We start from the raw sequence: 97,664 nt of genomic DNA on the forward strand, positions 1-97,664 counted from the left end.
CGACGGTCACCGTTCCCGACGAACGGTTGACGATGCCGCAGACGATCGAGATGAGCGTCGTCTTGCCGGCGCCGTTCGGCCCCAGCAGCGCGAAAATCTCGCCGCGTTCGATGTCGAGGTTGATTTCCTTCAGCGCCTTGAAGCCGGTGGCGTAGGTCTTGGTGACCCCGGAAATCGAAATGATGGAAGGCAAATTCGTGGAAGACATGAGGCCGAAAACGACTGTTTGAAAGAGGCGGGGATTATTATTGCGCTGAATGTCGGTGCGCACGGCGGGAAGTCAATGCCGCTGCTGACAATTGTGGACAAACGTTCCCCTTTTGCCGTTTCGTCATGGGGGTATCGGGCACTGACGGATTGATCCCATCTGCTGCGACAACGCGCCCCGCGTGACGCCAAGCCGCTTTGACCGGACCGCATCCGCCGCCTATTCTGCGCCAACAAACAGCAGCCGGAGCCCGCATGGACCCGCTCATCCTGTCGCGAATGCAGTTCGGGGCGAATATCTCGTTCCACATCCTGTTTCCGACCATCACGATTGCGCTTGGCTGGGTGCTGCTGTTCTTCAAGCTCCGCTACAACGCCACCAATGATTCCGCCTGGATGCGCGCCTATTTCACCTGGGTAAAGGTGTTCGCGCTGTCCTTCGCCATGGGCGTGGTCTCGGGCGTCACCATGAGCTTCCAGTTCGGCACCAACTGGCCGGGCTATATGGAGCATGTAGGCAACATCGCCGGGCCGCTGCTTGCCTACGAGATCCTCACCGCCTTCTTCCTCGAAGCGGCCTTCCTCGGCATCATGCTGTTCGGCTTCCGCCGCGTCTCCAACCGCGTCCACACGCTGGCGACGGTATTGGTCGCCAGCGGCACCACGCTGTCGGCCTTCTGGATCATTGCGCTCAATTCCTGGATGCAGACGCCGGCCGGCTTCGAGATGATCGACGGCAAGGCGCATCCCGTCGACTGGTGGGCGATCGTCTTCAACCCGTCCATGCCCTACCGTCTGACGCATATGCTGCTTGCCTCCGGCCTGACGGTGTCGTTCCTGATCGCCGGCCTGTCGGCGCTGCGCTACCTCACCGGCGACCGGTCGGAATCGATGTGGAAGGCGCTGCGCACCGGCGTCTTCACCGCCGCCATCCTGATCCCGATCCAGATCTTCGCCGGCGACCAGCACGGGCTGAATACGCTGGAGCACCAGCCGCAGAAGATCGCCGCCATGGAGGCGAACTGGAACACCGGCCCCAACGTGCCGCTGGTGCTGTTTGCGCTGCCCGACGAGGCGGCGAAGGAAAACAAATTCGAGATCGCCATTCCCGACGGCGCCAGCCTGGTGCTGCGCCACGCCACCAGCGGTATCGTGCCGGGGCTCAACGACTATCCCGGCCTGCACCCGCCGGTGTTCCCGGTGTTCTGGGGCTTCCGCATCATGGTCGGCACCGGCATTTTGATGCTCATCGTCTCGTGGTCGGCGACCTTCTTCCTCAAGCGCCGCCACAGCCTGCCGAGGCCGCTGGCCATGCTGATGGTGCCGATGGCGCTGTCCGGCTGGCTGGCGACACTGGCCGGCTGGTACACCACCGAAATCGGCCGTCAACCCTGGCTGGTGACGGGCGTGCTGAAAACCGCCGACGCTATCGGCCCGGTCGCCGGCAGCCATGTCGCGCTGACGCTCGCCATCTATCTCATCCTCTATGTGCTGCTGTTGATCGCCTATCTCGGCGTGCTGGTGCACCTGGTGCTGAAGGCCGCCAGGGACGGCGATACCTCGCCGCTGCCGGGCGTGATGAAGACGGCGATGTCGCAACCGGCCGCAGCGGAGTGAGGAATGGTCCGCGTAGCGGACGAAAAGCCAACGATTTGGCTTTTCGAATGACGAACGCCCGGAGCCATAGCGAAGGGCAGAACCGTTGATGAGAGGGATGACAGACCGATGAGCTTCGACTGGCCAACCGCGCTGCCCCTGATCTTCGCCGGCCTGATGGGCCTCGCCATCCTGATCTACGTCATTCTCGACGGTTTCGATCTCGGCATCGGCATCCTGTTCTCGGTCGCCGAAGATGCCGAGCAGGACACCATGATCGCGGCAATAGGCCCGTTCTGGGATGCCAACGAGACCTGGCTGGTGCTGGCCGTCGGCCTGCTCCTGGTCGCCTTTCCGCTGGCGCATGGCGTCATCCTCACCGCGCTCTACATTCCGGTCTTCGTGCTTTTGGTTGGCCTCATCCTGCGCGGCGTCGCCTTCGATTTCCGCGCCAAGGTGCCCGCCGGCAAGAAGCACCGCTGGAACCGCATTTTCTTCCTCGGTTCCGTCATCGCCTCGCTGGCGCAAGGCTATATGCTCGGCGTCTATGTGCTTGGCCTCGATGTCGGCTTTGGCGGTATCGCTTTCGGGGCGCTGGTGGCGCTCTGCCTGTCGGCGGCCTATGCAGCGATGGGCGCTGCCTGGGTCATCTACAAGACCGAGGGCGAATTGCAGAGGAAGGCGGTGGCCTGGCTGCGCACGGCCCTTGTGCTGACCGCGCTCGGCATGGCGGCGGTGTCGCTGGCGACCCCATTCGCCAGCCCGCGCATCTTCGCCAAATGGTTCGTCTGGCCCGAAATGCTCTATCTGTCGCCGCTGCCGATCCTGTCGGCGCTGCTGTTCATCTGGCTGTGGCGGCAGACCTTCCACCTGCCCAAGCCCGACGATCGCCACGCGCTGCGGCCGTTCCTGACGCTCGCCGCCATCTTCGCGCTCGGCTTTGCCGGGCTTGCCTGGTCGTTCTACCCCTTCGTGGTGCCCGACAGGCTGACCATCTGGCAGGCGGCGTCGGCGACGGAAAGCCTGGCCATCATCCTCGCCGGCACGGTGGTCGTGCTGCCGGTGATCATCTTCTATTCGTTCTATGCGTATCGGGTGTTCGGGGGCAAGGCGACGGATCTGACGTATGATTGAAGGGAGCTGATCTCCCCCCTTGAGGGGGAGATGGCCGGCAGGCCAGAGGGGGTCGCCGCCCGTGGAGCGCTAACCTTCTTCTGCCGCAGGAGGTCGCGTCCGGTCGGACCGACCCCCTCTGTCGCCTCCGGCGACATCTCCCCCTCGAGGGGGGAGATTAGGTGCTCAGCTCTTCCCCGCCAGCACGAGCACCGGCTTCTCGCTGTACAACCCCGGGAACAGCGCCTTCAAATTCGCCACCTTGGGCAGGTCGTTGTAGACGATGTAGGGGTAGGTCGGGTTCAGCGTCAGAAAGTCCTGGTGATATTCCTCGGCCGGATAGAAGGTTTTGCCCGTCTCCAACGTGGTGACGATCGGCTTGGCAAACACCTTCGCCTGGTCGAGCTGGGCGATGTAGCTCTGTGCGATCTTCTGCTGCTCGCCATTCTCGGCAAAGATGGTCGAGCGGTACTGGGTGCCCGAGTCCGGCCCTTGATAGTTCCGCTGCGTCGGGTTGTGGGCGACCGAGAAATAGACCTGCAGCAGCTGGCCGTAGGTCACCTTGGACGGATCGTAGGTGATCTCGACCGATTCGGCGTGGCCGGTGCGGCCGCTGCCCACCGTTTCGTAGACGGCGTCATCCTTGGCGCCGCCGGTGTAGCCGGAGACGGCCTTGGTCACGCCCTTGACGTGCTGGAACACGCCCTGCACGCCCCAGAAGCAGCCGCCGGCGAAGATAGCCTTCTCGCTGCCGCTGGCGGCCTTCTCGTCCATTGCCGGCGGCGGGATCACCACCGCGTCCTCGGCCGAGCGCGCAGGGCTCTGCCAGAAGGCGGCCGCGGCGGCGGCGACGATGAGCGCGGCAAGCGCGCTCTTGAAGATCGGCGTTCTCGTCCTTGCAATGCCGGTCATGTCTGATCTCCTTGATGGTGGCGAAGACTATACGACAGAACGTCCCGCCTGGTTTCTCAAATTGCCGTGCGCCGGCCCGGCCACTGTGCGGCCGGGCCATGGGATCAAGTCTTATTGCGCGGGCGCCATGGCGTCCGCCGGCTTCATCGCATCCGTTGCGGGTTTCATGGCATCGGCCGGTTTCATGGCGTCGGTGGCGGGTTTCATCGCATTCGTCGCCATTGGGTCGGCTGGCTTGATGGCATCGGTCGCCGGCGCCATGGCATCGGTCGCGGGCTTCATCGCATCAGTTGCCATCGCCGGCTTCATGGCGTTGGTCGCTTCGTCCCCGCGGGCGCCGGAGGCGAAGGCGGTCATCGAAAGCGCAAAAGCGAGCGCGGTCAGGGTCTTGGTCATGATGGTATTTCCTCCTTGAAGAGGGCGCGCGGATGCGAGCCCGGTTATGCCGCGCTAGCGGCGTTGCGTAGAAAAAGCATCAGTCGGCGGCTGCAGCCAGGATCGGCCCACCACCCGGCGACTGCACCAGCACCGCGGTGCTCAGCCCGCCGCTTGCCGCCGGCAGCGGCAGTGTGGTGGCGTCGCCGCTCCAGCTGCCGAGTTTCTCCAGCGAGTGCACGACATTGGCATGCGGCAGCGTGCGCCCGGTATTCTCGCCGCGCGCCACCGGCACTTCGACGACGCCCTTGTTGTAGCGGACCAGCCAGACATCGGCCTTTCCGCCCGGAGCCTTGCCGGCGCCGATGCTGATCTTGCCGCCGTCGAGCGACAGCATCGGCCCGTTCGTGTGACCGCTCGCGGAAATCAGCTGCTCGATCTCGCCGGGCGCTGCACCCACCGCATCGGCACCGCCATTGACCACGACCTGCGGCGTGAACGGGCCGGAGCGGCCGAGCGACGGCTCATAGCGCACCTGGCGCTGGGTAAATTCCTCGCGGCCGAAAATGTCCTTCCAGCCGAGATAGTCCCAGTAGGTGACGTTGAACGACAGCGCCAGAACGCCCGGCTCGTCCTTGACCTTGATCAGGTTGGCATTGGCCGGCGGGCAAGACGAACAGCCCTGGCTGGTGAACAATTCGACCACGGTGAGCGGCTGGGCGAAGGCGGTGCCGCCAAGCATCATCAGCGCGGCGCCTACGGCAGCCAGCATGCCGGCGCGTTTCGGGTTAAGTCCAGTCATCGGGGGTCTCCGTTGCGGCGGGTTCATCCCACACTTCGTCGCTGCCCGAGGCTTCGTTACATGGTTCACCGCTTCGTGATTGGGGGCGGACGCGTCGTTGCCTTCTCCCCTTGTGGGAGAAGGTGGATCGGCGCGAAGCGCCGAGACGGATGAGGGGTGTTCCAGCGGAGTGAGACGTTGGTTAATCTAACGTCATGCCACATCAGCCCGTCGCTCCTGCCAAACGAAACTTTGCCCGTTCGCTCCGACGTGAAATGACGGAGGCGGAAGACAAACTGTGGCACGAACTACGTGACCGCAGGCTCGATCGGATCAAATTTCGGCGCCAAGTTCCTGTTGGAAAATACGTCGCCGATTTCGCTTGTCTTGAATCACTCCTCATCATCGAGATCGATGGGAGTCAGCATGCGGACTCAGAGTCAGACCAGGCCCGTAGAACGGAACTGGAGGCGAGAGGCTTTCGTGTGTTGCGCTTTTGGAACGACGATGTCCTGAAAGACATGGACAGCGTCTGCACCACGATAATCGCTTATGTAAGGGATGTCAGTTTGCAGCCATGGCGGTGAAAGAACGCCGGCGTCAAGCTGGAACACCCCTCATCCGTCTCGGCGCTGCGCGCCGATCCACCTTCTCCCACAAGGGGAGAAGGCAAGGGCACCGCCACCCCGCTTGCCCCTGCAACCCGCCCCTGCTAAAGCGCGCGCCATGAGCACGCCTCTCGACCACATCCGCAATTTCTCCATCGTCGCCCATATCGACCATGGCAAATCCACGCTTGCCGACCGGCTGATCCAGTCCACCGGCGGGCTGGAGCTGCGCGACATGAAGGAGCAGGTGCTGGACTCGATGGACATCGAGCGCGAGCGCGGCATCACCATCAAGGCGCAGACGGTGCGGCTGAAATACCGCGCCAACAATGGCGAGGACTATATCCTCAACCTGATCGACACGCCCGGCCATGTCGACTTCGCCTATGAAGTGTCGCGCTCGCTGGCCGCCTGCGAGGGTTCGCTGCTGGTCGTCGACGCCTCACAGGGAGTCGAGGCGCAGACGCTCGCCAATGTCTACCAGGCCATCGACAACAACCACGAGATCGTCGTGGTGCTGAACAAGGTCGACCTGCCGGCCGCCGAGCCCGAGCGCATCCGCGAGCAGGTCGAGGAGGTCATCGGCATCGATGCCTCCAACGCCGTGCTGATCTCGGCCAAGACCTGTCTCGGCATTCCCGATGTGCTCGAAGCCATCGTCCACCAATTGCCGCCGCCGCGCGAGGGCGATGCCTCAGCACCGCTCAAAGCCATGCTGGTCGACTCCTGGTACGACGCCTATCTCGGCGTCATCGTTCTGGTGCGCATCATCGACGGCGTGCTGAAAAAGGGTGCGACCATCCGCATGATGGGTACCGGCGCAAAACATCTGGTCGAGCGCACCGGCGTGTTCACGCCGGCCCGCATCAATGTCGACGAGCTCGGCCCCGGCGAGTTCGGCTTCTTCACCGGCTCGATCAAGGAAGTGGCCGACACCCGCGTCGGCGACACCATCACCGAAGACAAGCGCCAGACGGCGCACGCTTTGCCCGGCTTCAAGCCGGCGCAGCCGGTGGTGTTTTGCGGCCTGTTCCCGGTCGACGCCGCCGATTTCGAGGATCTGCGCGCCGCCGTCGGCAAATTGCGCCTCAACGACGCCAGCTTCTCCTATGAAATGGAAACCAGTGCCGCGCTCGGTTTCGGCTACCGCTGCGGCTTCCTTGGCCTGCTGCATCTCGAAATCATCCAGGAGCGGCTGGAGCGCGAGTTCAACCTCGACCTGATCGCCACGGCGCCATCCGTCGTCTACCGGCTGCTGCTCAATGACGGCTCGGTCAAGGAGTTGCACAACCCCGCCGACATGCCCGACGTGGTGAAAATCTCGGCCATCGAGGAGCCGTGGATCCGCGCCACCATCCTGACGCCTGACGACTATCTCGGCGGCATCCTGAAGCTTTGCCAGGACCGGCGCGGCATCCAGGCCGACCTCTCCTATGTCGGCAAGCGCGCCATGCTGATCTATGACCTGCCGCTCAACGAAGTGGTTTTTGACTTCTATGATCGCCTAAAATCGATCTCCAAGGGCTACGCCTCGTTCGACTATCACCTGACCGACTATAAGGAAGGCGACCTGGTGAAGATGTCGATCCTGGTCAATGAAGAGCCGGTCGACGCGCTGTCGATGCTGGTCCACCGCACGGCGGCGGAAAAGCGCGGCCGCCAGATGTGCGAGAAGCTCAAGGAGTTGATCCCGAATCACCTCTTCAAGATCCCGATCCAGGCCGCGATCGGCGGCAAGGTCATCGCCCGCGAAACCATCTCGGCGCTGCGCAAGGACGTGACCGCGAAGTGCTATGGCGGCGACGTGTCTCGCAAACGCAAGCTGCTGGACAAGCAGAAAGAGGGCAAGAAGCGGATGCGCCAGTTCGGCAAGGTGGATATTCCGCAGGAGGCGTTTATCCAGGCGCTTAAGATGGGGGATTGAGTTTGAGGGCGGAGGGGCAATGCTATGGGGTCTGGTTTCAACAAAGACGCCTACCAGATGGCGTGGAACTGGTTTCGTGTCCATGCTGACCAAAGGATGGAGCTATTTAAGACATACGTGTACGTAGTCATTGGCCTGACTGCCGGCTACATCAGTTTATATAATTTGAAATCATATTTGGCCGCGTGCGGCGTGTCGGCATTGGCACTTATAATCTGCCTTGCTTTTAAAGCCCTCGATGTAAGAGTCTCTGGGCTTCTTAAATTCGCTGAATCCGCGCTGATTGTTGAAGAGGAGCGTCTCAAAGATGAGGTTGAGTACGACGACATACGGATCGTAGCAAAATCCAGCCCGCCCTCTAAGGGATTCATAACGTATCGACGAATATTTAATGCAATCTTCGTAGGAACGGGCTTGCTGTTCATCGGAGGCTTTATTGCCAGCTATCAGGCAATGTGAGAGTAATTAGTTAGACTGATTCCCCTAACTGGGGAGGGGCGAGGGGACATGGACGGACTAGAAATATCCGGCCGGCGATTTGATCGCCCAGTTTTTGTCCCTTCGATTTCATCGTACGAGTCACAAATTCCTCCCGTCTCTGCTGTCGAACTGCAACTGGCGACAGACGAGCCGATCACATTGGTCTCGTCGTTCGACCTCCACGAGAATGATGACCTGCTCGAAATCACAAAGGTTTTCCAGAGCGAAGGCGGGATCGTCCTGGCCGATAGCGGTGGTTACGAACATAGCCGCTACAATTTTTGGTCACATTGCGAATGGAAATGGGGGGTCCGAAATTATAAGAAGGTGTCGCTAGAGGTAAATCCGGACCTCATTTTTTCATATGATTTATTTCCAGAAGAGCATGATAGCCCAGCAAAATACGCTTTGAAGTTGGCTGCGTTGTTGGACGAGACGTCAAGAGATTTGGATCTCCGGAGGATAATACCTGTACTTCACCTACAACCCAGAAGAGGTCGCTCGATATTTGATGCCGCCGATGCTGCTGAGATATCTACGTCACTGCTACAGCGGTTCCCCTGTTGCCTAGTCGCCATTCCTGAGCGTGAACTCGGTGAAGGGCTTCATAAGCGAGCGAAAAGTGTGAGGGAGATCGCGCGAGCGATTGATATCGTACGTCCAAACGGTGGATTGCACGTACTAGGATGCGGGAATCCTCTGGCAATTGCTTTTATGGCAGATGCTGGCGTCAGCATCGTTGATGGACTCGAGTGGTGCCGGACGACAATCTCAACTGTCGATTGGCACCTCCATCACCACCAGCATCTTGAAGCGTTCGAAGTCTCGCCGCTTGAGAGAAGCGAAAAGATCGATTATCTGCTGCAGACTAGGGGCGGATATTACACTAAGTGGGGCCTGCACAACCTACAAGGTTTTAGGAGACTGATGGAGAATATTCGGCAGAGCATTGCTGATAATAGTCTTCGCCTTTTTGTAGAGCGCAACTACGGAAAGAAGGCGGCAGAGCTATTCGACTATGCAAGGCTTTGATCCAGGCAAACTTTCGAACCTCTTCTTTACTTGTATAAATCTCGTTCGAGAGGACAAATCGGGAACGGCTACTTCCGCAGTGAAGGAGGACTATTGGGCGGATTGGACGGCCCTAGCACTTGCTGTGGCGTCTAGCGGGACGAAGTACGAGGTAGCACGTCGAATAGCGGATAGTTCTGTGCCTATCGCAAAGCGCTATAAGGATGGGGAGTGCATATCACTCCCAGCTAAATTCTTGTCCATTTTGATAAGCTGCGGGCACCGATACCCGAATAGAACGTCAACCTATCTTCACCGGTCACTAGAAAAATTCAGTGACATGGCATTTTCGTTTTCCTCAATACGGGTACTCTTGGGGAATGAAGCGCTTATGCGGGAACGGCTGGTGGAGCATTTCCCGGGCTTGGGATATAAACAAGCAAGTATGCTCCTCCGAGATTTAGGTTTGGCAGAAAATTTGGCTATAATAGATACTCACGTAGTAAAATTTTCGGGTATATTTATTGAAATGCCAATGTATAAGGGTACCAGTCAAAGCTACCTAAAATGTGAAGCCGCGTTGCAGCAATTTGCATCTGCCTACGGAATTAGCGTGGCCTCTCTTGACCGAGCCATCTGGGCAAGCATGGCAGCCATTCATCGAGGTTCGTAATGGAAAAGGCAGTGTGCCTGGCATCTGGGGGTCTGGATTCGCTCGTCTGCCTGAAACTCCTTGCGGACGAGGGTGTTGAGGCTATGCCCTTGTTGATAAATTATGGCCAACGAGCATACCAACGCGAGAGCGAAAATTTGTTAGCTGTATGTAAGAAGCTGCAGCTACCTAAGCCACACATAATGGATATCAGCGGATTTGGGCTAACTATCCGATCAGGTCTCACAGACCCAGATCTAGACGTTAAAGATGATGCGTTTACTCCAAATAGGAATCTGCTTTTCCTAATTTGCGCGTCAGCTTATGCATACCTTAACGGTGCTAGCTCGGTTGTAATTGGTTTTCTCTCCGCGAGAACGACGATATTCCCTGACCAGACAGATGAATTCCTTTTGGCTGCTCGCGAGGCGATACGTCAAAGTTTGGGTAGACCCATAGAAATCCGAACGCCACTTCGATCGTTCAGCAAGAATCAGGTGCTGGAACTCGGTCGGAAGATAGGAATCCTGTCGTACTATTCATGTCATGCGGGAACTGAGCATCCTTGTGGGCGATGTATCGCTTGCCTGGAATATGGAGGTTAGGTTTATGGGTGGGCGCCCCGATGTAGAGGTGGAGAGCAAGGACACGACTGCCGGTCTGCTTGCGAAGGCGAAGGAGGCTATTCGAGCAGATTTAGGTAAAGTTTCCAGGTACTTATTCGTGTTGGAACGGTCGGATCATAGCGATATTGGCAAGAGGCTTTCCGACCTTGAGCTGCCGGAACGGAACCAAGTCAGGATCATAACTAATGGAGATCGCGTGAGCGACGCGATCGAATGGTGCGACGTTGTTTTCGTCTTCTGTGCCGGGGAGCGCGGTACAGCATTTCGAAACGAAGTTGTCGAGCAGGCTTTGGCATACAAGCGGCTGGGGGTCTGTGTACGGCTCGACGGGGGTATCATTCCGGAGAAAATTACGGCTTACAGGTGGAAGGTTTATGGCTGGCGGGATTTCTTGGATCTGATCTCGATAAAGTAATTGCTCTGGGCTAGACGGGACGCGACCCTTCACCGTCCTACCGCCTCGGCGGATCCAGCTTGGAGGGACACCGCATGCGCACCACCTCCGACACCATCGCCGCAATCGGCCTCGCCATCGGCGGCGTCTTCGGCCTGGCTGGCACCTTCGTGGCCAGCGCGCCACTGCGCGAAACGCTCTGGGCGATCGATGGCGTGGCACTCGTCGTCGCCACCGCGCTGCTGACCATGAAATACCAGCGGCTGGGCAATGATTGCGTAGCCGCGGGGTTCCTCACCTTCCTCGCCGGCGAGAGCCTGCTTTTGGCCGGCAATGCGGCGGGGCTGGAGGCCAGCCTTCCCTCCTATGTCGGCGGCATCTCGCTGTGGGCGGCAGCGCTCGTGCTGATCGGCGCAGCGAGCACCGTTGCCCTGTGGATGCGGCTCACCGGCGCGCCATCCTGTTTGTGGTGACGGTGGGGTGCTGTGGGGCGCGCCCTTGCTGCCGACCTCGGCGCCGCTGCCCGCCGCCGGCTATCCGTTTTGGTGCTGACCTTTGCCGGCTGGATATGGACGTTGCTGAAGTCGCCGAGGTGATTGACGCGATCCGACGGCTGGCGCCGCATGTGAAGTGGGGCAGTAGGGGGCGTAGGGTATCACGAGGCCGCCCCCTCATCCGGCCGCTTCGCGGCCACCTTCTCCCCGCTGGGGAGAAGAAGCGAGCACCAGCGCCGAGCGAGCTCCTCTCCCCTCGGGGAGAGGTCGGATTGCCCCGAATTGCCTTTCGCAATTCGGCTGGCAATCCGGGTGAGGGGGACTTGCCTAGCCGTGGCTCTAGGCCCGGCCCTCGCGGCGTGCGACCCTCGCATCTCCGATTCGGGACCGCCCATCATGCTCCGCCTCACCCTTGCCGCCCTCCTCATCGCCACGCCGGCGCACGCCGCCGATATGGCGTTCTTCGTCAAGAACCTGCGCAGCCAGGCGGTGGCGGTGGAGTTGTTCAGCCGTGACCGCAAGATGTCGTGGCCGGGCGGTGGTCAGGTGTTTCTGATCGAGCCGAGCTCGCAGAAATCGGTGCCGATCTCGTGCAATCCGGGCGAGAACATCTGCTATGGCGCCTGGGTGAATGGCAATGATGCGATTTCGGCCGGCGTAGGGCCGGATAATGACCAGCCGTGCGATACGTGCTGTTTCATCTGCGTGGAGAAAACGACCGAGACGATCGATCTGGTGGAGTGAGGGGCGGGGCGCCGAAGCTGCTGATCTCCCTCCTCGTGGGGGAGATGTCCGGCAGGACAGAGGGGCGCGCGAAGGATCGCCAGCGTATGGATCAGCAAGCCTAAAATTGAAATGACGCGGCTGCAGGAATGAGAGGTCGGCGGGACAGCGCCCCCCTCTGCCTTGCCAGGCATCTCCCCCACGAGGGGGGAGATTAGCGCTCCGCCGCCTTCGCCAATCACCCCAAAATCAGTCAGCCGCTCCCCTTCAATGTCAGCCGCCATCATGCGATGCTGGTTCCCTCGGCCGGGGGGCCGATTTGCCTCGGGGGTTTCAATGTCTTTCACTTGTCTGCGCCGCGTCGTCGTCGCGCTCTCGCTTGCGGCGCTGTTTGCGCCGGCAGCGCACGCAGCCGACATCACCTTCGCCGTCAAGAACAGCCATCCCAACGCCATGCGCCTCGAGCTCTACAGCCAGGACCGCGACTATGTCTGGCCGGGCAATGACAAGGATTTTTATCTCGACGATGGCGAGACCAAGCAGATCCCGGTGTCGTGCGACGAAGGCGAGTCCATCTGCTACGGCGCCTGGGTCGACGGCGACGAGGGAACCTATTGGGGCGTCGGCCCCAACAACAAGGAAAGATGCGAGGATTGCTGCTACACCTGCAATGGCGGCGAGACGGAGGAAATTGAACTGACGCCGTAGGAAGTACAACCAATCTCCCCCCAAGTGGGGGAGATGTCCGGCAGGACAGAGGGGGGCGCCATAGAGCGCAAGCCTCCGCACCACCGAGCATCGTAATGCCGCACACGCCTCTACCGCCTCGACATCGCGCAAACGCCAGATCGATGCACAAAGTCCTGACGCCAGCCGAACTCAAGCTCTGGAACGAACTTCGTGCCCACCGGCTGATGGGGCTTGGCTTCCGGCGACAATTTCCGATTGCCGCCTACATCGTCGATTTCGCTTGCCCGGAGAAGAAGCTGGTCATCGAAGTCGATGGCTCCCAGCATGCGGACGCCGGCGCGGCTGCCAGTGATGAAACGCGGACATCGCACCTCGAACAAGATGGCTGGACCGTCCTGCGGTTCTGGAATGACGACGTCATCCGCGACATCGACAATGTCTGCCAGCATATTGTGATTGCGGCTGGGCTTGGAGGCGCATCCTGAACGGTGCTGGGGCTTTAGGGCAGGGAAAGGTCGGCGGGACAGCGCCCCCCTCTGGCCTGCCGGCCATCTCCCCCACGAGGGGGAGATCGGGTTTCCCCGCGGCTTTCGCCAATTAGCCCAGCAACGCCCTCTGCCGCTTCGGCCCGCCCGCCTTGCGCCAGGAGTTGAACCGGTGCGTCGCGGCGGCAAACGAGATCTTCATCTGCTGGGCGACCGAGTAGCGCGACCTGCCTTCGTCGAACAGGCGGTAGCAGCATTCGACGCCCTCCTCGGTCAGCTTGCCGTCGGGCGCCTTGTTGTGCGGATTGGCGGGGTCGAATTTTTCGACCTGCTGTTCGACCAGGCCTTTCAGCCGCTGCAAATCGGCCTCGATGCTGGCGATCAGATCGAGGACGGGTTTCGGATCGAAGTGGTCGTGCGGCTTTGCCGTCATCTTGCTCATGCCTTTCGCTTGCGTATCGCGACCGATATAGGCGAACATTTGCCGATAATGAAGGGCGCGTTGCAATCCGGCGCTTCAACATTTCTTGACTGGTGATTGACCGCGGAGACTGCAGCGCCTAGTTTAGAATTGTTCTAAACTGGGGTGAATTTCTCATGCTTTCCCGTGTCTTCGGTTTCGGCCGCCGTCCTTTCGAAACGCTGTCGGAACAGGAGATCCTGGCCCTGGCAATTTCATCCGAAGAGGATGACGGGCGCATCTACCGCGCCTATGCCGACGGGCTGGCGGACAGTTTTCCGCAATCGGCGAAAGTGTTCGAGGCGATGGCGGAGGAGGAGGACGGCCATCGTGATTCCCTGATCGAGCTTTACCGCAAGCGTTTCGGCGAGCGCATTCCGCTGCTGCGCCGCGAGCACGTGAAAGGCTATTACGAGCGCAAGCCCGACTGGCTGGTGCGGCCGCTCGGCATCGAGCATGTGCGGCGCCAAGCCGAAGAGATGGAGCGGCAGGCCTATCGCTTCTATGTCGAGGCGGCCAAGCGCACCGGCGATGCCTCGACCCGGAAACTGCTCGGCGACCTGGCCGCGGCCGAGCAAAGCCATGAGAATTCGGCGCATCGGCTGGAGCAGAAACTTGTGCCGGGCGAGGTGAAGGACGAGGAAGCCAGCGCCGAGCAACGCCAGTTCATCCTGACCTATGTGCAGCCCGGGCTTGCCGGGCTGATGGACGGCTCGGTGTCGACGCTGGCGCCGATCTTTGCCGCGGCGTTTGCCACGCACGACACCTGGCAGACGCTGCTGGTGGGCCTCGCCGCCTCGATCGGCGCCGGCATTTCGATGGGCTTTACCGAGGTCGCTTCCGACGACGGCAAATTGTCAGGGCGTGGCTCGCCGATCAAGCGCGGCCTCACCGTCGGCATCATGACGACGCTGGGTGGGCTGGGCCACGCGCTGCCTTACATCATCCCGCATTTCTGGACGGCGACGGCGGTGGCGGCCGTGGTGGTTTTCTTCGAACTGTGGGCAATCGCCTTCGTCCAGAACCGCTACATGCAAACCCCGTTTCTGCGCGCGGCGTTTCAGGTGGTGCTGGGTGGGGCGCTGGTGTTTGCGGCCGGGGTGCTGATCGGGAATGCGTGAGCGCCAAGCGCCCCCTCACCCAGCCTCCGCTACGCTCGGCTGACCTCTCCCCGAGGGGAGAGGAGATTTTCGACGCCTGCGCCAGTCTCTTCTCCCCAGCGGGGAGAAGGTGGCCGCGAAGCGGCCGGATGAGGGGGCCTGGCGCGACGCCGATACCTAGTCACAATTCACCGCCCTGCTGTCCGCCGGCGCTTCATCCCGCTCCGTCAGGCCATAGTCCCGCACCACATGCGCAATGCGCAGCCGGTAGCCGGCAAATATTCCGCCGCGGCCCGCATGCTGCGCCTGCCGATGCTCTTCCGTATTGCGCCAGGCTTTCACCGCTTCCTCGTCGCGCCAGAAGGACAGCGACAGGACCCGGTTGGGATCGCCCAGGCTCTGAAAGCGCTCGATCGAGATGAAACCGTCGATGCCGTCGAGCAGCGGCCTGAGTTCCGCAGCGATGCCGAGATAGGCGTCGCGCTTTCCCTCAGCCGGTTGCACCTCGAAGATGACAGCGATCATATCTCCTCCTTGACCACGGTCTGGAACAGCTGCCGCGGTCCATGCGGCCCCGACACCAGCTTCAGGAAGATGCGGTCCTCTTTCAAGATGAACTTTTCCCGGCGGGCGAATTCGTAATTGGCCTTGCCCGCCGGATCCGCGGCGAGACGGGCGCGATATGCTTCGTAGGCGGCGAGGCTGTCGATGTTGTAGGCGGCGTAGGCGGTGGTGGCCGAGCCCTCGTGCGGGGCGTAGTAGCCGATCAAATCGGCGCCGCAGCGCGGGATCGCCTGGCCCCAGGCCTTGGCATATTGCTCGAAGGCCGGCTTGCCGAACGGGTCGATCTTATAGCGAATGAAGCAGGTGATGGCCATCGTGAACTCCTTGGGTTTCGCGTGGATAGTTCGAGCGGCGTCGAAACGTTGTGCCGCAGGGTCCGCTAAGCAAAAGCGCTGGCTGTCAGGCCTGCCAGAAGGGCCTTGCGCATTCGCGGCGCACATCCTCACGGGTCAGGCCGAGATCGCGCAGCAGATGGTCGTCGACCTCCGCGAGGTCGAGCCGCTGCAGATGGCGGTCGTACCAGCGGGCGAGCAGCCGCCGTTGCAGCCAGGTGACGAACGGGAACGGCCGGCGGCTGGCGAGTGGGGCGGAAGCGGTTGGCATCGGCGTTCTCCTTGATCCCGCCCGACAATAATGCTTATCTGACGAGAATGCTTCGATGGAGACCTAACTATGCGTGAAGGACCCGACATCGCCCGCATCGGCAGCCTGGTCGGCGATCCGGCGCGAGCAAACATGCTGAATGCGCTGATGGGCGGCACGGCTTTGACGGCGAGCGAACTGGCGCTGGAGGCCGGCGTCTCGCTGCCGACGGCGTCCTCGCATCTGTCGAAACTGATGGAGGGCGGGCTTTTAACTTTGGCCAGCCAGGGACGGCATCGCTATTACGGCCTCGCCGGGCCGCAGGTTGCCGGCATGATCGAGGCGATCACCGGGGTGGCCGAAGCGGTCGGCCCCAAGCGGGTGCGGCCCGGCCCGCGCGACGGCGCCATGCGCGTGGCCCGCGTCTGCTACGACCACCTCGCCGGCGAACAGGCGGTGGCGATGCTCGACCGGCTCGTCGCGCGCGGCATCCTGTTGCGCGACGACAAGGAGATCAGGCTCGGGGAGATCAGGCCGGGGCAGATCCGGCCGGGGGAGATCAGGCTCGGGCCGTCGGCGGCGTCATATTTTTCGGCCCTCGGTATCGATGTCGGCGCCAAGCCGCGCCGGCCGGTCTGCCGCGCCTGTCTCGACTGGAGCGTGCGCCGCTCGCACCTCGCGGGAACGCTCGGCGCGGCTATTCTGGACAAGATCCTGTCGGAGAAATGGGCAAGGCGGGAGAAGGACAGCCGCGCGGTGGTGTTTTCACCGCCGGGGAAGCAGGCGTTCGAGCAGGTGTTTTTGGGTTAGTTTGCAGGCGCTAATTGGGCGACGCTGGTGGGACAGCACCCCCCTCTGTCCTGCCGGACAGAGGGGGGTGTGACGGAACGCTTGCGTAGCAGGTGAGGCGCGCGACGCTCACCCCCGCTTCAGCACCTTCCCCTGCTTGAAGAAATCCGCCCACGGATCGGCCTCCGCTAGTTCCTTCAGCGTCGTCTTGCCCCCGATCGGGAAGGAATTCGGCGCCAGCCCCTTTTCAACCTCCGCCCACGTTACCGGCACCGACACCGTCGCGCCCTTCTTCGCCCGCGAGGAGTAGGGCGCGACCGTGGTCGAGCCCCTGCCGTTGCGGAGATAGTCGACGAAGATTTTTCCCGTGCGCGCCTTTTTCGACAGCGTCGCCGTGTAGCGGTCGGGCGCGGCCTGCTCCAGCGCCTTGGCGAAATCATGCGAGAAGGTTTTGACCGCCTCCCAATCCGCCGACGGCTTCAGCGGCACCAGCACGTGATAGCCCTTGCCGCCTGACGGCTTGACGAAATTCGGCAGCGACAGATCGTCGAGCTTGCCTCTGATGTCGAGCGCGGCCTCGCGCACCGCCTTGACGTCGACGCCTTCATCGGGATCGAGATCGAAGATGATCTGATCCGGCTTTTCCAGCGCGTCGATCTTGCAGCCCCAGATGTGGACCTCGACCACGCCATACTGGACCAGAGCGGCAAGGCCGTCGAAATCGCGGATGAACAGGATTTCCTCGCCATCGGTCGGGTCCTTCATCCGGGCAATCTTGTCGCTCATGCCGGCCGAAGTATGTTTCTGGAAGAAGCGCGGGCCGCCGATGCCATCCGGCGCCCTGACTAGGCTGAGCGGCCGGTTGACGACGAACTGCTCCATGCGCGGCCAGACCAGCGCGTAGTGTTCGAGCAAAGCCTGTTTGGATATTTTTTCCTCGGGCCACAGCAGCTTGTCGGGATGGGATAGTTTTACCCTGGTCGTGATCGTCGCGGGCGCCTTAGCCCCGGCGGCCTTGCCGGCGCCGCTTGCCGCGGGCCTTGCCTTGTTCGCCGCCTTCGATGGCTTTTCCTGCACGACTTCCTCTGCCGGCTTGTCCTCGCGCAGTCCCTGGAACGACGCGTGGCGTATTATACGGTCCGAGGTCCAGCTGCGGAACTCCACTTCGCCGACAAGTTCGGGCCTGACCCAGACCAGGCCCTTGCCCTTCGGCACGGCGGCGGCAAAGGGCGAGGCGTCTGCCTTCAGCGCATCGAGTTTTTTCTTCAAATCGGTGGCGCTCCTGGCTGTGAAGCCCGTGCCGACGCGGCCGGCGTAGTGGAGCTTGCCGCCCTCGTGGTAGCCGACCAGCAGCGAACGCAGGCCGCGGCCGGTCTTGTCCGAGGGCAGATACCCGCCGATGACGAATTCCTGGCGGGCCGTGCATTTCGATTTCACCCAGCTCGGGCCACGGCCGCTGCGGTAGGGCGCATCGGCGCGCTTGGAGACGATGCCTTCGAGGCCCATGCGGCAGGCGTGCTGCAGCATGATCTTGCCGGGCTCCGCGAAATGGTCGCTGAAGCGAACAGCGGCATTTTCGGCCGTCTCGCCGAGCAGCTCCTGCAGCGCCTGCTTGCGCTCGACCAGCGGCTCGCGGCGCAAATCCTTGCCGTCAAGCCGCATCAGGTCGAACACATAGTAGGTGAAGCGGTCGGTTCGATTGGCGGAGAGATCCTGCTGCAGCAGCGAGAAGGATGAAACGCCGCTGTCGGCGAGCACGACGATCTCGCCATCGATGATGGCGTCGCTGCATTTCAGCTGGGCCAGTTCCGCGACGATCTCAGGGCCGAATTTCTCCGTCCAGTCGAGGCCGGTGCGGGTCAGCAGCCGCACCTCCGTGCCGGCGATCTGCGCCTGCATGCGGTAGCCGTCGAATTTGACCTCATGCAGCCAGTCCTCGCCGGGCGGCGCCTCGCGCTCCAGCGTCGCCAGTTGCGGCTCGACGAAGTCGAGGCGCTTGCCGGCTTTCGCCTTGCTGGATGCCGCAGGCTTGTTGGAGTGCCAGACCTTCGGCTTCTTGCCGTCGGCGGTCTTGCCTTCCGCGACCTCTTCGATGGTCAGGCCGGACTTCACCGATTTCGGTGCGTCCTTCAGGATATCCTCGCCGGGGCGGGCGGCGGCATCGTCGGATTTGATCAGCAGCCAGTTGTCGCGCTTTTCGCCAGGGCGGGGTCTTAACCTGACCAGATGCCACCGCCCATTCAGCTTCTGGCCGTTGAGTTCGAAGTCGATATGGCCCTTCTTCATCGCCTTGGCGGGGTCGATCTCTGGCGTCCATGTGCCTTCGTCCCAGACGATGACGGTGCCGCCGCCATACTCGCCCTTGGGAATGGTGCCCTCGAAGCCGGCATAGTCGATCGGGTGGTCCTCGACATGCACGGCCAGCCGCTTTTCGTGCGGGTCGAGGCTCGGGCCTCGCGTCACCGCCCAGCTCCACAACACGCCCTCATGCTCGAGGCGGAAATCATAGTGCAGCCTGGTCGCGTCGTGCTTCTGGACGACGAAGATGCCGCCGGGCTGCTTGCCGCGCGCGACCTTGCCCCCCGGCTCGGCCGTCTTCTTGAAATCGCGCTTGGACTGATATTGTTCGAGGCTGGCCACGGCGCCGACCCTCAAGCCGACTTGCGCTTGGGCGCAGAAGCTTTCGCCTTGCCGCTTTTTGCCGCCGGCTTGGCCTTCTTCGCCGAGACTTCCGCCTGGCCGCCATCGGACAGGCTCTTCTTCAGCGCGTCGAACAGATTGACGACATTGGACGGCTTGGGCGCGGCCTGCGCTTTCGGAGCCTTCTTTCCGGCCTTCTTGGCGCGGATCAGTTCGAGCAGCGCGTCCTCAAACTTGTCCTCGAATGTCGACGGATCGAACTTCCCCTTCTTCTTGTCGATGATGCGTTCGGCCATATCGGTCATCTCCTGGTCGGTCTTCACCGCCTTGATGTCGCCGAAGATGCTCTCCGGCTCCCGCACCGTGTTGCCGTAGCGCAAGGTGGTCAGCACCATGCCTTTGCCGCGCGGCTCGATCACCACGGGCCGCTCGCGGCTATAGAGCACGACGCGCGCCAGCCCGGCCATCTTCTTGTCCGCCATGGCATCGCGGATGACGGCAAAGGCCTCCTCCGACACCTTGTCGGCGGGCGTGACATAATAGGGCGTGTCGAGATAGATCTGCTCTATCGAGGCTTTGTCGACGAAGCCGTCCAGCGCCATCGTGTGCGAGGACTCGATCTGCACCGCTTCGATCTCTTCGTCCTCGATATAGACGAACTCACCGGGGCTCACCTCATAGCCCCTGATCTCGTCGCCATCGCCCAGCGGCTTGCCGGTTTCAGAATCGACATAGATGCGCTTGACCGTGTTGCCGGTCTTGCGGTTGAGCACCCGGAACGAAACTTTTTCGGCGTGGGTGACGACGTTGGTCAGTTCGACAGCGCAGGTGACCAGCGACAGTTTCAGATAGCCCTTCCAGGCGGGGCGAGGTGCCATGGCGAACTCCTGCGCGATGCGGTTCAAGCGAGAACGGGCAAGGCCCGTTCCGGTTCCGGGCGCGCAGCCAGGGGCATTTCGGCAGCGAGCATGGAAATTTCGAGAGGCTCGCCAAATTGAAACAGAACCGCGCTCAAGCGACATCCATACGAAACATATGTGATGCAAAAGTCACAATGCCGGAAATGGCGACGAACCACACCGAAAGACCCCCAAACAGCCGCATTCCGGCCACGAAGCATGGGGTTTTCGACCAAAGATTAACATCGTGTTCACCGACTATTCACGCCTCGACGCTATGATCCCCGCAATCGGACGGGACATCCGAAAATCGGGACAGGGACTTGAGTAAAATGAAATTCTGGGGCCACATCGCCGGCTATGCCGCCGCCATCCGTGAGTTCATCGCGCCGACCTATCGGCCGGAGCGCTACTACATGCGCGGCCCGGGTCCGGCCTGCGCCCGTCGCGGCAGCTCGCTCGGCGCGCATTGATCATGACATTCGAAACGCGTCACGACAGCCGGATCTGCAGACCGGAGGCCGATCCCCGCGCAACCACCTATCGCGCCGAGCGCCCCGCGCTGGCCGCGAGAAGCCGTGCGACAACGCCGCGGCTTTGATCCCGCTGCCGGCGGGCTTAGTGTCTGAAGACACAAGCTGCCGGACGTCCCGTGACTTCTTCTCCTGAACCCTTCGATGCCAGCCAGCCATTGATCGTTTTCGACGGCGTCTGCGTGCTGTGCTCGGGCTTCGTACGCACGGTGGTCGGGCTCGACCGCAAAAACCGCTTCCGCTTCGCCACGGCGCAGTCGCCCTTCGGCGAGGCGCTGTTCCAGAGATACGGGCTGCGCACCGACAGCTACGAGACCAATCTGGTCCTTGTCGGCGGCGCTCCCTTCATGCGGCTGGACAGTTTCATCGCGGTGATGGCCGAACTCGGCTGGCCGTGGCGGGCGGCGAAGGCCCTGCTGCTCATCCCGCGCCCCTTGCGTGACTGGCTCTACGAACGCATCGCCAAAAACCGCTACGCCATGTTCGGCCGCAAGGACAGTTGCGAGATCCTGTCCGCCGCGATACGTGCGCGCGTGATCGGCTAATCGCCTGTCACCCAAAAGTGACCTCGGTTCCGGGAAAACGACATACGCAAAAAGAGCGGCGCCATAGGCTTCTGGTCGTTGGCGGCTATGGCATTTTCGGCGGCCGCATCGTGCAATTGCTGGAGAGCGAGCCACGCCTGATCCTGCTCGTCGCCGGGCGCTCACTGGCCAAAGCCGAGGCCTGGTGCAAAACCCGCACCGGCGCGGCGCCGCCGCTCGTGCCGACGCGCTTCGATCGCAACGGCGACGTCGCGCAAGGCCGGCCTGTTCGTTCGCGCCTCAGTCCGGCAGCGCCGCGACGGCGACGATCTCGATGACGATGTCTGCCTGGGCAAGCGCTGCGACGCCGATTACCTCCGAAGGCGGCGGATTGTTGTCGCTGCAATGCTTCGGACAATGCTCGGCGAAAAACGCGTCCAGCACGTCGAGACGAAAATTAGGCGAGCTGAGGACGCCGCCGTCGGGAAATGGCCCTTTGACGAAAAAGGTCAGCCTGATGAGATGGTCGAGCCCGCTGCCAAGTTCTTCCAGATCCGATTTGATGTTGCCGAGAACTTCCCGCCACTGCGCCGCGGCATCGCCGGCGAAGCCGCCACCCTTCTTGCCGGCCGGATCGTAGTCAGCCGATGTCGCGGTGTTGCCGCAGAGATAGACGGTGCCTTTCGCACCGCTGACGACCGTGCCTTTGCCCCATGGCATCAACCGGCCGTTCTTGAATTTCTTGTGGGTCACGAGTTCCATTCTCTTCTCCCACGCCTCGTGTGACGTGCCCGCCAACGACAGAAGATAGTGCTGTGCGGAGCCACGGCCAGTCCGCTGCCGGTCATCCGCCAGCAGACGAAGGAACATCTGGTCCTTGCGAAATCTCCTGGCGGAGGCGAAAGTTTTTTCTGAAGCCTGTCGAAATCGGCCGCCGCCGCGCGACATACGTCTGGCCCCGCTAGGACGCGGCCTTCGAAACCACGGGAGAAGACCCATGCGATACATGCTTTTGATCAACAGCGACGAAGCCGCGCAGGCGAACACGCCAATCGAGAAGGCTCAGCAGATGAGCGCAGCATATGCCGCCTATACCGAAGCGTTGAAGAAATCCGGCGCATGGCTCGCCGGCGAACGGTTGCGCCCGACCCAGGCGACCACCTCGGTGCGGATCACAGACGGCAAGACCAACGTGATCGACGGCCCCTATGCCGACACCAAGGAGCAGCTTGCCGGCTTCTACATGATCGAGGCGGCCGATATCGATACCGCCATCGACTGGGCGGCGCGCTGTCCGGCGGCGAGCGCCGGCACGGTCGAGTTGCGGCCGATCTGGGAAATGGCCGACTACATGCCCAAGAAATGAAACCGTGATGGACAATCGCCCGGAGATCGCGCGGGCGGCGGCCGAAGCGGCCGCCCGGCAGAGTTACGGCAAGCTGGTCGCCTACCTTGCTGCGCGCACCCGCGACGTAGCCGGCACCGAGGACGCGCTGGCCGAGGCCTTTGCCGCGGCCCTTGAGCGCTGGCCACAGACCGGCGTGCCCGAGAAGCCGGAAGCATGGCTGCTGGCCGTGGCGCGCCGGCGGCGCGTCGACGCGGTGCGCCGTCGGCTGACCAGCGAGGCGAGCCGCGACCATCTCAAGCTGATGGCCGAGGAGATGGAGGCGAGCATGGAAGACGAAGACCTTCCCGACGAACGTCTCAGGCTGATGTTTGCCTGTGCGCATCCGGCGATCGAAGCCAGCGTGCGGGCGCCGCTGATCCTGCAGACGGTTCTGGGTTTCGACGCGGCGACGATCGCCTCGGCCTTCCTGGTTTCGCCGGCGACGATGGGCCAGCGTCTGGTGCGCGCCAAGAGCCGCATCCGCGAGATCGGCATTCCGTTCCGCGTGCCGGATCGCGCCGAACTCGGCGAGCGGCTGGGAACGGTGCTGGAAGCGATCTACGCGGCTTTCGCCGAAGGCTGGACCGACCCGGCAGGGACCGAGACGAGAGTGCGCAATCTGGCGACCGAAGGCATCTGGCTCGGGCGGCTGGTGGCATCGCTGATGCCGGACGAACCGGAAGCGCTCGGCCTGCTGGCGCTGATGCTGTTTGCCGAGGCGCGCCGCCCGGCGCGGCGCGATGCGGCTGGAGATTATGTGCCGCTCGCCGAACAGGATTGCCGTCTTTGGGATCACGCGCTGATCGACGAAGCCGAGTCGCTGCTGGGCCACGCCGCCACCATTGGCGTCATCGGCCGCTACCAGCTCGAAGCGGCGGTACAATCGGTGCATGCGACGCGGCGACGGACCGGCCAAACCGATTGGGCGGCGATCCGTAACTTCTACGATGCGCTGTCGGCGATATCAGGCTCGCCGGTGATTTCGATCAACCGCGCCGTGGCGATTGCCGAGGCCGAAGGGGCGGCGGCAGGACTGGCGGCGCTCTACGTGCTGGGCGACGACAAGCGGCTCAACGACTATCAGCCCTATTGGGCCGCTCGCGCCGGCCTGCTGGCCAGGCTCGGCAATGCGGCGCAAGCGGTCGAAGCCTATGACCGGGCGATCGGCCTTGAACGCGACCCCGCCGTGCGCCGCTTCCTGCAGGCGAAACGGGCGATCCTGCGAAATTGAAGCGTCCGTTCAGGCCGGCCACATTTCATGCGTGGTGTTGAGCCGTTTCATCAGCGGATGCGCGCGCAGCGCCGACCATAAGCGTTCGATGTTCGGCCAGTCGGCTCGCGCCTTGTCCATATCGGGGTGCCAGGCCACCAGCATGACGAGGTAGATGTCGGCCAGCGACATCGCGTCGCCGACCAGCCAGCCGCGCCCCTCGAGGGCTGCATCGACAATGGCGAAGCCGCGGTCCATCTCGGCAATGGCTGCCTGCTTGACGGCTTTCCTGCCGTCGGCATCGGCGGTGTAGCGATGGGCATAGTAGAGGCGCAGGATGGCGGGGTAGAGCACCGATGACATGAACGCCATCCAGCGCAGGAAACCGGCGCGATCCGGCGATCCGGCGGCCGGCGCCAGACCCGCCTCCGGATGGCGCTCGGCAAGCAGGATGCAGATCGCCGCCGATTCGGTTATCGATTGACCGTTGGGCAAGGTCAGCACCGGAACCTGGTTCAACGGGCTGATGTCGAGGAAAGCCGGGTCCGGCGGATCCTTCTTGGGCACATCGATCTGGTCGAATTGCGCGTTTGCCAGCGCCAATGCGGCCTCGACGACAAAACCGCCGCTGCCTGGGCGCGTGTAAAGCTTGTACATGTGATTCTCCCCCTGCCCGCGCGAAGCAGGCCGGGGCGATTTGACCCTGAAGCCGCCTCCCGCTCAAGCCGGTGGCGGACGCCACGGCCGGGTTTTCTGCGGTCCAGCCATGAGACTTCCGATGTCGGAGGGACAGCACCCCCGATGCCCGGCAGGGCAGAGGGGGGTGCGAAGGATCGCCGCCTATCCAGTTAAGACGTTAAGCCCCCAGCCCGTCGAACAGGATCGTCGACAGATAGCGCTCGGCGAAGGACGGGATGATCACCACCAGGTTCTTGCCCTTGTTCTCCGGCCGCGACCCGACGGCGATGGCGGCCTGCAGGGCAGCGCCCGACGAGATGCCGACCGGCACGCCTTCAAGGCGGGCGACGAGGCGGGCGTTGGCGACCGAATCCTCGTTGGAGACCTTGACGATCTCGTCATAGATCGAGGTGTCGAGGATCTTGGGCGCAAAGCCGGCGCCGATGCCCTGGATCTTGTGCGGGCCGGGCTGGCCGCCCGACAGCACCGGCGAGGCCTCCGGCTCGACGGCGACGACATGCACCGAGGGCTTGCGTTGCTTCAGCACCTGGCCGACGCCGGTGATCGTGCCGCCGGTACCGATGCCGGCGACGAAGATGTCGACCCCGCCATCGGTGTCGTTCCAGATCTCCTCGGCGGTGGTGCGGCGGTGGATCTCCGGGTTGGCCGGGTTTTCGAACTGCTGCGGGATGACGGCGTCAGGCAGGGTGGCGGCCAATTCGTCGGCCTTGGCGATGGCGCCCTTCATGCCTTTCGGCCCTTCCGTCAGCACCAGTTCGGCGCCGAGCAGCGCCAGCATCTTGCGGCGCTCCACCGACATGGTTTCGGGCATGGTCAGGATTAGCTTGTAGCCCTTGGCGGCGGCGGCGAAGGCGAGCGCGATGCCGGTATTCCCCGAGGTCGGCTCGATCAGCGTCGTCTTGCCGGGTTTGATCCGGCCCGACGCTTCCAGCGCCTCGATCATGGAAACGCCGATGCGGTCCTTGACCGAGGCGATCGGATTGAAGAATTCGAGCTTGGCAAGAAGGTTGGCAACGACGCCCTTCTCCTTGGCGAACTTGTCGAGCCGCACCAGCGGCGTGTCGCCGATCGTCTCGGTGATCGAGTTGTAGACACGGCCGCGGCCGGGCACGCGCGCGGAAGGCTTGTTCATTGGTTTCGCTCCCAAATCAGATCAGGCAATTGGCGTCGGCGGACAGAATAGGGCTTTCGCCCGCGCAAGATAGGCTGCCGGCCGAAAATATCGAGTGGGCCGCTTGCTGAAAACGCTTGTCTCCTCAAGCCGCATTTTCCGGATGGACCGATCGGCGGAATGGATGGGCCTGAACCGATCTACTGACGTGCGGCAATGGCAGCGGCCGCGCCCACCATGAAGCCGGCGGCGGTGCGGTTAAGCGCCTTCAGCGCGCGTGGCGATTTCAGGAACCAGCGCGCCTTGGCGGCCAGCGCAAGATATGGCACCAGCACCACGAAGAGCACAATGACGGTGAGCGCGACCAGGATGCCGTAGTCGGCGAGCGTGATGGTCTTCAGGTCGACGATGGTCGGCGTGATGGCGAGGTAGAAGATCATCGTTTTCGGGTTGCCCAGCGTGACGGTGAGGCCGGCAAGGAAGCTCGATACCAGGCCGCCCTTGCCTTTCCTGGCCTCGACAGTCTCGGGCGTGATCCCGGCCGTCCAGAAACGCCAGCCGAGGAAGGCGAGATAGGAGACGCCCAGCCATTTGATGGCGAGAAACACCATGCCGAAGCTTTGCGCGACAAAGGCAAGGCCGAGCACCACCGCGGTGAGATAAATGAGGTCGCCGAGCATCAGGCCGAACGACATCGCCAGCGATGAGCGGAAGCCGGATCCGAGCGCCCGCGCCACAAGCGCGGTGACGCCGGGCCCGGGAATGGCGGCGGCGATGCCCAGCGCAGCACTATAGGCAAGGAAGCCGGTGAGGGTCATGACGGTCGCACCTCGTGAAACGACTCTGATGCCATGAAAGCCTGCAACGGCAAAACGGATTCGATTGCGCCAAGCAGGACATGAAAGCCGGTCATCCTCGCCTGAAAGCGAGAGATGGGTTCACTTACGCCCCGAAGGCGGTCGGCTATCTCGCATGGCTCCGAACGGCAGGAGCACCCATGTTAGCCAAAAGACTTCACATCCAGCTCATGAAGTGGATGCCCAACAACTATTCCGAGGCACGCGGTCACGTCCACGAGCTGGAATGGTATCTGTGGTTCGATGGGCGTCAGGCTTTCAGCCTGTTCGACAAGGGCGATAGCGATGTCGTTCCGCAGACTGGATATTTTACCGACAGCCGGAACCCTGGCGCCTACCCCGTTCGTCCGATGATCTATCCGCTGGTCGTCAACAACCGCTTCAAGGTGCGGCTGGTGGCGATCGAGCGTGACGGACCGCAAAAGATAGACCCCGACGACACCGCCAAAGGCGAATTCTACATCGACCTCGACACCAAATATCCGCCGGTCTCGGACTGGCGCATCATTGCTGCCGATCCGCGCAATACCGACCTCAACGTGGAAGCGTCGTTCCAGCTGCAATGGCTGGATTATGTCGATACCGCCGAGATTGCCGAGGATGGCCCGCCACGCATCATCGACAAGTCCAATTATCCCTATCCCTGGGGCGCCAATGTGATGGTGTTCGAGCACTGGCTCGGGCTTGGCCGCAAGGCGCCGCTCAAACTCATCGACCCGAACCGCGCTTCGCGCCGCGAATACTGGATGATCATTGGCAATGCGGCCCGGCGCATGGTGCAGGACCTCTATCGCTTCAACGTCAACCAGCTTGGCCTCGCCAACGACACCATCAGCAGTGTTTACGTGCCGAAGCTCAATGCCGGCCACGTCACGGTGACGCTTTACGAACACGATTTCAGCGACGGCCGCTTCGCGCAAGGGGCGAAGAAGTCCTTCGGCTCGGTCGGCCTCTTCAATCTCAGGGATACCGGTTTCGATGACCGTGTCTCATCGGCCGAGGTGATCCATACCTATCCCAAGGTGATCCATCGGGACGTACATTAGGGCCGGATTGCGCTGTTCGCCGGCTCAGGACGGGCCGTCGACATGGGTGATGCGCCAGATGGTGCCGTTGCCATCCTCGGTGACGATAAGCGCACCGTCCCTGGCCACCGCGACGCCGACCGGCCGGCCCCAGACGGCGTCGTCGGAGAGGACGAAGCCGGTGATGAAATCCTGGTACTCGCCGGTCGGCTTGCCGTCGCTGAATCTCAGCCGCACCACCTTGTAGCCGGTCCTCATACCACGGTTCCAGGAGCCGTGCAGGGCGACGAATGCGTCACCCTTGTACTCTGCCGGGAAATTGCCGCCGTCATAGAACGCGATGTTGAGCGGCGCCGAATGCGCCTGCATCAGCACGTCGGGCACGGTGACCGAGCCGGCGAGGTCTGGGCGCGCGCCCTCGTGACGCGGGTCCTCGTTGGCGCCGATATAATACCAGGGCCAGCCATAGAAGGCGCCGTCCTTGACGGAGGTGGCATATTCGAACGGCACATCGTCGCCGAGACCGTCGCGCTCGTTGACGACACACCACAGCGCGCCGGTCGCCGGCTGCACGGTCATGCCCGAACAATTGCGCAGGCCGGTAGCGAGGATGCGGCCATTCTTGCCGTCGGGGCCGAAGGCCAGCACGTCGGCACGGCCATCCTCGGAACCCCAGGTGGCGCCGAGTGGCTGTGATTTTGCCCAGGCGTCAACGCCGCTATTCGGTGCCTTCCCCATGCCCTCCGCCACGTTAGATCCGGAGCCGACCGAGAGATACAGCGTCTTCCCGTCCGGCGAGAAGGCGATATCGCGGGTCCAGTGGCCGCCGGTAGGGATGTCGGAGACAATCGTCTCCGGTTCGCCGGAGGCTTTAAGGTCGCCGTCGCGATAGGCGTAGCGGACCACGCTGTCGTTGTTGGCGACGTAGACCCATTGCGGCTTGTCGCCAGGCGGGTAGAAGGCGATGCCATAGGGCTGGTTGAGATTGTCGGCAAAAATGCCCTCTTCGGCCGGCTTCGCGCTACCCTTGGCCAGCCGATAGACGCGTATCTGGTTGGCGTCGCTGTCGGCGACGAACAGGTCGCCGTTCGGCGCCACGCGCACGACCCGCGGATTGGAAATGCCGGAAGCAACCAGTTCGGCCGAAAACCCAGGCGGCAGGACGGGCTTCGCGCCCTCGGGCCGATCGCCAAGGCCGGCGCTGTTGGAGGCGGATTCGGTGATGTTGGGCTTTTGCAGATCATCCGGCTTGATCAGCCGGCGCACACCTGGCTTGTCGGCCTTCCAGTCGCCGAAAGCGTCCTTGCCGGTCAGCAGCAGTTGATCAGCCTGCTGGGCGAAGGCGCTGGTGGCCAGAAGCAGGGAAAGGCCTGCGAAGCCGGCAATCCGGATCATGCTGTTCTCCTCGAACTCGCGCCGGTCGCGCGTCACGACAAAGGAGATATTGTGCGGCCGCCGCAAAAGAGAAGCGTGCGCGCGCAGATTCGACGAGAGAACCGCTCAACTTTCCTCTTCGACGTCCAGATCGTCGTCGAGACGCTTTTCCAATGCGACGAGATCTTCCGGCAGCGGCAAGCCCATGGCGCGCATTTCGCGCAGTTTTTCGCGCAGCTGCTCCTGGATTTCGTGCTCGTCCTCCGGCTGGTTGACCATTTCTTCGAGCAGCATGCTGATCTGGGCCTTGAACGATTCAAGCGCCATTCTGCGCCCTCCTTTGCGGTGATCCCGGCTTTCGAATTATCTTAACATCCGGGTAATCAATTGGGCCGTGTAGTCGACCATAGGCACGATGCGGGCATAATTCAGCCTGGTCGGGCCGATGACGCCGAGCGCGCCGACGACGCGGGCGTCCTTGTCGCGGTAAGGCGCCACGACCAGCGACGAGCCGGAGAGCGAGAACAGCTTGTTTTCCGAGCCGATGAAGATCCGCACGCCGGGGCCGTCCTCGGCGAGGTCGAGCAGCTGGATCAGCCCGTCCTGCGTCTCCAGATCCTCGAACAGGTGGCGCAGCAATTCGATATCGGCCTGGGCGGTGACGTTTTCGAGTAAATTGGCGCGGCCGCGCACGATAAGGCGCGCCGGCAGGCCGCTGTCGGCGCCGGCCCACACCGCCAGGCCTTTCTCGACCAGGTCCTGCGACAACGTGTCCAGCGCTGCCCGGGTCTCGTCCTTGATACGGGCGATCTCGATGCGCGCCTCGGCGAGCGTGCGGCCCCTGATATGGGCGTTGAGGAAGTTGGAGGCCTCGTGCAGCTGCGAGACGGTGATGCCGGCCGGCAGGTCGACGACGCGGTTCTCGACATCGCCATTCTGCGACACCATCACCGCCAGCGCCTTGGTCGGCTCGAGCTGGATGAACTCGATGTGCTTCAGCGCCACCTCGTTCTTGGTGGCGAGCACCAGGCCGGCGCCGCGCGACATGCCCGACAGCATCTGGCTGGCCTCGGTCAGCATGTGTTCCAGCGTCGCGCCCGAGCCGGAGGCGCGCACCTGCGCCTCGATGACCCGGCGTTCCTCGTCGGAGAGATCGCCAAGCTCCATGAAGGCATCGACGAAGAAGCGCAGGCCGGTCTGGGTCGGCAGGCGCCCGGCCGAGATGTGCGGGGCATAGATCAGGCCGAGATGCTCGAGGTCGCTCATCACGTTGCGGATGGTGGCCGGCGACAGCGACGACGGCAGGATGCGCGACAGGCTGCGCGATCCCACAGGCTCACCGTCCTTCAAATAGGATTCGACGATGCGCCTAAAAATGTCGCGCGAACGCATGTCGAGCGATTGCAGCGCGGGCGCCAGCAGACTGGGTTCGGTGACTGCCTTGGTCATTCGAGCCAAAAACCTCCGGCTCAAGGATATAGACTTCCATCGCCCCCGCGCAACCCGGCGTCTGTGCCAGATCGCCCGGCCTTTTCCTTTGCGCCATGGGCTGCATGCGTCTACAAGCCGCCGACGCAACCGTAAAAGAACAGAAAGAGGCCTCGATGCGCCCTTCTAAACGCCAAGCCGACGAAATGCGCGCCATCTCCTTCGAGCGCGGCGTCTCCAAACACGCGGAAGGCTCGTGCCTGGTGAAATTCGGCGACACGCATGTGTTGTGCACGGCGAGCCTGGAGGAAAAGGTGCCGGGCTGGATGCGCAATTCCGGCAAGGGCTGGGTGACGGCCGAATACGGCATGCTGCCGCGTTCGACCGGCGAGCGCATGCGCCGTGAAGCCTCGGCCGGCAAGCAAGGCGGCCGCACGCTGGAAATCCAGCGGCTGATCGGCCGCTCCTTGCGCGCCGTTGTCGACCTGCAGGCGCTGGGCGAACAGCAGATCACCGTCGACTGCGACGTCATCCAGGCCGATGGCGGCACCCGCACGGCCTCGATCACCGGCGGCTGGGTGGCGCTTTACGATTGCCTGCGCTGGATGGAAGCGCGGCAGATGGCCAGCGTTGCCAAGGTGCTGAAAGACCATGTCGCGGCAATTTCCTGCGGCATCCATGACGGCCAGCCGGTCATCGACCTCGACTACATCGAGGATTCATCTGCCGGCACCGACGCCAATTTCGTCATGACCGGCAAGGGCGGCATCGTCGAGATCCAGGGCACCGCCGAGGGCGAGCCGTTCTCGGAAGGGCAGTTCGCGGAGCTGATGGGCCTGGCAAAGAAGGGCATTCAGCGGCTGGTGAGCTTGCAGCAGATGGCTGTGGCCTGATTGAATTTAACGTGATGACGTCGGCGATCCTTCACACCCCCCTCTGGCCTGCCGGCCATCTCCCCCGCAAGGGGGGAGATCAGAGGTCGCTACCGTTTTCGCCAACCATCAACGTTGAGACGCCGCCAGCGGAACTGCCAATCTCCCCCCTTGCGGGGGAGATGCCCGGCAGGGCAGAGGGGGGCGCCTGATGCAACCCTCCGCTATTCTTGAGTCAGCGCTTTACGTCACGGATCTCGCCGCTGCCGAAGCCTTCTACTCCAACGTCCTCGGCCTCCCTCTCCTCGGCAAGGTCGACGGCCGCCATCTCTTCTTCCGCTGCGGCCCGGGCGTACTGCTCATCTTCAACGCCGAAGCCACCAAAATCCCGCCGGCACCGGATGCGCGGCTGAAAGTGCCGCCGCATGGCACGGTCGGCGAGGGCCATCTCTGCTTTGCCGCAAGTGCGGATGAACTCGCACAGAGGAAGGCGCAACTTGAGGCGAAAAACATCGCCATCGAAAGCGAATTCGAATGGCCGCAGGGCGGGCGTTCGATCTACATACGCGACCCCTCGGGCAATTCGATCGAATTCGCCGAGCCAAGGATCTGGGGCCTTTGATGCATTCTCTCGATGGAAAGAAGATCGTCGTTGCCAGCCACAATGAAGGCAAGCTGCGCGAATTCGCCGATTTGATGGGTCCGTTCGGCTTCGAGGCGAAGTCGGCCAAGGACTACGGCCTGCCGGAACCGGAGGAGACCGGCACCACCTTCGAGGAAAACGCCTACATCAAGGCCTTCGCCGCGGCTAAGGCGACCGGCCTGCCGGCGCTGTCGGACGATTCGGGCCTGTGCGTCGACGCGCTCGACGGCGCCCCCGGCGTCTACACCGCCAATTGGGCCGAAGCTCCCGATGGCAGCCGCGACTTCGGGATGGCCATGCAGCGCACCGAAGTGGCCTTGCAGGAGGTCGGCGCCGCCAAGCCAGCGCAGCGCAAGGGGCGGTTCGTCGCCGTCATCTGCCTGGCCTTCCCCAATGGCGAGGCTGAATATTATCGCGGCGAAGCTGAGGGAACGCTGGTGTGGCCGCCGCGCGGCGAACTGGGCTTCGGCTACGACCCGGTGTTTTTGCCCGACGGTTTCGACAAGACGTTCGGCGAGATGAGCGCTGAGGAAAAACACGGCTGGAAGCCCGGTCAGCCGACGGCGCTGTCGCACCGCGCCCGCGCCTTCCAGAAATTCGCCCGCGCCAGGTTAGGCTCAGCTTAATGTCGCTGGACCGCAGCCCGGGCTTCGGGGTCTACATCCATTGGCCGTTCTGCGCGGCCAAATGCCCGTATTGCGACTTCAACAGCCATGTCCGTCACCAGCCGGTCGACCAGGAGCGCTTTGCCCGCGCCTTCGAGAACGAGCTGAAGACCATGAGCGAGCGGACCGGGCCGCGCGAAGTGACCAGTATCTTTCTCGGCGGCGGCACACCGTCGCTGATGCAGCCGCAGACGGTGGCGGCGGTGCTGGACGCCGTGGCGAAGAACTGGACGGTGCCCGACGGCATCGAGGTGACGCTGGAAGCCAATCCGTCCTCGGTCGAGGCCGAGCGATTTCGCGGCTACCGCGCCGCCGGCGTCAACCGTGTGTCGCTCGGCGTGCAGGCGCTGAACGACAAGGATCTGCGCTTCCTCGGCCGGCTGCACAATGTCGACGAGGCGCTGCATGCAATTGGCCTGGCACGGGACATATTCCCAAGACTTTCCTTCGACCTGATCTACGCCCGCCCCGGCCAGACGCTGGACGACTGGCAGGCGGAGCTCGAACAGGCGATCGGCCATGCCGCCGACCATCTGTCGCTCTACCAGCTGACCATCGAAGAAGGCACGCCGTTCCATGCCCTTCATGCGGCGAACAAATTCATCATCCCCGATAATGACCGGGCCGCCGATCTCTATGCGCTGACGCAGGAGATCACCGCAGCGCATGGCCTGCCGGCCTATGAGATTTCCAACCACGCCAGGCCGGGCGCCGAGAGCCGGCACAATCTGACCTATTGGCGCTATGGCGAATATGTCGGCGTCGGACCGGGCGCGCATGGCCGCTTTATCGAGAACGGCCACCGCACCGTGACGATCGCCGAGCGGATGCCGGAGACCTGGGCCAATCTGGTGGAGGCCAGGGGCCATGGCGTCACCGGCGGCGAGATCCTGACGCGCTCCGAAGAGGCCGACGAGTTCCTGCTGATGGGGCTGAGGTTGGCCGAAGGCATCGACCTTTCCCGCTACGAGGCGTTTTCCGGGCGCGGCCTGTCGAGCGCCCGGCTGACCGTGCTGCAGGATGAGGGGCTGGTGGCGCCGATCGGCAATGCCAGGCTACGCGCCACGCCAGCCGGCATGATCGTGCTCGATGCCGTGGTGGCGGATTTGGCGCGGTGAGCCCACAGGGCAAATGGCCGGGCTGTTGGACGATTTATCGGCTTGAGCAAGGATGTTAGAAAGTCGACTTGTTGAACCGCTGGCGTGCCAGCGCCGCATCCGAGGTGACTCCTGCGATGACGTTCCTGATCCACGAGACATTGATGACATTGAACACGGATGATGTGTTCGAGTTTGGATTGACCGAAATCTTGAGATCTCCAGAGCAAGACGACCTCTTTGAGGCTCAGGCGATTTTCATCAGGAACGCAACGGTCACATCGAAACCTAAAATTGACCCACTTGAGCGAATTCAGCGTTGTCCTCAGTTTCATAACATATATTGGAAATAAGCTTCGCGGAATCGCCAAGGATGAGTTGCTCGAGTTTGATCTGAATGGACTCACATTTGATCAGTACATCCCTCTCAGCAAAAATCTGCGTAAGATCTGGGATGAGTAGTCGGTGAAGAACGTCCTGTTCGTCTGCAGCCAGAACCGCTTGCGCAGCCCGACCGCCGAGCAGGTGTTCTCCAAACGTAGGGATATCGAGGTCGAGTCGGCCGGCACCAATCACGATGCAGACACGCCGCTGACGCATGAGCTGGTCGCCTGGGCCGACATCGTCTTCGTGATGGAAAAGGCGCACCGCACCAAGCTGCAGAAGAAATTCAAGGAGAGCCTGAAGAAGGCCCGCGTCATCTGCCTCGACATCCCGGATGATTACGGATTCATGGATCCGGAGTTGGTGCGATTGCTGGAGGTGAGGGTGACGCGATACCTGGGCTGACTGATGTGGTTGGGGCGTTCCACGCCCGCGTTCGCCATCCTCGGACTTCACCCGAGGATTCATGCCGCGAGGTTAAGGCGCTGCAGCGGTTCAGAATTCTGCGCCGCTGCATCCTTCGGCAGAGGTCACGGAATGGATCATAGGGTCTGCGCCGCGTCACTTCGCTCCTTGCTTCGCCCTAGGATGACGATGTTGCACCGATCGACAAACTAAGCGTCGTGCTTGAAGCGGCGCTTGCCGCGGTGTTTCTCGGCATGCGCCTCTCCGGTCCGGGCCGGCTTGGCGTCGCTCTTGTCCCGGCGGACGCTGTTCTGGTCGTTCATCGGATGCGGCGGCGCGCCTTCGCGGGCGCTCTTCGTTTCAAGACGGGTGATGAAGATATCGAAACGATTGGGCATCGTACGGTCAGTGCTCCGTCGTGCTGTCCGGTTTGTTGTCCGAAAGCCTGACATTCGTCGGCAAGGCGGTGGCCGCCCGACTGGCCAGGCCGGTGTCGCTTTCGGCGAGCGCACGCTTGCCCTTTCGCGCAGTGAAGCGCTTGCGCTCGGCATAATAGGGCTCGAAAACGTCCTGCAATTCCAGGCTGTCCATCCTGTCCTCCTCCTCAAGAGACTCAGGTATTCAATCCGCCAGCCACGCTTTCGTTCCCCACTGTGGCAAAGACATGGCCGCCGGGTTACATCGGCGTCAGGTTTGGCTCGACGTTCGGGAGTTTTGCAACCCGGCGCGCGCCGTGCCAAACAGGGCGAAATGGAGAGACCCCGGTGACCGGCGAGAAGCGCAGCTATGTGATCGGGCAGACCGAGATCGCGGTCCGGTCGCTGGCGCCGGCGCTGTATCTGGTGGCGACGCCGATCGGCAACCTCTCCGACATCACGCTGCGCGCCTTGGAAACGCTGGCTGCCGCCGACATAGTCGCCTGCGAGGACACCCGCGTCTCACGCGTGCTGCTCGACCGATACGGCATCCGCAGGCGCACAACCGCCTATCACGAACACAATGCCGGCGAGGCGGGACCGAAGCTGATCGCAGCACTCGAGGCCGGGCAGAGCGTGGCGCTGATTTCGGATGCCGGCACGCCGCTGATCTCCGACCCAGGCTACCGGCTGGTCGGCGAAGCGCTGGAGCGCGGCCTGCGCGTGGTGCCGATCCCCGGCCCATCGGCGCCGCTGGCGGCGCTGACTGCGTCGGGCCTGCCGTCCGACGCCTTCCTGTTTGCGGGGTTTTTGCCGGTGAAATCTGGGCAGCGGCTGACCAGGCTGGAGACCTTCAAGACGGTGCCGGCAACGCTGATCTTCTTCGAGTCGCCACGCCGGCTGGCCGATACGCTGCTTGCGATGGTCGAGGCGCTGGGTGGTGGGCGCAAGGCCGCCATCGGCCGCGAGCTGACCAAGACTTTTGAAGAGATGCGGACGGGAACGCTGCAGGCGCTGGCCGACCACTATGCGGCGGCTGACACGCCGAAGGGCGAGATCGTCATCTGCGTCGGGCCCGCCGAGATCAAGGCCGACCAACCCGCCGACATCGACAGGCTGCTGCTGTCGCTGGCCGCCGAAATGCCGGCGTCCAAGGCGGCGGCGGAAGCGGCGAAGATGACAGGCGGGCAGAAGCAGTCGCTCTACCGCCGGCTGCTGGAACTCAGGGATGCGGTTGGAGAAGGCGAAGGTGGCTGAGCGCCCGGCCGCCAGCCGCCAAAAAGCCTATCGGCGCGGCCATCGCGGCGAGTGGCTGGCGGCGGCGGCGCTGATGCTGAAAGGTTATCGCATCCTCGCCCGCCGGCATCGCACCCGCTTCGGCGAGATCGACCTGATCGCCAGGCGCGGCGACCTGGTGCTGTTCGTCGAGGTCAAGGCGCGGCCCACGCTGATGGAAGCGATGGAGGCGATTGGCCACGAATCGGAGCGCCGCATCGAGGGCGCGGCCGACATCTGGCTGTCGCGCCAACCGGATTATGGCAGATTGTCGATGCGCTTCGACATGATCGCGGTGCTGCCCTGGCGCTGGCCTGTGCATGTCGAGAACGCGTTTTATGGGAGGAGTTAGCGGCCTTTACCCTCCCCCTTGTGGGGAGGGTCGGTGAGCAAGCGACGCGTCGTTGGCGAAACGGGGCGGGGGTGTGGCGCCCCCACCCCGATCCGCTTTGCGGATCGACCCTCCCCACCACAAGGGGGAGGGTAAAGCTCACCCCCAAATGAAAAGCGCCACCAACCCAACCGCTCCCACCACCAGGCGCCACCAGCCGAACAGCGAATAGCCGTTGCGCGAGACGTAATCGAGCAGGAAGCGCACGACGATCAGCGCGGTAACAAAGGCGGCGATGAAGCCGATGGCGATGATCGGCAGGTCGGCGCTGCTCAGCACGTTGCGGTTCTTGAACAGATCGAAGGCGAAGGCGCCGACCATGGTCGGGATGGCGAGGAAGAAGGAGAATTCCGCCGCCGCGCGCTTGTCGACGCCCAGCAGCAGCGCGCCGACGATGGTCGAACCGGAGCGCGACGTCCCGGGGATCAGCGACAGGCACTGGAACAGGCCGATCTGCAGGTAAAGCCTTGTCGGGAAGCGCTCGACATCGCGGTAGACCGGCTGCAGCTTCATGCGGTCGACGACCAAGAGCACGACGCCGCCGACGATCAGCATGATGCAGATCAGCCTTGGCGATTCGAACAGCACCGTCTTGATGAAATCATGCGCCAGCGCGCCGATGATGGCCGCCGGCAGGAAGGCGATCAGGATGCCGATGACGAAATGCCGCGTCAGCCGGTCATGCGGCAGGTCGAGCAGCATCTGCCACAGGCGGCGGAAATAGACGCTGAGGATCGCCAGGATGGCGCCGAGCTGGATCAGGATCTCGAACGCCTTGCCGGTGGAATGGAAGCCGAGGAAATGGCCGGCGAGCAGGATATGGCCGGTCGAGGAGACCGGGATGAACTCGGTCAGCCCCTCCAGCAGGCCGAGCAGCAGGGCTTCGACGATGGTGTGGCTATCCATGGCAACCTCGGCATTCAAGGGACGGAAGGAAACGGCTGGCAAAAGGGCTTGCTTGTCACGGCGCGGAAGTCCCCCTATAGGTCGCAGCACCGTGACGGCCGCATGACGGGCCGCCAAGACTTACCGGTGCGGACGGCGATTCGCCAGTGCGCCTTAATATCGCGGAATCATGCTGACGCTTTTCCATCACCCGATGTTCGCCACCTGCCGCTTCGTGCGCCTCGCCTTCGGCGAATATGGCGAGGAGCTGGCGCTGATCGAGGAAAAACCGTGGACGCGGCGCAAGGAGTTTTTGGCGCTGAACCCCGCCGGCACCTTGCCTATCCTGCTGGCCGAAGGCGACGTGCCGATCGTCGGCGCCATGGTGATCGCTGAATATCTCGACGAAACACGTGGTGTCCTGAAGCGCGACAAGCGCCTGTTTGCGGAAGACCCGATGCAGCGCGCCGAAATCCGCCGCCTGACCGACTGGTATCTCAACAAGGCCGAGAGCGAAGTGACCCGGCATCTGGTGCGCGAGCGCGTGCTGAAGCCGGTGATGCCGGAAACGGCGGGCGGCGGTTCCCCCGATTCGGCGGCGATCCGCGCGGCGCGCGCCAACATTCGCCAGCACATGAAGTACACCAACTGGCTGGCCGGCACCCGTCATTGGCTGGCCGGCAGCAAGGTCACCTATGCCGACCTGGCGGCAGCGGCGACGCTGTCGGTGCTGGATTATCTCGGCGAGATCGATTGGCGCGAGCATGCCGCGGCGCGCGAATGGTACACGCGGGTGAAATCGCGGCCGTCGTTCCGGCCGCTGCTCTCCGACCGGGTTCGCGGCCTGTCGCCGGTTTCGCATTATGCGGACCTCGACTTCTAGAAGCCAAACCCTGCGCGCGCTGATCGACGCCGAGGCGCGGCGCGCCGGCTTCGATGCGGTTGCCGTCACCACGCCTGACGCGATCCCGCTGGCGCCGGCCAGATTGGCAGAATTCGTCGCCGATGGTTTTCACGGTTCGATGGCTTGGATTGCGGAGACGCTCCAACGCCGCAGCGAGCCTTCGACGCTGTGGCCCGAGGTGCGCTCGATCATCGTGCTGGCAATGAATTACGGCCCCGACCACGATCCGCGTGCGCTGCAGGCAAGGCGCGATCGCGGCGCGATCTCGGTCTATGCGCAAAACCGCGACTATCACGAAGTGATGAAGGGCCGGCTGAAGGAGATCGCCGGCAAGATCGTCGCGCGGGCCGGCGGCGACGTGAAGGTTTTCGTCGATACGGCCCCGGTTATGGAAAAGCCGCTGGCTGAGGCCGCCGGGCTCGGCTGGCAAGGCAAGCACACCAATCTGGTCAGCCGCGAGCACGGCTCCTGGCTGTTTCTCGGCACCATCTTCACCACGGCGGAGCTCACGCCAGATGCGACCGAGGTAGACCATTGCGGTTCCTGCCGCGCCTGCCTCGACGCCTGCCCGACCGATGCCTTTCCGGCGCCCTACCGGCTCGATGCCAGGCGCTGCATCTCCTACCTGACCATCGAGAACAAGGGGCCGATCCCGCAAGAATTCCGCGAAAAGATCGGCAACCGCATCTATGGCTGCGACGATTGCCTTGCCGCCTGCCCGTGGAACAAGTTTGCCCGCGCCGCTTCGGAAGCCAAGCTTGCTGCCCGCGACGAACTGCGCGAGCCGCCGCTGGGCGAGCTGTTGCAGCTAGACGACACGGCGTTCCGGACCTTTTTCTCCGGCTCGCCGATCAAGCGCATCGGCCGCGACCGCTTTGTCCGCAATGTGCTGGTTGCCGCCGGCAATTCCGGCGATGTTTCGCTGGCCGGCCCGGTGCGCGATCTGCTTGGCGATGCCTCGCCGCTGGTGCGCGGCGCGGCGATCTGGGCGCTGTCGCGGCTGGTGCCGGCCGCCGAATTCAACAGGCAGGCGGCGATCTACTCGAACACTGAAACCGACACGACAGTGCGGGGCGAATGGCTGTCCGTATTGCCAATTGAGGCGCACGCATGAGCGAAAAACAGGTTTTTATCTTCGGCGCCGGCTATTCGGGCAAAGCCTTTGCACGGGCCAATGCGGAGGCGATTACGATCTTCGGCACCACGCGCTCGGCCGAGAAATTCGAGGCATTGCGTCAGGCCGGCATCGCGCCGCTGCTGTTCGACGGCGCCCTGACCCCTGAAATCGGCGATGCGCTGGAAAAGACCCCCCATCTCATCGTCTCCGTGGCACCGGAGGAGGCCGGCGACCCTGTGCTTCTCGCCGCGCGAAAGGCGATCGAGGCGATGCCGGCGCTTCGCTGGATCGGCTATCTCTCGACCGTCGGCGTCTATGGCAATTATGACGGCGCCTGGGTCGATGAAACGGCCGAGTGCCGGCCGGTGTCGAAACGCTCGTCGATGCGAGTGGCGGCCGAGCGGGACTGGCTGCAGCTTGGCCTCGAGACCGGCAAGCCGGTGGCGATCCTGCGGCTTTCCGGCATTTATGGGCCGGGACGCAACGCGCTGGTCAATCTGGAAAACGGCACGGCCAGGCGGTTGGTCAAGCCCGACCAGGTGTTCAACCGCATCCATTGCGACGACATCGCCGGTGCGCTCTGGCACCTCATCGGTGGCAATAGAGGCGGCATTTTCAACGTCACCGATGACGAGCCGGCGCCGCCGCAGGATGTCGTCACCTATGCCGCTTCGCTGATGGGCGTCGAGCCGCCGCCGGAGATTCCTTTCGAGACCGCCCAACTTTCGCCCATGGCGCGGTCCTTCTATGGCGAGAACAAGCGCGTCGCCAACGCCGCGATCAAGGCAGCGGGCTACCGGTTCCGCTATCCGGACTACCGCCAGGCATTCGATCGGATGTGGGCCGACGGCAGCTGGCGCGACGGCGAGCCGCGCAGCCCGATGAAGGTAGATAATCGAAACGCGAGCCCGAGGGTGATATGATTCGATTGTGTTGCGGACTTTTGCAGTGGGGTTCATGACGATTTCGATGCGATCCTTGACCGGCAGACGGCCGTTCCTGACGGCGGCGCTGGCGATCGTGGCGCTGGCCGGGCTGGTGGCGGGCGCAATCACGGCCGAGCCACGGGCAAAAGACCTGTTCGGCGCCAAGAAGCTGCCGGCGGTGGCTGCGGCGCAATCCTTCGGCTTCTATTCAAAGGGCTGCTTCACCGGCGGCGTCGCCATTCCGATGGACGGCCAGAACTGGGAGGTGATGCGTCCCTCGCGCAACCGGCGCTGGGGTCATCCAACGATGATTGCGCTGATCGAGAAGCTGTCGCGCGATGCCGCCGCCGACGGCTGGCCGGGGCTTCTGATCGGCGACATTTCGCAGCCGCGCGGCGGCCCGATGCTGACCGGGCACGCCTCGCACCAGATCGGCCTCGACGCCGACATCTGGCTGACGCCGATGCCCGACCGCAAGCTTACGACCCAGGAGCGCGAAAACATCAGCGCCACGCTGATGGTCGACGACAAGACGCATCTGGTGAAGGACAGGCTGTGGAAGCCGATACATACCAAGCTGTTGAAGCGCGCCGCGAGCTATCCGGAAGTCGAGCGCATCCTGGTCAATCCAGGCATCAAGAAGAAGCTGTGCGACACCGTCACCGGCGACCGTACCTGGTTGAGAAAAATCCGGCCGTTCTGGGGCCATGACTATCATTTCCACATCCGCATCGGCTGCCAGCCGGGTTCGCCCAACTGCAAGGGACAGGAAGCGACGCCCGACGATGACGGCTGCGGCAAGCCGCTGGCCTGGTGGTTTACCGAGGAGCCGTGGCGCCCCAACAAGAACCCGGATGCGCCCAAGGCGCGCGACCTGATGACGATGGCGAACCTGCCGAAACAATGCCAGTTCGTGCTTGACCAGCCCGACGCGGACTCGGCCGAAGCCGTCACCTATCGCGGCGGCGGCGTGCCGATCGCCGCCAGGGCGCCGGAACCCGACGCGCCTCCGCCTATTGCGGGCAATGCGGGCGGCTTGCCAAACGCAGCCAACGCCTTCACCGCCACGCCGGAGATCGGCATTCCCCTGCCAAGGCGACGGCCGCCGGCAAACGTCGGACAGTGATGGCGAACTGACGCTTTCCCTTTCCGGGGCCATGCGCTAGTCAATCGATTGAACACCGGGCGATTGAACACCGGGCGATTGAAAAACCGGGCGATTGAAACGGTCGCAACGGCGCCGCAAAGGGGACGAGCAAGAGCATGTCAGGCGACGACGACACCGCGTTGCGGTTTCCAGTGCTGATCGGCGACATCGGCGGCACCAATGCGCGCTTTTCGATGGTGCTCGACGCAAATTCGGAAGCCGGTGAGCCGCATATCGTGCAAACCGCCAATTTCGCCACCATAGACGAGGCGATCCAGGCGGCGGTGCTCGACCGGTCGTCCATCCGGCCGAATTCGGCAGTGCTGGCGATCGCCGGACCAGTCGATGGCGACGAGATCCCGCTTACCAACTGTCCCTGGGTGGTGAAGCCGAAGCAGATGTTTGCCAATCTGGGCCTGGGCGACATCGTCGTGCTCAACGATTTCGAGGCGCAGGCGCTGGCCGTCGTAGCGCTCGGCGAAGAGCATATGGAAAAGATCGGCGGCGGCACGCCGGAGGAGAATGCCGGACGCGTCGTGCTCGGCCCCGGCACCGGCCTCGGCGTCGCCGGGTTGGTTCATGCCCTCCACCACTGGATCCCGGTGCCTGGCGAAGGCGGCCATATGGATATCGGTCCGCGGACGCCGCGCGATTTCGAGGTGTTCCCGCATATCGAAAAGCTGGACGGCCGCATTTCGGGCGAGCAGATCCTGTGCGGGCGCGGTCTGGTCAATGTCTACCGGGCGGTCGCCAAGGCCGACGGCAAGCCGGCGCCGTTCACCACGCCGGCCGAAATCACCGGGGCGGCGCTGGCCAAGACCGACCCGGTTGCCGAGGAAGCGCTGGCGCTGTTCGTCACCTGCCTCGGCCGCACCGCCGGCGACCTCGCGCTGGTGTTCATGAGCCGCGGCGGCGTGTTTTTGACCGGCGGCATCGCGCAAAAGATCGTTCCGGCACTGAAGGAAGGCAGTTTCCGTGCCGCCTTCGAGGACAAAGCGCCGCACAGCGCGCTGATGGCCTCGATGCCGGTCTATGTCATCACCCACCCGCTGGCAGCGCTTCTGGGCCTTGCCGCCTATGCCCGCAACCCGTCGCTGTTCGGCGTCCAGACCGCGGGGCGGCGCTGGCGCACGTAATCCATTTCGTCCCGAACATGGGTCTGTTCCTGGAAATGGCTGCCGCTTTCGTGACCCTGACCTCGAGCCGCGACGAAGTTTCGCCATAGGCAAGCCGTAGCCGGGGCGCTAAGAGGGGGCCGAATTCCAGCCTGGCATCCCTAGATGCCGGTTGATTTCAGATCGAATCGACCTGAAATCATCCGGCTCTAAATCAAAGAGATAGAGCATGATGTCGTCCGAAAACCGCTTCACACTTTTCGGCATCATGCTCTAGCAAACCACGAAGCGCCCGCGATTTGACCGCTCAAAGTCCACTCAAACTGAAAGTCCAGCCAGCTGAGGTCACTGCGGTGCTGCGCCGCATCCTGGCCGAAAACGGTAGTGAATATCGCTGGACCTATGTCGTTGCCGTCGGCTGCCTGCTGATTGTTTCCGCCACCACCGCCTTCACGGCGTGGATCATGGCCCCGATGATCAACGAGATCTTCTACGAACGACGCGGCGACATGATCGTCTGGATCTGCGCCGGGTTCATGGCCGCCTCCGTGCTGCGCGGCTTCGCCGGTTACGGCCAGGCGGTCGCGTTGGCCAAGATCGGCAACAATCTGGTCGCCCGCTACCAGAAGCGCAGCTTCGACCATCTGATGAAGCTCGGCGTCGACTTCTTCAACGATACGCGTTCCGGTCGGCTGGCGGCACAGGTCAACGAGAATGTCGGCGGCGTTCGCGATCTGCTGTCGCTGACGCTGACCTCCATCAGCCGCGACGCGGTCTCGCTGATCGCCCTCGTTGGCGTCATGATCTACCAGGATCCGGTGTTGTCGCTCAGCTCGCTGCTGATCGGGCCGCCGCTGATCTGGGCCGTCGTCTACATCACCCGCCGATTGCGGCGCATCAACCGGGAATCGGTGCTGATCAACTCGCGGCTGAACGGGTCCGTACAGGAGGCCACGCAAGGCATCGCCATCGTCAAGGCCTTCACCCTGGAAGCCGAGCTGGCGCGCCGGATCGGCATCATGGCCGATACGGCCGAGCAGCGTAACAACAAGATCGCCCGGGTCGCGGAGCGGCTGTCGCCGATTTCCGAGATTTTGGGCGGTCTCGCCATTACCTCCGTCCTTGCCTATTCCGGCTACCGGGCGCTGGTGCTCGGACAACCACCAGGCGCTGTGTTTTCCTTCATCACCGCGCTGATCATGGCCTACGATCCGGCACGGCGCCTGGCTCGTACGCAGGTCGGTATGGAACGTGCCCTGGTCAACGCCCGGATGATTTACGAGCTGCTCGACCTGGAGCCTAAACAGGGCGATGCGCCCGACGCGGTCGAAGCCAGGATCACCACCGGTGAGGTTCGCTTCGACAATGTGACGTTCGGCTACAGCGCCGACATGCCGGTGATCAGGAACCTGAGTTTCACCGCCGCGGCCGGCAAGGTTACGGCGGTGGTCGGGGCCTCGGGTGCCGGCAAGACGACGCTCGTGGCGCTGCTGCAGCGCTTCTACGATGTCGACAAGGGTTCGATCGAGATCGATGGCCAGGACATTTCCAAAGTCACCAAGCACTCGCTGCGCGGCTCGATCGCCTATGTCTCGCAGGCGCCCTATCTGTTCGAAGGCAGCATACGCGACAACATCCGTTTTGGCCGACTTTCGGCGACCGACGCCGAGATCGAGCGGGCGGCGGTGCTGGCGGCGGCCGACGAGTTCATCCGTCAGCAGCCGCAGGGCTACGACACGCCCGTCGGCGAGGGCGGCTCGACACTTTCCGGCGGCCAGCGCCAGCGCGTCTCGATTGCGCGGGCGATCGTGCGCAACGCGCCGATCCTTTTGCTCGACGAAGCGACCTCGGCGCTCGACAACGAGGCCGAGGCGCGCGTCCAGGAGGCGCTGACCCATGTGATGGAAGGGCGCACCACCATCGTGATAGCGCATCGCCTGTCGACGGTCGTCAACGCCGACCACATTATCGTGCTTGAAGAGGGGCGCCTGGTCGAGGAAGGCACCCATGCCGCACTGATGGCCGATCCAAACAGTGTCTACGCCCGCTTCCACCGCATTCAAGGCAAGAACGGACTGGGGCTTGTCGACGACTCGAAGCCCGTCCAAACTCCGGTCCGGCGCAGCCGCGCCAAGAAGGCGGTGGGGAGAACAGCATGAGCGAATCCAGCGAAATGGGCCTGGTGGTGGTGGGGGCGGCCGGCCGCATGGGCCAGACGCTGATCCGCGCCATCCATTCGATCCCCGGCGCCCGCGTCGTCGGCGCGGTCGAACGAACCGGATCGCCCTATCTCGGCAGGGATGCGGGCGAGCTTGCCGGCATCGGCATCATCAATGTGACGATCGGCGACGATCCGCTGCCGGTGTTCGCCAAGGCCGACGGCGTGCTCGATTTCACCATGCCGGCAGCCACCGTCGAATTCGCAGGCTATGCCGCGCAGGCACGCATTGCCCATGTCATCGGCACCACCGGCTGCTCGGCGGAAGACGACGCCAGGATCGAGGCCGCGGCGCGCCACGCGACGATCGTCAAATCCGGCAATATGAGCCTCGGCGTCAATCTTCTGGCGGTGCTGGTCGAGCAGGCCGCGCGCGCGCTCGGTCCAGAGGATTTCGACATCGAGATCCTCGAAATGCATCACAAGCACAAGGTCGACGCGCCCTCGGGCACCGCCTTGCTGCTCGGCGAAGCGGCGGCGGCGGGACGCGGCATTTCTCTTGCCGGCAACGATGTGCGGTCACGCGACGGCCATACCGGCGTGCGCAAGCCAGGAGCGATCGGCTTTGCCAGCTTGCGCGGTGGCTCGGTGGTCGGCGACCACAGCGTCATCCTGGCCGGGACCGGCGAGCGCATCACGCTGTCGCACCATGCCGAGGACCGCGCCATCTTTGCCCGCGGCGCGGTCAAGGCCGCGCTCTGGGCGCGCGGTAAAAAGCCCGGACTTTATTCCATGCGGGACGTGCTCGGCTTGAGCTAAACTATCCATAATTTTGAAGGAGCAAACATGTCGGGAACTCTCGTGCTCGTGCGCCACGGCCAGAGCGAATGGAACCTGAAGAACCTGTTCACCGGCTGGCGCGATGTCGACCTTACCGAGCAAGGCCACAAGGAGGCCAAGGAAGCCGGCCAGAAGCTCAAGGCACGCGGCTTGAAATTCGACATTGCCTTCACCTCGGCGCTGATCCGGGCGCAGAAGACCTGCCAGCACATTCTCGACGCGGTCGGCCAGAGCGATTTGAAGACGATCCGCGACCAGGCGCTGAACGAGCGCGACTACGGCGACCTCTCCGGTCTCAACAAGGACGACGCGCGTCAGAAGTGGGGCGAAGAGCAGGTGCACATCTGGCGCCGCTCCTACGACGTGCCGCCGCCCGGCGGCGAAAGCCTGAAGGACACCGGCGCTCGCGTCTGGCCCTATTATCTTCACGACATGCAGTCGCATGTGCTGAAGGGCGGCACCGTGCTGGTCGCCGCGCATGGCAATTCGCTGCGCGCACTGATCATGGCGCTGGACGGCAAGAGCGGCGAGGAGATCGTCAAGCTCGAGCTCGGCACCGGCGTGCCGGTGATCTACGAGCTCAACGCCGATTCCACTGTGGCGTCGAAGGACGTGCTGGAGGGGTGAGGTTTTCGGCCAGCGCATTCGCCAAGTCGGCGCTGCCCCTCATTGCCCTGCCGGGCAGTTCTCCCGGTGTAGTGACGGGGAGAAAGGGCTGGCCGCAGCCTCGGCGCTCTTCTTGTGACGCAGGTGACCGGCGAAAATCATCGATGGAGAGCGCCCCTCTCCCCGTCACTGTGCGGGGAGAGGATGCCGGCAGGCAGGTGAGGGGCGGCGCTGACCCCCGGGAAACTAAGCCGGCAGGCAGCGGCCCTCGAAAAAGCGCGTTGACACATATCGTTTGCCCGCTTACATGAGCCCGCACCAGCCCAGATGGCGGAATTGGTAGACGCGCACGGTTCAGGTCCGTGTTCCGCAAGGAGTGGAGGTTCGAGTCCTCTTCTGGGCACCAAATTCCCGTTTCGGATAAGTCCGAAATGATTTAGACGCGAAGCAAAAAAGCCCGGTTCCCGGGCTTTTTTGCTGATGGATGACAGATAGTCCAGCGGAGGGTCAATGCGGCGGGCGAACCGCTTTCATTGCTTCTTCTTCGAGTGTCTGGAGCTTCTCCCGAATCTCCTCCGGCTCGGCATGCTCCAAGCCGACGACATCGTTTCTGGTCTCATTCAGCGAAACGATAATCTCATCAAGCTTGGCGTGGATGGCGGCCGTGTCGCGGTAACCCTGGATCAGCACAACGCCGGTGATCACGATGGCCGCTACCGACAATGCGTAGGTGACCACATTGGTCAGGCCGAATGGCACCAACGCAGTACAGAGCAGCATGGCTACAAGAAGGACATAGAAGCCCGGTGGCCGGGATAGAAAGTCGCCCATCACAAAGAGGAAGCGGTTCATATCCAGGCCGCGGTCAAAAATGCCACGAGTGCGGTGACGGCTACGCAAATTGGAATTGCCGCGAGTAAGGCAGCTTCCAGGACCCAAGTTTCCTTGTCGCTAAACATCAGACATCCTCCCGTTCAGAAAACGGCTGCCCGTAGAGCCTTCACAGCTCAGCCACAGCCCGCCGCTCCAGACCGGAGCGGCGGGCTCGCGCGTTACTCGATGATCTGCACGACCTTGCGCGTGTCGGGATCGACGAGAACCGCATGATCTCCGACAACCGTATACTTGTAGCGCACATCCGGAACGTCGATTGCGTGGAGCTCGACAGTGTCTGGAAGTGCCGTGCCGACATTGAGTTCGACGCCGAGCAAACTGACTGAGGCCAGCTTCTGCTTATGGATATATTCGCGAACGACCGTCTGTTGTTCGGGCTTGAGAACAATAACGTCCTCGGCAAACGAGGTGCCGATGCCCGCCATAAGGACGAGGGCGCCGGCGGCGCTGACGAAATATCTGGTCATGGGAATTTCCTTTTCATAGGTCAGTTCGGAAGCGTGGATACGAGCAGATCAGCCGCCACTCGCAGGGGCTGGGGCAGGTGCCGCAGGCTTTGCGGGTGCAGCCGGAGCTTCCACCTTTGGCGCTTCAACCTTGACGTTGATATCCTTGCCGCCGTCGCCGCGGATATTGATGACGCCGGTAAAAATAAGCAATACTACGACTGCAATAAGTGCAAGAACAACAGCAATTGCAGTGCCGCCCCCACCACCAGAATTAACAACAGTTGGGCCGTCGGCCATGTGTTCCTCTCCTGTTTTATTTAGTTGCATTTGGGAAACGCCTGCCCCACTTGAACGTTCCGCTTCGGGACTTGGGTCTTAGCTGATATCCGACTTTGGTCTGGTTCGCCGCAGACTGAAGTCACAGGAACAATCTGGCTGATCTCAAGTTCGGTCCCTCGGCGAACAGGCGTGGTGCCGTCGCCGGATTACGCGAGGAGAAAACCATGAAAATCCACTTTGCAAGTGCCGCTGCAGGCTTGTTGCTTTTGGCTGAGGTCGGCGCCGCCGCAGCTCAGGATGTCGTCATCACACCGGAGCAGGATACGGTCGTCCGCGAATACGTAAAAAAGCAGCCGCTGGCTTCGGTGAAGATCCCGGGCGTGGAGCTGAACGTCGGCAGTGCCTTGCCTGATACGGTCGAGCTGCACGAAGTTCCCAACGTCAAATACCGCTACGTCGTGGTCGACAACCGCACCGTCCTGGTCGATCCCAGCACCCGGAAAATTGTGAAGGTCTACGACTGATCGAATAGCTGCCGCCCGCCGCCGGCCATGGCGGCGGGCAGCGGATTTCACATTGCGCTCCAGGATGATCGAAGATGATCGATGACGTCGAGACATCGCCAGCCCTTGATACCCGCCTGGGTTCTCTCAGGGCGAGAATGCGCGATGCGCGCATAACAGAGGCCGACATGAAGACCTTTCAGAAAGTCGCATCCATCATGGTTGGCGGCAGTGGCCGCATCAGCGGCGATGACCTGATTGCAGCGTCGTTCGTCCTCGAGGACCAGCCGGAAGGCTTGTGAGGCGGAGTACTCACGTGTGCAGGCTCTCGCAACGCTGGTCCCAAGTCCAAAGCGTTTGCGAAGTACAATCGCCGAACCGGTTCAAACCTGCTATCAGGTGCCTTGGGCCAGCTTCTCGCCCTGGTGCTGAACACATTCCTGCTGCCGGCGCTCGCGGCGATCCTGTTCATATCTGCGGTCAAGATCTGGAAGCCCGCTAAATCGATCCCCCTCCTGGATGTCATCCAGATGTCATACGCCTTGGCTATGTGGCGATAAATCTGGATTTGTGGATACGTGAACAAAGAGACCGCCCTTGTCGCGCCCGCGGCGCTTGGCCAGGATACAAGGCTGGAGGTTTTCCGGCTGCTGGTTCGGGCCGGTGTCGAAGGCGTGCCCGCTGGCGAGGTCGCGGCGCGCTTAAGCATCGTCCAGAACACCATGTCGGCGCATCTGAAGATACTCGGCCATGCTGGGCTGGTCCGCGCTGAGCGCGAGGGGCGCACCATTCGCTATGTCGCCAACATGACCGGTTTCCGTGACTTGCTTGCTTACCTGATGGAGGATTGCTGTAACGGTGCGCCGGAGCTTTGCCCGTCGGTAATCCAGGCGGTGACTTGCAATTGTTAAGCTGAGTGAATGCCAGGGGGAGGAAGCCATGAGCGATCAGATTTACAATGGGTTGTTCCTGTGCACCGGCAATTCGGCGCGGTCGATCCTCGCGGACGCGATGCTGAACCGTGTCGGCGCCGACAGGTTCAAGGCCTTTTTTGCCGGCCCCCATTCGAAGGGTTCGGTCCATCCCTATACGCTGCAGCTTCTGAAGACCGTTTGCGACAACGCAGCCAATGAGTCCTGTCCCGTATGGCCCGGTCAGCCGATGACGTCTCATTGGGGGAGCCCGTTCACGCAACCGTCGAGGCAATCTTCGTCAGCCTGCCGATGAATACGGTCGATAAGCTTGCCTTGCAGAAGCGCCTGAAATGAGATCGGTCGCAATCACCCCAATGCAGGCTGAGCAGCATGGCCACTGATTTGTCCCGACGCCTCGCCGCCGAAGCGCTCGGCACCACCATGCTGGTTGCCGCCGTTGTCGGTTCGGGCATCATGGCCGATCGCTTGACCGACGACGTGGCGCTTTCGCTCCTCGGCAGCACGATCCCGACCGGCGCTATTCTGGTGGTGCTGATCACCATTCTTGGGCCGATCTCCGGGGCGCATTTCAATCCGGCCGTCACGCTGGTGTTCGCGCTTCGACGTGAGATTGAAGCCAGAACAGGGTTGGCTTACACTGTCGCCCAAATTCTGGGTGGCGTTGCCGGAACGTTCCTAGCTCACGCGATGTTCGAACTGCCGATCCTGCAGGTGTCCGAAACCGTGCGAACCGGAAGCGGCCAATGGATCGCAGAGTTGGCGGCCGCCTTCGGCTTGGGGTTCACCATCCTTGCCGGCTTGCGCTTTCGCAGTGATGCCATTCCCTGGCTGGTCGGGCTCTACATCACCGCCGCGTATTGGTTCACGGCATCGACCTCGTTCGCCAATCCGGCGGTCGCCATTGCGCGCGCGTTTTCCAACACGTTCGCCGGGGTCCGGCCGCTCGATGTCCCGGCCTTCATCGTCGCCGAACTACTGGGCGCGCTGCTCGCCGTGGCTCTGGCCGGCTGGCTGCTTTCAGAACCCAAACCCGAGTCACAGATGAAAGCTGCGCAATGACCATCACCATCTATCACAATCCCGATTGCGGCACCTCGCGCAACACCCTGGCGATCATCCGCCAGTCCGGCGAAGAGCCGGAGGTGATCGAGTACCTCAAGACGCCTCCTTCGCGCGAAAAGCTGATCGAGCTGATTGCGGCGATGGGGATGACACCGCGCGATTTGCTGCGCGAGAAGGGTACCCCCTTTGCCGAACTCAACCTCGGCGATCCCAAGTGGAGCGACGACGAGATCCTCGATTTCATGCTGGCGCATCCGATCCTGATCAACCGGCCGATCGTGGTGACGCCGCTCGGCGCCATGCTCGCCCGGCCGTCGGAAGCCGTCCTCGACATCCTTCCAAATCCGCAGATCGGCGCCTTCACAAAGGAGGACGGTGAGGTCGTCACGAATGCCGAGGGCAAACGCGTCGTCCGAGCAACGCGTTATTTCGACGGCAATCGAAACAACGCTTGATTGCGTCGGTCACTGGCGTATTGTATTTCGATGAGACTCGAACAAGCAGCAAAACAGCTCGAGGCGCTCGGCAATCCGACGCGGCTGAACCTCTATCGCACACTGGTCAGGGCCGGTGCAGCCGGCAGGCCGGTCGGCTATCTGCAGGAAAGTCTCGGCATCGCCGCATCGACGCTGTCGCACCATCTGCACCGGCTGATCCTGACCGGCCTCGTGACTCAGGAGCGGCAGGCAACGACGCTGATCTGTCGCGCTAACTATCCCATCATGAACGACCTCATCGGCTTCCTCGCCGACGAATGCTGCGCCGACGTCGCCTGCAATCCTGCCGAAGGCGAGGCCGCGGCATAATTTTTGGTTCTATTTCGATAATCCCGGAAGGATGGAAACTATGGTTTCTCGAAGCGATCTCCCCGTTGCCATCATCGGCGCCGGTCCTGTTGGCCTGGCGGCAGCCGTCCATCTGCTGAAGCAGGGCCTGCCAGTAAAGCTCTATGAATCGGGTAGCGAAGTTGCGTCCGCCCTGCGGGATTGGGGTCATGTCAAAGTGTTCACGCCCTGGCGCTACTGCGTCGACCAGGCGGCGCGAAAATTGCTCGAGGTCCATGGCTGGCGCATGCCGGAGCCAGAGGCATTCCCCACCGCCACCGAGCTTGTCGAGCATTACCTGGAGCCGCTTGCCAAGCTGCCGGAACTGACGCCGGTGATCGAAACCGGCGCCCGCGTCGTTGGCATCTCGCGTTGGGGCGCCGACAAGGTGTTGAGCAAGGCACGCGGGACGCGGCCCTTCATGCTGGTGGTCGAAACGGCCAATGGCACAAGGCGCGATCGCGCCTGCGCCGTGATCGATGCATCCGGCACCTGGCAGACGCCAAATCCGCTCGGCGCGGGCGGAATCGCGGCCGAGGGCGAGGCCGAGAATGCCGGCCGTATCGCCTATGGAGTTCCTGATATTCTCGGCCGTGACCGCGCTCTTTATGCCGGCCGCACGACGCTGGTTGCCGGCTCGGGGCACTCGGCCGCTAATGCCTTGCTCGACCTCGCCACACTGGCCGATGCCGAGCCCGGCACGGCGTTCATCTGGGTAACGCGCGGCACCGACCTCGTGCGCATCTATAGCGGCGGCGACGCCGATGCCTTGCCGGCGCGCGGCGAGCTTGGCGCCGATGTTCGCGACCTGGCGGAAAGCGGCCGCGTCTCGCTTGTGACAGGATTTTCAACCGTCGCCATCCGTGCCCAGGAAGATCGCTTGATCGTCGAAGGCGAGACGGCAGGCGGTTTGCGCCAGGTAGGCCCTATCGACCGCATCATCGCCGCAACCGGGCAGCGCCCCGACCTCTCGCTGACCAGGGAGCTCCGCCTCGACCTCGATCCGTGGCTTGAAAGCGTCAAGGCACTGGGGCCGCTCATCGATCCCAACGAGCATTCCTGCGGCGATGTGCCGCCGCATGGCCATCGCCAGCTCAGCCATCCCGAGCCCGATTTCTATACGGTCGGAATCAAGAGCTACGGCAGGGCGCCGACCTTCCTGCTGCTGACGGGTTATGAACAGGTCCGCTCCGTCGCCGCCGCGCTTGCCGGCGATATGGCTTCCGCCGACGTAGTGCAACTGGTGTTGCCGGAAACCGGGGTCTGTACGGTGCCGTCTTCTGCACTTGGCGCTGCCTCCAAAGGCTGTTGCGGCGGCCCGGCAGCAAAGGAGGCGGATGCGTGCTGCGTCGCCGATGCCGCCGCAAAAGCTGTCGGCAAGGGTGGGTGCGGTTGCGGCGTTGCCGCGTGAGCTTGCTGCCATCATCGACCGCCGGCGTGCGCAGCCGCGGCACGATCGTCACGGCGCTTGGCCTTACACAGATCATGGCGTGGGGCTCCTCCTACTACCTGCCGGCCGTCATTGCGCCGGCAGTGTCGGCTGAGACCGGCTGGTCGTTTCCTTGGGTGATCGGCAGCCTGTCGCTCGGCCTGCTCGTCGCGGGCCTGATCTCGCCGCATGTCGGCGCCGCGATCGAACGCCATGGAGGGCGCGTGACGCTGGCCTTCAGCGCCCTCTGCCTCGGCTTCGGCCAACTCGTCCTCTCCGTGTCTGCTAGTCTGGCTGTTTTTGTCATCGGCTGGCTGATCATGGGTTTTGGCATGGGGGCCGGCCTGTACGACGCGGCCTTCGGCACGCTTGGCCGTCTCTATGGCCGCAACGCTCGCTCGACCATTACCAGCCTCACCCTGTTTGGCGGCTTCGCCAGCACCATGTGCTGGCCGATTTCGGCCTTTCTGCTCGACACGTTTGGCTGGCGCGGCGTGTGCCTGGTCTATGCTGCGATCCAGCTTTGTATGGCGCTGCCGGTCTATCTGCTCATCTTGCCACGCGGCGTTCCCGCCGAAACGACGCCCGCAGCCGCCATTGAGCCCGAAACGGGTCTAGCGCCGCGAACCCTGCCGCTTATGGCCACGCTTGCAGCAAGTATCACCCTGTCCGCCGTCATTTCCTCCACCCTATCGGTTCATCTGCTGACTATCCTGCAATCGGCCGGCCTGGCGCTGGGCGCGGCGGTCGGCCTCGGCGCGCTGGTCGGCCCGTCCCAGGTCGGCGCCCGCGCGGTCGAGATGGCGATCGCCCGCTATCACCATCCGATCTGGACCAAGCTGGCGTCGGTGACTTTTGTGGTCATAGGCGTGGCGACGCTCTGGACCGACCTGCCTGTCCTGCCGGGCGCTCTGATTTTCTACGGCGCCGGCATCGGCCTGGAATCAATCGCGCGCGGCACGCTGCCGCTCGCCCTGTTTGGCGCCACCGGCTATGCGAAGCTGATGGGCCGGCTCGCCATGCCGAGCTTGATCGCCCAAGCTGCGGCGCCGTCCGTAGGCGCGCTGCTCTTGCAGCATACCGGTGAACGCGGACTGCTGACGGCACTGCTCGGGCTCGCCCTGATAAACATCGCACTGGTCGGCGCGCTGTTTGCCCTGCAACGCGGGGCTATGCGGCGTGCTCGCACAAGTTAGCTCCAGCTTGAGGCACGGCGTGAAGTCTCGGTGCTTGCCCCCACGATGGCGAGGTACGAAGTCAAAAAGCGGTCAATGTGCTTAGCGATCTACAGTCGACTTCAGCCGCCGTTTCGAATGATGGCGCCCCGCGATCACGAGATTTGTCGATAATAATCGATATAAGGCTGTATTCGCGACTATTCGATCGCTCTTCCATAGTGGGCGATTAGATAAGATTGGAAATGATATCCCAGATCGGAGGAGATCGATCCATTCGGGCCGGCATCAGCATGATTGAACCGCAGCTACCGCAAGTTGACAGCGATCATCGGGCGGATCTGGTTTGGTACGAAGTCTTAATACGTCTCACCTAAGGTCCAACTTTGACTTCGGGAGCGCGACGTTCGACAGACATATCTCCGCAGGTTACATTCGCCAGTCAGACAGCGCTCCGCACTCGAATGGATGTCTCTGAATGCCGGGCCTCACGCCTTCACGACCGCACCCGAGAACCTTGGGATGGATGGGCACGACAGCGCTCGCCATGGGTGGCAGCAATCAAAGCCTGTTTCTGATTGCCGCCCTTTTTGTCGGCCAGGGGAATATTCCCGGTCAAGGAAGCGCCGCGGTTCCTTTGCTGGTTGTTGGTCTGCTTCTAAGCTGGGCCGCCGCACCGGCGTGGACCGAATTGGTTCTCATGTGGCCAAACCGCGTCGGCGGTATCTCCGCAGCGTGCGCCGAAGCCTTCCGACCTTACAGTCCCGTTCTCTCGGCTCTGACGGGCACCTGCTATTGGTGGGGTTGGGTGCCGACCTGCGGACTGACAGCGGTTCTTTCAGCGTCTGCAATACAGCAATGGTACCTGCCGGGCCTCCCCGTGGAGGCGGTCGCCTGCGGGCTCATCGCATTCTTTACGGCGGTCAACCTGTGTGGAATCAAGTGGGTGGTCCAACTGGCGATCCCGATCGCCACTGCCTCCGCGACGCTTGCGTTTCTCTCATCCCTCGTCCCGGTCATCAGTGGCTCGGTCGACTGGCGGCAGGCGACGGATTTTGCCCTGACCAGCCCGTTTACCGGCCTGTTCGGCGATATCACGTCGGTGATGGCGGGACTGTACCTGATCGGGTTTGCCGCACCGGCATTTGAGGCTGCAGCCTGCCATGTTGGCGAAACCATCGATCCCAACCGCAACATTCCTCTGGCGATGTGGGCCAGCGCCGCAATGGCGGGCGTCTATTTCCTGGTCCTGCCGGTTGTCTGGCTGGGTGTGCTCGGACCGGAGCCGCTCGGCACCGACCTCGCCATAGCTCTCGGGCCCACCTTTGCGCCCTTGTTGGGGAGTTTCGGCAAGGCGGCCGCCATCTGGCTCATCATGCTGAACATGTTCCATGGAACGTTGCAGCCATTGGCAGGCGCCGCGCGGACCCTTGCGCAGCTGAGCGAAGACGGCCTGCTGCCGAGCTTCCTGGCCAGGCGCACCTCAACAGATTGTCCCTGGGCGGCAACGCTGCTCACAGCTGCCGCGGCAATCGGCTTCATGCTGTGCGGGTATCCGCTCTGGATGATCGCCGCGGCCAATTTTACGTACCTGATCAGCATCTGCATGCCAAACATCGCAGTCTGGCTATTGCGCCGTGACAGTCCCGAAGCCGAGCGACCCTTCCGGGCTCCCAGGGGAACGATCATCCTTGGCGTAGGCGCGGCTGCAATATGGCTGTTGACCGCCATACTGGGATTTCAGCAATTTGGCCTTCCGACCGTCCTGTTCGGTCTGGCTTTGGCATATTCGGGTGCTGCGCTCTACGCCTGGCGCACGATGGAGGATCGATACGCACTCGGTCTACCCTTGCTGCCACATACGCTTCACCTGAAGCTTACCGGAGCCATGCTTTTTGTGCTCGTGCTTGACGGTGCCGGCTATTTTCTGGCGATCGGCAGCGTTCCCCAAGGCGACACTTCATTGGTCGCCGCGCTGGAGGACATTTTTGTCGTTGTCGCGCTGCTGACCATCAGCGTTGGCCTGATCTTGCCGGGAATGATCACCCATTCGGCGACCGAGGTGAGCAACGCGGCAAAGCGTCTGACATCCGGAACGCTGAAGGATTTCTCTCTTGCCATGGTCGCCCTGGGGCGGGGAGACCTCGCTGCGGCGCATGCCTCCGTGAACATCATGCCGGTTACGGTAAACTCTCGTGACGAACTTGGAGAGATGGCCGAAAGCTTCAACCTGCTCCAGGACAAGGTGAGGGAAGCCGCCCACGGCCTGGACGACGCGCGCGAGAACATGAACGTAGCGCGCACCGAACTGATGGCACGGCACGAGGAAATCGCGCATCTCGCGCACCACGATCCGCTTACCGGCCTGGCGAACCGAGCCGCGCTTGCAGCACACCTGGCCACGACGCTCGAGCGTGCAAAAGCAACGCACGCCAGCTTTGCCGTCTTCAGCATCGACCTTGACCATTTTAAAGAGGCGAACGACGTTTTCGGGCACGCCGCCGGCGACGATCTGCTTTGCACCATCTCCCGGCGTCTCCAAACCGCGGCGCCTGAGGCGTTTATCGCGCGCATGGGCGGCGACGAATTCACGGTTGTCCTGGCCATGGATGACCGGTCCGCGAGTGCCAAGGATGTTGCGGACCGTCTGTTCGAATCGGCGGCAGGCAAATTCGAAATCCGGGGCCAGCACATTTCGATCGGGGTGAGCATCGGCGCGGCGATCTATCCGAAAGACGGAGAGAATGCCGCGGCGCTGATGGCAAATGCCGACGCAGCGCTCTACCGGGCCAAGGCGGACGGTCGCCGAATGGTGCAATTCTTCGACCCTGAGATGGATAAGCGACTAAGAGAGCGCTACGCCTTGCAGCGAGATTTGCGCTCTGCGGTCGGCCATGGCGAACTTGTGCTTCATTACCAGCCGCAAGCCAGGATGGACGGCGAAATCTTCGGTTTCGAGGCACTCGCCCGATGGCACCATCCAAAGCATGGGCTCATCTCCCCAAACGCGTTTGTCTCGCTTGCCGAACAGGATGGCACGATCGTTGAGATAGGTGAATGGACGCTCAGGCAGGCGTGCAGAGACGCGGCCTCCTGGCCCTCACCGCTGCAGATCGCCGTCAACCTCTCTCCCGTGCAATTCCGTTTCGGGGACCTGGTAGGCCTCGTTCATTCTATCCTCTACGAGACCGGCCTTGCTCCGGGGCGGCTGGAACTGGAAATCACGGAAGGGGTTCTCATCCGCGACCGGGCAACCGCCTTGTCGGTTTTGCGGAGGTTGAAGGCGTTGGGCGTCAGGGTCTCGATGGATGATTTTGGCACCGGGTATGCCTCGCTGTCCTCGTTGCAGGCGTTTCCCTTCGACAAGATCAAGATCGATCGCAGTTTTGTTTCGGGTGTCGGCTCGAATGTCCAATCGGCCGCCATCGTGCGCACGATACTCAGCCTGGGGAATGCGCTGGCCTTGCCTGTCATCGCGGAGGGTGTCGAAACAGAGGACGAGCGTGCCTTCCTGATGAAGGAAGGATGTCCCGAAATCCAAGGATATCTGGTGGGGCGCCCGCATCCGATAGCGCTCTACAAAGATGTGACGAATGGGCTTTCGCCGGGATCTGCGTTCGGGGAGCCCGAGGATACCACCGCACCCCAGGCGCTTGGCGTAACGCGATAGCCGCGGCGCCGTTCGTCGGCGCGCTGCTCCTGCAGCATACTGGTGAGCGAGGACTGCTGGCGGTACTGCTCGGGCTCGCCCTTATAAAGGTCGCACTTGTCGGCGCACTGTTTGCCTTGCAGCGCGGGGCCATGTGAGGCATCCGCACGAGTTGGTGCGGGAACCAACCTGCCCTCCCGGCCAGGCGCTTAACAAACCACTTCAAACCCGGCCGTCTCGGCGCTACGCTCGCACCTATGGCCCCACCCACCCAGCCGATCACCGTCACCCGCCGCGACCAGATGTTTCCCATCCTGGGCGACGCCGATATCGAGCGCATGCGCCGGTTCGGCGAGGCGAGTTCCTATGCCGCCGGCGAGCATATCGTCACCGCCGGCACCGTAGCGCCGGGGCTGATCGTCATCCTGTCGGGCACGGTCGATATCACCCAGGATGTCAGGCCTGGCCGGCGCGAGACCATCGTCACTCATGGTCCCGGCAATTTCATCGGCGAGCTGGCGCAGCTTTCCAGCCGGCCGTCGCTGGTCAATGCGGAGGCGGCCGAGCCGGTCGAGGCCTTCGTCATCCCCTCGCAGCGGCTGCGCGACCTGATGGTGCAGGAGGCAAGCCTTGGCGAGCGGATCATGCGGGCGCTGATCCTGCGCCGCGTCGGGCTTCTGGAAAGCGGCTCGAGCGGGCCGGTCGTCATCGGCCCGGCCGGCAATGGCGACACGCTGCGGCTGCAGGGATTTCTGCGCCGCAGCGGCCAGCCGCACCGCGCGCTCGATTCCGACAGCGACCCGTGCGCCAAGACGCTGATTGAGCATTTTCATGTCGACCCGCACCATCTGCCGATCGTGCTCTGCCCCAACGGCAAGCTGATGCACAATCCCGGCGAAACCGAACTTGCCCGCTGCATCGGCCTGCTGCGGCCGATCGATCCCGACATGGTCTATGACGTCGCCATTGTCGGCGCCGGACCGGCGGGGCTGGCGGCCGCGGTCTATGCGGCATCCGAAGGGCTGTCGACCATCGTGCTCGATTGCCGCGCCTTCGGCGGCCAGGCCGGCGCCTCCGCGCGCATAGAGAACTATCTGGGTTTCCCCACCGGCATTTCCGGCATGGCGCTGATGGCGCGCGCCTACAACCAGGCGCAGAAATTCGGCGTCGAAATAGTCATCCCCGACGAGGCCAAGCTGCTCGGTGCAGCAGGCGAGGGCTACACGCTTACCGTCGGCGACGGTGAAAGCCTGCGCGCACGCACGGTGGTGATCGCCAGCGGCGCGCGCTACCGCCGCCTCGACGTCGCCAAGCTGGCCGAGTTCGAGGGCACGTCGGTGCATTACTGGGCCTCGCCGATCGAGGCGCGGCTATGCACAGGGCAAGAAGTGGCGCTGGTCGGCGCCGGCAATTCGGCGGGGCAGGCGGCGGTCTATCTCGCCAGCCAGGTCCGCAAGGTGACGATGCTGGCGCGCCGCGGCGGCCTCAGGGAAACCATGTCGCGCTATCTGGTCGAGCGTATCGAGGCGCAACCCAACATCGAGGTGCTTGGCGAGACCGAGATCGAGGCGCTGGAAGGCGAAGGCGGCAATCTCACCCAGTTGCGCTGGCGCAACCCCGGCGGCGTCGAGACGCGGCCGATCCAACATCTCTTCCTGTTCATCGGCGCCGACCCCAACACCGATTGGCTGGCTGGGTGCGATATCGCGCTCGACGCCAGGGGTTTCGTGCGCACCGGCGCCGACATAGGGGCGGGCCAGATGGAGACCAGCCGCAGCGGCGTGTTCGCCATCGGCGACGTGCGCGCAGGCTCGGTCAAGCGGGTCGCCGCCGCCGTCGGCGAAGGCGCCCAGGTGGTGGCTGCCTTGCACGCCTATCTCGCGCGACCCAACGCAGCAGCGCCCGAACTGGACAGGAGAGCATAATGGATGAATGCAAACACACGCGCGACATTAAGACGGTGACGCCGAGCGCGCTCGGTTGCGAGGAGTGCCTGAAGAGCGGCTCCATGTGGGTGCATCTCAGGCTGTGCCGCACCTGCGGCCATGTCGGCTGCTGCGACGACTCGCCCAACCGCCACGCCACCAAGCATTTCCACGCCACAAAGCACCCGATCATCGAAGGCTACGACCCGCCGGAAGGCTGGGCATGGTGCTTTGTCGACGAGGCGTTCATCGACCTGGAAGGCGACGTGACGCCTCAGAACGGCCCGATCCCGAAGTTTTTCTGAGGCGGCCGACTGTCGGCCGACCGCTGCGCCTATTTCACCGAGCCAGTAACCGTGCGGTCTATGGCATTGGGATTGTGGTCGTTGCCGGCAAGTGCGGCAATGATCAGAAGACTGGCGACGACCGGGACGAACAGGATGGCCACGCGGGCCTGCACATAAAAAATGGCGCGCCATTCGCTGCGCTTTTCCGGGTTGTTGTCCATCATACTCACTCTCGCCATGCCTCCCCAGGCGGGACATAGCGGCGAAGGGTTAAGCAAAGGCTGCTGAATGTGTTAACGCGCGGCGGATTGGGATTTAATCTCGACGGTCAGCGCCGCCCCTCATTGTCATCGGTACGCATCTGGTACGCCTACCCCCGCAGCGCCTGGTCCAGGTCGGCGATCAGATCATCGCCATCCTCTATCCCCGACGACAACCGCACCAGCGAATCCGAAATGCCGATTTCCGCGCGCTTTTCCGCCGGGATCGAGCCGTGCGTCATCAGCGCCGGGTGTTCGATCAGGCTTTCGACGCCGCCGAGGCTTTCAGCCAGCGTGAACAATTGCGTCCGTTCGAGGAAGCGTTTGGTGCCGGCGAGGTCGCGGTCGAGGTCGACCGAGATCATGCCGCCGAAGGCATGCATCTGTTGGACGGCGATGGCGTGCTGCGGATGGCTGGCCAGGCCGGGATAGACGACGCGGCGCACATCTTTTCGCGCCTCCAGCCACTGCGCAATCTTCAGGCCGTTCGTGGAATGCCGCTCCATCCTGAGCGCCAGTGTCTTGATGCCGCGCAGCGCGAGAAAACTGTCGAAGGGACCGGAGATGGCGCCGATGGCGTTCTGCAGGAATTTCAGCTGGGCGGCGAGATCCTTGTTGTCGCCGACGATGGCGACGCCGCCGACCATGTCGGAATGGCCGTTGAGATATTTTGTCGTCGAATGGACGACGATGTCGATGCCGAGTTCAAGCGGCCGCTGGATGTAGGGGCTGCAGAACGTGTTGTCGGCGACCGTCAAAACCCCTTTGCGCCTGGCGAGTGCCGCAACGCCTTCGAGGTCGACGATGCGCAGCAGCGGATTGGTGGGCGTTTCGACCCAGAGCAGTTTCGTCTCCGGACGGATAGCGGCTTCGACAGCGGCGAGGTCGGTAAAATCGACGAAGGAGACCTGCAGATTGGCCGAGCGCTTGCGCACCCGCTCCATCAGCCGGAACGAGCCGCCATAGATGTCGTCGGTTGCAACGATATGGGCGCCGCTGTCGAGCAGCTCGAGCACGGTCGAGATCGCCGCCAGGCCGGACGCGAATGCAAAGGCGGCCGAGCCGCTTTCGAGATCGGCCACCGCGCGCTCGAAGGCGAAGCGGGTCGGGTTCTGGCTGCGGGCGTACTCAAACCCCTTGTGCACGCCGGGCGACTGCTGGCCATAGGTCGAGGTCGCGTAGATCGGCACCATCACCGCGCCGGTCAGCGGGTCATGGCTCTGGCCGCCATGGATGGTGCGCGTGGAAAAAGCCAGGCGGTTCTTGCCCGATGGGGGTGTTTCAGCAGTCATCGTGCGCGCCTTAAATGGTTGATCAGGTCGATACGGGTTATCAGGCCGACGAACTCGTCGCCATCGAAGATGATGGCGACCTCGTTGCGGTCGAACACCGGCAGCAGCGCATCCAGCGTCTGGCTGGCCTGCAGCGTGTGCAGATTGGAGGTCATGGCGGTGCGCACCGGAGCGTTGAAGCGGTCCCAGCGGCCTTCATAGGGGCCGTCGACCTTGGCCAATATATCGCCCTCATCGATAATGCCGACCAGCTTGCCGTTGTCCAGCACCGGCAGCTGCGAGACATCGGAGCGGCGCATGCGGCCATAGGCGTTGAGCAGGCTTTCGTCGGGGCCGACATAAACGGTGTCGCCGGTGCGGTGCGAGCGCATGACGAGGTCGCGCAGATCGCCATGCTGTTCCTGTTCGGCCAGCCCCTGCTCGGCCAGCCAGAAATCGTCGAACACCTTGGACAGATATTTGTTGCCGCTGTCGCAGACGAAGGTGACGACGCGTTTTGCTGTCGTCTGCTCGCGGCAATAGCGAAGCGCGGCCGACAGCAGCGTGCCGGAAGACGAGCCGGCGAGAATGCCTTCCTTCGAAAGCAGGTCCCGCACGGCCAGCATGCTCTGCTTGTCTGGGATGGAATAGGCTTTCCTGACCAGCGACAGATCGGCATTGGGCGGCACAAAATCCTCGCCGATGCCTTCGACGGTCCAGCTGCCGGCCTCTTCCATCTTGCCGGTCTTGATCAGCGGCGCCAGCACCGATCCGACGGGATCGGCCAGCACCATTTCGGTCTTCGGCGATGTTCTGGCGAAGTAGCGGCCAAGCCCGGTCAGCGTACCGCCGGAGCCGACGCCGACGACCACGGCGTCGAGGTCGCCATCGAGCTGGGCAAGGATTTCCGGTCCGGTGGTGGTCTCATGCGCCTCGGGGTTGGCCGGGTTGGCGAACTGGTTGGCGTAGAAGGCGCCGGGCGTTTCCGATGCGATCTTCTCGGCCATGTCCTGGTAATATTCGGCATGGCCCTTGCCGACATCGGAGCGCGTCATGCGCACTTCGGCGCCGAGCGCGCGCAGATGCTGGATCTTTTCGCGCGACATCTTGTCGGGCACGACGAGGATGATGCGGTAGCCCTTGGGGATGCCGACCTGGGCGAGGCCGAGGCCGGTATTCCCGGCGGTCGCCTCGACGATGGTGCCGCCGCGCTTGAGCTTGCCTTCCTTCTCGGCCGCGGAAATCATAGACAGCGCAATGCGGTCCTTGATCGAGCCGCCTGGATTCTGGCTTTCGAGCTTGATGAACAGCCGGCACTTGCCGGTGTCGAATTTGGTCAGTTCGACCACCGGCGTCTGGCCGATGAGGTCGAGCACCGAGGCGTAGGGCGGACGCAGGCGGGATAACGCGCCGTCCGAACTGCCTGGCGCAGCTTTTCCGTGCTCGCTCATATCGATGTGCTCCCTTGAACAAGCGACCGCCTCGGGGGCAGAGCGGCAGCGTAGCTTCTTTTCCGGCCGTTTGCAGTCGGAAAGAAGGTAGATCGTGCCAATCAACCGGCGAGAGGGGGAATGGAATTCCAGTTTTAGGCCGGCTTTGGACTCAAGCCCAACACCCTCCGTAGCGATCCTTCCCACCCCCCTCTGAGGGGCGTGCTATCCCACCGACGTCAACAGCTTTACCCCAGCAGCTGCTTGCTCAGCCGCGCACACTGGACTCGGATATCGGGGATGGCGTCGATCTCGAAGAAGGTGCCGCGGGTCAGCGGCCCGACGGCGAGGATCTTGGCCGATGCGGTGCCGTCGCCGGCGATGATTTCGCATTTGGCTGTGACATCGAGACCAAGCCGCAGCGGGTCGGGCCGCGCCAGGCCGCGGTCGACCAGCGAGCGCACGACGCTGTTCGACGTCGTCGAGATATCGCGGGCGATGCCGGTGCAATCATAGATGCGGGCGACCTGCAGCGTTTCCAGCGCCTTTGTGTGGCGGGACTGGATGCCGACGGTGAATCCATCGCCGGCCTCGATGCCGACGACACGGCCGGCGACCGGGCGGATGCGGCCGGTGCGCACCGCCTCGGTGACGCGGGCATGCACCTCGGGCGCCAGCCGATGGCGATGGATGTCCCACCAGGCCTTGGTGTGCTCGACGAAGCGGCGCTTGGCCGAGGACGGCCAGTTCTGCCAGATCTTCTGGTTGAAGGGTCGCAGCCCATCGACGACGTCGCGCCAGTCGATGCCGGCCTTCTGGTTTTCTCGGATCAGGTCGCGGAACCAGCCGACGAAATAGGAGAGCTGCGTGCCGAGCGGAATGTCGGCGACGTCGAGCTTGATCGGGTTGCCCTTGCGGTGCGGCGACGGCCTCCGGCCGCGCCGCGACACGGCGACGATCTCGCCGCGATGGCCGCGCTGCTCGAGCGACAGGAAGGCATCGACCATGCTGAGCCCGGTGCCCAGCACCAGCACGCGGGCTTCAGGATCGAGCGCGGTGTCGGCCTCGGTGCCCATGCGGATGGCGTGGCCCTGGCCGGCGCCGGGCTGCTCGTCATGGCCGGTGGCAAGCACCGCCAGATGCGCGACGACGCTGGTGCCGTTGGCCAGCACCACTTCGACACCGGACGATGTCGGCGAGATCGACAGGCTTTCCTCGCGAATCAGCCTGAGACGGCCGGTTTCCTTTTCGCGCGCTTCGAGTTCGTCGAGCACTTCCTTGAGGTAGCGGGCATAGACGCTGCGCGGTGCATAGAAGGGTGTCTGCGGCGTCTGTTCCTGGCTTATCAGGCCGCGCCCCTGCAACCAGCGCCAGAAATTCAGGGGATCGTCGGCATAGGCGCTCATCCCCGCGGCGCTGACATTCAGCACGTGCGCCGATAAGAGCGTCGAATAGGCGATGCCCTGGCCGAAATGCGGACGCTTTTCGATCAGCGTGACGCGAAGGTCCGGGTTGGGCGACTTCAGCAGATGCGCGGCAAGCACGACGCCGCTGGCGCCGCCGCCGACGATGATGATCGAGCTGCGGATGATCGAATTGGCGCGCGCGACGCTCATGCGAGCACGCTCAGGATCAGGCGGGGACCTTTTGCGCCGGCGCAAGCTCGTCGATGTCCCTCGCGACCGGAAGGTCGTCGAGGACGATGTCGCGCATCTCGGCCAGCGTGCGCTGGTCGAGCACCTCGGCGATCGCCTGCCGGACCTCGAGCATCAGATGTCGGACTTGGCATGTCGCCTCATTGCAGTCTTCACAGCGCTGATACTGGGTGCGGCTGGCGCAGGGGATGGGCGCCAGCGGTCCGTCGAGGACGCGCACGACATGGCCGACCTTGATCTCGTCGGCCGGGCGCGCCAGGCGATAGCCGCCATCCTTGCCCTTGCGGCTCTGGACGAAACCGGCATTGCGCAATTCGCCCAGAATGGCGTCGAGGAATTTCTTCGGGATGTTGTTGCCGCTGGCGATGTCGCCGACGAAGGCGAGCTGTCCCACCGGCAGATGCGCCAGATGGACCAGCGCCTTGAGGCCGTACTTGCCTTTTTTGGTGAGCATAGACCGAATGTTTCTCTGTCAGGCGATGGCCCAAACCATCGGTTGCGAAACGCCTGACGTGCCTCCCCGCCGCGTGCAAGCTGCTTCGACACATAAATTCTACTGACATGATATACAAGCCGAGAAACCTTGATTTTGCTTCGTTTTCACGCCGCAGGGGCCACTTTAGCAAGGCTTTGTGCCGTTACGGTCACAGCCAGCCGCGAGCGATTGCGGCGATGAACGGCGGCTCCTGCTCCCAATGTCGATAAGATTACTATACTTACCCTCGAACACGGGGAACGTGTTTTCAAATCAACCGTCTTTTACAGCATGGATTTGCGCCATTTGGGGCTTTGCCGGGAATTTTGGGTCGCAGCCCGCGGATCGGCGAACATGACTCCCGACAACTCGGGCGCCGCCCTGCGCCCGATATCAGGACGCCGCCTTGCCGCTCTGAGACCGGGCGGCCTTGGCGGCCACCGGCACGCCGCTTGACCGCAGCATCCAGCGGTGGCCGTCGCTGCGGAAGTCGGTGAGGCTCAACGGCTCGACATCGATCCTGCGGCAGGCCGCAAGCGGCGCGCCGAGCACCAAATCAGGCCTCTTCCGTAGCGAGGGTTGGCAGGACCACCAACTCTTCAGCACCTTTGGGGCGCCGTTTGCGTTTGTGCACGGTCCGACACGGGCCGGTCACCGCGCCCGCATCAGCCGTTGGTTTTTTTCTAACAAGTGCTTTTTCCTTGGAACGATTTAACTCTACAAGAATGATAGAATTAGCTGACTATGAACAGGCATCCGGTTTTTCTCATTTTTCATGGAGCCTTTCATGTCCAGCATTTCGCGACGCATTGTCCTCCTGTCGTCGGCAGCTTTGGCGGGTGCGGCCTTCCTCGGCCCGGCCCAGGCGCAGGACCTCAACATCACCATTGGCTACCAAACGGTGGTCGAACCTTCGAAAGTAGCACAGGCCGACGGCGCCTATGAAAAGGCGACCAAGGCAACGATCGACTGGCGTAAGTTCGATTCCGGTGCCGATGTCATCGCCGCCGTCGCATCCGGTTCGGTCGATATCGGCTATGTCGGCTCGAGTCCGCTGGCCGCGGCCGCCAGCCGCGAACTGCCGATCCAGACCATCTTTGTCGTCGGCCTGATCGGCCAGTCCGAGGCGCTGGTCGCCCGCAATGGATCCGGCATCGAGAAGATCGCCGACCTCGCCGGCAAGAAGGTGGCGGTGCCGTTCGTGTCGACCACGCATTACAGCCTGCTTGCCGCGCTGAAGCACGAAAACGTCGACCCGAAGTCGGTCGAAATCCTTAATCTCAGGCCACCGGAAATAGCCGCCGCCTTCGCCCGCGGCGACATAGACGCGGCCTATGTCTGGGATCCGGCGCTCGGCCAGATCAAGACGACAGGCAAGGTGGTGCTGGATTCCTCGCAGGTTGCCGCCTGGGGCGCGCCGACCTTCGACGCCTGGATCGTGCGCACCGACTTCGCCGAAAAGAACCCGGACGCCGTGCGCGATTTCGTCAAGGTGACCGGCGAATCCTATGCCCAGTTCCTGGCCAAGCCCGAGGCATGGTCGGTTTCGTCGCCGGAAGCGGCCAAGATCGCCAAGATCACCGGCGCCAAACTGGAAGAGGTGCCGCAGCTCCTCAAGGGTTACGTCTTCCCGACATTGGAGGAGCAGGCTTCCGACAAATTCCTCGGCGGCGGCACGGTCAAGGCGATGGAGGCAGCTTCGGCCTTCCTCAAGGAGCAGGGCAAGATCGACGCCGTGCTGCCCGACTATTCGAAATACGTGTCGTCGAAATACGTGACCGAGGCTCTGGCCTCGAACTGATCTTCAGTTTTACGCAATTCCGGACGGAAAACCGCTTCACACTTTTCCTGGAATTGCTCTGAACACGCGGTTTCCTCTTCCCTGACGCCGCGTGCTGCCTGTCCCGGATCCGCTTAACGAGGGCCGGGGCAGGCTGATTTTCTTCCGGAGCCCCTTTTCATGCCGCATCTCGTACTCGACCCGCATCTCGTACTCGACAAGGCCTCGGTTCACTATGACGGCCAAGCAGCGCCGGCGGTCGACCGAGTTTCCATCGATGTCGCCAAGGGCGATTTCGTCGTGCTGGTCGGCCGCTCCGGCTGCGGCAAGACCTCGCTGCTCAATGTCGCCGCCGGCCTGGTCGAACCCGCGCGCGGGGTCGCCACGATCGGCGGCAGACCGATCACCGGCCCAGGCTCCGACCGGGCGGTCGTGTTCCAGAACGATGCGCTGTTTCCCTGGCTGACGGCTCGTGAAAACGTCGGCTTTGCGCTCAGGCTGCGCGGCGTGCCGCAAGCCGAGCGGGCGCGCCGCGCCGACCAGTTGCTGGCGCTGGTCAAGCTTGACGGCGTCGGCGACAAACGCATCTGGGAATTGTCCGGCGGCATGCGCCAGCGCGTCGGCCTCGCCCGAGCGCTCGCGGCCGAGCCGGAATTCCTGCTGCTCGACGAACCGCTCGGCGCACTCGATGCGCTGACGCGCGAGCGCATGCAGACGACGCTGCTCGACCTGTGGACCGCAAGCCGGGTCGGCGTGCTGATGGTCACGCATGGCATCGAGGAGGCGCTGGTGCTGGCCACAAGCATCGTCGTTTTGGCGCCCGGACCGGGCCGCGTGGTGCGGACATTCGAGACCGGTTTCAGCCGGCGCTATGCCGCAGGCGAGCCGATCCGCACCATCAAGGCCGATCCGGCCTTTGCCGCGGCGCGCGGCGAGCTGACCGATGCGATCTTCGAAGGAGAGGTGGCATGAGCGTCACCTCCTACAGCGAGCGGCCGGCCACCGGGACCGGCGAGGCCGATGCCATTTCGGTGCCGTGGTCGCGGCCGGTGCGGAAGCGGCGCGGGGTTTCCTCGCGGGCGATCAGCGCCGTCACCATCCTGGTCGTGCTGGCGGCATGGGCGCTGTCTGCGCGCCTGCAACTGGTGTCGCCGGTGTTCCTGCCGTCGCCCGCCGCCGTGTGGACCAAGTTCATCGTGGTGATCAAGGACGGCTTCGTCGACGCGACTTTGCTGCAGCATATCGTCGCCAGCCTCGGCCGCGTGTTCGCGGCGCTGCTCGCGGCCATCGTCATCGGCGTTCCGGTTGGGCTGGCTATCGGCATTTCGACGGTCGGGCGCGGCATCTTCGATCCCTTGCTCGAATTTTTGCGGCCGATCCCGCCGCTCGCCTATCTGCCGCTGGTCATCATCTGGTTCGGCATCGGCGAGCCGTCAAAGATCCTGGTGATCGCCATTGCCATGCTGGCGCCGGTGGCGCTGTCGACGGCCTCGGGCGTGCGCGGTGTCTCAAAGGAGCGCATCGATGCGGCGCGTTCGCTTGGTGCGACGCAGCGCCAAGTGGTGCGCCATGTCATCCTGCCCAGCGCGCTGCCGTCGATCCTCACCGGCCTGCGCATCGCGCTCGGCGCCGGCTGGTCGACGCTGGTTGCAGCCGAGCTGGTGGCGGCAACGCGCGGCCTCGGCTTCATGATCCAGTCGGCCGCCCAGTTCCTGGTCACCGATGTCGTGGTGATGGGAATAGTGGTGATCGCGACAATAGCCTTCGTGCTGGAATTCATCATCCGCCGAATCGAGCGTCAGCTGGTTCCGTGGGCGGGAAAGGAATGACAACAAGTTCTGCCGGTTTGACCGGCTGCTTCCCTTCGCAGCACGGCGACCGCCGACCCCGGAACAGAAGGAGTGATGTCATGACCCAGTCCACCGCGGTGCTGTTCGCCCATCTCGGCAACTGGCTGCTCGCCTGGCGGGAGAACTCGTCGTCGCAGCCGCAGCCGAAATCGCCGGCCCCCGTGCAACTCGACGCCGAACGCGACCGCCTGCCGCCGCGCGACGAGGGATTTTACTGGGCCTGGCAGTATTGGTCGCAGTGAGGTGATGGAGATTAGCGCCAGCCTTCGCGATTTCGTCATCCTAGGGTGAAGCAAGGAGCGAAGCGACGCGGCGCAGACCCTAGGATCCATGCCGAGACGCTGATGCTACGCTCCAGGGGAGCAACAAACCGGGCGCCTACCACCCGGTTCCGCGAAACAGCTCAAACCACTCCGGATTGGCCTTCTCTATCAGTTCGATCTTCCACTGTCTCGGCCATCGCTTCAGCGACTTCTCGCGTTGAATGGCATCGGTGATGTCGAAGAATTCCTCATACCAGACCAGCCGTTGAACACCGTAGCGGCTGGTGAAGCCTGCGCCCTGGCCGGATTTGTGTTCAGGCATGCGGCGGGCGAGATCGTTGGTGACGCCGATGTAGATCGTGCCGCGTTTTTGGCTTGCAGTCATGTAGACGTAGTCGGTCATGGTTTCAGGGTATCGAGCCTCGGTTCGCGCACAAGCGACATTCTGATCCGTTCCACTCTACGGCAAACGTCACGGCATGGATCCTAAGGTCTGCGCCGCGTCGCTTCGCTCCTTGCTTCGCCCTAGGATGACGAGCGCTGGGTTCTGAAGAAAATATTTCCACGTCAAGCAGCCAACTCGCAAAATCGTTTCTCTACTAAATTTATAGACCTACCTAGCCTTGTCTCTCATCCACGGCAGGGAGCCCTTCCCGGCGCCGGTTCGCAGCGAAGGAAGAGGGATCATGTTCAGCCTGACCAGACGCGTTTTCGGCCTTGGCCTTTTGGCGGCGGGCATTGCTGCCTCGCTCAGTGCCTCGGCGCAGGAGTTGAAGCAGCTCAACATCGGCTATCAGAAGACCGGCCTGCCGGTCATCGCCCGGCAGCAGCAGGTGATCGAGAAGGCGCTGAGCGACAAGGGTGTCGCGGTGAAATGGGTCGAATTCACCGCCGGCCCGCCGCTGGTCGAGGCGCTCAATGTCGGCGCCATCGATGTCGGCTGGACCGGCGACGCACCGCCAATCTTCGGCCAGTCGGCCGGCGCCAACATCGTCTATGCGGCGGCACTGCCGGCCAATGGCGACGGCGAAGCGATCTTCGTCAAGCCGGCATCGCCGATCCAGTCGCTCGCCGACCTCAAGGGAAAGCGCATCGGCGTCGGCAAAGGCACCAGCGCGCACAATCTGCTGGTCGCGGCACTCGAAAAAGCAAACATCCCCTTCGACCAGATCACCCCGGTCTATCTCAGCCCGGCCGATGCTGCGGCGGCTTTCGCCAGCGACCAGATCGATGCCTGGGCGGTCTGGGATCCGTTCTACGCCATCGCCGAGACACGCTACCAGCCGCGCGTGCTGGCGCGCTCCAGCGAGGTGCTCAAGGTGAACACCTATTTCCTCGCCAACAAGGATTTTGCCAAGGCGCATCCGGAGACGATCACCACGACGATAGCGGCGCTCGGCGTGGCGGCGAAATGGGCGGACGCGAACCGCGACAAGGTCGCCGCGGCGCTGCATGAGGTGACCGGCGTGCCGCTCGACGCGCAGACGATCGCCGCCAATCGCACCAAATTCGGCATCTTCCCGATCACCGACGAGATCATCGCCGGCCAGCAGGCGACCGCCGATCGCTTCTACAAGCACAAGCTGATCCCGAATGCGGTGCGCATCTCCGACGCCGTGTGGACCGCACCGGGCAATTGATTTTTCACGTGCGGCGCCGGGGGGAAACGCCGGGCGCCTTTTGCCGTTTCACGCTTCAGGGATTTCGTCATGACCGCTCCAGACAATCCGCAAGCCAGCCCGCTCGATTTCTTCTGGTTCATCCCGACGCATGGCGACGGCTCCTATCTCGGCTCCGAACAGCAGCAGCGGCCGCCGGAGTTCGCTTACTTCAAGGAGATCGCACAGGCGGTCGACCGGCTCGGCTTTCCCGGCGTGCTTTTGCCGACCGGGCAGAATTGCGAGGATTCCTGGATCACCGCCTCCGGCCTTGCAGCGCTGACGGAAAAGCTCAAATTCCTGGTGGCGCTACGGCCCGGCGTGACGTTGCCCACCTTCGCGGCGCGCCAGACGGCGGCGCTCGACCGGCTGAGCAATGGCCGCCTGCTGCTCAATGTCGTGGTCGGCGGCAACCCGACCGAGCTTGCCGGCGATGGCGTGTTCCTGCCGCATGATGAGCGCTATGCGCAGGCGCAAGAGTTCCTGACCATCTGGCGCGCCCTGGTGTCGGGCGAGAGCGTCAACTTCAACGGCAAATATTACCGCGTCGACAATGGCCGCCTTGACCTTCTGCCGCAACAGGAGCGGCCGCCGCTCTATTTCGGCGGCTCGTCCGATGCCGGCCAGGAGCTCGCCGCCGATCTCGTCGATATGTACCTGACCTGGGGCGAGCCGCCGGCGCAGGTGGCGGAAAAACTCAGCGCGGCGCGCAAAAAGGCTGAACGGCGCGGCCGCAAACTGCGTTTCGGCATCAGGCTTCATTTCATCGTGCGCGAGACCGAGGAAGAGGCCTGGCGCGCCGCCGACCGGCTGATCAGCCACGTCACCGATGCCCAGATCGAAAATGCCCAGGCCCGCTTCACCAGGGAGATGGACTCTGTGGGACAGCGGCGCATGGCCGAACTGCATGGCGGCCGCCGCGACAGGCTGGTGGTTTCGCCCAATCTGTGGGCCGGCGTCGGCCTGGTGCGCGGCGGCGCCGGCACAGCTTTGGTCGGCTCGCCCGAGCAGATCGTCGAGCGCATCCGCGAGTATCAGGCGATCGGCATCGACACCATCATCGGCTCCGGCTACCCGCATCTCGAGGAAGCCTACCGCGTCGCCGAGCTTCTGTTCCCGCGTCTCGGCCTGGGCACCAGGCGGGCACGGGCGCATGAGCACATCGCCAATGAATTCGCCGTCGGGTTTCACGGCGCCAACCGCCTTCAGGCGTCGTCATGAGCCTGGCTCAACGGGTCAAACAGAACGGCATCGGCTGGCTGCTGCCGGCGTTGGTCATAATTGGCTGGGAAGCCGCCAGCCGCGCCGGCGTGATGCCGGCCAATGTGCTGCCGGCGCCGAGCGCGGTGGCCGAGGCCTTCTGGCGGCTGACGCTGTCGGGCGAGCTGATACAGAACATCGGCGTCAGCACGCTGCGCGCGCTGGCCGGCTTTGCCATCGGCGGCTCGATCGGCTTTGCACTCGGCCTTGCCAACGGGCTGTCGGCGCTCAGCCGCGGCCTGACCGACACGACGCTACAGATGATCCGCAACATCCCGCATCTGGCGCTGATCCCGCTGGTCATCCTGTGGTTCGGCATCGACGAGGAAGCAAAACTGTTCCTGGTGGCGCTCGGCGTGTTCTTCCCGATCTACGTCAACACGCTGCTCGGCATCCAGAGCGTCGACCCGCATCTGGTCGAGATGGGCCGGGTCTACGGCATGGACCGCCGCGCGTTGTTTTTTCAGGTGATCCTGCCCGGCGCGCTGCCGGCGATCTTCGTCGGCCTGCGCTATGCCTTAGGCATCATGTGGCTGACGCTGATCGTTGCCGAAACCATCTCGGCCAGTTCCGGCCTCGGCTACATGGCCATGCAGGCACGCGAATTCCTGCTGATCGATGTCGTCGTGCTGTCGATCCTGATCTATGCGCTGCTCGGCAAGCTTGCCGACAGCTTCGCCCGCCTGCTCGAGCGGCTGTCGCTCGGCTGGCATCCCGCCTTCCAGAACGCCTGAGGGTTCGATGCCAACCGCCAGCCTGACCGCCATCCGTTCCTTCGTCGCCGCGCCGGAACCGTCACGGCCGGAGGAGGCCGTCGACAGGCAGCGCGCCTTTGCCTTCAAGGGCGTGGAAAAGCGCTTTGGCGACAAGGTCGTGCTCGACGGCATCGATCTCGATGTGCCCGTCGGACAGTTTGTGGCCGTCATCGGCAAGAGCGGCTGCGGCAAGAGTACGCTGTTGCGGCTGCTGGCCGGGCTCGATCGGCCAACCGCTGGATCCCTTACATTCGGGCCGGAGGCGAAGGCCGGCGCCGGGGAAGAGAGCCGCTTCATGTTCCAGGAGCCGCGGCTGTTGCCCTGGGCCAGCGTGGTGAAAAACGTCGAGGTCGGGCTGACCGGGCTTGCCACCGGTGCGGAAGCCAGGCGGCGCGCGCTCGCCATCCTGGGTGAAGTCGGCCTCGCCGACCGCGCCGACGAATGGCCCTCGGTGCTGTCGGGCGGCCAGAAGCAGCGCGTGGCGCTGGCGCGTGCACTGATCGGACAGCCAAAGATTCTGGCGCTCGACGAGCCGCTCGGCGCACTCGATGCGCTGACCCGCATCGAAATGCAGCAGCTTCTGGAACGCATCTGGCTGGAGCAAAAATTCACCGCCGTGCTGGTCACGCATGACGTCGCCGAGGCGGTTGCGCTCGCCGACCGGGTGGTGGTGATCGACGAGGGCCGCATCGCGCTCGATCTCGACGTGTCGGTGGCGCGGCCGCGCCGGCGCGGTTCGGTCGAGCTTGCCAGGCTGGAGGGAAGGATTCTGGATCAGCTGTTCGGGTAGTGCTGTCGCGGGCAGGGCATTCTATCCGAGCCGGATAGATAGGTAACAGAATGGACCGGCAATATGGGGTGGCTGTTTTCTTGCTCGCCGGGTTGTGCCTGTTTGCGACTGCGGGTTTGACCAGCGCCTTCCCCCACTCCGTCTTTCCTCTCCCCCGTCGATCGGGGGAGAGGTGTCGAGCGAAGCTCGACGGAATGGGGGTCGATCTGTGTGGGTCGATTTTTCGTCGCAACTCACCCCCGCGAACGGCTCGCCCATACCAGCCCGGCGAAACCGACCAGCATGGTCACGATGCCGATATAGAGCCATTGCGACTGGCCGGTCATGAAACTGCCGCCGACCACGCCAATGCCCTGCAGCGACCACAGCGCGCCAATGGCGAGCACGATCAGCGCCAGCAGATATCTGAACAGTCTCATCGCCAAGATTCCTTTCCGAAGTCGATCGTCAACTGCGCCATGACCGTGATGACAGAGCGAAAGGACGGCGCCCAATCGCGCTCTCTTCTACTTGTACTATAACGTCCTGCCTTGCTCACGGAATCTGTGAAACAGCTCGCAATATCGCCGGAGATACGGCTGCGCCACACGAAAGATGCCTGACAAACTGTTTCCCAGCGACTCCAAACGTGTGCCGGTGCCACGGAACTGCCCGATGATTGCCGCATTTCCTGCCTTATTCGACACTTAACGGCTGGGGTCTGTCGAAAACGGAGCCAATCCCCCCAACATGAAGAAAACAAACCAGACCGCGCTTGTCGCGGTAACGATCGCGGCTGGCCTAATGGTCGGTGCATCCGCCTCCTCCGCCGCTGGCCAGTGCGGCCGCGCCTCTTGGTACGCACTGCATTCCAGGACCGCCAATGGCGAACGCATGAACCCGTCGGCGCTGACCGCCGCGCACCGCAGCCTGCCTTTCGGCACCAAGTTGAAAGTGACCAACCAGAATAATGGCCGCAGCGTCATCGTGCGCATCAACGACCGCGGCCCGTTCATCAAAGGGCGCGTGCTCGATCTGTCCAAGGGCGCCGCCGGCCAACTCGGCTTCATCGGCTCCGGCCATACCTCGGTGTGCATGGCGCGCGTCTAGATCTGTCCAAGTCCGGCCCGATCGGGCCGGACGCATCCCTGCCCCGTTGTCCAACAGCCTTGCATTTTGCAGTGCACATTGAGCCGGCTGCACCCGCCCAACGCGGTTTCTCAAGGCCTCGGACGAAAGATTGGCATATGTCACGCCACGTGATGTATTGCATCGCAGCAATATCTTGTTAACCTCCGCGCGAGACATTCAAGGCTCGGCGCTGTCCGTCGTCCCTTCGGTCACGGCAGCTGCGGAGTACCTGATGTTCTACCAGCTCTATGAAATGAACCATGCCGCCCTGCAGCCCGCCCGGCTTTATGCCGATGCAGTGCGGCTGTTCTACACCAACCCGCTCAATCCGTTTTCGCATACGCCGTGGGGCCGCTCGGTCGCTGCCACCGCCGAACTGTTCGAGCGCACAACGCGCCGCTACAGCAAGCCGCATTTCGGCCTGAGCAAGACCGTGGTCGACTGGAAGAGCGTCGAGGTCAGCGAAAAGACCGTGTGGTCGCGGCCGTTCTGCAATCTCACCCACTTCGAGCGGTCGGTGCCCGCCGGGCGCACGGCCGACCCCAAGCTTCTCATCGTGGCGCCGATGTCGGGCCATTATGCGACGCTGCTGCGCGGCACGGTCGAGGCGATGCTGCCCTATGCCGACGTGCACATCACCGACTGGGTCGATGCCCGCATGGTGCCGGTGACCGACGGCCATTTCGACCTCGACGATTATATCGACTACATCATCGACATGCTGCATGCGCTGGGGCCGGACACCCATGTGATGGCGGTGTGCCAGCCTTCGGTGCCGGTGCTGGCGGCGGTGGCGCTGATGGAAAAGCGCGGCGATCCCTTCGTGCCCTCGACCATGACCTTGATGGGCGGGCCGATCGACACCCGCCGCAATCCGACCGCGGTCAATCTGCTGGCCAAGGAAAAGGGCATCGACTGGTTCCGCGACAACGTCATCATGCACGCGCCCTGGCCGGTGCCGGGCTTCGGCCGCGAAGTCTATCCGGGCTTCCTGCAGCTGTCGGGCTTCATGAGCATGAACCTCGACCGCCACATCACCGCCCACAAGGACTTCTTCATGCATCTGGTCAAGCATGACGGCGACAATGCCGAGAAGCACCGCGATTTCTACGACGAATATCTGGCGGTGATGGACCTGACGGCGGAATTCTATCTGCAGACCGTCGACACGGTGTTCGTGCGCCATGCGCTGCCCAAGGGCGAGATGACGCATCGCGGCGAGGTGGTCGACACCAAGGCGATCCGCAATGTCGCGCTGTTCACGGTCGAAGGCGAGAACGACGACATTTCCGGTCTCGGCCAGACCCAGGCCGCCCACGATCTCTGCCCCAACATCCCGGCTGACCGGCATGCGCATTACATGCAGCCGGCCGTCGGCCACTACGGCGTCTTCAACGGGTCGCGATTCCGCTCGGAAATCGTGCCGCGCATCGTCGATTTCATCACCAGCTACGGCCGCCAGAACCGGGTTGCGGTGAAACCAAGGCTGGTCCGCTCCGCCAAAAGCTGAGGCTCGATCCGGCTGCAGCGTGCATTGCCCACAAAAGCGGGGCGATTTTGCGCGCCACAGGCGTTCTGTTGCACAATAGACGCTGTTGGGCGGGCGCGGGTAACCATGCCGAAGAATCTGGCTCCCCTTATAATTGACACGGAGTGTAAATCCCCTTTAACCTTTCGTTAAGAACAAGGGCGAACGGGGACAATGACTTCCTCACCGATGGCACGGACGCTGCGCTTGTGGGCGGCAGCAGGGCTGGCGATCTCTGCGTGCTGGGCAGTGCCGGCACTTGCAGGCGGCGCCATGGCGACGGGCGGCATGACCTCGCAGCCGATCGGCCACTATGATTTCTGTAAAACCCAGCCCGGCGAATGCTCGATCCGGCCGAGCAACCTCAACCCCGCCGCGATGACCGACGCCTTCATGCGCAAGCTGATCAACGTGACGTCAAGGGTCAACGCCGCCGTCAAGCCGATGAGCGACTACGACATCTATGGCAAGGACGAGGTCTGGGCCTATCCCGACAAGGGCGTCGGCGATTGCGAAGACTATGTGCTGGAAAAGCGCCGCCAGCTCTCGCGCTCTGGCGTGTCGCTGGCCGATCTCTTGATCACCGTCGTGCGCAAGCCGGACGGCGAAGGCCATGCCGTGCTGACCGTGCGCACCGACAAGGGCGACTACGTCCTCGACAATCTGACCGACAAGGTGAAGATCTGGGACGCCACCGGCTATCGCTTCCTCAAGCGGCAGGCCATCGACAACACCGGCCGCTGGGTCTCGATCCGCGGCGGCCAGCAGGTACTGGTCGGCGCGGTTCAGTAAGGACACGACGCTTTCGAACGAGCGGGATATCGGCCCGCGCGCCATCTTCAGGATGAGTCAGCGCCGCCCCCATCAACGCTGCGGAATAGGTGCCGGCGCAGCGGCTATCTCCCTTCCCCCGTCACTACGGGGAGAAGGTGCCGGCAGGCGGATGAGGGCAGCGCTGCCCTCGAAATCTTATCTCTCGAAACGCCTCCTCAAAAAATTTCGCTACCTGCGTGAACCAAACCGTCTCCAGCGGCGACACACAGCCGTAAACAGAAACCCAACCATGGAGACTTCAAATGACTGCTTTCCTGCGTAATGCTTTCCTCGCCGCCATCGCGGTATCGTCCCTGGCCGGATCCGCTATGGCCGACCAGACCGGCTGCGCCAAGAACAACCAGTGGGGCAATCGCTGTTGCGATCTCACCTCGGACTGCCTGGGTGGCGGTCGCGGCGGCGATCATGACAGCACTGGCGGCCGTGGCGGCCAGGCCGGCGCGAAGTAATCTCGCTATATGCCCGCTGGCTAACGGCCGGCGGGCATCGCCTTCAGGATGAAATGCCGGCGCTATTGATGAGCATTCGTGGCCTTGGCGCCGCCCTACTTACGCCGCTCCAGTGCCGCCCGGATCGAGCCGGTGATGCGGGCAAGCTCGGCTTCGTCCAGCTTCTCGATGTTTTCGGCCAACAGATTGGCCAACTCGGTGGCAGCAGGACTGAGGCCGGACGTATCGAGTCTCACCCGCGGATGTGAGGCCTCGGCCAGACGCGCCAGCTCTTCGGCATCGTCCCAGATGACGTTGAAATAGCCGATGATCTTCTGGATCAGCGTCCAGGTCGGCGCGCCGCGGCGGCCATGTTCCAGCGCCGACAGATAGGCGGCGCTGACTCCGATCGCCTGCGCCATGTCCTTCTGGCGCAAGCCGCGCTCGGCTCGAAGCGCCCGCAGTTTTTCGCCGAACGGCGTCATCAGCGGGTTCGCCTGAGCCGAACGTAGAGCGCGCCCGAACCGCCGTGGTTGCGGGCGGCGTGATCGTGGCTGGAGACCAGCGGCCGGAAGGCAGGCGTCGACAACCAGGCAGGCACGGCGCGCCGCAAGACGCCGTCGCCGCCCGACGACGACCCTTTTCCCGTAATGACTAGGACATAGCGGACCCCGCCGGCATGGGCCCGGTGCAGGAACGAAAACAGCAGCGAATAGGCCTCGTCCTGGGTCATGCCATGCAGATCGACGCGGCCTTCGATCGGCAGCCGGCCCTTCTTCAGCTTGTCCAATGTCGGCTCGTCCAGCGCGTGCGATACATGCTGCGCCTTCGGCTTGGCGGCGAGGACCGGACCGACAGCGACCGGCGTCTGTGCCGGCTTGGGGTCGACGACAATGTCGGGAATCTCGACCGCAGTCCGGCCCTTCAACGGTCGGGCGGTGCGCGCCACCAGGTTCCACAGCACCCGGTCGTCTTCATTGAGTTTATCGGGGCGCTTGTTCATCGATTCGATTCCGAAACGAGAGCGCGTGGAACCAAGGCATAGAAATCGGCCGCATTGCGAACGACGCCGGCGATCTCGCCGGCCGCATCGCCGGAGCCGGCGAACAGATCGCCCCGCGCCGGCCCGGTGATGGCCGAACCGGTGTCCTGCGCAATCATCAGCCGCCGGAACGGTTTTCCATCGAAGGCGGTCAGCGACGGAGCGTCGATGTAGAAGGGCGTGCCGAACGTATGCAGCAGCCGGTCGACGGCGAGCGAGCGGCCGGGCGTCAACGGCACCTTGGCGGCGGCGATAGGACCGAGTGCGGCATCGTCGACATCGGCTTCGCGAAAGAAGATGTAGGAGCGGTTCTGCCAGAGGATCTCGTCGACGCGATCCGGATGCGCCCTGAACCAGGCGCGGATAGACTGCATCGTCACTTTTTCCAGTCGGATTTCGCCGAGTTCGGCGAGAATCTTCCCCGGACCGCTGAAACGTTGGCCGGATTTGGCGGCGTAGGTGACGCGGCAAAGCCGGCCGTAGGTCATCTTCAGCCTGGCCGCACCTTGCACATGGATGAAGAAGACGTCGACCTTGTCGGCAAGCCAGGCGATTTCCAGGCCTTGGCCGGCCAGCGCGCCTCTCTCGATCTCACTGCGGTCGAAATACTCCACCAGGCCCTGCGGCGTATCGCGGGCGAAGGCGAGATAGTCGTCCATCCCTCGAGGACGGTTGGCATCATCGATGTCGACGAGATCGGAAGGCCGCGCCAGCAGCGGCACCGTGAATTCATCCGTGCGCACTGGTGAGGCCTCGGACTCGGGCTCGTAGAAGCCGGTGACCAGGCCGAGGTTTTCGGATCGAATCTGGACCGGGGCGAAATGGCGCTCGAAAAAAGCCTTGGCCGCCGACCGATTCGCCGGCGAAACGGTGCGCGCCTCGTCATAAGCGCCGGCAAACGCGTTGAACCGGACGCCCAACGAACCGGTGCGGTAGGGCTTGTTCAGGACATGAAAGGCCGAACGGCGGAAGGCTTCGAAAGCGGGCAGATGGTCATCGGAATTCCAACCGGGAAGATCATCGAAGGACTTTTCCACGAAAAGCGGCGAGAGCGACACCTCAGCCTCGCCACTGCCGATGTTTGCCTGCATGTCGCTATCCCAAAAAAGCTGCCCGCACCGGGCGACATGCATAGGCTCAGTCTTCTTCCTCGGTGGCGACCAGCTTCCAGTTCGGATCGCGCGAGCGTGTGTCGCGGGCGAAGGTCCAGACATCCTTGACCTCGGCCACCGTCTCGGGATCGCCATCGATGACGGCACCCGCCTTGTCGCGGGTCGCCGAAATCAGTTCGCTCACGATGCGCAGCGTGATGTGGGCCTCGCCGCCCTTCATCTCGGCCGAGACGATGTCGGCCTTGTCGATGCCGACGAAGGAGGACTGGATCTTTTCGGCTTTCGCCTCGCGGTCGCCAATCGCGGCAACGAAGCCGTCAAAAACCTCGCGCGACAACAGGTTCTTCAGCGTTTTTCGGTCGCCATCGGCATAGGCCATGACGATCATCTCGTAGGCCAGCTTGGCGCCGTCGACGAAGACTTTGGGGTCGAAGGAGGGATCATTATCCTTGATCGCGCGCAGGCCCTTGTTGAGGTCGGTGTCGGGCTTGGCGAAGGCATCGATGGCCGCGTAGGTCTCGGCAGCCGTCTCGCCCGGCATGCGCTTGCGTGGCAGCGAAACCACATTTTCGGGCTTCTGGGTCGCGTCCTTCTCGGTGCGGCTGGCCGTGTACGGATCGAAGGGCGGGCGCTCGCTGCCCGTGCGGCGGCCAAGCACGTTGCGCAGCTGGAAAAAGATCACCACCGCCGCAATCAGAAAGAAAATGGTGCCGAAGTCGAAGAATCCCATATCTTTCGCCAATCAATCCCTGACCTGGCCGGGACCGCCAGCCAATCGGGCGGCGGTCGCATGGCGTTAAACATGCAAAGCATATAGAACGCATGGCGCAATCATTCAAATCAAAGGCAGGCATACCTATCTAACGGCCTCAGTGCCAGCGGCGATTATGCGCCGCCCGGCAAACATGGAAACGATCGGTCAAGACTTGCGCATTTCCTTCCTTCCTCTGTTCCTGCTTGCGCTGCCGTTGCTGGAAATCGCCGGTTTCGTCATTGTCGGCCGCGAGGTCGGGGCGCTCGCCACGGTCGGCCTGGTGCTGGCTTCAAGCATTGCCGGCGTGCTTCTGCTCCGGCACCAGGGTTTTGGTGTCATGGCGCGGGTCCGCGCCGAGATGGCCGGCGGCGGCGACCCCAGCCGCCAGCTCGCGCATGGCGCCATGATCGTGGTCGCCGCCATCCTGTTGATCATCCCCGGCTTCATTACCGATATTATCGGCCTGCTGCTGTTCCTGCCGCCGGTGCGCGACCTTGCCTGGCGCAGGCTCAAGGGCCGCATCGTCGTCGCGACCGATTTCACCGCCGGCGGTTTTCGCGGTAGGTCGCGCGACAAGGTCATCGACCTCGACGACGGCGACTATTCGCGCGAGGACGATTTCAAGCGCGGTCCCGACCATAACTCGCCGTGGCGCCGCCTGAAGGACGACTGACCGTCGCCTTGAGGACGACTGAGGCTACATCGACCCCTTCGGCCTGAAGGCGGCAAACCTTGTCTTGTCATGCCGACCATGCTAGCCAACGCCCGATTTCAATTCGGTCAGCGCTGCTGTCCAGGCAAAAGGAACAAGGCTCATGGCCAGCAAAGATGACGCGCCGGTCGGCGCCGCCAACGGCAACGGCGAAACGGCGCAGCCCTCGCTCAACGTGCTTGCCCAGTATGTGAAGGACCTGTCCTTCGAAAGCCCCGGCGCGCCGAACTCGCTGCGCGGCCGCGACAAGGCCCCAGGCATTGCGATCAACGTCAATGTCAATGCCAACCCGCTCTCCGACAAGCAGTTCGACGTCAATCTGACCTTGAACGCCAAGGCGTCCTTCGACCAGGAAGTGCTGTTCAATGTCGAACTGGTCTATGGCGGCGTCTTCGCCATCGCCGGCTTCCCGCAGGAGCACATGCTGCCGATCCTGTTCATCGAATGCCCGCGGCTTTTGTTCCCGTTCGCCCGCCAGATCATCGCCGAAGCCACCCGCAATGGCGGCTTCCCGCCGTTGATGCTCGACCCGATCGATTTTGCCCAGATGTTCCAGCAGAAGCTGGCCGAGGACCAGGCGGCATCGAAGGTCAAGGTGAGCTGAAGGCAAGCGTCACGCGCATGAGTTGAAAGCCCGGCTTCGTGCCGGGCTTTTTGTATACTGAGATGCTGGCGGGACAGCACCCCCTCTGCCTTGCCAGGCATCTCCCCCTCATCGCGACCTTCGCCAACTTTAGACGTTGCAGGAATGGGCTGGAGCGGCGAAGCTGCTGATCTCCCCCCTTGAGGGGGAGATGGCCGGCAGGCCAGAGAGGGGTGTGACGGAACGCTACCTCCGCGATCCGTTCACCCCGCCGCCACCTTCAGCCACAGCGCCTTTTCACCCAGCGTCGCCACCAGCCCCGCATGCGCCGCTCGCTCGCCCTCAGTCAGGCGCGGCGGCAGGGCGATTGGCCTGGCGGCGATCGAGATGTCGATGTCGGCAACGTCGCCATTGCTGTTGAGCTGCACCACGACCGCGTCGAGGACAAGTGCGGCCTGCTTGCCGCCGATGAGTTCGATGTAGACCTCGGCCAGGAGCTCGGAATCGAGCAGCGCGCCGTGCTTGGTGCGGTGGCCGTTGTCGATGCCGTAGCGGCGGCAGAGCGCGTCGAGCGAATTGGGGCCCATCGGATGCTTGCGCCGCGCCAGCGCCAGCGTGTCGACGACGCGCCCGGTGTCTATGGCCGGCTGGCCGAGCCGCCCGAATTCCGTGTTGAGGAAGCCGATGTCGAAATTGGCGTTGTGGGCGACGAGCTTGGCGCCGTCGGTGAAGGCGAGCCATTCCTCGGCGATTTCGGCAAAGGTCGGCTTGCCGACGAGGTCGGCGGCGCTGATGCCGTGCACGGCTTGCGCCTCGACATGGACGGCGCGCCCCTGCGGATTGATGAATTTGTGGAAGGTGCGGCCGGTCGGGAAGCGGTTGACCAGCTCGACGCCGCCAAGCTCGATGATGCGGTCGTCGCGCATGTCGAGTCCGGTGGTTTCGGTATCGAAAATGATCTCACGCATAGAATCAACTCACTCCTGGAGGAGTAGAATCATGGAGCGCAACAAAATGGCAATGGGCAATGCCGACAGCCTGCCGTCAGGAGCCTTATGGGCGCGACTTATCCCCCAGGAGTTAGCAGGCGAGCTCAGCGCCCTGAGAGCTCGGCAATGATCGCGCCGACCGCGCTGCGGGCGGCGTCCATGCCTTCACCGGTGTCGATGACGAAATCGGCCTGCCGGCGTTTTTCGGCATCGGGCACCTGCTTGGCCAGGATGGCCGCCAGCTTTTCCTCGCTCATATCAGGACGCGCCAGCACGCGGGCGCGCTGGATATTGGCCGGCGCGGTGACGACGACGACCTTGTCGACACGGTTGCGGCCGCCGGTTTCGAACAGCAGCGGAATGTCGAGCACGACGAGCGGCGCGGCGGCGGCGCGGTGCCTTGCCAGAAAGGCATCGGCATCGGCCCGCACCAGCGGATGGACGATCGCCTCCAATGTCTTCAGCGCAGCAGCGTTGCCGAGCACGCGGCGCGCCAACTCGGTGCGGTCGACCGAACCGGCAATCACGGTGCCGGGAAAGGCCGCCTCGACGAGAGGTGCTGCCTTGCCGGCATAGAGGCGATGCACGGTCTCGTCGGAGTCATGCACCGGCACGCCGGCGTCGACGAACATTTTCGCCGTCGTCGACTTGCCCATGCCGATCGACCCGGTGAGGCCAAGCACGATCATCATTTTGCGCCCATCATTTGCGACCCATCATTTGGCGACGATGTCGGCGACGATCATCTGTCGCAACTCAGGCGTGACCTGCGGCTTCTTGCCGAACCAGCGTTCGAAACCGGGCACAGCCTGGTGCAACAGCATGCCGAGCCCGTCGACCGTCTTCAAGTTTCTCGCGCGGGCAGCGGCAAGCAGCGGTGTTTCCAGCGGCACATAGACGATGTCTGCGACAATGGCGTGAGCTGGCAGGCCGGCCGGATCGGCGGCCAGCGTCGCATCGCCATGCATGCCAAGTGCCGTCGTGTTGATCAGCAAGCCGGCATCGCCAAGCAAGTCGCCGACCGCGCCATGCGCCGAGACGCCGGCCCCGAAGCGGTCGGCGAGTTCCTGCGCCCGCGCCAATGTGCGGTTGACGATGCGGATATCTTTGATGCCGCGCGATTTAAGCGCGTGGATGACCGCGCGCGACGCGCCACCGGCGCCGAGCACCACGGCCGGAGCGTTTCTCTCCCAGCCCCGGGCATGCTCGTCGAGATTGCCGGCAAAGCCGATCCAGTCCGAATTGCCGCCCCACAGCACGCCGTCGTCCAGCCACAGCATGTTGACCGCGCCGATCATCTCCGCCGCCTCGTCGCGGCGCTCGACCCGGGCGAAGGCGACTTCCTTGTGTGGAATGGTGACGTTGCCGCCCTGATAGCCATTGGCCTGGAGGGAAGAGAGGAACTCGGGAAAATCGGCCGGCGCGACATCGATCGCATGATAGCTGCCGTCGATGCCGTATGTGTTCAGCCAATAGCCGTGGATCTTCGGCGAGCGCGAATGCGCGATCGGATGGCCGGTGACGAAAGCTTTTTTCTCAACCATCGATGGCTCCGAGCGCACGCAATTCCGCCAGCACCGGTAACAGCGGCAGGCCGACAATGGTGAAATAATCGCCTTCGATCTTTTCGAACAGCTGGATGCCTTCGCCCTCGATCTGGTAGGCGCCGACGCTCGACAACGCCTTGGCGCCGACGCGGGCCAGGTGCCGGCCGACGAAGGCCGGATCGAGCTTGCGCATGGTAAGGCTGGCGATGCCGACGTGACGCCACAGCACCTTGCCGTTGCGGCAGAGCACGGCGGCGCTGTTCAGCTGATGCGTCTTGCCCGACAGCGCCAGCAGATGGCGGCGGGCGCCTTCCATGTCGGCCGGCTTGTGGAACACTTCATCTCCCAGTGACAAAGTCTGGTCGCAGCCGAGCACCAGGGCGCCCGGTCTGCGTTCGCTGACCTCGGTCGCCTTGGCTTCGGCGAGTATCAGGGCGACATCTTCCGGCGACACACCGCTGTCCTGCAACGGCGCCTCGAGCGCACGCTCGTCGACATCGGCAGGCACCGCTTCGATGCCGAGCCCGGCATTGATGAGCATTGCTTTGCGGAACGGGCTGCCGGAGGCGAGGATGATTTTTTCGGTCATGGGTTCTGGGCCTGGTCGATAGTGGTTGATTGGGGCAGGAGGTCGCGTTGCCATCCCATCATCTATTCTTCCCCCGCAGGGCAACAATGGCTGCCGCGGTCTCTTCGATCGAACGGCGGCTGACGTCTATCATCGGCCAATTGTGGCGGGTGCAGATCTGGCGGGCATAGGCGAGCTCTTCGGCGATCGAGGCACGGTCGACATAATCGGTCGCTTCGTAGGTGCTGCTGTTGCCGAGCACGCGGTTCTGCCGGACATGCGAGATGCGTTCGGCGGTGGCGATCAGCCCGACGATCAGCGGCTTGGTAGCAGCGGCCAGGCTTTCGGGCACCGGCACGCCGAGCACGATCGGGATGTTGGCGGTCTTGATGCCGCGGTTGGCGAGATAGATGCTGGTCGGCGTCTTCGATGTCCTGGAAATGCCGATCAGCACGACATCGGCGTCGTCCATGTTGAGCGGCAGCTGCCCGTCATCATGCTCCATCGTAAAATTGAGTGCGTCGATACGGTGGAAATAATCGGCATCGAGCACATGCTGGGCGCCGACGCGGCGGCCGGCCGGCGTGCCGAGATAGGACTGGAACACGGTGAGGACCGGCTCCAGCACCGAAACGCAGGGCAGCCCCATGGCGGCGCAGCGCTCGTCAATACCGCGCGCCAGCTTCTGGTCGACGACGGTGTAGAGGATGATGCCCGGTTCCTCTTCTATGTCCTCGAAGACTTTCGCCACCTGCTTTTCGGTGCGGATGAGCGGATAGATATGCTCGATGGCGCGCGCATCCTTGTATTGCGCCGAGGCGGCTCGGCCGGCCGCCAGCAGCGTCTCGCCGGTGGCGTCGGAAATCAGGTGCAGGTGAAAGAAGCTCTGGGGTTTGTTCACAGGGGGCGCCTCAGGCTGTGGGCTTGTGTGGATAAACCGGGGCCGCAAAGGCGACCGGCTGGAGGCGACTGTATCAGAAGGCCAGTTGTCCACAATTCGATGCGCTGTCAGCTTCACTGTGCGGTTGGGGACAAATCTGGGGACGGGCGTTTTTGCCAGCGCTTCATCCACAGAGGCGGTTTTTCAGCGGCTACGTCAAACCATTGACTCCAGTGATGGAATCCTGGTCATCCACACTCTTTGACAATCCCGCGGAAGAAACACGCGACAAAATGCTGGCTGGCCTTTTCCAGGGCAAAGCGGGACAGGTGACAACCACCGATACCAACAGACTCTTAGAATCAGAAAATTCTAGAAATAGACTATTTAATTATAGAGAAGGCAGGGAAGAGAGCGCTCAATGCCCGAGAACCGCATCGTGCTGGACGTGCTGAGAGGCGAGGCAGTGTTTCCGCCGCCGCTCTGGATGATGCGCCAGGCCGGGCGCTATTTGCCGGAGTACCGCGAGACCAGAAAGCGCGCCGGGTCCTTTCTCGATCTTTGCTACAATCCTGATCTGGCCGTCGAGGTGACGCTGCAGCCGATCGAGCGCTTCGGCTTCGATGCCTCGATCCTGTTCTCGGACATTCTGGTCGTGCCGCATGCGCTTGGGCGCGATGTCCGCTTCGAGGAGGGCCGCGGGCCGCTGCTGACGCCAATCACTGCAGCTCAGATTTCGGCTCTCAACGGCGAAACGTTTCACGTGAATCTCGAACCCGTCTACGAGACGGTTCGCCGGCTGCGTGCAAGATTGCCTGACGAGACCACGCTGATCGGCTTCTGCGGCGCGCCGTGGACGGTGGCGACCTACATGATCGCTGGCCACGGCACACCCGACCAAGCGCCGGCGCGGCTGTTTGCCTATCGCGAACCGACGGCCTTCAAGCATCTCCTGAAAGTGCTCGCCGACCACTCCGCGGCCTATTTGATCCGCCAGATCGAAGCCGGTGCCGACGTGGTGCAGATTTTCGATTCGTGGTCCGGCGTGCTTGATGATGCGTCTTTCGATCAGTTCTGCGTGCAGCCGGTGGCGGAGATCGTCAGGCAGGTTCGTGCGGTTCATCCCGATGTTCCGATCATAGGCTTTCCCAAGGGCGCCGGCGCCCGCTACGAGACCTATCGTGAGAAGACCGGTGTCACGGGGCTGGGGATCGACTGGACCGTACCCCTGGCGGCGGCGAACGAACTGCAGCGCTCGGGTGCGGTCCAGGGCAACCTCGATCCCTTGCGGCTCGTGGCCGGCGGCAAAGCCCTGTCGGACGGCGTCGATGCGATCCTCAAGGCGCTGGGCGACGGACCGCTGATCTTCAATCTCGGCCATGGCATCACGCCGGAGACGCCGGTGGCACATGTCGAGGCGATGGTGAAGCAGGTGCGGAGCGCGACACGCTGATGGCTCAATCGGATAATACGCGCGGCAACAGCACTCGTGGGGCGATGATGCGCATGACCATCGGCATCGGAGTGCTGGTTGTTCTCACCGCACTTTTGTTTTTCTTTGCGCCTGAGGGTTTCTATCCCTGGGCGAAGGCAATCCATATCCTGGCCGTCATCTCCTGGATGGCCGGCATGCTCTATCTGCCGCGATTGCTGGTCTACCACGCCGACGCAGAGAAGGGGTCCGTCCAATCGGAGACCTTCAAGGTGATGGAGCGGCGTCTGCTGCGCGGCATCATCAATCCGGCGATGATCGTCACCTGGGTGTTCGGGCTTTGGCTTGCCTGGAAAGTGTTTGGCTTTCACGGCGGCTGGCTGCACGCCAAGATAGGCTTGGTGCTGTTGCTGTCGGGCGTGCATGGCTATCTGGCCGGTGCTGTCAGGAAATTCGCCGAGGACCGCAATGAAAAACCGGCGCGGCACTGGCGAATCGTCAACGAGATCCCCACATTGCTGATGATCGCCATCGTCATCCTGGTTGTCGTCAAGCCGTTCTAGGCCCATTTCGGTCGACAAAACGCAGCTTGCTCTTTCCCCCGACCGACGATAAAAGACGGGTCTTCCTTCCCGTCATGCGCCGCCCTTGATTGCTTTCGGCCGCGCCCGGCATTTATCGCATCCAGCCGATATATTTTCCCCAAAGCAGATTCAGAGTCCGTCTATGCAAGAAATGAAACTCGCAGAGTTCAAGAACAAGAAGCCGCCAGAGCTGATCGCCTATGCCGAATCGCTCGAAGTGGAAAACGCCAGCGTCATGCGCAAGCAGGAACTGATGTTTGCCATCCTGAAGAAACTGGCCGCCCAGGACGTCGAGATCATCGGCGATGGTGTGGTCGAGTTGTTGCAGGACGGTTTCGGCTTCCTGCGCTCAGCCAACGCCAATTATCTCCCGGGTCCCGACGATATCTACATCTCGCCCTCGCAGATCCGCCGCTTCTCCTTGAAGACCGGCGATACCGTCGAAGGGCCGATCCGCAGCCCAAAAGAGGGCGAGCGCTATTTCGCCCTTCTCAAGGTCAACACGATCAATTTCGACGATCCCGAAAAGATCCGTCACAAGATCCATTTCGACAATCTGACGCCGCTCTATCCGACCAAGCGGCTGAAGATGGAGATCGACAATCCGACCGGCAAGGACATCTCGTCGCGGGTGATCGACCTGGTGGCGCCGATCGGCAAGGGACAGCGCGCGCTCATCAACGCGCAGCCGCGTACCGGTAAAACGGTGCTGATGCAGAATATCGCCCACTCGATCACGGCCAATCATCCGGAATGCTATCTGATCGTACTTCTGATCGATGAACGGCCAGAAGAAGTGACCGACATGCAGCGTTCGGTGAAGGGCGAGGTCGTGTCCTCGACCTTTGACGAACCGGCGGTGCGCCACGTCCAGGTCGCCGAAATGGTCATCGAAAAGGCCAAGCGCCTGGTCGAGCATGGCCGCGACGTCGTTATTCTGCTCGATTCGATCACCCGCCTCGGCCGTGCCTACAACACCGTTGTGCCGTCCTCCGGCAAGGTGCTGACCGGCGGTGTCGACGCCAACGCGCTGCAGCGGCCGAAGCGCTTCTTCGGCGCGGCCCGCAACATCGAGGAAGGCGGCTCGCTGACCATCATCGCCACCGCGCTGATCGACACCGGCAGCCGCATGGACGAAGTCATCTTCGAAGAGTTCAAGGGCACCGGCAACTGCGAAATCCAGCTCGACCGCAAGGTCGCCGACAAGCGCATCTACCCGGCCATGGACATTTTGAAGTCCGGCACCCGCAAGGAAGACCTGCTGGTCTCCAAGCAGGATCTGCAGAAGATCTTCGTCCTGCGCCGCATCCTGGCGCCGATGGGAACCACGGATGCGATCGAGTTCCTGATCGACAAGCTGAAGCAGACCAAGACCAACGCCGATTTCTTCGATTCGATGAACACGTAAGCTTCTCGTCGGCCATCGTTTCGCATTGAAGCCCCGTTCCGGGAACTGGGACGGGGTTTTTCATTGCGGGGGCAAACAGGTCGCATTTCCGACAGGGCGTGGCCTTGGGCGGCAATTTCCACAGCTGTCGTCATGCGAGTAATCGCGTCTCGAAGATCGGAAGCCGCATGGAGAAAACAATCCCGACCCTGATCGGGTTCTCGGCCATCCTGACATGGTCCTTCCTGGCGCTGCTTTCGACGGCGGCGGGACCGATTCCGCCCTTTCAGCTGGCGGCGATGACGTTTCTGCTTGGCGGGTTGGTCGGCGCGTCGAGCTGGCTTGTCCGTCCGGCGGCGATCAAGTCGCTGCGCCAGCCGTGGCAGGTCTGGGCGCTCGGCACAGCGGGGCTGTGCATCTACCACTGCGCCTATTTCTTCGCCATCCAGTCGGCGCCGCCGGTCGAGGTCAGCCTGATCGCCTATCTCTGGCCGTTGCTGATCGTCGTCTTTGCCGCCTTCCTGCCTGGAGAAAAGCTGAGGGCCCATCACATTGCCGGCGTCATGCTCGGCCTTGCCGGCGCCATTGTGGTGATCACCAAGGGCGGCACGATCGGACTGGCCAATGGTGTGATGAAGGGGCATGTCATCTCGCTGTTCTGCGCTTTCATCTGGGCCGGCTATTCGGTTTTATCGCGCCGCTTTGGCAAGGTGCCGACCGATGTGGTCGTCGGTTACTGCTTCATCACGGCTGCGGTCGCCTTGGTGCTGCACCTCACCCTTGAGACCACCGTCTGGGCACAGACGGCGACGGAGTGGAGCGCCATCGTCATCTTGGGCGTAATACCGCTAGGCGCCGGCTTTTACGCCTGGGACTATGGCTGCAAGCACGGGGACATCATGATCCTCGGCGCCCTCTCCTATGCCGCGCCCCTCTTCTCGGTCATCGTGCTTCTGCTGGCAGGCTTTGGTGTGTTTCACTGGTCGGTGGCTGTTGCTTGCATCCTGATCACGGTCGGAGCGGTGGTCGCGGCCAAGGATTTGCTGTTCGGGCCGCGGTCGCCATCCATTGATGCGACGCCGCTTCCTTCGGCGTTGGACGGAAACACCGGTTGACCTGCCGTCGCAACAACGGCTCGGTTCCTACGGATCCGGCGCCACGGGCAGGATAGCCGGTGCATAGCTCCGGTCTGCCGGTTGGCGGCCGGATGCCACTGGCCAATGTTCGATCGATTCGCATGCGTTCCGATCGGGGCGACAATATCGGCGTGACGCGGGTCGGGATTCTGATTCGCAGCCGGAACGAAGCTTGCCTGTCGGGGGCGAAGGATCCAGCTTCACGGCTCGGGGCCAGGCACAAGCGTTAACGATGCGGCCTGCGTAGGGCTTGCTGGCCCGCCCAGAACTGCTTGGCGTCGGAATTAGGACCCGCCTGCTCGCACATGGATGACAAGGCGGCTATACAGATTTGGTAATGTCCGGCCGCTCCTCGCGATCGACCTTGATATTGACGAACAGCCGGTTCATGACGGCCGCATACTGTGGGATTGTCGACCGGACAGCTAGGCGACCGGTGAGAACGGGCAAATGATTTCAGGCGATTCGATTGTTGCGCTGTCCAGCGGCCGCCTGCCTGCCGGCATCGCTGTCATCCGCATCTCCGGACCAAGAACTCGATTCGCTGTCGAAACGGTTGCCGACGGCATGATCAAGGACCGGGTTGCGACCCTGCGCAAGCTCCGAACAGTGGACGGGTCGCTTATCGACAACGGCCTGGTGCTGTTTTTTCCGGGGCCGAACAGTTTTACCGGCGAGGATGTCGCCGAGTTCCACGTCCATGGCGGCCGCGCCGTCGCCAGCAAGATGCTGGAGATCATTGCCGGGTTTGACGGCGTGCGTCATGCGGAACCTGGTGAATTTACGCGCCGGGCTCTTCTCAACGGCAAGCTGGATCTGGTCGAGACGGAGGCGTTGGCCGATCTGGTCAACGCCGAAACCGAAGCGCAGCGGCGCTTTGCCGTGCAGAATGCCGAAGGAGTGCAAAGCGAACTCTATCTTGGCTGGCGCCGTCGGCTGATCCATGCACGGGCGATGATCGAGGCGGAAATCGACTTCGCCGACGAAGACGACGTGCCCGGTTCGGTTTCGGACACGGTTTGGTCCGATGTGCGCGCAATGGTGGGCGAGATCGGCCGGCATGTCGATGGCTTCCATGCCGCCGAGATCATCCGTGACGGGTTTGAGGTTGTCATCCTCGGTGCACCGAACGCCGGCAAATCCAGCCTGTTCAACGCGCTGGCCAGGCGTGAGGCGGCGATTGTTACCGACGAGCCCGGCACGACGCGGGACTTGCTCGAAGTGGTGCTGGATCTCCACGGAGTGCGGGTCAGGGTAACCGACACCGCGGGCCTGCGCGAGTCGCCCGGCAAGATCGAAGCGATCGGTATCGAAAAGGCGCGGGCCAAGGCGCACACGGCTGACCTGGTGCTGTTGCTGGAAGATCTGGCGGACCCTACTGCGATCGGCAACATGCCTGTTGACGCCCCGGCTTTGAGAATCGGCACCAAGGTCGATCTCTTGAAAGGTTCGCCGCGATCAGAGGCGTATGATGCGTTGATATCGACGGTGGACGGCACTGGTTTGGCTGAACTGCTGGCTGAGATCGGCAGGCGCGCCGCGGCTGCTATCGGCGATGCCGGTGACATCCTGCCGTCTCGGTTGCGGCATGTGGAGCTGCTCAATGAGACCAGGCGCTTTCTGATCTCGGCTTTGTCGGGGCAAGAGTGCGGCCAGGAGCTACGGGCGGAGGAGCTGCGTCTTGCGGCGGACCGACTTGGCCGGATTGTCGGCGCGGTGGATGTCGAGGACCTGCTGGACGTGATCTTTTCGCAGTTTTGCATTGGAAAGTGACTCACGTGAAACAGGGGGGCGTGTGAGTGACTCACGTGAAACACAGGGGGGCCGCCCTAGTGCGTGTTTCACGTGAAATGAGGAGTTTGGCAAAAACGGCAAGTGCCGAAGGCCGGCCCCGCCCCTCATTGTCCTCCGGGAGAAGATGCCGGCAGGCAGATGAGGGGCAGCGCCAGCCGAGGTAATTGTCGCCGCTTCCCTGACTCACGTGAAACACCTCTGCGACTTTCAGCACTCCGGTCCACGTGAACGAATCAACCTGCAATCCTTGACAGCGTCCTCTCGTGGGGACATGTGTCGGGAAATCTCTGAATCTGGAAGGGACAATGATCGATCGCTATGATGTGGTTGTGGTGGGCGGTGGCCATGCCGGGTGCGAGGCTGCGTGCGCTGCCGCGCGCGCCGGCGCCAGGACCGCGCTGGTCACGCTGCGCTTCGACACGATCGGTGTCATGTCCTGCAATCCGGCGATCGGCGGCCTCGGGAAGGGCCATCTGGTGCGTGAGATCGACGCCATGGACGGGCTGATGGGCCGCATCGCCGATGCTGCCGGCATCCAATTCCGCCTGCTCAATCGCCGCAAAGGCCCTGCCGTGCGCGGGCCGCGCACGCAGGCCGACCGCAAGCTGTATCGGCTGGCCATGCAGGAAGCGATTCGGCAGCAGAACGGTCTCGACGTCATCGAAGGCGAGGTTCTGGACTTCGACATCGTGGATGGACGGGTCGCCGCTGTGCGCCTGGCCGACGGGCGCCGGTTGGTGTGCGGCGCGGTGGTGCTGACCACCGGCACGTTTCTCCGCGGTCTTATTCACATTGGCGACAGGAAGATTGTCGCCGGGCGGATGAACGAGCAGGCGAGCCTTGGCCTGTCGGCGACGATGAGCCGCGCCGGTTTCGCGCTTGGACGGCTGAAGACCGGCACGCCGCCGCGGCTCGATGGCCGCACCATCGACTGGGCGTCGCTGGAAAGCCAGGCGGCCGACGAACATCCAGTGCCGTTCTCGCTGCTCACCGACACAATCAAGAATCCGCAAATCCATTGCGGCATCACGCGTACGACACCGGCGACGCACGAGCTGATCCGCGCCAATCTCGGCCGCTCCGCCATGTATTCCGGCTCGATAGAGGGGGTCGGACCACGCTATTGCCCGTCGATCGAAGACAAGATCGTCAAGTTCGGCGATCGAGAAGGTCATCAGATATTCCTCGAGCCGGAAGGGCTGGACGACGACACGGTCTACCCCAATGGCATTTCGACCTCCCTGCCCGAGGATGTGCAACTCGACATTCTCAAAACTATACCCGGGCTAGAGCGGGCGACCATGCTGCAGCCCGGCTATGCCATCGAATACGACCATGTCGATCCGCGCGAGTTGGAGCCGACGCTTGAGGCCAAACGTATTGCGGGGCTTTTCCTAGCCGGTCAGATCAACGGCACCACCGGTTATGAAGAAGCCGGAGCGCAGGGCCTGCTCGCCGGGCTCAACGCCGCGCGCAAGGCGGCGGCCGACGACCAAATCGTGCTCAGCCGCACCGAAGCCTACATCGGAGTGATGGTCGACGACCTCACCAGCCGCGGCATTGCCGAGCCCTACCGCATGTTCACTTCGCGGGCGGAGTTTCGCCTATCGCTGCGCGCCGACAATGCCGATGAAAGGCTTACGCCTCTGGCAAATCGGCTTGGTATCGTGTCGCCGGAGCGGACGCAGCGGTTCAATCAAGTCACACAGGATCTTGATAGGGCGCGCGAACTCGCAGTTGCGACGACCATGACGCCCAACGAAGCGGCGCGGCATGGGCTGGAGATCAACAGGGACGGCGTGCGCCGCTCCGCTTATGAATTGCTCGCTCATCCCGGCGTCGATATAGCCTGGCTGGCCCGTGTTGCGCCGGCCTTTGGCGCAATCGACGTCAAAACCGCTGAGCGGCTCGAAACGGAAGCGAAATATTCGGTTTACCTTGATCGCCAGCAGGCGGATGTCGGACAGATCCGCCGCGAGGAAAGCCGGTTGATCCCGGCGTCGGTGGATTTCGCCGATGTTCCCGGCCTATCCAATGAGCTGAAGCAGAAGATGTTAACGCGTCAGCCGCGTTCGATCGCTGACGCGCAGCGTATGGAAGGCATGACGCCGGCGGCGCTGGCCATCATCGTCGCGCACGTCCGCAACGCCGAATCGGCCGCCCAAAGGGCCGTTGCGTGAGCGCTGCCTCATGGGCGAGCCTGCAAGAGGTCGCGGGACCGGTTTCACGTGAAACATTCGATCGGTTGGTGACGTTCGAACAGTTGTTCCTGAAATGGAACCGCAGCATCAATCTGGCCGCGCCGTCGACGCTGGACGATGTCTGGGGCCGCCATATTCTGGACAGCGCGCAGCTGGCGCGAATCGCACCGCAGGCCAAACGCTGGGCCGATCTCGGTTCGGGCGGGGGTTTTCCGGGCCTGGTAATGGCCTTCCTGCTGGTCGAACGCAATGGCGCGTCGATCGATCTGGTCGAGAGCAACCGCAAGAAAGCATCGTTTTTACAGGCGGTCATTGGCCAGTTCGGTTTGCCGGCACGGGTCGTCGCCCGGCGCATCGACGACAGCTATCCGCTTGTTTCCGAACCGGAAATCATCACGGCGCGGGCGCTGGCCGCGCTGCCGGCGCTGCTCGATCTGTCGGCGCCGTGGCTGACCAAGGGATCGCGGGCGCTGTTCCACAAAGGCCGGGATTACCGCTCCGAGGTGGAAGAAAGCACTCACCGCTGGGCTTTCGATCTGGTAGAACATCCGAGCATGACCGACGCCCATGGCGTCATCCTCGAAGTGACCGATCTGCAGACTGCGTAAGCTCTCCTTCGCAACCTTGGCGACGCAATGAATACCTGGCCCACATGAATACCTGGCACAGACCCATGAAAACCGGACCTCGCATCATCACCGTCGCCAACCAGAAGGGCGGCGTCGGCAAGACAACCACCGCCATCAATCTGGCCACGGCGCTGGCCGCGATCGGCGAAAAGGTGCTGATCGTCGATCTCGACCCGCAAGGCAATGCCTCGACGGGTCTCGGTATCGACCGCAAGGACCGCACCGTCTCCTCCTACGATGTGCTGACCGGCGAACTGGGCCTGGAAGAGGCCGCCATTCCAACGGCGGTGCCCGGCCTGTCGATCGTGCCGTCGACGCTCGATCTGCTCGGCATCGAGATGGAAATCGCCTCGGCGCCGGATCGCGTGCTTAAGCTGCGCAACGCGCTGCGCGCCGCCACCGAGCGCGGTGCGCCGTTCGGCTATGTGCTGATCGACTGCCCGCCCTCGCTCAACCTTTTGACTTTGAATTCAATGGCGGCAGCCGATTCTGTTCTTGTGCCGCTGCAGTGCGAGTTCTTCGCGCTGGAAGGGCTAAGCCAACTCCTGGAAACGGTGGAGCAGGTGCGCCGTTCGATCAATCCGGACCTGATCATCCAGGGCATCGTGCTGACCATGTATGACGGCCGCAACAACCTCGCCAACCAGGTGGTGCAGGACGTGCGGGCACATATGGGCGACAAGGTCTACGAGACCATCATTCCTAGGAATGTGCGAGTGTCCGAGGCGCCCTCCTATGGCAAGCCGGCAATCCTCTATGACCTGAAATGCTCGGGCAGCCAGGCCTATCTGCAGCTGGCGTCCGAAGTGATCCGCCGCGAGCGCAAATTGCGCGCTGCTTGATTAGGCAGGGTCGATAAACAAAGCCGATCCGTACCGAAACGATCAAGAATCTGGAATTGAGATGAGCGACGACCTTTCGAGAAAGAGACTGGGGCGCGGACTGGCGGCGCTGATCGGCGAGATCGATCGCCCGGCAGCGACCGAAAAGCCGGGCTTGAATGCCGATGGCAAGGTGCCGATCGAGTTTCTGAGCCCGAATCCGAAAAACCCGCGCCGGCACTTTGGCGACGCCGACCTCACCGATCTCGCGCAGTCGATCCGCGAGCATGGCGTGGTGCAGCCGGTGGTGGCGCGGCCTTCGCCGACGCAGGCCGGGCGCTACGAAATCATTGCAGGCGAGCGGCGCTGGCGCGCGGCCCAGCGAGCCGGGCTGACCGAGATCCCGATCATCGTGCGCGACGTCAACGACCGCACAGCGCTGGAACTGGCGATCATAGAAAACGTCCAGCGCACCGATCTCAACCCGGTCGAGGAGGCGCTCGGCTACCAGCAATTGATCGACGACCACGGCTACACACAGGCCGACCTCGGCAATGTAATCGGCAAGAGCCGCAGCCACGTCGCCAACACGCTCAGGCTGTTGAAGCTGCCCGACGTGATCCGCGACATGCTGGTCGACGGCGCGCTGTCGGCCGGCCATGCCCGGACGCTGGTGACGGCGCAGGATCCCGCCGGGCTAGCCAAGCAGATCGTCGAAGAAGGGCTTTCGGTGCGCCAGGCCGAGGCGCTGGCGCAAATGCCGGCGGGCGGCACGCCGCCCAAGGCAAAACCAGCACACGGCGCATCGGGCAAGGATGCCGACACGCTGGCGCTGGAAAGGCTGATGACCAACACGATCGGCATGATCGTGACCATCGAGCACAAGGGCAAAGGCGGCGCGATCCGCGTGGACTACCGCAGCCTGGAGCAGCTCGACGAGCTATGCCGGCGGTTGAAGGATGAGCGGTAGAGGGTTGGGGTTGCGCATATTTAGCCGGCGAATGAAGTTCTGGCTTAGGATGAAGAAAGGGTTTGGCGGTTGCCGGCCCTTCTTTTTATTGGCGATTGCCGAAGGGATCGAACTGCTGATCTCCCCCTTGAGGGGGAGATGGCCGGCAGGCCAGAAGGGGTCGTCTCGCATCAAGCGCCGACCTCGTTTGTCGTTGCGAAAGGCGCCAGCGCTCCACGCGCGGCGACCCCCTCTGTCGCCTTTGGCGACATCTCCCCCTCAAGGGGGGAGATTACCGCTGCGCCAGCCTCGCGCTCTCCACCGCAATGCCGAGCAGCGCCTGCCGCGCCAGCGCTTCCGACAAATCCGGCCTGCGCCTGGTCTGCAGCACGGCCGATTGCAGCCGGTTCAGCGCGCGGCTGAGCGCCTCGACGTTCCAGCGCTCCAGCGCCTTCTCCACCAGCTTGCGCCGCGAGAAAAACACCGGCGGACGGGCGCCGGCCACTGCCGAGGCGGCGTTGCGGCCGGCGGTGTCCATCTGGCCGCGCATGACCTGAAGCTGCTGCAGCTGCCGCATCGCCGAGGACAGCACCAGGAAAGGATGGCCGCCGGACAGGCAGTGGCGGGTGAAGGCGGTGTCGAAGTCACCGATCCTGCCCTCCAGCATAGCATCGACCGCGTCGTCGAAGGAGGCGCCGGAGACGTCGCCGGACATCGCCCTTACGTCGTCGAGGCTGATGTCCTTCTGGCCGTGGGCATAAAGCACCAGCTTTTCGATCTCGCCGCGTGAGGCCAACCGGTCGCCGCCGAGATTGCGGCGCAGCGCCTGGCGTGCGTCGAGCGCCATCGACATGCCGGCCTTGCGCAACTCGTCGTCGATGACGCTATCGATGTCGCGGGCTTCATCGGCGTAGCAAGGCAGCGCCATGGCGGTGTCGGCGGCCTCGACGATCGCGCGCAGTCCGACGCCCTTTTTCAGGTCGCCAGCCTCGATGAGAATGATGGCGTCGCGCGCGGGCTCCGCAGTCAGCGCCTTGACGTCGTCGGCCAGCGCCTTCTGACCGCTGGCATTTCGCACCCACAGAAGCCGCCGGTCGGAGAACATCGGCACGGTGCGGGCTTCATCGAGCAGCCGGCCCTGGTCGCGATCGACCTCCGCGCCGTCGAGCCGTACGACGGAAAACGGATCGTCGAGCGGCAGGCCGGTTTTCGCGGCAAAGGTTTTGGCCCGCTCGGCGACCAAGCCGCGGTCGGGTCCGTAAAGCAGGACGATCGATATGCGCGCGTCAGGCTTCGCCAGCCACGAATCGACCTCGTATCCTTTTTTCTGCGCCATGGAGGGTGGTTAGCATGATGCGGTCGCTGAGTGAACGTTCTCCAAAGCGTTCGAGACCTTGGCGCCCTTCCTCTCCCTCCGGAGGGGGGAGAGGTGGCTCGGCGAAGCCGAGACGGAGTGGGGGAACCACCTGGCAATCGCCGCGAACGGACAAAGGAAGGGCACTATCTCAAGCGTTGCCTAGCGCCCAAGGGTCGACCCCCCCCCCCCCCCCCGGCACGCGACCACCTGGAAACCCCCGCTAACTGACAATGCATGGGAACTATCTAACGGTTTGCCTTGCGCCCATGGGGCTCCCCCCACCCGGTGTTGCTTCGCGCTACACCTCTCCCCCGATCGACGGGGGAGAGG

110 protein-coding genes, 1 tRNA gene and 3 pseudogenes (1 of these 114 running past the window's edge) are annotated in these 97,664 nt (G+C 63.1%); 73 read left to right on the top strand and 41 right to left on the bottom strand.

Features of this window, described 5'->3' with window-relative positions:
• Positions 1-193, bottom strand: the 5' portion of a protein-coding gene (locus NKJ80_RS25180) for an ABC transporter ATP-binding protein (RefSeq protein ID WP_352498550.1). The gene continues 734 nt to the left of window position 1, outside the view; only the first 193 of its 927 coding nucleotides appear in the window; the start codon lies at positions 191-193; the stop codon falls past the left edge of the window.
• 269 nt (positions 194-462) lie between these two features.
• Here NKJ80_RS25180 and NKJ80_RS25185 point away from each other — a divergent pair, with 269 nt between their 5' ends.
• Entirely contained in the window at positions 463-1,824 is a 1,362-nt protein-coding gene (locus tag NKJ80_RS25185; protein WP_352498508.1) for a cytochrome ubiquinol oxidase subunit I, read from the top strand.
• 108 nt (positions 1,825-1,932) lie between these two features.
• On the top strand, positions 1,933-2,937 hold the full coding sequence (locus NKJ80_RS25190) for a cytochrome d ubiquinol oxidase subunit II (RefSeq protein WP_352498509.1): 1,005 nt from the start codon (positions 1,933-1,935) through the stop codon (positions 2,935-2,937).
• 165 nt (positions 2,938-3,102) lie between these two features.
• Here the strand turns inward: NKJ80_RS25190 and msrA are convergent, their stop codons facing one another.
• From msrA to NKJ80_RS25205, 3 genes are all read right to left on the bottom strand, one after another.
• On the bottom strand, positions 3,103-3,828 hold the full coding sequence (gene msrA, locus NKJ80_RS25195; protein ID WP_352498510.1) for a peptide-methionine (S)-S-oxide reductase MsrA: 726 nt from the start codon (positions 3,826-3,828) through the stop codon (positions 3,103-3,105).
• A gap of 111 nt (positions 3,829-3,939) precedes the next feature.
• A complete protein-coding gene (locus NKJ80_RS25200) occupies positions 3,940-4,224 on the bottom strand; it encodes a hypothetical protein (protein ID WP_352498511.1) in 285 nt (94 codons plus the stop codon).
• A 79-nt stretch (positions 4,225-4,303) separates the two neighbouring features.
• Positions 4,304-5,005, bottom strand: coding sequence for a DUF1223 domain-containing protein (locus tag NKJ80_RS25205; RefSeq protein WP_352498512.1), 702 nt, complete (start codon positions 5,003-5,005; stop codon positions 4,304-4,306).
• A gap of 194 nt (positions 5,006-5,199) precedes the next feature.
• On the opposite strand from NKJ80_RS25205, the gene NKJ80_RS25210 reads away from it, so the two are divergent.
• The 11 genes from NKJ80_RS25210 (at position 5,200) to NKJ80_RS25260 (ending at position 13,071) form a co-directional block, all read left to right on the top strand.
• Entirely contained in the window at positions 5,200-5,571 is a 372-nt protein-coding gene (locus NKJ80_RS25210; protein WP_023681256.1) for an endonuclease domain-containing protein, read from the top strand.
• Positions 5,572-5,710: 139 nt separating this feature from the next.
• Positions 5,711-7,516: a translation elongation factor 4 gene (lepA, locus tag NKJ80_RS25215; RefSeq protein ID WP_352498513.1), complete on the top strand. Its 1,806-nt coding sequence runs from the start codon at positions 5,711-5,713 to the stop codon at positions 7,514-7,516.
• Between the two features lie 24 nt (positions 7,517-7,540).
• Entirely contained in the window at positions 7,541-7,975 is a 435-nt protein-coding gene (locus tag NKJ80_RS25220; RefSeq protein ID WP_352498514.1) for a hypothetical protein, read from the top strand.
• 48 nt (positions 7,976-8,023) lie between these two features.
• Entirely contained in the window at positions 8,024-9,028 is a 1,005-nt protein-coding gene (locus tag NKJ80_RS25225) for a tRNA guanosine transglycosylase family protein (RefSeq protein ID WP_352498515.1), read from the top strand.
• Entirely contained in the window at positions 9,015-9,680 is a 666-nt protein-coding gene (locus tag NKJ80_RS31500) for an 8-oxoguanine DNA glycosylase (protein WP_502902226.1), read from the top strand. Before NKJ80_RS25225 ends, NKJ80_RS31500 begins: the two co-directional genes overlap by 14 nt.
• Positions 9,680-10,264: a 7-cyano-7-deazaguanine synthase gene (locus tag NKJ80_RS25235; RefSeq protein ID WP_352498517.1), complete on the top strand. Its 585-nt coding sequence runs from the start codon at positions 9,680-9,682 to the stop codon at positions 10,262-10,264. Before NKJ80_RS31500 ends, NKJ80_RS25235 begins: the two co-directional genes overlap by 1 nt.
• A complete protein-coding gene (locus NKJ80_RS25240) occupies positions 10,206-10,700 on the top strand; it encodes a hypothetical protein (protein ID WP_352498554.1) in 495 nt (164 codons plus the stop codon). Before NKJ80_RS25235 ends, NKJ80_RS25240 begins: the two co-directional genes overlap by 59 nt.
• A gap of 74 nt (positions 10,701-10,774) precedes the next feature.
• A complete protein-coding gene (locus NKJ80_RS25245; protein WP_352498518.1) occupies positions 10,775-11,152 on the top strand; it encodes a hypothetical protein in 378 nt (125 codons plus the stop codon).
• 417 nt (positions 11,153-11,569) lie between these two features.
• Positions 11,570-11,917 carry a hypothetical protein gene (locus NKJ80_RS25250; RefSeq protein ID WP_352498519.1) on the top strand — a complete coding sequence of 116 codons (348 nt, stop codon included), beginning with the start codon at positions 11,570-11,572 and terminating at the stop codon, positions 11,915-11,917.
• A 315-nt stretch (positions 11,918-12,232) separates the two neighbouring features.
• Positions 12,233-12,604 (top strand): hypothetical protein, encoded by a 372-nt coding sequence (locus tag NKJ80_RS25255; RefSeq protein ID WP_023681251.1) that lies wholly within the window; start codon positions 12,233-12,235, stop codon positions 12,602-12,604.
• Between the two features lie 95 nt (positions 12,605-12,699).
• Complete coding sequence (locus NKJ80_RS25260) at positions 12,700-13,071, top strand: endonuclease domain-containing protein (RefSeq protein ID WP_352498520.1); 372 nt, start codon at positions 12,700-12,702, stop codon at positions 13,069-13,071.
• A gap of 112 nt (positions 13,072-13,183) precedes the next feature.
• On the opposite strand, the gene NKJ80_RS25265 is transcribed toward NKJ80_RS25260, so the two are convergent.
• Complete coding sequence (locus NKJ80_RS25265) at positions 13,184-13,504, bottom strand: hypothetical protein (protein ID WP_023728762.1); 321 nt, start codon at positions 13,502-13,504, stop codon at positions 13,184-13,186.
• Positions 13,505-13,668: 164 nt separating this feature from the next.
• Between NKJ80_RS25265 and mbfA the strand changes: the two genes are divergently transcribed.
• Positions 13,669-14,652 carry an iron exporter MbfA gene (gene mbfA / locus NKJ80_RS25270; RefSeq protein ID WP_023681248.1) on the top strand — a complete coding sequence of 328 codons (984 nt, stop codon included), beginning with the start codon at positions 13,669-13,671 and terminating at the stop codon, positions 14,650-14,652.
• A 156-nt stretch (positions 14,653-14,808) separates the two neighbouring features.
• On the opposite strand, the gene NKJ80_RS25275 is transcribed toward mbfA, so the two are convergent.
• From NKJ80_RS25275 to NKJ80_RS25285, 3 genes are all read right to left on the bottom strand, one after another.
• Positions 14,809-15,156: an antibiotic biosynthesis monooxygenase family protein gene (locus NKJ80_RS25275; protein WP_023710357.1), complete on the bottom strand. Its 348-nt coding sequence runs from the start codon at positions 15,154-15,156 to the stop codon at positions 14,809-14,811.
• Positions 15,153-15,509 (bottom strand): NIPSNAP family protein, encoded by a 357-nt coding sequence (locus NKJ80_RS25280; protein WP_352498521.1) that lies wholly within the window; start codon positions 15,507-15,509, stop codon positions 15,153-15,155. The genes NKJ80_RS25275 and NKJ80_RS25280 overlap by 4 nt, the downstream gene beginning before the upstream one ends.
• 85 nt (positions 15,510-15,594) lie before the next feature.
• A complete protein-coding gene (locus NKJ80_RS25285) occupies positions 15,595-15,798 on the bottom strand; it encodes a DUF1127 domain-containing protein (RefSeq protein ID WP_023699206.1) in 204 nt (67 codons plus the stop codon).
• A gap of 69 nt (positions 15,799-15,867) precedes the next feature.
• Between NKJ80_RS25285 and NKJ80_RS25290 the strand changes: the two genes are divergently transcribed.
• Positions 15,868-16,587: an ArsR/SmtB family transcription factor gene (locus tag NKJ80_RS25290; RefSeq protein WP_352498522.1), complete on the top strand. Its 720-nt coding sequence runs from the start codon at positions 15,868-15,870 to the stop codon at positions 16,585-16,587.
• Between the two features lie 108 nt (positions 16,588-16,695).
• Here NKJ80_RS25290 and ligD read toward each other — a convergent pair whose 3' ends face one another.
• Both ligD and ku read right to left on the bottom strand, forming a co-directional pair.
• On the bottom strand, positions 16,696-19,206 hold the full coding sequence (ligD, locus tag NKJ80_RS25295; protein ID WP_352498523.1) for a DNA ligase D: 2,511 nt from the start codon (positions 19,204-19,206) through the stop codon (positions 16,696-16,698).
• An 11-nt stretch (positions 19,207-19,217) separates the two neighbouring features.
• Positions 19,218-20,084, bottom strand: a complete 867-nt coding sequence (ku, locus tag NKJ80_RS25300; protein ID WP_352498524.1) for a non-homologous end joining protein Ku — start codon at positions 20,082-20,084, stop codon at positions 19,218-19,220.
• A 344-nt stretch (positions 20,085-20,428) separates the two neighbouring features.
• Here ku and NKJ80_RS25305 point away from each other — a divergent pair, with 344 nt between their 5' ends.
• From NKJ80_RS25305 to NKJ80_RS25315, 3 genes are all read left to right on the top strand, one after another.
• Positions 20,429-20,578 (top strand): hypothetical protein, encoded by a 150-nt coding sequence (locus NKJ80_RS25305; RefSeq protein ID WP_196813601.1) that lies wholly within the window; start codon positions 20,429-20,431, stop codon positions 20,576-20,578.
• 179 nt (positions 20,579-20,757) lie between these two features.
• Entirely contained in the window at positions 20,758-21,183 is a 426-nt protein-coding gene (locus NKJ80_RS25310; RefSeq protein ID WP_031199395.1) for a thiol-disulfide oxidoreductase DCC family protein, read from the top strand.
• Positions 21,184-21,200: 17 nt separating this feature from the next.
• Entirely contained in the window at positions 21,201-21,500 is a 300-nt protein-coding gene (locus NKJ80_RS25315; RefSeq protein ID WP_023687545.1) for a hypothetical protein, read from the top strand.
• Here NKJ80_RS25315 and NKJ80_RS25320 read toward each other — a convergent pair.
• Entirely contained in the window at positions 21,463-21,924 is a 462-nt protein-coding gene (locus NKJ80_RS25320; protein WP_023687546.1) for a RidA family protein, read from the bottom strand. The two genes, NKJ80_RS25315 and NKJ80_RS25320, sit on opposite strands and share 38 nt — an antisense overlap.
• A 235-nt stretch (positions 21,925-22,159) precedes the next feature.
• On the opposite strand from NKJ80_RS25320, the gene NKJ80_RS25325 reads away from it, so the two are divergent.
• Positions 22,160-22,528: a YciI family protein gene (locus NKJ80_RS25325; RefSeq protein WP_023681239.1), complete on the top strand. Its 369-nt coding sequence runs from the start codon at positions 22,160-22,162 to the stop codon at positions 22,526-22,528.
• 7 nt (positions 22,529-22,535) lie between these two features.
• Positions 22,536-23,780 carry an RNA polymerase sigma factor gene (locus tag NKJ80_RS25330; protein ID WP_023681238.1) on the top strand — a complete coding sequence of 415 codons (1,245 nt, stop codon included), beginning with the start codon at positions 22,536-22,538 and terminating at the stop codon, positions 23,778-23,780.
• Positions 23,781-23,789: 9 nt separating this feature from the next.
• Here NKJ80_RS25330 and NKJ80_RS25335 read toward each other — a convergent pair whose 3' ends face one another.
• From NKJ80_RS25335 to NKJ80_RS25345, 3 genes are all read right to left on the bottom strand, one after another.
• Complete coding sequence (locus tag NKJ80_RS25335; protein ID WP_352498525.1) at positions 23,790-24,416, bottom strand: glutathione S-transferase family protein; 627 nt, start codon at positions 24,414-24,416, stop codon at positions 23,790-23,792.
• A 199-nt stretch (positions 24,417-24,615) separates the two neighbouring features.
• On the bottom strand, positions 24,616-25,590 hold the full coding sequence (cysK, locus tag NKJ80_RS25340; protein ID WP_023672045.1) for a cysteine synthase A: 975 nt from the start codon (positions 25,588-25,590) through the stop codon (positions 24,616-24,618).
• A 179-nt stretch (positions 25,591-25,769) separates the two neighbouring features.
• The gene (locus NKJ80_RS25345; protein ID WP_023672046.1) at positions 25,770-26,387 is read right to left on the bottom strand and encodes a LysE family translocator; all 618 of its coding nucleotides are present in this window, start codon (positions 26,385-26,387) and stop codon (positions 25,770-25,772) included.
• Between the two features lie 179 nt (positions 26,388-26,566).
• Between NKJ80_RS25345 and NKJ80_RS25350 the strand changes: the two genes are divergently transcribed.
• Positions 26,567-27,472 carry a hypothetical protein gene (locus tag NKJ80_RS25350; protein WP_352498526.1) on the top strand — a complete coding sequence of 302 codons (906 nt, stop codon included), beginning with the start codon at positions 26,567-26,569 and terminating at the stop codon, positions 27,470-27,472.
• 24 nt (positions 27,473-27,496) lie between these two features.
• On the opposite strand, the gene NKJ80_RS25355 is transcribed toward NKJ80_RS25350, so the two are convergent.
• From NKJ80_RS25355 to hrcA, 3 genes are all read right to left on the bottom strand, one after another.
• Positions 27,497-28,846, bottom strand: a complete 1,350-nt coding sequence (locus NKJ80_RS25355) for a PQQ-dependent sugar dehydrogenase (RefSeq protein WP_352498527.1) — start codon at positions 28,844-28,846, stop codon at positions 27,497-27,499.
• A 105-nt stretch (positions 28,847-28,951) separates the two neighbouring features.
• Positions 28,952-29,152 (bottom strand): hypothetical protein, encoded by a 201-nt coding sequence (locus tag NKJ80_RS25360; RefSeq protein WP_023672050.1) that lies wholly within the window; start codon positions 29,150-29,152, stop codon positions 28,952-28,954.
• A 36-nt stretch (positions 29,153-29,188) separates the two neighbouring features.
• Entirely contained in the window at positions 29,189-30,274 is a 1,086-nt protein-coding gene (gene hrcA / locus NKJ80_RS25365) for a heat-inducible transcriptional repressor HrcA (RefSeq protein WP_023681233.1), read from the bottom strand.
• A 155-nt stretch (positions 30,275-30,429) separates the two neighbouring features.
• On the opposite strand from hrcA, the gene rph reads away from it, so the two are divergent.
• From rph to NKJ80_RS25395, 6 genes and pseudogenes are all read left to right on the top strand, one after another.
• Complete coding sequence (gene rph / locus NKJ80_RS25370; protein ID WP_023672052.1) at positions 30,430-31,146, top strand: ribonuclease PH; 717 nt, start codon at positions 30,430-30,432, stop codon at positions 31,144-31,146.
• A gap of 190 nt (positions 31,147-31,336) precedes the next feature.
• On the top strand, positions 31,337-31,747 hold the full coding sequence (locus tag NKJ80_RS25375; protein ID WP_023672054.1) for a VOC family protein: 411 nt from the start codon (positions 31,337-31,339) through the stop codon (positions 31,745-31,747).
• Positions 31,747-32,394, top strand: coding sequence for an RdgB/HAM1 family non-canonical purine NTP pyrophosphatase (gene rdgB, locus NKJ80_RS25380; RefSeq protein ID WP_023692946.1), 648 nt, complete (start codon positions 31,747-31,749; stop codon positions 32,392-32,394). Before NKJ80_RS25375 ends, rdgB begins: the two co-directional genes overlap by 1 nt.
• Positions 32,394-33,551: a radical SAM family heme chaperone HemW gene (hemW, locus tag NKJ80_RS25385; protein ID WP_023681230.1), complete on the top strand. Its 1,158-nt coding sequence runs from the start codon at positions 32,394-32,396 to the stop codon at positions 33,549-33,551. The genes rdgB and hemW overlap by 1 nt, the downstream gene beginning before the upstream one ends.
• Positions 33,552-33,995: 444 nt before the next feature.
• Positions 33,996-34,319, top strand: a complete 324-nt coding sequence (locus NKJ80_RS25390) for a low molecular weight protein tyrosine phosphatase family protein (protein ID WP_023698066.1) — start codon at positions 33,996-33,998, stop codon at positions 34,317-34,319.
• 191 nt (positions 34,320-34,510) lie between these two features.
• Positions 34,511-34,645, top strand: a pseudogene (locus NKJ80_RS25395) (EamA family transporter); the annotation flags it as partial.
• Positions 34,646-34,724: 79 nt separating this feature from the next.
• Here the strand turns inward: NKJ80_RS25395 and NKJ80_RS25400 are convergent.
• Positions 34,725-34,910, bottom strand: coding sequence for a hypothetical protein (locus NKJ80_RS25400; protein ID WP_023687558.1), 186 nt, complete (start codon positions 34,908-34,910; stop codon positions 34,725-34,727).
• Positions 34,911-35,083: 173 nt separating this feature from the next.
• On the opposite strand from NKJ80_RS25400, the gene rsmI reads away from it, so the two are divergent.
• Entirely contained in the window at positions 35,084-35,992 is a 909-nt protein-coding gene (gene rsmI, locus NKJ80_RS25405; protein WP_352498528.1) for a 16S rRNA (cytidine(1402)-2'-O)-methyltransferase, read from the top strand.
• A complete protein-coding gene (locus tag NKJ80_RS25410; RefSeq protein ID WP_352498529.1) occupies positions 35,985-36,362 on the top strand; it encodes a YraN family protein in 378 nt (125 codons plus the stop codon). Before rsmI ends, NKJ80_RS25410 begins: the two co-directional genes overlap by 8 nt.
• A 138-nt stretch (positions 36,363-36,500) precedes the next feature.
• Here the strand turns inward: NKJ80_RS25410 and NKJ80_RS25415 are convergent, their stop codons facing one another.
• Positions 36,501-37,307, bottom strand: coding sequence for an undecaprenyl-diphosphate phosphatase (locus NKJ80_RS25415; protein WP_023692943.1), 807 nt, complete (start codon positions 37,305-37,307; stop codon positions 36,501-36,503).
• A gap of 169 nt (positions 37,308-37,476) precedes the next feature.
• Between NKJ80_RS25415 and NKJ80_RS25420 the strand changes: the two genes are divergently transcribed.
• The 9 genes from NKJ80_RS25420 to NKJ80_RS25460 all read left to right on the top strand — a co-directional run bounded on the left by NKJ80_RS25420 (position 37,477) and on the right by NKJ80_RS25460 (position 46,505).
• Entirely contained in the window at positions 37,477-38,169 is a 693-nt protein-coding gene (locus tag NKJ80_RS25420) for a glutathione S-transferase family protein (RefSeq protein WP_023672063.1), read from the top strand.
• Entirely contained in the window at positions 38,150-39,304 is a 1,155-nt protein-coding gene (queG, locus tag NKJ80_RS25425; RefSeq protein ID WP_023710341.1) for a tRNA epoxyqueuosine(34) reductase QueG, read from the top strand. The genes NKJ80_RS25420 and queG overlap by 20 nt, the downstream gene beginning before the upstream one ends.
• Positions 39,301-40,230, top strand: coding sequence for an SDR family oxidoreductase (locus NKJ80_RS25430; RefSeq protein WP_352498530.1), 930 nt, complete (start codon positions 39,301-39,303; stop codon positions 40,228-40,230). The genes queG and NKJ80_RS25430 overlap by 4 nt, the downstream gene beginning before the upstream one ends.
• A 46-nt stretch (positions 40,231-40,276) precedes the next feature.
• Positions 40,277-41,359, top strand: coding sequence for a penicillin-insensitive murein endopeptidase (gene mepA / locus NKJ80_RS25435; protein ID WP_373420153.1), 1,083 nt, complete (start codon positions 40,277-40,279; stop codon positions 41,357-41,359).
• A gap of 137 nt (positions 41,360-41,496) precedes the next feature.
• Positions 41,497-42,516, top strand: a complete 1,020-nt coding sequence (locus tag NKJ80_RS25440) for a glucokinase (RefSeq protein ID WP_352498531.1) — start codon at positions 41,497-41,499, stop codon at positions 42,514-42,516.
• A 278-nt stretch (positions 42,517-42,794) separates the two neighbouring features.
• Entirely contained in the window at positions 42,795-44,654 is a 1,860-nt protein-coding gene (locus NKJ80_RS25445; protein WP_023681221.1) for an ABC transporter ATP-binding protein, read from the top strand.
• Positions 44,651-45,472, top strand: a complete 822-nt coding sequence (gene dapB, locus NKJ80_RS25450) for a 4-hydroxy-tetrahydrodipicolinate reductase (protein ID WP_352498532.1) — start codon at positions 44,651-44,653, stop codon at positions 45,470-45,472. The genes NKJ80_RS25445 and dapB overlap by 4 nt, the downstream gene beginning before the upstream one ends.
• Before the next feature lie 27 nt (positions 45,473-45,499).
• Complete coding sequence (locus NKJ80_RS25455; protein ID WP_023749686.1) at positions 45,500-46,120, top strand: 2,3-bisphosphoglycerate-dependent phosphoglycerate mutase; 621 nt, start codon at positions 45,500-45,502, stop codon at positions 46,118-46,120.
• Positions 46,121-46,420: 300 nt separating this feature from the next.
• Positions 46,421-46,505 (top strand) — tRNA-Leu (locus tag NKJ80_RS25460).
• A gap of 101 nt (positions 46,506-46,606) precedes the next feature.
• On the opposite strand, the gene NKJ80_RS25465 is transcribed toward NKJ80_RS25460, so the two are convergent.
• The 3 genes from NKJ80_RS25465 to NKJ80_RS25475 all read right to left on the bottom strand — a co-directional run bounded on the left by NKJ80_RS25465 (position 46,607) and on the right by NKJ80_RS25475 (position 47,769).
• Entirely contained in the window at positions 46,607-46,951 is a 345-nt protein-coding gene (locus NKJ80_RS25465; protein WP_023672069.1) for a low affinity iron permease family protein, read from the bottom strand.
• Positions 46,952-47,151: 200 nt separating this feature from the next.
• On the bottom strand, positions 47,152-47,460 hold the full coding sequence (locus tag NKJ80_RS25470; RefSeq protein ID WP_023672071.1) for a DUF1236 domain-containing protein: 309 nt from the start codon (positions 47,458-47,460) through the stop codon (positions 47,152-47,154).
• A 48-nt stretch (positions 47,461-47,508) separates the two neighbouring features.
• Positions 47,509-47,769, bottom strand: a complete 261-nt coding sequence (locus tag NKJ80_RS25475) for a hypothetical protein (protein ID WP_245262541.1) — start codon at positions 47,767-47,769, stop codon at positions 47,509-47,511.
• Positions 47,770-47,945: 176 nt separating this feature from the next.
• On the opposite strand from NKJ80_RS25475, the gene NKJ80_RS25480 reads away from it, so the two are divergent.
• The 12 genes and pseudogenes from NKJ80_RS25480 (at position 47,946) to NKJ80_RS25535 (ending at position 59,528) form a co-directional block, all read left to right on the top strand.
• Positions 47,946-48,245 carry a DUF1236 domain-containing protein gene (locus NKJ80_RS25480; RefSeq protein WP_352498533.1) on the top strand — a complete coding sequence of 100 codons (300 nt, stop codon included), beginning with the start codon at positions 47,946-47,948 and terminating at the stop codon, positions 48,243-48,245.
• A gap of 74 nt (positions 48,246-48,319) precedes the next feature.
• Positions 48,320-48,526, top strand: a complete 207-nt coding sequence (locus NKJ80_RS25485) for a hypothetical protein (protein ID WP_023681214.1) — start codon at positions 48,320-48,322, stop codon at positions 48,524-48,526.
• Between the two features lie 276 nt (positions 48,527-48,802).
• Positions 48,803-49,135: an ArsR/SmtB family transcription factor gene (locus tag NKJ80_RS25490; protein ID WP_352498534.1), complete on the top strand. Its 333-nt coding sequence runs from the start codon at positions 48,803-48,805 to the stop codon at positions 49,133-49,135.
• Positions 49,136-49,163: 28 nt separating this feature from the next.
• A pseudogene (locus NKJ80_RS25495) lies at positions 49,164-49,523 on the top strand (arsenate reductase/protein-tyrosine-phosphatase family protein).
• 5 nt (positions 49,524-49,528) lie between these two features.
• On the top strand, positions 49,529-50,218 hold the full coding sequence (locus NKJ80_RS25500) for an aquaporin (protein ID WP_352498536.1): 690 nt from the start codon (positions 49,529-49,531) through the stop codon (positions 50,216-50,218).
• Positions 50,215-50,676, top strand: a complete 462-nt coding sequence (gene arsC / locus NKJ80_RS25505; RefSeq protein WP_352498537.1) for an arsenate reductase (glutaredoxin) — start codon at positions 50,215-50,217, stop codon at positions 50,674-50,676. The genes NKJ80_RS25500 and arsC overlap by 4 nt, the downstream gene beginning before the upstream one ends.
• Before the next feature lie 30 nt (positions 50,677-50,706).
• Positions 50,707-51,027, top strand: a complete 321-nt coding sequence (locus tag NKJ80_RS25510) for an ArsR/SmtB family transcription factor (protein ID WP_352498538.1) — start codon at positions 50,707-50,709, stop codon at positions 51,025-51,027.
• Positions 51,028-51,067: 40 nt separating this feature from the next.
• Positions 51,068-52,456 carry an NAD(P)-binding protein gene (locus NKJ80_RS25515; RefSeq protein WP_352498539.1) on the top strand — a complete coding sequence of 463 codons (1,389 nt, stop codon included), beginning with the start codon at positions 51,068-51,070 and terminating at the stop codon, positions 52,454-52,456.
• Entirely contained in the window at positions 52,453-53,670 is a 1,218-nt protein-coding gene (locus NKJ80_RS25520; RefSeq protein WP_352498540.1) for an MFS transporter, read from the top strand. The genes NKJ80_RS25515 and NKJ80_RS25520 overlap by 4 nt, the downstream gene beginning before the upstream one ends.
• Positions 53,671-54,127: 457 nt before the next feature.
• Positions 54,128-57,319 carry an amino acid permease gene (locus tag NKJ80_RS25525; RefSeq protein ID WP_352498541.1) on the top strand — a complete coding sequence of 1,064 codons (3,192 nt, stop codon included), beginning with the start codon at positions 54,128-54,130 and terminating at the stop codon, positions 57,317-57,319.
• A 236-nt stretch (positions 57,320-57,555) separates the two neighbouring features.
• Positions 57,556-59,223, top strand: a complete 1,668-nt coding sequence (locus tag NKJ80_RS25530; protein ID WP_023816134.1) for an FAD-dependent oxidoreductase — start codon at positions 57,556-57,558, stop codon at positions 59,221-59,223.
• The gene (locus NKJ80_RS25535; protein WP_023672079.1) at positions 59,223-59,528 is read left to right on the top strand and encodes a UBP-type zinc finger domain-containing protein; all 306 of its coding nucleotides are present in this window, start codon (positions 59,223-59,225) and stop codon (positions 59,526-59,528) included. The genes NKJ80_RS25530 and NKJ80_RS25535 overlap by 1 nt, the downstream gene beginning before the upstream one ends.
• 29 nt (positions 59,529-59,557) lie before the next feature.
• On the opposite strand, the gene NKJ80_RS25540 is transcribed toward NKJ80_RS25535, so the two are convergent.
• The 6 genes from NKJ80_RS25540 to NKJ80_RS25565 all read right to left on the bottom strand — a co-directional run bounded on the left by NKJ80_RS25540 (position 59,558) and on the right by NKJ80_RS25565 (position 65,156).
• Positions 59,558-59,734: a hypothetical protein gene (locus NKJ80_RS25540; protein WP_081725472.1), complete on the bottom strand. Its 177-nt coding sequence runs from the start codon at positions 59,732-59,734 to the stop codon at positions 59,558-59,560.
• A 146-nt stretch (positions 59,735-59,880) separates the two neighbouring features.
• A complete protein-coding gene (locus NKJ80_RS25545) occupies positions 59,881-61,062 on the bottom strand; it encodes a trans-sulfuration enzyme family protein (protein WP_023702430.1) in 1,182 nt (393 codons plus the stop codon).
• The gene (locus NKJ80_RS25550) at positions 61,059-62,492 is read right to left on the bottom strand and encodes a pyridoxal-phosphate dependent enzyme (protein WP_023710333.1); all 1,434 of its coding nucleotides are present in this window, start codon (positions 62,490-62,492) and stop codon (positions 61,059-61,061) included. The genes NKJ80_RS25545 and NKJ80_RS25550 overlap by 4 nt, the downstream gene beginning before the upstream one ends.
• 227 nt (positions 62,493-62,719) lie before the next feature.
• Positions 62,720-64,087 (bottom strand): FAD/NAD(P)-binding protein, encoded by a 1,368-nt coding sequence (locus tag NKJ80_RS25555; RefSeq protein ID WP_352498542.1) that lies wholly within the window; start codon positions 64,085-64,087, stop codon positions 62,720-62,722.
• A 16-nt stretch (positions 64,088-64,103) separates the two neighbouring features.
• A complete protein-coding gene (locus tag NKJ80_RS25560) occupies positions 64,104-64,580 on the bottom strand; it encodes an RrF2 family transcriptional regulator (protein WP_023672084.1) in 477 nt (158 codons plus the stop codon).
• 414 nt (positions 64,581-64,994) lie between these two features.
• Entirely contained in the window at positions 64,995-65,156 is a 162-nt protein-coding gene (locus NKJ80_RS25565) for a hypothetical protein (protein ID WP_023706948.1), read from the bottom strand.
• Positions 65,157-65,388: 232 nt separating this feature from the next.
• Here NKJ80_RS25565 and tauA point away from each other — a divergent pair, with 232 nt between their 5' ends.
• The 4 genes from tauA (at position 65,389) to NKJ80_RS25585 (ending at position 68,473) form a co-directional block, all read left to right on the top strand.
• Positions 65,389-66,402 (top strand): taurine ABC transporter substrate-binding protein, encoded by a 1,014-nt coding sequence (gene tauA / locus NKJ80_RS25570; protein ID WP_023672086.1) that lies wholly within the window; start codon positions 65,389-65,391, stop codon positions 66,400-66,402.
• 159 nt (positions 66,403-66,561) lie between these two features.
• Complete coding sequence (locus NKJ80_RS25575; protein ID WP_023672087.1) at positions 66,562-67,353, top strand: taurine ABC transporter ATP-binding protein; 792 nt, start codon at positions 66,562-66,564, stop codon at positions 67,351-67,353.
• Positions 67,350-68,210 carry an ABC transporter permease subunit gene (locus tag NKJ80_RS25580; RefSeq protein WP_023672088.1) on the top strand — a complete coding sequence of 287 codons (861 nt, stop codon included), beginning with the start codon at positions 67,350-67,352 and terminating at the stop codon, positions 68,208-68,210. Before NKJ80_RS25575 ends, NKJ80_RS25580 begins: the two co-directional genes overlap by 4 nt.
• Positions 68,211-68,290: 80 nt before the next feature.
• The gene (locus NKJ80_RS25585) at positions 68,291-68,473 is read left to right on the top strand and encodes a hypothetical protein (RefSeq protein WP_023672089.1); all 183 of its coding nucleotides are present in this window, start codon (positions 68,291-68,293) and stop codon (positions 68,471-68,473) included.
• 136 nt (positions 68,474-68,609) lie between these two features.
• Here NKJ80_RS25585 and NKJ80_RS25590 read toward each other — a convergent pair whose 3' ends face one another.
• Entirely contained in the window at positions 68,610-68,897 is a 288-nt protein-coding gene (locus tag NKJ80_RS25590; protein ID WP_352498543.1) for a GIY-YIG nuclease family protein, read from the bottom strand.
• A 283-nt stretch (positions 68,898-69,180) separates the two neighbouring features.
• Between NKJ80_RS25590 and NKJ80_RS25595 the strand changes: the two genes are divergently transcribed.
• The 4 genes from NKJ80_RS25595 to NKJ80_RS25610 all read left to right on the top strand — a co-directional run bounded on the left by NKJ80_RS25595 (position 69,181) and on the right by NKJ80_RS25610 (position 72,957).
• A complete protein-coding gene (locus NKJ80_RS25595; RefSeq protein WP_352498544.1) occupies positions 69,181-70,134 on the top strand; it encodes a sulfonate ABC transporter substrate-binding protein in 954 nt (317 codons plus the stop codon).
• Positions 70,135-70,203: 69 nt separating this feature from the next.
• On the top strand, positions 70,204-71,373 hold the full coding sequence (gene ssuD, locus NKJ80_RS25600) for an FMNH2-dependent alkanesulfonate monooxygenase (protein WP_352498545.1): 1,170 nt from the start codon (positions 70,204-70,206) through the stop codon (positions 71,371-71,373).
• Positions 71,370-72,146 (top strand): ABC transporter permease subunit, encoded by a 777-nt coding sequence (locus NKJ80_RS25605; protein WP_023706945.1) that lies wholly within the window; start codon positions 71,370-71,372, stop codon positions 72,144-72,146. The genes ssuD and NKJ80_RS25605 overlap by 4 nt, the downstream gene beginning before the upstream one ends.
• Before the next feature lie 7 nt (positions 72,147-72,153).
• A complete protein-coding gene (locus NKJ80_RS25610; protein WP_352498546.1) occupies positions 72,154-72,957 on the top strand; it encodes an ATP-binding cassette domain-containing protein in 804 nt (267 codons plus the stop codon).
• Between the two features lie 233 nt (positions 72,958-73,190).
• Here NKJ80_RS25610 and NKJ80_RS25615 read toward each other — a convergent pair whose 3' ends face one another.
• Positions 73,191-73,376, bottom strand: coding sequence for a hypothetical protein (locus tag NKJ80_RS25615; RefSeq protein WP_023710328.1), 186 nt, complete (start codon positions 73,374-73,376; stop codon positions 73,191-73,193).
• A gap of 310 nt (positions 73,377-73,686) precedes the next feature.
• Between NKJ80_RS25615 and NKJ80_RS25620 the strand changes: the two genes are divergently transcribed.
• The 4 genes from NKJ80_RS25620 (at position 73,687) to NKJ80_RS25635 (ending at position 76,878) form a co-directional block, all read left to right on the top strand.
• Entirely contained in the window at positions 73,687-74,046 is a 360-nt protein-coding gene (locus tag NKJ80_RS25620) for a septal ring lytic transglycosylase RlpA family protein (protein WP_023672096.1), read from the top strand.
• A 253-nt stretch (positions 74,047-74,299) separates the two neighbouring features.
• Entirely contained in the window at positions 74,300-75,577 is a 1,278-nt protein-coding gene (locus NKJ80_RS25625) for a polyhydroxyalkanoate depolymerase (protein WP_352498547.1), read from the top strand.
• A gap of 192 nt (positions 75,578-75,769) precedes the next feature.
• Complete coding sequence (locus tag NKJ80_RS25630; protein WP_023672098.1) at positions 75,770-76,387, top strand: transglutaminase-like cysteine peptidase; 618 nt, start codon at positions 75,770-75,772, stop codon at positions 76,385-76,387.
• Between the two features lie 284 nt (positions 76,388-76,671).
• Complete coding sequence (locus tag NKJ80_RS25635) at positions 76,672-76,878, top strand: hypothetical protein (protein WP_023672099.1); 207 nt, start codon at positions 76,672-76,674, stop codon at positions 76,876-76,878.
• Between the two features lie 95 nt (positions 76,879-76,973).
• On the opposite strand, the gene NKJ80_RS25640 is transcribed toward NKJ80_RS25635, so the two are convergent.
• From NKJ80_RS25640 to NKJ80_RS25655, 4 genes are all read right to left on the bottom strand, one after another.
• Positions 76,974-77,342: a helix-turn-helix domain-containing protein gene (locus NKJ80_RS25640; RefSeq protein WP_023672100.1), complete on the bottom strand. Its 369-nt coding sequence runs from the start codon at positions 77,340-77,342 to the stop codon at positions 76,974-76,976.
• Positions 77,342-77,860, bottom strand: coding sequence for a Smr/MutS family protein (locus tag NKJ80_RS25645; protein WP_023692923.1), 519 nt, complete (start codon positions 77,858-77,860; stop codon positions 77,342-77,344). The genes NKJ80_RS25640 and NKJ80_RS25645 overlap by 1 nt, the downstream gene beginning before the upstream one ends.
• On the bottom strand, positions 77,857-78,957 hold the full coding sequence (mltA, locus tag NKJ80_RS25650) for a murein transglycosylase A (protein ID WP_352498551.1): 1,101 nt from the start codon (positions 78,955-78,957) through the stop codon (positions 77,857-77,859). Before mltA ends, NKJ80_RS25645 begins: the two co-directional genes overlap by 4 nt.
• A gap of 79 nt (positions 78,958-79,036) precedes the next feature.
• Positions 79,037-79,741, bottom strand: a complete 705-nt coding sequence (locus NKJ80_RS25655) for a Tim44/TimA family putative adaptor protein (protein ID WP_352498548.1) — start codon at positions 79,739-79,741, stop codon at positions 79,037-79,039.
• A gap of 196 nt (positions 79,742-79,937) precedes the next feature.
• On the opposite strand from NKJ80_RS25655, the gene NKJ80_RS25660 reads away from it, so the two are divergent.
• Both NKJ80_RS25660 and secB read left to right on the top strand, forming a co-directional pair.
• Positions 79,938-80,438 carry an FxsA family protein gene (locus tag NKJ80_RS25660; protein WP_023714414.1) on the top strand — a complete coding sequence of 167 codons (501 nt, stop codon included), beginning with the start codon at positions 79,938-79,940 and terminating at the stop codon, positions 80,436-80,438.
• Between the two features lie 142 nt (positions 80,439-80,580).
• Entirely contained in the window at positions 80,581-81,081 is a 501-nt protein-coding gene (gene secB / locus NKJ80_RS25665) for a protein-export chaperone SecB (RefSeq protein ID WP_023672105.1), read from the top strand.
• A 242-nt stretch (positions 81,082-81,323) separates the two neighbouring features.
• On the opposite strand, the gene dnaQ is transcribed toward secB, so the two are convergent.
• From dnaQ to NKJ80_RS25690, 5 genes are all read right to left on the bottom strand, one after another.
• A complete protein-coding gene (gene dnaQ / locus NKJ80_RS25670) occupies positions 81,324-82,028 on the bottom strand; it encodes a DNA polymerase III subunit epsilon (RefSeq protein ID WP_023672106.1) in 705 nt (234 codons plus the stop codon).
• 125 nt (positions 82,029-82,153) lie between these two features.
• A complete protein-coding gene (coaE, locus tag NKJ80_RS25675) occupies positions 82,154-82,738 on the bottom strand; it encodes a dephospho-CoA kinase (protein WP_023687592.1) in 585 nt (194 codons plus the stop codon).
• Positions 82,739-82,765: 27 nt separating this feature from the next.
• Entirely contained in the window at positions 82,766-83,593 is an 828-nt protein-coding gene (locus tag NKJ80_RS25680) for a shikimate dehydrogenase (protein ID WP_023685038.1), read from the bottom strand.
• On the bottom strand, positions 83,586-84,185 hold the full coding sequence (locus NKJ80_RS25685; protein WP_023685039.1) for a Maf-like protein: 600 nt from the start codon (positions 84,183-84,185) through the stop codon (positions 83,586-83,588). Before NKJ80_RS25685 ends, NKJ80_RS25680 begins: the two co-directional genes overlap by 8 nt.
• Before the next feature lie 58 nt (positions 84,186-84,243).
• Positions 84,244-85,182, bottom strand: coding sequence for a pyruvate, water dikinase regulatory protein (locus NKJ80_RS25690; RefSeq protein ID WP_488505159.1), 939 nt, complete (start codon positions 85,180-85,182; stop codon positions 84,244-84,246).
• 283 nt (positions 85,183-85,465) lie between these two features.
• Between NKJ80_RS25690 and hemE the strand changes: the two genes are divergently transcribed.
• From hemE to yddG, 4 genes are all read left to right on the top strand, one after another.
• Positions 85,466-86,497, top strand: coding sequence for a uroporphyrinogen decarboxylase (gene hemE / locus NKJ80_RS25695; RefSeq protein WP_023685041.1), 1,032 nt, complete (start codon positions 85,466-85,468; stop codon positions 86,495-86,497).
• A complete protein-coding gene (gene hemJ, locus NKJ80_RS25700) occupies positions 86,497-87,039 on the top strand; it encodes a protoporphyrinogen oxidase HemJ (RefSeq protein ID WP_023685042.1) in 543 nt (180 codons plus the stop codon). Before hemE ends, hemJ begins: the two co-directional genes overlap by 1 nt.
• A 163-nt stretch (positions 87,040-87,202) precedes the next feature.
• A complete protein-coding gene (gene rho / locus NKJ80_RS25705) occupies positions 87,203-88,468 on the top strand; it encodes a transcription termination factor Rho (RefSeq protein WP_023672113.1) in 1,266 nt (421 codons plus the stop codon).
• 167 nt (positions 88,469-88,635) lie between these two features.
• Positions 88,636-89,562 carry an aromatic amino acid exporter YddG gene (gene yddG, locus NKJ80_RS25710; protein ID WP_023672114.1) on the top strand — a complete coding sequence of 309 codons (927 nt, stop codon included), beginning with the start codon at positions 88,636-88,638 and terminating at the stop codon, positions 89,560-89,562.
• Positions 89,563-89,839: 277 nt separating this feature from the next.
• On the opposite strand, the pseudogene NKJ80_RS31505 reads toward yddG, so the two are convergent.
• Positions 89,840-89,982, bottom strand: a pseudogene (locus NKJ80_RS31505) (DUF255 domain-containing protein); the annotation flags it as partial.
• 51 nt (positions 89,983-90,033) lie between these two features.
• Here NKJ80_RS31505 and mnmE point away from each other — a divergent pair.
• From mnmE to NKJ80_RS25740, 5 genes are all read left to right on the top strand, one after another.
• Positions 90,034-91,356, top strand: coding sequence for a tRNA uridine-5-carboxymethylaminomethyl(34) synthesis GTPase MnmE (gene mnmE, locus NKJ80_RS25720; protein WP_023672115.1), 1,323 nt, complete (start codon positions 90,034-90,036; stop codon positions 91,354-91,356).
• A gap of 326 nt (positions 91,357-91,682) precedes the next feature.
• A complete protein-coding gene (gene mnmG / locus NKJ80_RS25725) occupies positions 91,683-93,557 on the top strand; it encodes a tRNA uridine-5-carboxymethylaminomethyl(34) synthesis enzyme MnmG (protein ID WP_023685043.1) in 1,875 nt (624 codons plus the stop codon).
• Positions 93,554-94,186 carry a 16S rRNA (guanine(527)-N(7))-methyltransferase RsmG gene (gene rsmG / locus NKJ80_RS25730; protein ID WP_023685044.1) on the top strand — a complete coding sequence of 211 codons (633 nt, stop codon included), beginning with the start codon at positions 93,554-93,556 and terminating at the stop codon, positions 94,184-94,186. The genes mnmG and rsmG overlap by 4 nt, the downstream gene beginning before the upstream one ends.
• 65 nt (positions 94,187-94,251) lie before the next feature.
• Complete coding sequence (locus tag NKJ80_RS25735; protein WP_023672118.1) at positions 94,252-95,049, top strand: ParA family protein; 798 nt, start codon at positions 94,252-94,254, stop codon at positions 95,047-95,049.
• A gap of 61 nt (positions 95,050-95,110) precedes the next feature.
• Positions 95,111-95,998 (top strand): ParB/RepB/Spo0J family partition protein, encoded by an 888-nt coding sequence (locus NKJ80_RS25740; RefSeq protein WP_023685045.1) that lies wholly within the window; start codon positions 95,111-95,113, stop codon positions 95,996-95,998.
• Between the two features lie 271 nt (positions 95,999-96,269).
• Here the strand turns inward: NKJ80_RS25740 and holA are convergent, their stop codons facing one another.
• A complete protein-coding gene (gene holA / locus NKJ80_RS25745) occupies positions 96,270-97,313 on the bottom strand; it encodes a DNA polymerase III subunit delta (protein WP_352498549.1) in 1,044 nt (347 codons plus the stop codon).
• Positions 97,314-97,664: the final 351 nt, after the last annotated feature.

The sequence above is a fragment of the Mesorhizobium sp. M0030 genome, assembly GCF_040323695.1.
Lineage (GTDB): Bacteria > Pseudomonadota > Alphaproteobacteria > Rhizobiales > Rhizobiaceae > Mesorhizobium.

Coding starts and splice junctions, on each gene's coding strand:
- tauA (WP_023672086.1), top strand. CDS start 65,389: ATGTCCAGCATTTCGCGACGCATTGTCCTCCTGTCGTCGGCAGCTTTG.
- NKJ80_RS25325 (WP_023681239.1), top strand. CDS start 22,160: ATGCGATACATGCTTTTGATCAACAGCGACGAAGCCGCGCAGGCGAAC.
- NKJ80_RS25535 (WP_023672079.1), top strand. CDS start 59,223: ATGGATGAATGCAAACACACGCGCGACATTAAGACGGTGACGCCGAGC.
- msrA (WP_352498510.1), bottom strand. CDS start 3,828: ATGACCGGCATTGCAAGGACGAGAACGCCGATCTTCAAGAGCGCGCTT.
- yddG (WP_023672114.1), top strand. CDS start 88,636: ATGGAGAAAACAATCCCGACCCTGATCGGGTTCTCGGCCATCCTGACA.
- mnmE (WP_023672115.1), top strand. CDS start 90,034: ATGATTTCAGGCGATTCGATTGTTGCGCTGTCCAGCGGCCGCCTGCCT.
- NKJ80_RS25260 (WP_352498520.1), top strand. CDS start 12,700: ATGCCGCACACGCCTCTACCGCCTCGACATCGCGCAAACGCCAGATCG.
- mepA (WP_373420153.1), top strand. CDS start 40,277: ATGCGATCCTTGACCGGCAGACGGCCGTTCCTGACGGCGGCGCTGGCG.
- NKJ80_RS25455 (WP_023749686.1), top strand. CDS start 45,500: ATGTCGGGAACTCTCGTGCTCGTGCGCCACGGCCAGAGCGAATGGAAC.
- NKJ80_RS25220 (WP_352498514.1), top strand. CDS start 7,541: ATGGGGTCTGGTTTCAACAAAGACGCCTACCAGATGGCGTGGAACTGG.
- ssuD (WP_352498545.1), top strand. CDS start 70,204: ATGACCGCTCCAGACAATCCGCAAGCCAGCCCGCTCGATTTCTTCTGG.
- NKJ80_RS25420 (WP_023672063.1), top strand. CDS start 37,477: ATGCTGACGCTTTTCCATCACCCGATGTTCGCCACCTGCCGCTTCGTG.
- queG (WP_023710341.1), top strand. CDS start 38,150: ATGCGGACCTCGACTTCTAGAAGCCAAACCCTGCGCGCGCTGATCGAC.
- secB (WP_023672105.1), top strand. CDS start 80,581: ATGGCCAGCAAAGATGACGCGCCGGTCGGCGCCGCCAACGGCAACGGC.
- NKJ80_RS25415 (WP_023692943.1), bottom strand. CDS start 37,307: ATGGATAGCCACACCATCGTCGAAGCCCTGCTGCTCGGCCTGCTGGAG.
- NKJ80_RS25345 (WP_023672046.1), bottom strand. CDS start 26,387: ATGACCCTCACCGGCTTCCTTGCCTATAGTGCTGCGCTGGGCATCGCC.
- NKJ80_RS25640 (WP_023672100.1), bottom strand. CDS start 77,342: ATGACGCCGTTCGGCGAAAAACTGCGGGCGCTTCGAGCCGAGCGCGGC.
- NKJ80_RS25645 (WP_023692923.1), bottom strand. CDS start 77,860: ATGAACAAGCGCCCCGATAAACTCAATGAAGACGACCGGGTGCTGTGG.
- mbfA (WP_023681248.1), top strand. CDS start 13,669: ATGCTTTCCCGTGTCTTCGGTTTCGGCCGCCGTCCTTTCGAAACGCTG.
- NKJ80_RS25375 (WP_023672054.1), top strand. CDS start 31,337: ATGCAACCCTCCGCTATTCTTGAGTCAGCGCTTTACGTCACGGATCTC.
- hrcA (WP_023681233.1), bottom strand. CDS start 30,274: ATGACCAAGGCAGTCACCGAACCCAGTCTGCTGGCGCCCGCGCTGCAA.
- hemE (WP_023685041.1), top strand. CDS start 85,466: ATGCCCGAGAACCGCATCGTGCTGGACGTGCTGAGAGGCGAGGCAGTG.
- NKJ80_RS25685 (WP_023685039.1), bottom strand. CDS start 84,185: ATGACCGAAAAAATCATCCTCGCCTCCGGCAGCCCGTTCCGCAAAGCA.
- NKJ80_RS25250 (WP_352498519.1), top strand. CDS start 11,570: ATGCTCCGCCTCACCCTTGCCGCCCTCCTCATCGCCACGCCGGCGCAC.
- NKJ80_RS25605 (WP_023706945.1), top strand. CDS start 71,370: ATGAGCCTGGCTCAACGGGTCAAACAGAACGGCATCGGCTGGCTGCTG.
- rho (WP_023672113.1), top strand. CDS start 87,203: ATGCAAGAAATGAAACTCGCAGAGTTCAAGAACAAGAAGCCGCCAGAG.
- NKJ80_RS25205 (WP_352498512.1), bottom strand. CDS start 5,005: ATGACTGGACTTAACCCGAAACGCGCCGGCATGCTGGCTGCCGTAGGC.
- NKJ80_RS25265 (WP_023728762.1), bottom strand. CDS start 13,504: ATGACGGCAAAGCCGCACGACCACTTCGATCCGAAACCCGTCCTCGAT.
- NKJ80_RS25680 (WP_023685038.1), bottom strand. CDS start 83,593: ATGGTTGAGAAAAAAGCTTTCGTCACCGGCCATCCGATCGCGCATTCG.
- NKJ80_RS25740 (WP_023685045.1), top strand. CDS start 95,111: ATGAGCGACGACCTTTCGAGAAAGAGACTGGGGCGCGGACTGGCGGCG.
- NKJ80_RS25585 (WP_023672089.1), top strand. CDS start 68,291: ATGACCCAGTCCACCGCGGTGCTGTTCGCCCATCTCGGCAACTGGCTG.
- NKJ80_RS25655 (WP_352498548.1), bottom strand. CDS start 79,741: ATGGGATTCTTCGACTTCGGCACCATTTTCTTTCTGATTGCGGCGGTG.
- lepA (WP_352498513.1), top strand. CDS start 5,711: ATGAGCACGCCTCTCGACCACATCCGCAATTTCTCCATCGTCGCCCAT.
- coaE (WP_023687592.1), bottom strand. CDS start 82,738: ATGATCGTGCTTGGCCTCACCGGGTCGATCGGCATGGGCAAGTCGACG.
- NKJ80_RS25235 (WP_352498517.1), top strand. CDS start 9,680: ATGGAAAAGGCAGTGTGCCTGGCATCTGGGGGTCTGGATTCGCTCGTC.
- dapB (WP_352498532.1), top strand. CDS start 44,651: ATGAGCGAATCCAGCGAAATGGGCCTGGTGGTGGTGGGGGCGGCCGGC.
- NKJ80_RS25210 (WP_023681256.1), top strand. CDS start 5,200: ATGCCACATCAGCCCGTCGCTCCTGCCAAACGAAACTTTGCCCGTTCG.
- NKJ80_RS25285 (WP_023699206.1), bottom strand. CDS start 15,798: ATGCCAACCGCTTCCGCCCCACTCGCCAGCCGCCGGCCGTTCCCGTTC.
- NKJ80_RS25530 (WP_023816134.1), top strand. CDS start 57,556: ATGGCCCCACCCACCCAGCCGATCACCGTCACCCGCCGCGACCAGATG.
- NKJ80_RS25475 (WP_245262541.1), bottom strand. CDS start 47,769: ATGCAACTAAATAAAACAGGAGAGGAACACATGGCCGACGGCCCAACT.
- ku (WP_352498524.1), bottom strand. CDS start 20,084: ATGGCACCTCGCCCCGCCTGGAAGGGCTATCTGAAACTGTCGCTGGTC.
- NKJ80_RS25735 (WP_023672118.1), top strand. CDS start 94,252: ATGAAAACCGGACCTCGCATCATCACCGTCGCCAACCAGAAGGGCGGC.
- NKJ80_RS25350 (WP_352498526.1), top strand. CDS start 26,567: ATGTTAGCCAAAAGACTTCACATCCAGCTCATGAAGTGGATGCCCAAC.
- NKJ80_RS25400 (WP_023687558.1), bottom strand. CDS start 34,910: ATGGACAGCCTGGAATTGCAGGACGTTTTCGAGCCCTATTATGCCGAG.
- NKJ80_RS25485 (WP_023681214.1), top strand. CDS start 48,320: ATGATCGATGACGTCGAGACATCGCCAGCCCTTGATACCCGCCTGGGT.
- cysK (WP_023672045.1), bottom strand. CDS start 25,590: ATGAACAAGCCTTCCGCGCGCGTGCCCGGCCGCGGCCGTGTCTACAAC.
- NKJ80_RS25290 (WP_352498522.1), top strand. CDS start 15,868: ATGCGTGAAGGACCCGACATCGCCCGCATCGGCAGCCTGGTCGGCGAT.
- dnaQ (WP_023672106.1), bottom strand. CDS start 82,028: ATGCGTGAGATCATTTTCGATACCGAAACCACCGGACTCGACATGCGC.
- NKJ80_RS25470 (WP_023672071.1), bottom strand. CDS start 47,460: ATGACCAGATATTTCGTCAGCGCCGCCGGCGCCCTCGTCCTTATGGCG.
- NKJ80_RS25620 (WP_023672096.1), top strand. CDS start 73,687: ATGAAGAAAACAAACCAGACCGCGCTTGTCGCGGTAACGATCGCGGCT.
- NKJ80_RS25190 (WP_352498509.1), top strand. CDS start 1,933: ATGAGCTTCGACTGGCCAACCGCGCTGCCCCTGATCTTCGCCGGCCTG.
- NKJ80_RS25320 (WP_023687546.1), bottom strand. CDS start 21,924: ATGGAACTCGTGACCCACAAGAAATTCAAGAACGGCCGGTTGATGCCA.
- NKJ80_RS25200 (WP_352498511.1), bottom strand. CDS start 4,224: ATGACCAAGACCCTGACCGCGCTCGCTTTTGCGCTTTCGATGACCGCC.
- hemJ (WP_023685042.1), top strand. CDS start 86,497: ATGGCTCAATCGGATAATACGCGCGGCAACAGCACTCGTGGGGCGATG.
- NKJ80_RS25555 (WP_352498542.1), bottom strand. CDS start 64,087: ATGAGCGTCGCGCGCGCCAATTCGATCATCCGCAGCTCGATCATCATC.
- NKJ80_RS25545 (WP_023702430.1), bottom strand. CDS start 61,062: ATGACTGCTGAAACACCCCCATCGGGCAAGAACCGCCTGGCTTTTTCC.
- hemW (WP_023681230.1), top strand. CDS start 32,394: ATGTCGCTGGACCGCAGCCCGGGCTTCGGGGTCTACATCCATTGGCCG.
- NKJ80_RS25360 (WP_023672050.1), bottom strand. CDS start 29,152: ATGGCGCTTGAATCGTTCAAGGCCCAGATCAGCATGCTGCTCGAAGAA.
- NKJ80_RS25240 (WP_352498554.1), top strand. CDS start 10,206: ATGCGGGAACTGAGCATCCTTGTGGGCGATGTATCGCTTGCCTGGAAT.
- rph (WP_023672052.1), top strand. CDS start 30,430: ATGCGCCCTTCTAAACGCCAAGCCGACGAAATGCGCGCCATCTCCTTC.
- NKJ80_RS25510 (WP_352498538.1), top strand. CDS start 50,707: ATGAGACTCGAACAAGCAGCAAAACAGCTCGAGGCGCTCGGCAATCCG.
- holA (WP_352498549.1), bottom strand. CDS start 97,313: ATGGCGCAGAAAAAAGGATACGAGGTCGATTCGTGGCTGGCGAAGCCT.
- NKJ80_RS25330 (WP_023681238.1), top strand. CDS start 22,536: ATGGACAATCGCCCGGAGATCGCGCGGGCGGCGGCCGAAGCGGCCGCC.
- NKJ80_RS31500 (WP_502902226.1), top strand. CDS start 9,015: ATGCAAGGCTTTGATCCAGGCAAACTTTCGAACCTCTTCTTTACTTGT.
- rdgB (WP_023692946.1), top strand. CDS start 31,747: ATGCATTCTCTCGATGGAAAGAAGATCGTCGTTGCCAGCCACAATGAA.
- NKJ80_RS25500 (WP_352498536.1), top strand. CDS start 49,529: ATGGCCACTGATTTGTCCCGACGCCTCGCCGCCGAAGCGCTCGGCACC.
- NKJ80_RS25480 (WP_352498533.1), top strand. CDS start 47,946: ATGAAAATCCACTTTGCAAGTGCCGCTGCAGGCTTGTTGCTTTTGGCT.
- NKJ80_RS25245 (WP_352498518.1), top strand. CDS start 10,775: ATGCGCACCACCTCCGACACCATCGCCGCAATCGGCCTCGCCATCGGC.
- NKJ80_RS25225 (WP_352498515.1), top strand. CDS start 8,024: ATGGACGGACTAGAAATATCCGGCCGGCGATTTGATCGCCCAGTTTTT.
- NKJ80_RS25590 (WP_352498543.1), bottom strand. CDS start 68,897: ATGACCGACTACGTCTACATGACTGCAAGCCAAAAACGCGGCACGATC.
- NKJ80_RS25550 (WP_023710333.1), bottom strand. CDS start 62,492: ATGAGCGAGCACGGAAAAGCTGCGCCAGGCAGTTCGGACGGCGCGTTA.
- NKJ80_RS25560 (WP_023672084.1), bottom strand. CDS start 64,580: ATGCTCACCAAAAAAGGCAAGTACGGCCTCAAGGCGCTGGTCCATCTG.
- NKJ80_RS25440 (WP_352498531.1), top strand. CDS start 41,497: ATGTCAGGCGACGACGACACCGCGTTGCGGTTTCCAGTGCTGATCGGC.
- NKJ80_RS25575 (WP_023672087.1), top strand. CDS start 66,562: ATGCCGCATCTCGTACTCGACCCGCATCTCGTACTCGACAAGGCCTCG.
- NKJ80_RS25540 (WP_081725472.1), bottom strand. CDS start 59,734: ATGATGGACAACAACCCGGAAAAGCGCAGCGAATGGCGCGCCATTTTT.
- NKJ80_RS25430 (WP_352498530.1), top strand. CDS start 39,301: ATGAGCGAAAAACAGGTTTTTATCTTCGGCGCCGGCTATTCGGGCAAA.
- NKJ80_RS25625 (WP_352498547.1), top strand. CDS start 74,300: ATGTTCTACCAGCTCTATGAAATGAACCATGCCGCCCTGCAGCCCGCC.
- NKJ80_RS25515 (WP_352498539.1), top strand. CDS start 51,068: ATGGTTTCTCGAAGCGATCTCCCCGTTGCCATCATCGGCGCCGGTCCT.
- mnmG (WP_023685043.1), top strand. CDS start 91,683: ATGATCGATCGCTATGATGTGGTTGTGGTGGGCGGTGGCCATGCCGGG.
- NKJ80_RS25465 (WP_023672069.1), bottom strand. CDS start 46,951: ATGAACCGCTTCCTCTTTGTGATGGGCGACTTTCTATCCCGGCCACCG.
- NKJ80_RS25635 (WP_023672099.1), top strand. CDS start 76,672: ATGACTGCTTTCCTGCGTAATGCTTTCCTCGCCGCCATCGCGGTATCG.
- NKJ80_RS25355 (WP_352498527.1), bottom strand. CDS start 28,846: ATGATCCGGATTGCCGGCTTCGCAGGCCTTTCCCTGCTTCTGGCCACC.
- arsC (WP_352498537.1), top strand. CDS start 50,215: ATGACCATCACCATCTATCACAATCCCGATTGCGGCACCTCGCGCAAC.
- NKJ80_RS25630 (WP_023672098.1), top strand. CDS start 75,770: ATGACTTCCTCACCGATGGCACGGACGCTGCGCTTGTGGGCGGCAGCA.
- NKJ80_RS25275 (WP_023710357.1), bottom strand. CDS start 15,156: ATGATCGCTGTCATCTTCGAGGTGCAACCGGCTGAGGGAAAGCGCGAC.
- NKJ80_RS25595 (WP_352498544.1), top strand. CDS start 69,181: ATGTTCAGCCTGACCAGACGCGTTTTCGGCCTTGGCCTTTTGGCGGCG.
- NKJ80_RS25280 (WP_352498521.1), bottom strand. CDS start 15,509: ATGGCCATCACCTGCTTCATTCGCTATAAGATCGACCCGTTCGGCAAG.
- NKJ80_RS25610 (WP_352498546.1), top strand. CDS start 72,154: ATGCCAACCGCCAGCCTGACCGCCATCCGTTCCTTCGTCGCCGCGCCG.
- NKJ80_RS25525 (WP_352498541.1), top strand. CDS start 54,128: ATGCCGGGCCTCACGCCTTCACGACCGCACCCGAGAACCTTGGGATGG.
- NKJ80_RS25185 (WP_352498508.1), top strand. CDS start 463: ATGGACCCGCTCATCCTGTCGCGAATGCAGTTCGGGGCGAATATCTCG.
- NKJ80_RS25255 (WP_023681251.1), top strand. CDS start 12,233: ATGTCTTTCACTTGTCTGCGCCGCGTCGTCGTCGCGCTCTCGCTTGCG.
- NKJ80_RS25580 (WP_023672088.1), top strand. CDS start 67,350: ATGAGCGTCACCTCCTACAGCGAGCGGCCGGCCACCGGGACCGGCGAG.
- NKJ80_RS25335 (WP_352498525.1), bottom strand. CDS start 24,416: ATGTACAAGCTTTACACGCGCCCAGGCAGCGGCGGTTTTGTCGTCGAG.
- NKJ80_RS25615 (WP_023710328.1), bottom strand. CDS start 73,376: ATGAGACTGTTCAGATATCTGCTGGCGCTGATCGTGCTCGCCATTGGC.